Source organism: Thalassobaculum litoreum DSM 18839 (assembly GCF_900102465.1).
Lineage (GTDB): Bacteria > Pseudomonadota > Alphaproteobacteria > Thalassobaculales > Thalassobaculaceae > Thalassobaculum > Thalassobaculum litoreum.
Map to the genome: position 1 here is coordinate 1 of NZ_FNBW01000018.1, position 112481 is coordinate 112481.

General features: G+C 67.7%; 110 protein-coding genes (1 of these 110 running past the window's edge). 48 read left to right on the forward strand and 62 right to left on the reverse strand.

Translation table 11 applies throughout. From position 1 onward, the window contains the following. Positions 1 to 307, forward strand: a 307-nt coding sequence (locus BLS34_RS22065) for a transposase (protein WP_139189425.1), incomplete at its 5' end; no start/stop codon positions are given. A gap of 192 nt (positions 308 to 499) precedes the next feature. Beyond that, a complete protein-coding gene (locus tag BLS34_RS22070; protein ID WP_093153937.1) occupies positions 500 to 1105 on the forward strand; it encodes a PAS domain-containing protein in 606 nt (201 codons plus the stop codon). A gap of 30 nt (positions 1106 to 1135) precedes the next feature. Here BLS34_RS22070 and BLS34_RS22075 read toward each other — a convergent pair whose 3' ends face one another. Continuing rightward, a complete protein-coding gene (locus tag BLS34_RS22075; RefSeq protein WP_093153940.1) occupies positions 1136 to 1771 on the reverse strand; it encodes an HAD family hydrolase in 636 nt (211 codons plus the stop codon). A 139-nt stretch (positions 1772 to 1910) separates the two neighbouring features. On the opposite strand from BLS34_RS22075, the gene BLS34_RS22080 reads away from it, so the two are divergent. Then, complete coding sequence (locus BLS34_RS22080) at positions 1911 to 2621, forward strand: class I SAM-dependent methyltransferase (RefSeq protein WP_093153942.1); 711 nt, start codon at positions 1911 to 1913, stop codon at positions 2619 to 2621. Between the two features lie 6 nt (positions 2622 to 2627). On the opposite strand, the gene BLS34_RS22085 is transcribed toward BLS34_RS22080, so the two are convergent. Further along, the gene (locus tag BLS34_RS22085; protein WP_245702133.1) at positions 2628 to 3575 is read right to left on the reverse strand and encodes an NAD(P)-dependent oxidoreductase; all 948 of its coding nucleotides are present in this window, start codon (positions 3573 to 3575) and stop codon (positions 2628 to 2630) included. An 18-nt stretch (positions 3576 to 3593) separates the two neighbouring features. Beyond that, on the reverse strand, positions 3594 to 3998 hold the full coding sequence (locus BLS34_RS22090; protein ID WP_028795151.1) for a tellurite resistance TerB family protein: 405 nt from the start codon (positions 3996 to 3998) through the stop codon (positions 3594 to 3596). Between the two features lie 269 nt (positions 3999 to 4267). On the opposite strand from BLS34_RS22090, the gene BLS34_RS22095 reads away from it, so the two are divergent. Together BLS34_RS22095 and BLS34_RS22100 are read left to right on the forward strand one after the other, a co-directional pair. Next, positions 4268 to 5155 (forward strand): NAD(P)-dependent oxidoreductase, encoded by an 888-nt coding sequence (locus tag BLS34_RS22095; RefSeq protein WP_093153945.1) that lies wholly within the window; start codon positions 4268 to 4270, stop codon positions 5153 to 5155. Between the two features lie 81 nt (positions 5156 to 5236). Further along, positions 5237 to 6622 carry an amidase gene (locus tag BLS34_RS22100; protein ID WP_093153947.1) on the forward strand — a complete coding sequence of 462 codons (1386 nt, stop codon included), beginning with the start codon at positions 5237 to 5239 and terminating at the stop codon, positions 6620 to 6622. A gap of 92 nt (positions 6623 to 6714) precedes the next feature. On the opposite strand, the gene prfB is transcribed toward BLS34_RS22100, so the two are convergent. Both prfB and BLS34_RS22110 read right to left on the reverse strand, forming a co-directional pair. Next, a protein-coding gene (gene prfB, locus BLS34_RS22105; protein WP_139189426.1) for a peptide chain release factor 2 occupies positions 6715 to 7843 on the reverse strand; the annotation gives its coding sequence in 2 pieces (ribosomal slippage) (positions 6715 to 7773 and positions 7775 to 7843; 1128 coding nt in all). A 66-nt stretch (positions 7844 to 7909) separates the two neighbouring features. Further along, positions 7910 to 10369 (reverse strand): penicillin-binding protein 1A, encoded by a 2460-nt coding sequence (locus BLS34_RS22110; RefSeq protein WP_093153950.1) that lies wholly within the window; start codon positions 10367 to 10369, stop codon positions 7910 to 7912. A gap of 227 nt (positions 10370 to 10596) precedes the next feature. Here BLS34_RS22110 and BLS34_RS22115 point away from each other — a divergent pair, with 227 nt between their 5' ends. The 8 genes from BLS34_RS22115 (at position 10597) to BLS34_RS22150 (ending at position 21962) form a co-directional block, all read left to right on the forward strand. Continuing rightward, positions 10597 to 11406, forward strand: a complete 810-nt coding sequence (locus BLS34_RS22115; protein WP_093153952.1) for a phytanoyl-CoA dioxygenase family protein — start codon at positions 10597 to 10599, stop codon at positions 11404 to 11406. Between the two features lie 104 nt (positions 11407 to 11510). Next, positions 11511 to 13154 (forward strand): citramalate synthase, encoded by a 1644-nt coding sequence (gene cimA / locus BLS34_RS22120; RefSeq protein WP_093153955.1) that lies wholly within the window; start codon positions 11511 to 11513, stop codon positions 13152 to 13154. 4 nt (positions 13155 to 13158) lie between these two features. Beyond that, positions 13159 to 13923 (forward strand): RNA methyltransferase, encoded by a 765-nt coding sequence (locus BLS34_RS22125; protein ID WP_093153957.1) that lies wholly within the window; start codon positions 13159 to 13161, stop codon positions 13921 to 13923. A gap of 190 nt (positions 13924 to 14113) precedes the next feature. Then, positions 14114 to 14728 carry a 30S ribosomal protein S4 gene (gene rpsD, locus BLS34_RS22130; protein WP_028795159.1) on the forward strand — a complete coding sequence of 205 codons (615 nt, stop codon included), beginning with the start codon at positions 14114 to 14116 and terminating at the stop codon, positions 14726 to 14728. A 174-nt stretch (positions 14729 to 14902) separates the two neighbouring features. Beyond that, positions 14903 to 16216 (forward strand): tetratricopeptide repeat protein, encoded by a 1314-nt coding sequence (locus tag BLS34_RS22135; RefSeq protein ID WP_028795160.1) that lies wholly within the window; start codon positions 14903 to 14905, stop codon positions 16214 to 16216. 115 nt (positions 16217 to 16331) lie between these two features. Continuing rightward, entirely contained in the window at positions 16332 to 17447 is a 1116-nt protein-coding gene (locus BLS34_RS22140) for an efflux RND transporter periplasmic adaptor subunit (RefSeq protein WP_093153959.1), read from the forward strand. Next, positions 17444 to 20626: an efflux RND transporter permease subunit gene (locus tag BLS34_RS22145; RefSeq protein ID WP_084618964.1), complete on the forward strand. Its 3183-nt coding sequence runs from the start codon at positions 17444 to 17446 to the stop codon at positions 20624 to 20626. The genes BLS34_RS22140 and BLS34_RS22145 overlap by 4 nt, the downstream gene beginning before the upstream one ends. Positions 20627 to 20714: 88 nt before the next feature. Then, positions 20715 to 21962 carry a cation:proton antiporter gene (locus BLS34_RS22150; protein ID WP_028795162.1) on the forward strand — a complete coding sequence of 416 codons (1248 nt, stop codon included), beginning with the start codon at positions 20715 to 20717 and terminating at the stop codon, positions 21960 to 21962. Here the strand turns inward: BLS34_RS22150 and pncA are convergent. The 12 genes from pncA to BLS34_RS22210 all read right to left on the reverse strand — a co-directional run bounded on the left by pncA (position 21959) and on the right by BLS34_RS22210 (position 32463). Next, positions 21959 to 22597 carry a bifunctional nicotinamidase/pyrazinamidase gene (gene pncA / locus BLS34_RS22155; RefSeq protein ID WP_028795163.1) on the reverse strand — a complete coding sequence of 213 codons (639 nt, stop codon included), beginning with the start codon at positions 22595 to 22597 and terminating at the stop codon, positions 21959 to 21961. The genes BLS34_RS22150 and pncA overlap by 4 nt on opposite strands. Positions 22598 to 22665: 68 nt before the next feature. Further along, positions 22666 to 23730, reverse strand: coding sequence for an ACR3 family arsenite efflux transporter (gene arsB, locus BLS34_RS22160; RefSeq protein WP_093153961.1), 1065 nt, complete (start codon positions 23728 to 23730; stop codon positions 22666 to 22668). Positions 23731 to 23754: 24 nt separating this feature from the next. After that, positions 23755 to 24267 carry an arsenate reductase ArsC gene (locus tag BLS34_RS22165; RefSeq protein ID WP_093154093.1) on the reverse strand — a complete coding sequence of 171 codons (513 nt, stop codon included), beginning with the start codon at positions 24265 to 24267 and terminating at the stop codon, positions 23755 to 23757. Positions 24268 to 24292: 25 nt separating this feature from the next. Next, positions 24293 to 24679: an ArsR/SmtB family transcription factor gene (locus tag BLS34_RS22170; RefSeq protein ID WP_093153964.1), complete on the reverse strand. Its 387-nt coding sequence runs from the start codon at positions 24677 to 24679 to the stop codon at positions 24293 to 24295. Between the two features lie 126 nt (positions 24680 to 24805). Then, positions 24806 to 25150 carry a PilZ domain-containing protein gene (locus BLS34_RS22175; RefSeq protein WP_028795166.1) on the reverse strand — a complete coding sequence of 115 codons (345 nt, stop codon included), beginning with the start codon at positions 25148 to 25150 and terminating at the stop codon, positions 24806 to 24808. 76 nt (positions 25151 to 25226) lie between these two features. Continuing rightward, positions 25227 to 27977, reverse strand: a complete 2751-nt coding sequence (locus BLS34_RS22180) for a hybrid sensor histidine kinase/response regulator (RefSeq protein WP_093153966.1) — start codon at positions 27975 to 27977, stop codon at positions 25227 to 25229. A gap of 63 nt (positions 27978 to 28040) precedes the next feature. Then, positions 28041 to 28751 carry a S1 family peptidase gene (locus BLS34_RS22185; RefSeq protein ID WP_175474342.1) on the reverse strand — a complete coding sequence of 237 codons (711 nt, stop codon included), beginning with the start codon at positions 28749 to 28751 and terminating at the stop codon, positions 28041 to 28043. Between the two features lie 123 nt (positions 28752 to 28874). Then, positions 28875 to 29288, reverse strand: coding sequence for a DUF350 domain-containing protein (locus tag BLS34_RS22190; RefSeq protein WP_028795167.1), 414 nt, complete (start codon positions 29286 to 29288; stop codon positions 28875 to 28877). 36 nt (positions 29289 to 29324) lie between these two features. Further along, on the reverse strand, positions 29325 to 29828 hold the full coding sequence (locus BLS34_RS22195; RefSeq protein ID WP_028795168.1) for a PilZ domain-containing protein: 504 nt from the start codon (positions 29826 to 29828) through the stop codon (positions 29325 to 29327). A 129-nt stretch (positions 29829 to 29957) separates the two neighbouring features. Next, the gene (locus BLS34_RS22200; RefSeq protein WP_028795169.1) at positions 29958 to 31091 is read right to left on the reverse strand and encodes an isocitrate/isopropylmalate dehydrogenase family protein; all 1134 of its coding nucleotides are present in this window, start codon (positions 31089 to 31091) and stop codon (positions 29958 to 29960) included. A 132-nt stretch (positions 31092 to 31223) separates the two neighbouring features. Beyond that, entirely contained in the window at positions 31224 to 31988 is a 765-nt protein-coding gene (locus BLS34_RS22205) for a sulfite exporter TauE/SafE family protein (RefSeq protein ID WP_028795170.1), read from the reverse strand. Positions 31989 to 32004: 16 nt separating this feature from the next. Further along, positions 32005 to 32463, reverse strand: coding sequence for a hypothetical protein (locus tag BLS34_RS22210; RefSeq protein ID WP_093153971.1), 459 nt, complete (start codon positions 32461 to 32463; stop codon positions 32005 to 32007). A 95-nt stretch (positions 32464 to 32558) separates the two neighbouring features. Between BLS34_RS22210 and BLS34_RS22215 the strand changes: the two genes are divergently transcribed. Together BLS34_RS22215 and BLS34_RS22220 are read left to right on the forward strand one after the other, a co-directional pair. Continuing rightward, complete coding sequence (locus tag BLS34_RS22215; protein WP_093153974.1) at positions 32559 to 33203, forward strand: malonic semialdehyde reductase; 645 nt, start codon at positions 32559 to 32561, stop codon at positions 33201 to 33203. Between the two features lie 117 nt (positions 33204 to 33320). Next, entirely contained in the window at positions 33321 to 36959 is a 3639-nt protein-coding gene (locus BLS34_RS22220; RefSeq protein WP_093153976.1) for an AsmA family protein, read from the forward strand. A gap of 69 nt (positions 36960 to 37028) precedes the next feature. Here BLS34_RS22220 and BLS34_RS22225 read toward each other — a convergent pair whose 3' ends face one another. Then, complete coding sequence (locus BLS34_RS22225; RefSeq protein ID WP_028795174.1) at positions 37029 to 37859, reverse strand: aspartate dehydrogenase; 831 nt, start codon at positions 37857 to 37859, stop codon at positions 37029 to 37031. A gap of 52 nt (positions 37860 to 37911) precedes the next feature. Between BLS34_RS22225 and BLS34_RS22230 the strand changes: the two genes are divergently transcribed. The 6 genes from BLS34_RS22230 (at position 37912) to BLS34_RS22255 (ending at position 43825) form a co-directional block, all read left to right on the forward strand. Further along, the gene (locus BLS34_RS22230; RefSeq protein WP_175474344.1) at positions 37912 to 38934 is read left to right on the forward strand and encodes a tripartite tricarboxylate transporter substrate-binding protein; all 1023 of its coding nucleotides are present in this window, start codon (positions 37912 to 37914) and stop codon (positions 38932 to 38934) included. A gap of 198 nt (positions 38935 to 39132) precedes the next feature. Further along, positions 39133 to 40113: a Bug family tripartite tricarboxylate transporter substrate binding protein gene (locus BLS34_RS22235; protein ID WP_175474345.1), complete on the forward strand. Its 981-nt coding sequence runs from the start codon at positions 39133 to 39135 to the stop codon at positions 40111 to 40113. Positions 40114 to 40215: 102 nt separating this feature from the next. Beyond that, positions 40216 to 40695 (forward strand): tripartite tricarboxylate transporter TctB family protein, encoded by a 480-nt coding sequence (locus BLS34_RS22240; protein WP_093153981.1) that lies wholly within the window; start codon positions 40216 to 40218, stop codon positions 40693 to 40695. 17 nt (positions 40696 to 40712) lie between these two features. Then, the gene (locus BLS34_RS22245) at positions 40713 to 42392 is read left to right on the forward strand and encodes a tripartite tricarboxylate transporter permease (RefSeq protein WP_093153984.1); all 1680 of its coding nucleotides are present in this window, start codon (positions 40713 to 40715) and stop codon (positions 42390 to 42392) included. Positions 42393 to 42459: 67 nt separating this feature from the next. Next, the gene (gene dgcN, locus BLS34_RS22250; RefSeq protein WP_093153987.1) at positions 42460 to 43476 is read left to right on the forward strand and encodes an N-acetyltransferase DgcN; all 1017 of its coding nucleotides are present in this window, start codon (positions 42460 to 42462) and stop codon (positions 43474 to 43476) included. A 4-nt stretch (positions 43477 to 43480) separates the two neighbouring features. Then, positions 43481 to 43825, forward strand: a complete 345-nt coding sequence (locus BLS34_RS22255) for a hypothetical protein (RefSeq protein ID WP_093153989.1) — start codon at positions 43481 to 43483, stop codon at positions 43823 to 43825. 159 nt (positions 43826 to 43984) lie between these two features. Here BLS34_RS22255 and BLS34_RS25615 read toward each other — a convergent pair whose 3' ends face one another. From BLS34_RS25615 to BLS34_RS22280, 6 genes are all read right to left on the reverse strand, one after another. Beyond that, entirely contained in the window at positions 43985 to 44173 is a 189-nt protein-coding gene (locus BLS34_RS25615) for a hypothetical protein (RefSeq protein ID WP_028795181.1), read from the reverse strand. Positions 44174 to 44189: 16 nt separating this feature from the next. Next, on the reverse strand, positions 44190 to 45131 hold the full coding sequence (locus BLS34_RS22260; RefSeq protein WP_093153992.1) for a threonine ammonia-lyase: 942 nt from the start codon (positions 45129 to 45131) through the stop codon (positions 44190 to 44192). Next, positions 45131 to 45871 (reverse strand): SDR family oxidoreductase, encoded by a 741-nt coding sequence (locus tag BLS34_RS22265; protein WP_093153994.1) that lies wholly within the window; start codon positions 45869 to 45871, stop codon positions 45131 to 45133. Before BLS34_RS22265 ends, BLS34_RS22260 begins: the two co-directional genes overlap by 1 nt. 236 nt (positions 45872 to 46107) lie before the next feature. Continuing rightward, positions 46108 to 46419 (reverse strand): GIY-YIG nuclease family protein, encoded by a 312-nt coding sequence (locus BLS34_RS22270; protein ID WP_093153997.1) that lies wholly within the window; start codon positions 46417 to 46419, stop codon positions 46108 to 46110. A gap of 166 nt (positions 46420 to 46585) precedes the next feature. Then, complete coding sequence (locus BLS34_RS22275) at positions 46586 to 48898, reverse strand: molybdopterin guanine dinucleotide-containing S/N-oxide reductase (protein WP_093154000.1); 2313 nt, start codon at positions 48896 to 48898, stop codon at positions 46586 to 46588. 26 nt (positions 48899 to 48924) lie between these two features. Further along, positions 48925 to 51633: a 2-oxoglutarate dehydrogenase E1 component gene (locus BLS34_RS22280; RefSeq protein WP_093154002.1), complete on the reverse strand. Its 2709-nt coding sequence runs from the start codon at positions 51631 to 51633 to the stop codon at positions 48925 to 48927. 126 nt (positions 51634 to 51759) lie between these two features. Here BLS34_RS22280 and BLS34_RS22285 point away from each other — a divergent pair, with 126 nt between their 5' ends. From BLS34_RS22285 to BLS34_RS22300, 4 genes are all read left to right on the forward strand, one after another. Further along, a complete protein-coding gene (locus tag BLS34_RS22285) occupies positions 51760 to 52296 on the forward strand; it encodes a thiamine pyrophosphate-binding protein (RefSeq protein WP_028795187.1) in 537 nt (178 codons plus the stop codon). Next, positions 52293 to 52889 carry a thiamine pyrophosphate-dependent enzyme gene (locus tag BLS34_RS22290; RefSeq protein WP_028795188.1) on the forward strand — a complete coding sequence of 199 codons (597 nt, stop codon included), beginning with the start codon at positions 52293 to 52295 and terminating at the stop codon, positions 52887 to 52889. The genes BLS34_RS22285 and BLS34_RS22290 overlap by 4 nt, the downstream gene beginning before the upstream one ends. 172 nt (positions 52890 to 53061) lie before the next feature. Next, positions 53062 to 53658: a protoglobin domain-containing protein gene (locus tag BLS34_RS22295; RefSeq protein ID WP_175474346.1), complete on the forward strand. Its 597-nt coding sequence runs from the start codon at positions 53062 to 53064 to the stop codon at positions 53656 to 53658. Positions 53659 to 53750: 92 nt separating this feature from the next. Next, the gene (locus BLS34_RS22300) at positions 53751 to 54212 is read left to right on the forward strand and encodes a YybH family protein (RefSeq protein ID WP_028795190.1); all 462 of its coding nucleotides are present in this window, start codon (positions 53751 to 53753) and stop codon (positions 54210 to 54212) included. Positions 54213 to 54222: 10 nt separating this feature from the next. Here the strand turns inward: BLS34_RS22300 and BLS34_RS22305 are convergent, their stop codons facing one another. Beyond that, the gene (locus BLS34_RS22305) at positions 54223 to 55161 is read right to left on the reverse strand and encodes a VOC family protein (protein ID WP_093154007.1); all 939 of its coding nucleotides are present in this window, start codon (positions 55159 to 55161) and stop codon (positions 54223 to 54225) included. A 121-nt stretch (positions 55162 to 55282) separates the two neighbouring features. Here BLS34_RS22305 and BLS34_RS26065 point away from each other — a divergent pair, with 121 nt between their 5' ends. Both BLS34_RS26065 and BLS34_RS22310 read left to right on the forward strand, forming a co-directional pair. Beyond that, positions 55283 to 55432 (forward strand): hypothetical protein, encoded by a 150-nt coding sequence (locus BLS34_RS26065; RefSeq protein ID WP_156907363.1) that lies wholly within the window; start codon positions 55283 to 55285, stop codon positions 55430 to 55432. 262 nt (positions 55433 to 55694) lie between these two features. Next, positions 55695 to 56906 (forward strand): MFS transporter, encoded by a 1212-nt coding sequence (locus BLS34_RS22310; protein ID WP_093154010.1) that lies wholly within the window; start codon positions 55695 to 55697, stop codon positions 56904 to 56906. Here the strand turns inward: BLS34_RS22310 and BLS34_RS22315 are convergent, their stop codons facing one another. Next, positions 56907 to 58283 (reverse strand): NAD(P)/FAD-dependent oxidoreductase, encoded by a 1377-nt coding sequence (locus BLS34_RS22315; RefSeq protein ID WP_175474347.1) that lies wholly within the window; start codon positions 58281 to 58283, stop codon positions 56907 to 56909. Positions 58284 to 58468: 185 nt separating this feature from the next. On the opposite strand from BLS34_RS22315, the gene BLS34_RS22320 reads away from it, so the two are divergent. Further along, positions 58469 to 59698, forward strand: coding sequence for an MFS transporter (locus BLS34_RS22320; RefSeq protein WP_175474348.1), 1230 nt, complete (start codon positions 58469 to 58471; stop codon positions 59696 to 59698). Here BLS34_RS22320 and BLS34_RS22325 read toward each other — a convergent pair. Then, a complete protein-coding gene (locus BLS34_RS22325; protein WP_093154016.1) occupies positions 59692 to 60654 on the reverse strand; it encodes a DUF3179 domain-containing protein in 963 nt (320 codons plus the stop codon). The genes BLS34_RS22320 and BLS34_RS22325 overlap by 7 nt on opposite strands. Positions 60655 to 60734: 80 nt before the next feature. After that, positions 60735 to 61049: a hypothetical protein gene (locus tag BLS34_RS22330; RefSeq protein ID WP_093154019.1), complete on the reverse strand. Its 315-nt coding sequence runs from the start codon at positions 61047 to 61049 to the stop codon at positions 60735 to 60737. Positions 61050 to 61311: 262 nt separating this feature from the next. On the opposite strand from BLS34_RS22330, the gene BLS34_RS22335 reads away from it, so the two are divergent. Continuing rightward, positions 61312 to 61737 (forward strand): hypothetical protein, encoded by a 426-nt coding sequence (locus BLS34_RS22335; protein ID WP_028795196.1) that lies wholly within the window; start codon positions 61312 to 61314, stop codon positions 61735 to 61737. A 15-nt stretch (positions 61738 to 61752) separates the two neighbouring features. On the opposite strand, the gene BLS34_RS22340 is transcribed toward BLS34_RS22335, so the two are convergent. The 4 genes from BLS34_RS22340 to BLS34_RS22355 form a co-directional block, all read right to left on the reverse strand. After that, on the reverse strand, positions 61753 to 62226 hold the full coding sequence (locus tag BLS34_RS22340; protein ID WP_175474349.1) for a thermonuclease family protein: 474 nt from the start codon (positions 62224 to 62226) through the stop codon (positions 61753 to 61755). Between the two features lie 121 nt (positions 62227 to 62347). Beyond that, positions 62348 to 63178: an aldo/keto reductase gene (locus BLS34_RS22345; protein WP_093154023.1), complete on the reverse strand. Its 831-nt coding sequence runs from the start codon at positions 63176 to 63178 to the stop codon at positions 62348 to 62350. Between the two features lie 2 nt (positions 63179 to 63180). Then, positions 63181 to 63930, reverse strand: coding sequence for an enoyl-CoA hydratase/isomerase family protein (locus BLS34_RS22350; RefSeq protein WP_093154026.1), 750 nt, complete (start codon positions 63928 to 63930; stop codon positions 63181 to 63183). Then, the gene (locus BLS34_RS22355) at positions 63927 to 64994 is read right to left on the reverse strand and encodes an isocitrate/isopropylmalate dehydrogenase family protein (RefSeq protein WP_093154028.1); all 1068 of its coding nucleotides are present in this window, start codon (positions 64992 to 64994) and stop codon (positions 63927 to 63929) included. Before BLS34_RS22355 ends, BLS34_RS22350 begins: the two co-directional genes overlap by 4 nt. A 197-nt stretch (positions 64995 to 65191) precedes the next feature. Here BLS34_RS22355 and BLS34_RS22360 point away from each other — a divergent pair, with 197 nt between their 5' ends. Further along, positions 65192 to 67102, forward strand: coding sequence for a PhoX family protein (locus tag BLS34_RS22360; protein ID WP_093154031.1), 1911 nt, complete (start codon positions 65192 to 65194; stop codon positions 67100 to 67102). A 69-nt stretch (positions 67103 to 67171) separates the two neighbouring features. Here BLS34_RS22360 and BLS34_RS22365 read toward each other — a convergent pair whose 3' ends face one another. The 5 genes from BLS34_RS22365 to BLS34_RS22385 all read right to left on the reverse strand — a co-directional run bounded on the left by BLS34_RS22365 (position 67172) and on the right by BLS34_RS22385 (position 73045). Beyond that, positions 67172 to 68026: an alpha/beta fold hydrolase gene (locus BLS34_RS22365; RefSeq protein ID WP_093154033.1), complete on the reverse strand. Its 855-nt coding sequence runs from the start codon at positions 68024 to 68026 to the stop codon at positions 67172 to 67174. 31 nt (positions 68027 to 68057) lie between these two features. After that, positions 68058 to 69299, reverse strand: coding sequence for an MFS transporter (locus BLS34_RS22370; RefSeq protein WP_028795202.1), 1242 nt, complete (start codon positions 69297 to 69299; stop codon positions 68058 to 68060). 25 nt (positions 69300 to 69324) lie between these two features. Next, complete coding sequence (locus tag BLS34_RS22375; RefSeq protein ID WP_093154036.1) at positions 69325 to 70716, reverse strand: aspartate aminotransferase family protein; 1392 nt, start codon at positions 70714 to 70716, stop codon at positions 69325 to 69327. A 48-nt stretch (positions 70717 to 70764) separates the two neighbouring features. Then, positions 70765 to 71880: an LLM class flavin-dependent oxidoreductase gene (locus tag BLS34_RS22380; protein ID WP_038015140.1), complete on the reverse strand. Its 1116-nt coding sequence runs from the start codon at positions 71878 to 71880 to the stop codon at positions 70765 to 70767. Positions 71881 to 72289: 409 nt separating this feature from the next. Next, positions 72290 to 73045, reverse strand: a complete 756-nt coding sequence (locus BLS34_RS22385; protein WP_028795205.1) for an SDR family oxidoreductase — start codon at positions 73043 to 73045, stop codon at positions 72290 to 72292. Between the two features lie 161 nt (positions 73046 to 73206). Between BLS34_RS22385 and BLS34_RS22390 the strand changes: the two genes are divergently transcribed. Then, positions 73207 to 74082 (forward strand): DMT family transporter, encoded by an 876-nt coding sequence (locus BLS34_RS22390; RefSeq protein WP_051244942.1) that lies wholly within the window; start codon positions 73207 to 73209, stop codon positions 74080 to 74082. A gap of 6 nt (positions 74083 to 74088) precedes the next feature. Here BLS34_RS22390 and BLS34_RS22395 read toward each other — a convergent pair whose 3' ends face one another. Further along, the gene (locus tag BLS34_RS22395) at positions 74089 to 75423 is read right to left on the reverse strand and encodes a class I adenylate-forming enzyme family protein (RefSeq protein WP_093154039.1); all 1335 of its coding nucleotides are present in this window, start codon (positions 75421 to 75423) and stop codon (positions 74089 to 74091) included. A gap of 76 nt (positions 75424 to 75499) precedes the next feature. On the opposite strand from BLS34_RS22395, the gene BLS34_RS22400 reads away from it, so the two are divergent. The 5 genes from BLS34_RS22400 to BLS34_RS22420 all read left to right on the forward strand — a co-directional run bounded on the left by BLS34_RS22400 (position 75500) and on the right by BLS34_RS22420 (position 78913). After that, a complete protein-coding gene (locus tag BLS34_RS22400) occupies positions 75500 to 76321 on the forward strand; it encodes an enoyl-CoA hydratase/isomerase family protein (protein WP_093154041.1) in 822 nt (273 codons plus the stop codon). 92 nt (positions 76322 to 76413) lie between these two features. Next, positions 76414 to 76884: a peptide-methionine (S)-S-oxide reductase MsrA gene (gene msrA, locus BLS34_RS22405; RefSeq protein WP_093154044.1), complete on the forward strand. Its 471-nt coding sequence runs from the start codon at positions 76414 to 76416 to the stop codon at positions 76882 to 76884. Beyond that, positions 76881 to 77555, forward strand: a complete 675-nt coding sequence (locus tag BLS34_RS22410) for a cupin domain-containing protein (RefSeq protein WP_139189429.1) — start codon at positions 76881 to 76883, stop codon at positions 77553 to 77555. The genes msrA and BLS34_RS22410 overlap by 4 nt, the downstream gene beginning before the upstream one ends. 92 nt (positions 77556 to 77647) lie before the next feature. Beyond that, complete coding sequence (locus BLS34_RS22415) at positions 77648 to 78385, forward strand: SDR family oxidoreductase (protein ID WP_093154046.1); 738 nt, start codon at positions 77648 to 77650, stop codon at positions 78383 to 78385. 96 nt (positions 78386 to 78481) lie between these two features. After that, on the forward strand, positions 78482 to 78913 hold the full coding sequence (locus tag BLS34_RS22420) for a GFA family protein (protein ID WP_093154048.1): 432 nt from the start codon (positions 78482 to 78484) through the stop codon (positions 78911 to 78913). Between the two features lie 6 nt (positions 78914 to 78919). Here the strand turns inward: BLS34_RS22420 and BLS34_RS22425 are convergent, their stop codons facing one another. The 12 genes from BLS34_RS22425 to BLS34_RS22480 all read right to left on the reverse strand — a co-directional run bounded on the left by BLS34_RS22425 (position 78920) and on the right by BLS34_RS22480 (position 92031). After that, positions 78920 to 79411, reverse strand: a complete 492-nt coding sequence (locus tag BLS34_RS22425; protein WP_028795210.1) for a hypothetical protein — start codon at positions 79409 to 79411, stop codon at positions 78920 to 78922. A 173-nt stretch (positions 79412 to 79584) separates the two neighbouring features. Continuing rightward, positions 79585 to 79869: an acylphosphatase gene (locus BLS34_RS22430; protein ID WP_028795211.1), complete on the reverse strand. Its 285-nt coding sequence runs from the start codon at positions 79867 to 79869 to the stop codon at positions 79585 to 79587. 14 nt (positions 79870 to 79883) lie between these two features. After that, a complete protein-coding gene (locus tag BLS34_RS22435; RefSeq protein ID WP_093154051.1) occupies positions 79884 to 81872 on the reverse strand; it encodes an acetyl-CoA carboxylase biotin carboxylase subunit in 1989 nt (662 codons plus the stop codon). Between the two features lie 130 nt (positions 81873 to 82002). Next, a complete protein-coding gene (locus tag BLS34_RS22440) occupies positions 82003 to 83535 on the reverse strand; it encodes an acyl-CoA carboxylase subunit beta (RefSeq protein WP_028795213.1) in 1533 nt (510 codons plus the stop codon). Between the two features lie 97 nt (positions 83536 to 83632). Further along, a complete protein-coding gene (locus tag BLS34_RS22445) occupies positions 83633 to 84337 on the reverse strand; it encodes an ATP12 family chaperone protein (protein ID WP_093154053.1) in 705 nt (234 codons plus the stop codon). Between the two features lie 68 nt (positions 84338 to 84405). After that, positions 84406 to 86283 (reverse strand): AsmA family protein, encoded by a 1878-nt coding sequence (locus BLS34_RS22450; protein ID WP_093154056.1) that lies wholly within the window; start codon positions 86281 to 86283, stop codon positions 84406 to 84408. A gap of 3 nt (positions 86284 to 86286) precedes the next feature. Next, the gene (locus BLS34_RS22455; protein WP_093154058.1) at positions 86287 to 86973 is read right to left on the reverse strand and encodes an HAD-IA family hydrolase; all 687 of its coding nucleotides are present in this window, start codon (positions 86971 to 86973) and stop codon (positions 86287 to 86289) included. 2 nt (positions 86974 to 86975) lie between these two features. After that, positions 86976 to 87965 carry an RluA family pseudouridine synthase gene (locus BLS34_RS22460; RefSeq protein WP_093154061.1) on the reverse strand — a complete coding sequence of 330 codons (990 nt, stop codon included), beginning with the start codon at positions 87963 to 87965 and terminating at the stop codon, positions 86976 to 86978. Then, entirely contained in the window at positions 87962 to 88342 is a 381-nt protein-coding gene (gene crcB / locus BLS34_RS22465) for a fluoride efflux transporter CrcB (protein ID WP_093154063.1), read from the reverse strand. Before crcB ends, BLS34_RS22460 begins: the two co-directional genes overlap by 4 nt. 15 nt (positions 88343 to 88357) lie before the next feature. After that, positions 88358 to 89233: a hypothetical protein gene (locus BLS34_RS22470; RefSeq protein ID WP_093154066.1), complete on the reverse strand. Its 876-nt coding sequence runs from the start codon at positions 89231 to 89233 to the stop codon at positions 88358 to 88360. Then, positions 89230 to 90567, reverse strand: a complete 1338-nt coding sequence (locus BLS34_RS22475) for a replication-associated recombination protein A (RefSeq protein WP_093154069.1) — start codon at positions 90565 to 90567, stop codon at positions 89230 to 89232. Before BLS34_RS22475 ends, BLS34_RS22470 begins: the two co-directional genes overlap by 4 nt. Before the next feature lie 9 nt (positions 90568 to 90576). Next, positions 90577 to 92031: a Do family serine endopeptidase gene (locus BLS34_RS22480; protein WP_093154071.1), complete on the reverse strand. Its 1455-nt coding sequence runs from the start codon at positions 92029 to 92031 to the stop codon at positions 90577 to 90579. Positions 92032 to 92167: 136 nt separating this feature from the next. Here BLS34_RS22480 and BLS34_RS22485 point away from each other — a divergent pair, with 136 nt between their 5' ends. The 12 genes from BLS34_RS22485 to BLS34_RS22540 all read left to right on the forward strand — a co-directional run bounded on the left by BLS34_RS22485 (position 92168) and on the right by BLS34_RS22540 (position 105048). Next, complete coding sequence (locus BLS34_RS22485; protein WP_028795222.1) at positions 92168 to 93376, forward strand: hypothetical protein; 1209 nt, start codon at positions 92168 to 92170, stop codon at positions 93374 to 93376. 117 nt (positions 93377 to 93493) lie between these two features. Beyond that, on the forward strand, positions 93494 to 94156 hold the full coding sequence (locus BLS34_RS22490; RefSeq protein ID WP_093154074.1) for a class I SAM-dependent methyltransferase: 663 nt from the start codon (positions 93494 to 93496) through the stop codon (positions 94154 to 94156). Between the two features lie 32 nt (positions 94157 to 94188). After that, a complete protein-coding gene (locus BLS34_RS22495; protein WP_093154076.1) occupies positions 94189 to 95472 on the forward strand; it encodes a TIGR04372 family glycosyltransferase in 1284 nt (427 codons plus the stop codon). Positions 95473 to 95645: 173 nt separating this feature from the next. Further along, positions 95646 to 96500 carry a class I SAM-dependent methyltransferase gene (locus BLS34_RS22500; protein ID WP_093154079.1) on the forward strand — a complete coding sequence of 285 codons (855 nt, stop codon included), beginning with the start codon at positions 95646 to 95648 and terminating at the stop codon, positions 96498 to 96500. A 73-nt stretch (positions 96501 to 96573) separates the two neighbouring features. Beyond that, a complete protein-coding gene (locus tag BLS34_RS22505) occupies positions 96574 to 97692 on the forward strand; it encodes an FkbM family methyltransferase (protein ID WP_028795226.1) in 1119 nt (372 codons plus the stop codon). A gap of 71 nt (positions 97693 to 97763) precedes the next feature. Next, positions 97764 to 98864 (forward strand): FkbM family methyltransferase, encoded by a 1101-nt coding sequence (locus tag BLS34_RS22510; RefSeq protein WP_215906194.1) that lies wholly within the window; start codon positions 97764 to 97766, stop codon positions 98862 to 98864. Next, positions 98861 to 100474 (forward strand): TIGR04372 family glycosyltransferase, encoded by a 1614-nt coding sequence (locus tag BLS34_RS22515; protein ID WP_093154083.1) that lies wholly within the window; start codon positions 98861 to 98863, stop codon positions 100472 to 100474. Before BLS34_RS22510 ends, BLS34_RS22515 begins: the two co-directional genes overlap by 4 nt. A 269-nt stretch (positions 100475 to 100743) precedes the next feature. Beyond that, positions 100744 to 102303 carry a PfkB family carbohydrate kinase gene (locus BLS34_RS22520; RefSeq protein WP_093154086.1) on the forward strand — a complete coding sequence of 520 codons (1560 nt, stop codon included), beginning with the start codon at positions 100744 to 100746 and terminating at the stop codon, positions 102301 to 102303. Between the two features lie 6 nt (positions 102304 to 102309). After that, positions 102310 to 102909, forward strand: coding sequence for an SIS domain-containing protein (locus BLS34_RS22525; RefSeq protein ID WP_093154088.1), 600 nt, complete (start codon positions 102310 to 102312; stop codon positions 102907 to 102909). A 52-nt stretch (positions 102910 to 102961) separates the two neighbouring features. Continuing rightward, the gene (locus BLS34_RS22530; RefSeq protein ID WP_051244946.1) at positions 102962 to 103792 is read left to right on the forward strand and encodes a sporadic carbohydrate cluster 2OG-Fe(II) oxygenase; all 831 of its coding nucleotides are present in this window, start codon (positions 102962 to 102964) and stop codon (positions 103790 to 103792) included. Positions 103793 to 103797: 5 nt separating this feature from the next. Further along, positions 103798 to 104196, forward strand: coding sequence for an LIC12192 family sporadic carbohydrate cluster protein (locus BLS34_RS22535; protein WP_038015145.1), 399 nt, complete (start codon positions 103798 to 103800; stop codon positions 104194 to 104196). A gap of 93 nt (positions 104197 to 104289) precedes the next feature. Next, complete coding sequence (locus BLS34_RS22540; RefSeq protein WP_028795232.1) at positions 104290 to 105048, forward strand: sulfotransferase domain-containing protein; 759 nt, start codon at positions 104290 to 104292, stop codon at positions 105046 to 105048. Positions 105049 to 105225: 177 nt separating this feature from the next. On the opposite strand, the gene rplQ is transcribed toward BLS34_RS22540, so the two are convergent. From rplQ to rpsH, 12 genes are all read right to left on the reverse strand, one after another. Beyond that, positions 105226 to 105666, reverse strand: coding sequence for a 50S ribosomal protein L17 (gene rplQ / locus BLS34_RS22545; RefSeq protein ID WP_028795233.1), 441 nt, complete (start codon positions 105664 to 105666; stop codon positions 105226 to 105228). 42 nt (positions 105667 to 105708) lie between these two features. Then, positions 105709 to 106725: a DNA-directed RNA polymerase subunit alpha gene (locus BLS34_RS22550; protein WP_028795234.1), complete on the reverse strand. Its 1017-nt coding sequence runs from the start codon at positions 106723 to 106725 to the stop codon at positions 105709 to 105711. Between the two features lie 124 nt (positions 106726 to 106849). After that, the gene (gene rpsK / locus BLS34_RS22555) at positions 106850 to 107245 is read right to left on the reverse strand and encodes a 30S ribosomal protein S11 (RefSeq protein ID WP_028795235.1); all 396 of its coding nucleotides are present in this window, start codon (positions 107243 to 107245) and stop codon (positions 106850 to 106852) included. A gap of 75 nt (positions 107246 to 107320) precedes the next feature. Continuing rightward, positions 107321 to 107689 (reverse strand): 30S ribosomal protein S13, encoded by a 369-nt coding sequence (gene rpsM, locus BLS34_RS22560; protein ID WP_028795236.1) that lies wholly within the window; start codon positions 107687 to 107689, stop codon positions 107321 to 107323. 228 nt (positions 107690 to 107917) lie between these two features. Continuing rightward, positions 107918 to 108481, reverse strand: a complete 564-nt coding sequence (locus BLS34_RS22565) for an adenylate kinase (protein WP_028795237.1) — start codon at positions 108479 to 108481, stop codon at positions 107918 to 107920. Continuing rightward, complete coding sequence (gene secY, locus BLS34_RS22570; RefSeq protein ID WP_028795238.1) at positions 108478 to 109827, reverse strand: preprotein translocase subunit SecY; 1350 nt, start codon at positions 109825 to 109827, stop codon at positions 108478 to 108480. The genes BLS34_RS22565 and secY overlap by 4 nt, the downstream gene beginning before the upstream one ends. Before the next feature lie 72 nt (positions 109828 to 109899). Beyond that, a complete protein-coding gene (gene rplO, locus BLS34_RS22575; protein ID WP_093154091.1) occupies positions 109900 to 110388 on the reverse strand; it encodes a 50S ribosomal protein L15 in 489 nt (162 codons plus the stop codon). A 72-nt stretch (positions 110389 to 110460) separates the two neighbouring features. After that, positions 110461 to 110652 (reverse strand): 50S ribosomal protein L30, encoded by a 192-nt coding sequence (gene rpmD, locus BLS34_RS22580; RefSeq protein WP_028795240.1) that lies wholly within the window; start codon positions 110650 to 110652, stop codon positions 110461 to 110463. Between the two features lie 14 nt (positions 110653 to 110666). Beyond that, complete coding sequence (gene rpsE / locus BLS34_RS22585) at positions 110667 to 111239, reverse strand: 30S ribosomal protein S5 (RefSeq protein WP_028795241.1); 573 nt, start codon at positions 111237 to 111239, stop codon at positions 110667 to 110669. Between the two features lie 13 nt (positions 111240 to 111252). Beyond that, positions 111253 to 111615 (reverse strand): 50S ribosomal protein L18, encoded by a 363-nt coding sequence (rplR, locus tag BLS34_RS22590; RefSeq protein ID WP_028795242.1) that lies wholly within the window; start codon positions 111613 to 111615, stop codon positions 111253 to 111255. Between the two features lie 10 nt (positions 111616 to 111625). Next, entirely contained in the window at positions 111626 to 112159 is a 534-nt protein-coding gene (rplF, locus tag BLS34_RS22595; RefSeq protein WP_028795243.1) for a 50S ribosomal protein L6, read from the reverse strand. Between the two features lie 12 nt (positions 112160 to 112171). Continuing rightward, on the reverse strand, positions 112172 to 112481 hold the 3' portion of the coding sequence (rpsH, locus tag BLS34_RS22600; RefSeq protein WP_028795244.1) for a 30S ribosomal protein S8. 89 nt of this gene lie beyond the right edge of the window; only the last 310 of its 399 coding nucleotides appear in the window; its start codon lies off the right edge, out of view; it ends in the stop codon at positions 112172 to 112174.

Here is a 112481-nt window from a genome sequence, read left to right on the forward strand (position 1 = left end):
CGAGCAGGTCTTGGTACCGACACTGCGGTCAGGCGACATCGTCGTGATGGATAACCTTCCGGCTCACAAGCCCGCCGCAGTCCGCGACGCGATTGAGCGGGCCGGCGCCGAGCTCCGCTTCCTGCCGCCCTACAGCCCAGACTTCAACCCGATCGAATTGGCCTTCTCCAAGATCAAGGCGCTACTCAAAAAGGCCGCCGCCCGAACCCTACAAGACCTCTGGGACGCAATCGCTCAGGCCATCGATGCCGTCACGCCGGAAGAGGCCAGAAACTACTTCACCGCTACAGGGTACGATCATGAGTGATCCGAAAACGCTCTAGCCACGTCTTCGCAGCTGCAAAACCCCGACAAGACGAATGTGGTAAACAACACAGTTTCTTAAAGTTGATTAACTATTTTACTTTCAGATTGAAATGAACTTTCCCTAATTCCAATTCGATACTTCTGGTCGCCGATCGTACCATCCGATATCGTTCCCGCATCGTAGGGAAAAGCGATGTCAGCAGCCGTTCAGAGCAATCCGGGTTTCCCACCCCCGTCCGCCACGGCCGAGGGACAGCTGGGAGATGCCGTTCTCGATCCGCTGCTGGCATATTGGACGATCAAGCGGGATCGGCGCACGCTACCGAGCCGCGCCGATATCGACCCGGTCGATATTCCGGAACTTCTCCAGCACATCGGCCTGATCGACGTCGAGGGCCCGCCGCGCCGCTACCGCTACCGGCTGGTCGGATCCTACATGCAGACCATGTTCGGCGAGAACTATCAGGGCAAATACCTGGATGCGGCCAAGCACGGGCGGTATCGCGACTTCCTGAACGACCTGTACACCGCCGCCGTCGAGCACCGCCGGCCGATGCTCAGCGAGGCGATCTTCGACTACGGCGCGGAGCGGACGGTCACCATCCGGCGGTTGATCCTGCCCCTGGCCGAAAGCGATCAGGCGCCCGTCAACATGCTGCTCTTCGCCAACGCCTTCATCGCACCGAACCTGCCCGGTACCGCGACCCCGATGCTGCATCTGCGCATGGACGCGCCGTTCCAGGCGGTGTTCCTGTCCTCCATCGACAAGGCGGTCTGCCGCCCCCTCACGGTCGACTGATCGGGCGTCTCGCCCGCCGGAAGCAGCCGCTCAGCCCACCGGAAGCCCGGCAGCCTTCCACCACGCGGTGAAGGCGCCCGGGTCGGCGAAGTGATGGGTGGCGAACCCCAGCTCTGCCGCGCTCCGGATATTGGCCGCGCTGTCGTCGATGAAGGCCGTCCGCTGCGGATCGAGGCCCGCGCGCTCGATCAGGATGTGGAAGATGGCGGGGTCGGGCTTGATGACCCCTTCGTCACCGGACACCACGACGGTGTCGAAGCTCCGCAGGAAATCGAATCGCGCGGCGGTCTGCGGGAAAGTCTCCCGACCGAAATTGGTCAGCCCATGCAGCGGCAGGCCGGCGGCCTTCGCCTGGCGCAGTGCCGCAACCGTATCCGGGATCTCGCCCGGAATCATTTCCTGGAACCGACCGTAGAAGGCGCGGATCTGTGGCGCGTAGTCGGGGTGCCGGCCGATCGCCTCCGCCTCCGCCTCGGCGATGGATCGGCCGCGATCCTGCTCGATGTTCCACTCGGTGGTGCAGACAGTGGCGAGAAACCAGTCGACCATGCCCTCGTCCGCGGTCATGTCGACCCGGGTGAAGATCTTCCGGTACAGCAGCCGCGGGTCCCAATGGATCAGCACGTTGCCGATGTCGAAGACGACGGCGTCCAGGCTCTCGGGCATGTCAGTTCCTTGTCGGAGGATGCAGCGGCACGGACTTCCGACTTACGGGGCCGCGCCGGTACGCGCAAGCGGCAAGCGGACGCTTGGCCCAGCCCGGGCCATCGTGTATCGACCCGTCTTCCAATGGGCGGAGGCACGAATGTCGGAAGGCTGGGTCGAGTCCGCGGATGCCTGGATCGCGGAGCAGGGTGAGTCCGGCGATCTCTCACGCCGCTTCGTTCTTGATGCGCGGATGCTTGACCGCGTCGCCGGGATCGCACCCGCGAACGCCCTGGATGTCGGCTGCGGTGAAGGACGGTTTTGTCGGATCCTGCGCGCGCGGGGCATCGCGACTGTCGGGATCGACCCCACCCGGCCGCTGTTGGATCGCGCCAGGGCGCTGGACCCCGACGGAGACTATCGGGACGGTGTAGCCGAGGCCCTGCCCGTTCCCGATGCCGCCTTCGACCTGGTGGTCAGCTACCTCACCCTGATCGACATTCCGGATATCGACTTGGCGCTGGCCGAGATGACCCGTGTCCTACGTCCCGGCGGCGCGCTGCTGATCGCCAACCTGAACGGCTTCGCCACCGCCCTGGTGGATGGCCGCTGGAAGGCGGACACCGATGGCATACCGCGCTTCCGCATCGACAACTATCTTGAGGAACGGACCGATTGGGCCGAGTGGAAGGGCATTCGGGTGCGAAATCGGCACCGCCCGCTCAGCCGCTACATGTCCGCCCTTCTGCACAACGGTCTGATCCTGCGCCATTTCGACGAGCCTGCACCGACCGGCGGCACCCCAGACTGGGCCGACCGAAACACGCGCGTCCCGTTCTTCCATGTCATGGAATGGCGGAAGCCGGGCTGACCGGCGTCACGCCTCGTCGGGTGGGTCGATCGCCAGGATCAGGGCGGAGTGGTCCAGATCGCCGAGGCCGCCCTCGACCATGTCCTCCCACAGGGCGGCGTTGGTCATCAGCCCCGGGAGGTCGATGCCCGCCTGATCGGCCAGGGCGACGGCGGCCCGCATGTCCTTGCGCTGGATCGTCGCCTTGGCCCGGGCCCGGAAGTCGCCGGTCGCCATGCGCTCGCCATGCAGCTCGAGGATCCGGCTATCGGCGAAGCCGCCCGTGATCGCCTCGCGCAGCACGGCCGGCTCCACACCGGAGCGCTTGGCCAGCGCCATGGCCTCGGCCACCGCGCCGATGGTCATGCCGACGATCATCTGGTTGGCGGTCTTCGCCACCTGGCCCGCACCGACCGCGCCCACATGGGTGATCCGTCTGCCGAGCACCTTCAGCACCGGCTCGATCCGGGCGAAGTCGGGATCGGTGGCGCCGACCATGATGGTCAGGCTGCCGTCCTCGGCGGCCGTCGTGCCGCCCGAGACCGGGGCATCCACCCAGTTGCCGCAGGTCATCCGCAGCCGGCCGGCATAGTCCAGGGTGGCCGGTTGACCGGTTGTGCCCATGTCGACCAGGACCCCGCCCTCGGCCAGACCATGCAGAACGCCCCAGCTGTCGTCCACCGGGTCGAACACCACCTCGCGCACCGCCTCGGCATCCGACACCATGACGATGACGATGTCCGAGGCTTCGGCAACGTGCTTCGGCGAGGGTTGGGCGGTGACGCCGGCGAACTCGGCGGCGAGGGCTTCGGCCTTCTCGATGGAGCGGTTCCACAGGGACAGCTCGGCACCGGCCGAGGCCAGACGTCGGGCCATCGGCTCGCCCATCAGGCCGAGGCCGACAAGGCCGATCCGCCGGCCCCGGAGGACCGGCTGGGCCGGTGTCTCCGCCGACGCGTTATGGGGCTCGGTCACGACGTCGCCCCTATCGGTTTACAGGCGCGCGTAACGAGCGCCCGCACCCCGTTCGATGGCGGCGGCGGTCAGCCGGTCGACATTCAGGTCGTGGCGCAGCATTTCCAGGTACCGCAGCTCCTCCTGAGTGGCCTCGCCATCGGCGGCGACCACATCGCAGGCCAGGGCGTAGGCGGTCGCGCAGAGCCGCTCCGGCAGGTTCGCCTTGACCTGGCCGATCGCGGTCTCGATCCCGTCGGACTCGGACAGCATGTCGGTCGCGGCGGCGGCGATCTGCGGCAGGTTGCCCCGTTCGAAATCGCTGAAGATCGGCAGGTGGTGCACGATCCCCCGGATCGTCTCCAACTCGCTGTCGGCGAGCGAGCCGTCGGCGGCGGCGCCGATGATCATGGCGTAAATCAAGGCGGCGTGGTGGCTAATCATCGGTATCCCTTGGAAAGCTGGATAGATGGGACGTGTGGACGGCCATCGGCCTCACACGCATTCGGTATACCGGTCTCTCCACGCCGCGACAACAGAGGCCTACTGGCGGCACTGCCTCCCCGTCATCCGACAATACTCCATTGCTGGGGTTGTTCGCGCAACGCGTTCGTTCCCAAATAGGCCCTCCCGTCCGAACGGGATACGAAGGCAGCGGCCCTGGACCGGGGTCGGCGCCACTCCACAACGGTCCAGAAAGGCAGGACACACCCATGAGCAGCGACAACACACGGCTCGGCTATATCGGACTCGGCCTGATGGGAGGGCCGATGGCGCAGCGCCTGGCGGCTGCGGGCTTCCCCCTGGCCGTCTGGAACCGATCTCGCGACAAGCTGCCTCCCCTCACGGCGGCCGGCGCGATCGAGGCCGCCTCGCCCCGCGCCGTTGCCGAGCGGAGCGACATCGTCTTCACCTGCCTGACCGATACCGACGCCGTGGAGACCGTGATCTTCGGCACCGACGGAGTCGCCGAGGCGGCGTCCGCGGACAAGGTGCTGGTCGATTTCTCCTCGATGAAGCCCGACAAGGCCAAGGAGTTCGCCGCCCGGCTGCGCGCCGAGACCGGCATGGGCTGGATCGACGCCCCCGTCTCCGGCGGCGTGCCGGGTGCCACGAACGGCACTCTCACGGTGATGGCCGGCGGTTCGGCGGCGGATTTCGCGCGGGTCGAGCCGGTCGTCGCCCACCTCGCCGGCCGGTTCACCCTGATGGGAGAAAACGGGGCCGGACAGTCGACCAAGCTAATCAACCAGATGATCGTCGGCGCCGGGCTTGCCCTCATGGCCGAATGCTGCCAGTTCGCCGAGGATGCCGGCATCGATCCGGCCAAGCTGCCCCAGGCGCTGGCGGGCGGCCGCGCCGACTCGCCGATCCTGCAGCAGTTCCTGCCGCGCATGGCGGCCCGCGACCGCGACGTTCAGGGCCGGGTGGCGATCATGGTCAAGGACCTCAACACGGTGATGGAGAGCGCCCGCCAGCTCGGCACGTCGCTGCCGCTGACCGGGCTTGCGGCGGAGATCCACAAGCTGCTGGTCAAGCAGGGGCTGGGCGACGCAGACAACGCCGCCACCATCGATCTCTACGCGCCGCCAAAGCATTGAGAGCCGCACCGGATCGGCAGAACCGGGTTTGATTGCGCCTTGGCGCCGTGCGACCGTGATCCATCACGCGGGAGGAGATATATGTCGAAGACCCTGAAGGATTATTTCGAACACGGCATCGCCGCCTATGCCCAGGATCTGCGCGAGGGCAAAGTCACGGCGGTCGCCGCCGTGAAGGCCTGTCTGGCTCGGATCGAAGCATATGACGGCAAGCTGGGCGCGTTCATGGTGGTGGACGGCGAGCGCGCGCTGAAAGCGGCCAAGGCGATCGACGCGTTGCTCGCCTCCGGCGTCGATCTCGGCCCGCTCATGGGCGTGCCGATCGGGGTCAAGGACATCATCGCCCTGGACGGTCTGCCGATCACCAACGGCTCGAAGATGAAGAGCGAGCACCTGACCGGACCGGAAGGCACGATCATGCAGCGGCTCAAGGCCGCCGGCTGCATCCCCATCGGCAAGACCAAGACCGTGGAATTCGCGCTGGGCGCCACCGGCGTGAACGAGGCGCGGGGCACGCCCTGGAACCCCTGGGACGCCAACACCCACCGCATTCCCGGCGGCTCGTCCAGCGGCTCCGCCGTAGCCACGGCGGCCGGGCTCTGCGGCTTCGCGCTGGGCACCGATACCGGCGGGTCCGTGCGCATCCCCGCCTGCTTCACCGGCCTGTTCGGCCACAAGACCACCGTCGGTCTCTGGCCGACCGACGGCGTGTTCCCGCTCAGCCCGACGCTCGACTCCATCGGTCCGCTCACCCGCAACGCCGGGGACGCGGCACTGATCCACGCGGTGATCACCGGGCAGGACATACCCATGCCGGCACGGCTGGAAGGGCTCCGGCTTGGCCGGCCGACCAACTACTTCTTCGAGGATCTCGACGACCAGGTCGCCGGAACCGTGGAGTCGGCGATCGTGGCGCTGAGTGCCGCCGGGGTCGAGATCGTCGACATCGAGATCCCCGAGGCGGCGGAGCGGGCGAGACTGTTCCCGGCCATCGTGCCGCCGGAGCTGATCGCCCGACTGACCCCCGACGGCTTCAACAAGGCCCGGCCGAAGATGGACCCGGTGACGGCCGACCGCGCCGCCCACGGGCTCGAAGTCTCGGCGGTGGAACATCTGGCGGCCCAGTACCGCCGGGTCGAGCTGGAGCGGATCGCCGATGCGCGGTTCGCGGGGCTGGACGGCTGGATCTCGCCGACCTGCCCGTTCGTGCCGATGCCGGTGGAGAACCTGAAGCACCCCGAGGAAGCGGCGCGGGGCAGCCTGTCGTCGCGCAACACCCAGCCGGCCAACATCTTCCGGCTCTGCTCGTCCTCGCTGCCGATCCACCAGTTCGGCGCGGCTCTGCCGGTCGGCCTCCAGCTTATGTGTCCGAACGGCGACGATGCCCGGCTGCTGTCGATTTCGATGGCGATGGAATCGGTGCTCGGCGCCGGCAAGGCGCCGGATATGAGCGGGTTCCGGAAATAGGAGGCGATAACAGGGGCGCCGGCTCTTCCTCCTTCACCGGCACCACTCCCCAGCCCTGTGCCGGGGAGTGATCACGGTACGGAGCGGGACCTCTACCCGGCCGCCGCGTCGCCGTCGCGGGTCATGCCGACCTTGCCGGCCAGAGAGGCCTCCAGGAACGCGTCGATATCGCCGTCCAGCACGGCGGACGGGTTGCCGCTCTCATGGCCGGTGCGCAGGTCCTTGACCATCTGATAGGGCTGCAGGACGTAGGAACGGATCTGGTGGCCCCAGCCGATGTCCGACTTGGTCGCCTCGGTCGCGTTCGCCTCTTCCTCACGGCGCTGCAGCTCGGCCTCGTAGAGGCGGGCCCGCAGCATGTCCATGGCCGTGGCGCGGTTGCGGTGCTGCGACCGGTCGTTCTGACACTGCACGACAATGCCGGAGGGTATGTGGGTGATGCGGATCGCGGAGTCCGTCCGGTTGACGTGCTGGCCGCCGGCGCCCGAGGCCCGGTAGGTGTCCACCTTCAGGTCCTTGTCCTCGATCACGATGTCGATAGAATCGTCGACCACCGGATAGATCCAGGCGCTGGAGAAGCTGGTGTGGCGCCGGGCCTGGCTGTCATAGGGCGAGATGCGGACCAGCCGGTGCACGCCGCTCTCGGTCTTCAGCCAGCCATAGGCGTTGTGGCCGGAGATCTTGATGGTGGCCGACTTGAGACCCGCCTCTTCGCCGGCGCTCTCTTCCAGCCACTCGATCTTGTAGCCCTGCCGCTCGGCCCAGCGGGTATACATGCGCAGCAGCATCTCGGCCCAGTCCTGGGCCTCGGTCCCGCCGGCGCCGGCATGGACTTCCAAATACGCATCGAGCCCGTCGGCCTCGCCCGAGAGCATGCTCTCGATCTGCATCTTCTCGGCCTTAACCCGGACCGCCTCGAGCTCTTTCTCGGCCTCGGCGATGGTCGCGTCGTCGCCCTCGGCCTCGCCGAGTTCGATCAGCATGACGGCATCCTCGACCGTCTGGTCGAGCGCCTTCACGTCGGCGATCTGCTTCTCCAGCCGGGTGCGCTCCTGCATCAGCTTCTGCGCCCGGTCCGGGTCGTCCCAGAGACTCTGGTCCTGGGTCAGGGCATCGAGCTCGGACAGTCGTGTCAGTGCGACATCCCAGTCAAAGATGCCTCCTCAGCAGTTCGATCGACTGCTTGATCTCATCGAGGGTCTGGGTGGTCTCGGCGCGCATTGCGCCCTCCATTCAGGTGACGTCCGCCATATCGGGGAAGATGGGTATCGGGACGATGTCAGACGCTTAATAGAGCCCCGACCCGCTGGTCGCAACAGGGGCGGCGGAGGACGGCGCGGAGGCGGGATCCGTGTTCGACGGAGCCGGTCCCATTCCGCCGCCGATCACCAGACTCTCGCCGGTCGGCTCGGTGCCGGGCTTGAACGCCTCGAGGATCGCGCCGGGGGCGCCGGGATTGGCCCGCTGACCCGATTCCAGGTCGACCCAGACCATGCGCACACCGGGTGGAATACGGAAATCGGGGGTCACCACATCCTCAAGCGCATCCGCCATGAAGGCCTTGAAGATCGGGGCGGCCACGCTGGACCCCGTGTCGTGCCGGCCGAGCGTGCGCGGCTGGTCGAATCCGACATAGACACCGACCGCGAGGTCCGGGGAGAAGCCGACGAACCAGGTGTCCATGTTCTCGGTGGTCGCCCCGGTCTTGCCGCCGAGCGTCTTGCCGAGCTCGGCGATGCGCCGGCCCGTGCCGCGCAGAACCACGCCTTCCAGCATGGAGACGATCTGGTAGGCGGAGGCCGGATCGACGATCTGCTCGCGTGTGTCGGGGATCTGCGGCGGCGGGCCGCCGGTCCAGGACTCCGCCGAGCAGCCGTCGCAGGATCGGTCGTCATGCCGGTAGACGGTTTTCCCATGGCGGTCGACCACCCGATCGAACAGCGACGGGGTGATCCGCTTGCCGCCGTTGACCAGCATCGAATAGGCGGTGGTCATGCGCAGCAGCGTCGTCTCCGCCGCCCCCAACGAGAAGGACAGATGCGGCTGCATGTCGTCCACCACACCGAAACGCTTGGCGTACTGGACGACCTTCTCCATCCCGATGGTCTGGGCGAGGCGCACCGTCATCAGGTTGCGCGACTTCTCGATGCCGAGGCGCATCGGCGTCGGCCCGTAGAACTCGTTGGAATAGTTAGACGGCTTCCATTTCGGCAGCCCCGGCCCCTGGTCGAGCACGAAGGGCGCGTCCAGGATCTGCGTGGCGGGGGTGTAGCCGCTGTCGAGCGCCGTCAGGTAGACGAACGGCTTGAACGAGGAGCCGGGTTGGCGCCACGCCTGGGTCGCCCGGTTGAACTCGCTCATCTCGGTGCTGTATCCGCCGGTCATGGCCAGCACCCGCCCGGTATGCGGGTCCATCGCCACCAGTCCGCCGCTCACGTCCGGGATCTGGCGCAGGGCAACGGTCGCCTCGCTGTAGGCCTCGCCCTTGCCGTCCTCGGTCACCGTCTCCACCGGCACCACATCGCCGACGGACAGCACCTCGGTCACCGACTTGGGCGTGCCGCCGAAACGCTGATCCTCCAGCCACTGGCGCGCCCATTTCATCTCGTCATAGGGCAGCCTGGCCAGCGACCCGTCGGGAAAGCCGATGGTCGCCGCCTTGGCGTCCGCCTTGACCACCGCGCCAAGACGCCAGTCGCCGAGACCGGACGGCCGCTCGACCTTGGCGAGCGCGTCGCCCCAGCCGGGAACGATCTCGATCCGGGCCAACGGTCCGCGCCAGCCATGCCGCTGGTCATAGTCGATCAGGCCCCCGCGCAGCGCCTTGTCGGCCATGCGCTGCAGCTCCGGGTCCAGGGTGGTGCGGACCGACAGACCGCCCTCGTACAGACCCTCGTCGCCATAGCGTTCGAGCAGGTCGCGGCGCACTTCCTCGGCAAAGTAATCGGCGGAGGTCTCGTCGCCCGTGGTCGCGGTCGAGACCGTCAGCGGCTCCTGCACCGCGCTCTGCGCCTCGGCCTGGGTGATGAAGCCGTTATCCGACATCTGGCCGACCACCCAGTTACGCCGGGCGACGGCGGCGTCGTGCTTGCGGGTCGGATGATAATTGTTCGGCGCCTTCGGCAGGGCCGCCAGATAGGCCGCCTCGGCGATCGTCAGTTCGGCCAGCGGCTTGTCGAAATAGTTCAGCGCGGCCGCCGCGACGCCGTAGGAACCGAAGCCCAGATAGATCTCGTTCAGGTACAGCTCGAGGATCCGGTCCTTGCTCAGCACCCGCTCGATGCGGAAGGAGAGGATCGCCTCCTTGGCCTTGCGATCGATCGACACCTCGTTGGTCAGCAGGAAGTTCTTGGCCACCTGCTGGGTGATCGTCGACGCCCCCACCGGGCGACGGCCGGTGCCGTAGTTCTTCAAGTTCAGCACCACCGCGGAGGCGAGGCTGACGAAGTCGATGCCCGGGTGGTTGTAGAAATTCTTGTCCTCGGCCGCGAGGAACGCCTTCACCACGCGCTTGGGGATGGCCTCGATGGCGACGAAGACACGCTTGTTGCGCGCATACTCTTCAAGCAGCCGGCCGTCGCCCGCATGGACGCGCGTCACCACCGGCGGCTCGTAATCCGCCAGGTACTCATAGTCCGGCAGGCCGCGGCCGAAATGGTGGAACGCGTACAGCACGGCTCCCACGCCGCCGATCGCGACGATCAGGAAGAAAACGAAGATTCCGAGCAGCCAACGCAGCAAATCCATACCCTCCGAAGCCCGGCCCCACCCTACCAGACGCGCTGGGCATATGCATTCCCAACGCCGTGACCGGCGATCGGTTGCGGACCCTACGAGGATAATGTGTCGCGAAGGCGGCGGGATGTGGGCTCCCGCACTTCGGCATGGCCCGCTCGTCGGGATGGATTGACGAAAGACGGGCGACTTCGCACGCTACCGGTCATCTGTATCAGGATTGCCCCGGAGACGATGCCATGACCAGCAGCCCGCTCCCCGAGACCACGATCGATCATTTCCGCCGCGACGGGGCGGTGAAGCTGTCCGGCGTGTTCGACAAGGACTGGATCGCGGAACTCCGCGACGGCATCGACCGCAACATGCGGGAACCGGGAACCTACGCCAAGGAATACACCCCCGAGGGTAAGCCGGGATACTTCTTCGGCGATTACTGCAACTGGCAGCGCATTCCGGAATATGACCGGTTCCTGAAGGACTCCCCGGCCGCCGACGTCGCCGGTCAGCTCATGGGCGCGCGAAAGGTCGTGCTGTTCCACGAGCATGTGCTGGTCAAGGAGCCGGGCACCGAGGAGCGCACTCCCTGGCACCACGACCAGCCCTACTACTGCATCGAGGGAACCCAGACCTGCTCGCTGTGGATCCCGCTCGATCCGGTGCCCCGGGAGGTCTGCGTGGAGTTCGTCGCCGGCTCCCACACCTGGGGCAAGCGCTTCCTGCCGACCAAGTTCAAGGGCGAGGCCTACGAGCGCGGCGACGAGGGCCTGGAGCCGCTGCCGGATATCGAGCTGCAGCGCGGCGAGCACACCATCCTCGGCTGGGACATGGAGCCCGGCGACGCCATCGCCTTCTCCTTCCTGACGGTGCACGGCGCGCCGGGCAATCCGGGCACCGGCGGCAACCGCCGACGCGCCTTCGCCGCCCGGTTCTGCGGCGACGACGTGGTCTACGTGAAACGTAAGGGCGAAGTATCGCCGCCCTTCCCCGATGTCCGGCTGAACCACGGCGACCCGCTGCGGGGCGAGGAATTCCCGGTCCTACGGGGGTAGTCACCCGCTTGCCGACCGGCTTTCGCGCTGGTAGAGACCCTCTCCCATTACCGAGTCGCCCGCCTCCCTGACGATCCCTCACGGAGCGGGCCGGGAGAGGCTCCATGGCCAGCGACAGCACGATCGACACACCGGACGCCGACCGCGTCTACCTGTTCGACACCACCCTGCGCGACGGGCAGCAGACCCGCGGCGTCGACTTTACCGTCGCCGACAAGGCGGCGATCGCCCGTGCGCTGGACCAGCTTGGGATCGACTACATCGAAGGCGGCTGGCCAGGTGCCAATCCGACCGACGACCGGTTCTTCGCCGAACCGCCGAAGATGGAGAACGCCCGCATCGTCGCCTTCGGCATGACCCGCCGCCCGGGCCGCAGCGCCGAGAACGATCCCGGTCTCGCCGGCATCCTCGACGCCCGGGTGCCCGCGGTCTGCCTGGTCGGCAAGACCTGGGACTTCCATGTCGACGTGGCGCTGGAGATCGAGCGCGACGAGAACGTGGCCATGGTGCGCGATAGCATCGCCCGCGCCGTCACCGTCGGCCGCGAGGCGATGTTCGACTGCGAGCATTTCTTCGACGGCTTCAAGGCCAATCCCGACTACGCCCTGGAATGCGCCGAGGCGGCCTACAAGTCCGGGGCGCGCTGGGTGGTGCTGTGCGACACCAACGGCGGCACCCTGCCCCACGAGATCGAGGCGATCGTCGCCACGGTTGCCGCGCGGGTGCCCGGGACCCATCTGGGCATCCACTGCCACAACGACACCGGCAACGCCGTCGCCAACTCGCTGGCGGCGATCCGGGCCGGCGCCCGGCAGGTCCAGGGCACGATCAACGGCCTGGGCGAGCGCTGCGGCAATGCCGACATGATGGCGATCATCCCGAACCTCGTGGTCAAGATGGGGATGACGACCAATGTGGGCGCCGACAAGCTGACGCAGCTCACCTCGGTGTCCCGGATGCTGGACGAGCGGCTGAACCGGTCGAGCGACCCGCACCGCGCCTATGTCGGGGCCGCCGCCTTCGCCCATAAGGGCGGGCTGCACGTCTCCGCGGTGCAGAAGGACCCGAAGACCTACGAGCATGTGGAGCCGGGCATCGTCGGCAACCAGCGCCACATCCTGGTGTCCGACCAGGCCGGCCGCTCCAACATCCTGGCCCGCTTCGCCGAAATCGGCGTCGAGATCGACCCCAAGCATCCGAAGATCCAGCGGCTGGTCGACGAGGTGAAGGAGAAGGAGTTCCTCGGCTATTCCTACGACAGCGCGGAAGCGAGCTTCGAGCTGCTGGCCCGCCGGCTGATCCAGGGGGTGCCGGAGTTCTTCACCATCGAACGCTGGCGCGTCATGGACGAACGCCGGTTCAACGCCCGTGGCGATCTGGTGATCGAGTCCGAGGCGACGGCGACCCTCACGGTCGGCGGCACCGCCCATCACGAGGTCGCGGTCGGCAACGGGCCGGTCAACGCGCTCGACACCGCCATCCGCAAGGCGCTGACGCCGAAGTTTCCCGCGATCCAGACCATGCGGCTGATCGATTACAAGGTGCGCATTCTGCCGCCCGCCCGCGACGGCGACGGCACCGACGCCACCACCCGGGTGATGATCGAGAGCGAGGACGAGACCGGCACCACCTGGCGCACGGTCGGCGTCAGCCCGAACATCATCGACGCCTCCATCGCCGCCCTGTCGGACGCCATCACCTGGAAGTTGCTGCGCGCCGGCGCGGCAGTGCCGAAAACGGACGCCTGACCAGATGGCGGGGACCGACCACGCCAGGTCCGTCGCGGGCTCCGGGCCGGCGATCGTGCTGGTGGAACCGCAGCTCGGCGAGAACATCGGGGCCTGCGCGCGGGCGATGCTGAACTGCGGCCTGACCGACATGCGCCTGGTCAATCCGCGCGACGGCTGGCCCAACCCCGCCGCCGAGGCCATGGCGGCCGGCGCCATCGAGGTGCTGCAGCAGGCCCGGGTCTACCCCACGACGGCCGAAGCGTGCGCCGACCTGACCTATGTCCTGGCGACCACCGCCCGGCCGCGCGGGGTGACCAAGGAGGCGCTGGTGCCGCGCGCCGCCGTCGCCCAGCTCCGCGCCCGGATCGCGGCGGAGCAGCCGGCCGGCGTGCTGTTCGGCCCGGAGCGGGCCGGGCTGGTGAACGACGACGTGACCCTGGCCGATGCGGTGATCACCGTGCCGCTCAACCCGGGTTTTTCGTCGCTGAACCTCGCCCAGGCCGTGCTGCTGGTCGGCTACGAGTGGTACCAGAGCGGCGACGACACGCCGGACGTCCAGCTCATGTCCGACAGCCCGCCGGCGCCGGTGGAGACCCGGGAGTTCTTCTTCTCCCGCCTCGAGGCCGAACTCGAGGAGGTCGGGTTCTTCTATCCCGAGCATTTCGGCCCGACCATGAAGCGCAATCTGCGCACCATGTTCACCCGCGCCGGCCTTACCGACCAGGAGGTGCAGAGCCTCCATGGCGTGGTCAAGGCGCTGACCGGCAAGCGGCGGCGCCGGCCCTAATCGGCACGGCCTGTTTGACATTTCCCGGCCGATCCGTATAACGCGCCCATTCCTGAGAACGAGGACCATGCCTACGCGCGTGTTCCCGGCCCGGCCAAAGCGCGAGCAGCGTGCCGGATCACCCTATCGGGACAACCCGCCCAACGGCTGAAAACGGCCAAAAACGGGCAGAAGAAGAAGGAGCAACGCGATGGCCAAGCGCATCGCTGCGAAGCACAAGATTGACCGCCGCCTCGGTGTGAACCTCTGGGGCCGCCCGAAATCCCCGCTCAACAACCGCGAATACGGCCCGGGTCAGCACGGGCAGCGCCGCCGCAAGCCGACCGACTACGGCGTGCAGCTCATGGCGAAGCAGAAGCTGAAGGGCTATTACGGCAACATCGGCGAGAAGCAGTTCCGCAAGTACTACGCCGAGGCCGTGCGTCGTAAGGGCGACACCGGCGAGAACCTGATCGGCATTCTGGAGACTCGCCTGGACGCGGTCGTCTACCGCATGAAGTTCGTGCCGACCGTCTTCGCCGCCCGCCAGCTGGTCAACCACGGCCACGTCAAGGTGAACGGCAAGCGCGTGAACATCCCCTCGTTCCTGGTGCGCGAAGGCGACGTGGTCGAGGTCAAGGAGAAGTCCCGCGAGCTGCCCGTGGTCCTGGAAGGCGCGCAGTCGAACGAGCGCGACGTTCCGGATTATCTGGAAGTCGATCACAGCAAGATGACCGGCTCCTTCATCCGCATCCCGAAGCTCGAGGACGTGCCGTACCCGGTGCAGATGGAACCCAGCCTCGTGGTCGAGTTCTACTCGCGCTGATCGACGGCGTTTCAGAAAATCTGCGACTGGCCGGCCCTTGTGGCCGGCCTTTTGCTTTTCCAGGCCCGCATTCGCCTTTGCCACCACTTCCGATAAGCGCTTGAGTCTTTCTTAACCAATTGTTCAACGGAGTTGAGCGATATACGATCCAATTGGAGAGGGAGAACAAGCAGCATGGCCTCGGCGACGCTCGAAACGCCGGCCCCGGTCCTGGTCGCCCAGGCGATCCGCGCGCATCAGCTGGGCCATCTGGACGCGGCGCAGGATCTGTATGGCCGCGCCCTCGCCGCCGACCCCCTGGATTCCGACGCCCTCAACCTGATGGGCACGCTGATGCTGCAACGCGGCGACCTTTCCAGCGCCGTGCCGTTCTCCGCCAAGGCCGTCCTCGTCGACCCCCGCGCACCCGGCGCGCTCAACACGCTCGGGCTCATCCTGCGGCAGGCCGGACAGATTGCGGCCGCCGCCAGCTGCTATCAGAAGGCGCTGCTGATCGACGACGGCTTCGCCGATGCCTACAGCAATCTCGGCGTGATCCTTAAATCGGAGGGACATCTGCTGCGGGCGATCGAGTATTACCGCCGGGCCCTCGACCTCGACCCGACCCTGGGCGAGACCTACAACAACCTGGCCAATGCCTACCAGGAGATCGGCGAGCTGCCCGAGGCGGTGGAAGCCTATCTCCACGCCGCGGATCGCATGCCGGACAGCGATACCGTGCACTACAATGTCGGCATGCTGCTGAATCGCCAGGGTCAGACCGACGACGCGCTGATCCATCTGAAACGCGCGCTGGAAATCAACCCCGAGCGAAGCGACGCCCGGCATCTGGTGGCCGCCCTGGAAGGCCGCACGACCCAGCGGGCTCCGCTCGACTATGTCCGCAAGCTGTTCGACGACTATGCGCCGCGCTTCGAGGCGCATCTGGTCGGCGATCTGCAGTGCCGGATCCATCTCGACATCGTCGGCCTGCTGAACCAGCACCGGCGCGGGCGCCGCTTCGGCCGCGCCCTGGACCTGGGATGCGGAACCGGCCTCACCGGTGCTGCGGCCCGGGGCTTCGTCGACCACCTCGCCGGCGTGGACCTGTCGGAGAACATGCTGCGTCAGGCCGAAGTGAAGGGCGTGTACGACGCCCTGAGAACCGCCGACATCGACAGCTATCTCGAGGAGGCGGATCAGCGGGTGGACCTCGTCATGGCGGGCGACGTGTTCATCTACATGGGTGCCCTGGACAAGACCATCGGCCTGATCGCGGACAGGCTCAACGATCATGGGATGCTGGCCTTCTCGGTCGAAGCCGAGGTCCCGGCCGCGTCCTGGGTTCTTCGGCCGTCGGGTCGATTTGGCCACGGCGACGCCTATATATCGTCGTTGATGGCCGAGAACGGGTTGGCGGTCGTGGACAAACTCCGCACCGCACTGCGAAACGATCGCGGTAAACCCATTACCGGCATCATATACTTGGCGGAGAAAATCGCCGCCTGACCGACCCGCATGTCCGGAGCGACGGACATCGGACGGTTTCACGTTGGCGGTAGGATTGTATACCGTCGTCGCGCCCGTCGGAGAGCCGCTCCCGGGGCCGCCACCGGAGGGCCGCATGAGTATCCTGCGCCAAATTTTCGTCGTCGGACTGCTGGGCGCCCTGGTCGTCGCGGGCTGGATCTTCGCCCGGCCGATCCTGTCCGAAGAGGGGACGGGTACGGCCGGCGGCAGACCGGGCGACAGGGCGAGCGCCGCGGTCGTCGCCGAGGTGACCTTCAGCCCCGAACGCATCCGTCTCGAAGCCGTCGGCACGGCCCGCGCACATCGCTCCGCGACGCTCTATGCCCCCGCCGCCGGCGAGGTGGAGGCCATCAACTTCACCTCCGACCAGGAGGTCGCCCAGGGCGACGTCCTGCTGGAACTCGACCGCGAGGCGGAGGAACTGGCGGTCGAACTCGCCCGGGTCCGGCGCGCCGACGCGGACCGGATCGTCGGCCGCCTGCGCAGCCTCAGCCGTTCGGGCGCCGTCGCCCAGGCCACCCTGGACGATGCGCTGACCACCCTGGAGGCCGCGCGGATCGAGCTGAAGACGGCCGAGGTCGCCCTGTCGGACCGGTTCGTCGTCGCCCCCTTCTCCGGCCGCGTCGGGCTGACCGATCTGGATGTCGGCGACCGGATCGCTCCCGACACCCGCATCGCCACCCTGGACGACCGCTCCACCCTTCTGGTCCGGTTCGACGCGCCGGAGGCGCTGCTGGGACGCATCCAGGTCGGCGACACGGCATCGGTCGTGCCCTGGACCGGCACCGACATCTCCGCCGAAGGCACGGTCTATGATGTCGACAGCCGCGTCGACGAGGACAACCGATCCTTCGCCGTGCGGGCTCGCATTCCCAACGAGGACGATCGCCTGCGCCCCGGCATGAGCTTCCGCGTCAGCCTGGACATCCGCGGGCCGGAACGCCCCCGGGTGCCGGAGATCGCGATCCAGTGGGGCGGCGACGGCTCTTTTGTCTGGGTGGTCCGCGACCAGACGGCCCGGCGCGTCCCGGTCACCATCGTCCAGCGTCAGGAAGCGATGGTGCTGGTCGACGGAGCCATCGACCGCGACGATTTCGTCGTCGTCGAAGGCCTGCACCGGATGCGTCCGGGCGCGCCGGTCGAGATCATTCCGGAGGAGAAGCGCGCGCCGCAACCGGTGCCCGCCCATCTGCAGGGCGCCGGCTCATGAGCACGCCGGAGCCGACACCGCCGTCCGACGCGAACGACCTGCCGGCGCTCAGCGTCCGCCGGCCGCTCCTCGCCCTGGTCCTGAACCTGCTGATCGCGCTCGCCGGTCTGGCCGCCATTCTGGCGGTGGAGGTCCGCGAGTTGCCGAATGTCGACCGGCCCATCGTCAGCGTGCGCGGCATTCTCCAGGGCGCCTCGCCGGAGACGATGGACCGGGAGGTCACCAGCATCGTCGAGGGCGCGGTCGCCCGGGTGAACGGGGTCCGCGAGATCCAGTCCTCCAGCGAAGAGAACAATTTCCGCATGCGCGTGGAGTTCGACCCGAGCGCCGATCTCGACCTCGCCGCGGCCGATGTGCGCGAGGCGGTCAGCCGGGTTCAGCGCGAGCTGCCGGACAATGTGGAGCAACTCGCCGTCGTGAAGGCCGACGCCGACGCCTCCCCGATCCTGCGGCTGGCGGTGCAGGGAGACGGCCTGCGCGACGAGGATCTCGCCCGCATCGTCGAGAACGACATCATTCCGGAACTGATCTCGGTCGACGGCGTGGCCGACGTGACCCTGTTCGGCGACCGCGAGCGTCAGCTCCGCGTGGTCCTCGACCCGCTGCGCCTGAGTTCCTATCAGCTGTCGGCCAGCGACGTGATCGACGTGCTGGAGAACGCGCCGTTCGACATCCCCGCCGGCAGCTTCGGCTCCCAGGACCAGGAACTGCTCGTGCGGGCCGACGCCACCGTGGAAAGCGCAAGCGAGGTCGAGGCGATCGTCATCCGCGACAACATCCGCATCGGCGACGTCGCCCAGGTCTTTTTCGGGCCGGAGGACGCCGAGAGCTATGTCCGGGTGAACGGCGCCCAAGTGGTCGGCCTCGGCATCGTGCGTCAGGCCCAGTCCAACACCATCGAGATCTCCAAGCGGGTCCACGAGACCGTCGCCGACCTGAACAGCCGCTTCGAGCGTGTCAGCGTCAGCGTGACCTCCGACGACGCCGAATTCATCGAAGGCTCCGTGAACGAGGTTCTCTACACCCTGTTCCTGGCGGTGCTCATCGTCATCGGGACGCTGTGGATCTTCCTCGGATCGCCCGCCGCCACGCTGATCCCCTGCGTGTCGATCCCGATCGCGCTGATCGGCTCGGTGGCGGCGATCTGGCTGCTCGGCTTCTCGATCAACATCCTCACCCTGCTCGCCCTGGTGCTGGCGACCGGCCTGATCGTGGACGACAGCATCGTGGTGCTGGAGAACATCCAGCGCCGGCGCGGCCAGTCCCTCGGCGCCCGGGCCGCCGCCGTGCTCGGGTCCCGTCAGGTCTTCTTCGCGGTGATCGCCACCTCCGCCACCCTGGTCTCCGTCTTCGTGCCGATCTCGTTCCTGCCGAGCACCGCCGGACGGCTGTTCCGCGAGTTCGGCTTCGTGCTGGCGATTGCGGTGGTGATCTCCTCCTTCGTCGCGCTCACCCTGGTGCCGGCCCTGGCCGCCCGCCTCGGCACCGACAGGCCCAGCCGTTTCGGCGTTCGCCAGGCCCTGGGCCGGTTGGGGCGGCGTCTCGCCGAACTCTACGCCGTCACGCTGCGGGGCGCGCTGGCCGTGCCCCTGGTCGTCGTCGCCGTCGCCCTGGTCGCGGCGGCCGGATCGTGGCTCGCCTTCGAGCGCCTCGACCGGGAACTGCTGCCGACCGAGGATCGCGGCAACATCTTCGTGTTCGGCACCGGCCCGGACGGGGTCGGCCTGTCCTACAGCGACCGCCAGTCCGCCCACATGGAAGCGGTTCTGCAGCCCTACCTGGACAGCGGCGAGATCGAGTCCCTGTTCACGATCGTCGGCCGCTACGACCTGAACCGGGTCTATATCTCCGCGCCGCTGGCGCCGTGGCACCTGCGCGAGCGGTCCCAGCAGGAGATCATGGACGAGATCCGGCCGAAGATGAACGCGATCCCCGGCATGCGGATCCGTGTCTACGGCTCCAACAGCCTGGACCTGCGCAGCAACGCCGGCGGCATGGAGGTCGCGCTGATCGGCAACGACTATCTGGATCTCTATGAAGCCGCCAAGCGGATGTCGGCGGAGATCGAGCAGCGGCTGCCCTATCTCTCCGATATCCGCATCTCCTACCAGCCGAGCCAGCCGCAGCTTTCGGTACGCATCGACCGGCGCCGCGCCTCCGATCTCGGCATCCCGCTGGACGACCTGGCCGACACCCTGCGGGTAATGATCGACGGCCTGGACGTGGCCGATCTGAACGTCCGCGACGAGTCCATTCCCATCATCCTGGAAGCGCGCGGCGGCGCGATCGACGATCCCAGCGATCTGGTGAACCTGCATGTGCGAACCAGCCGCGGCACGCTGGTGCCCCTGTCCAGCCTGGTGACCCTGACCGAGGAGGGCGTGGCCAACGAGCTGGACCGGCACGTCCAGCGCCGGGCGGTGGAGATCGATGCCGATGTGAGCCCCAGCGTCACCCTGAACCAGGCGGCGGTGGACATTCGGGACATCGCCGACGAGGTCCTGCCCGAGGATATCGACATGATCCTGCTGGGCGAGGCGGAGGCGCTGGCCGAGGCCGAACGCGAGGTGCTGATCACCTACGCCATCGCCGTCGTCGTGGTCTTCCTCGTGCTGGTCGCCCAGTTCGAGAGCGTCACCAGTGCGGCCATCGTCATGGTCACGGTCCCGTTCGGCATCGCCGCGGCGATCTACGCCCTGCTGCTGACCGGTACGTCCGTCAATGTCTACAGCCAGATCGGCCTGGTGATGATGATCGGGCTGATGGCGAAGAACGGCATTCTGGTGGTCGAGTTCGCCGACCAGCTCCGCGACCGCGGCTTCTCCGTGCGCGAGGCGGTGGAACGGGCAGCCGTGGTCCGGCTGCGCCCGATCGTGATGACCATGGTCTCCACCGTGCTGGGCGGCCTTCCGCTGATCCTCAGCCACGGCCCCGGAGCGGAAGCGCGCATGGCGATCGGCTGGGTGGTGTTCGGCGGCCTCGGCCTCGCGGCGGTGTTCACCCTGTACCTGACGCCCGTGGTCTATCTCGCGCTCGCCCGCCTGTCGCCCGCCCGGGCCAGTGGCGCGGGCAAACTGGAGCAGGAGATGGCGCATGCCCGGACCGTTCCCGACGTGGCCGAGGGGGACGACGCCGCCTCCCAGACCACGACGAAGCCCCAGGGGGCGGGCGACGACTGACCCGGCCGGCGGACGGCCGGTGCGCGACCCGGCTGTTTGGTGCTAGACACGGGTCCTCTGTCGTCCATGCCGCACACCCGGGGCCCCCATGACGCCATTCGACATCGCCGCGATCCTGGTCAGCCTTGCGGCGGCATGCGGGGTGCTGAACCACTTCGTGATCCGGTTGCCCTCGACCGTCGGCCTGGTGGTCATCGGACTGGCGGCATCGCTGATCCTGGTCGCTCTCAACGCGGTGATCCCCGGGTTCAGCATCGACGACGTGGTGCGCCGCCACATCCTCGAGATCGATTTCGCCGACGCCCTGTTGAAGGGCATGCTCGGTTTCCTGCTGTTCGCCGGCGCGCTGCATGTGGATTTCGAGTCCCTGCACGAGCAGAAATGGGCCGTCGCCCTGATGGCGACCCTGGGCGTGCTGATCTCCACCGCCCTGGTGGCCGCCGGGTTCCATCTGATCACCGGCGTGCCGATCCTGATCGCCTTCGTCTTCGGGGCGCTGATCTCGCCGACCGACCCGGTGGCGGTGCTGAGCCTGCTGAAGTCGATCAAGGTGCCCAAGTCGCTGGAGACCAAGATCGCCGGCGAGAGCCTGTTCAACGACGGCGTGGCCTATGTGGTCTTCCTGATCGCCACCGCCATAGCCTTCCGCGAGGCGTCGGACAGCCCGATCACGGCGCTGGAGATGGCCGAACTCTTCGTGCTGGAGGCCGGCGGCGGCGCTGTGCTGGGCGGCGCGGCCGGATGGATCGTCTACCGGATCATGCGCCGGATGGACGACTACGCCCTGGAGGTGCTGCTGACCCTGGCGCTGGTGATGGGCACCTATTCGCTGGCCCATGCCCTGCACATGAGCGGCCCGATCGCCGTCGTGGTCGCCGGCCTGCTGATCGGCCACAGCGGCGTGCGCTACGGCATGAGCGCCACGACGCGGGAGCATGTGGAAGCCTTCTGGCGGCTGATCGACGAGATCCTGAACGCGGTGCTGTTCCTGCTGATCGGCCTGGAGGTGCTCACGGTCGCCTTCGACACCGTCTATCTGCTCTACGGCCTGGCCACGATCCCGCTGGTCCTGGTGGCCCGCGCCATCGCCGTGGGCGTGCCGATCTCGGCACTCAGGCTGCGCCGCGCCTTCACCCCGGGCGTGGTGCCGATCATGACCTGGGGCGGGCTGCGGGGCGCGATCTCCGTCGCCCTGGTCCTGTCCCTGCCGGACCATCCGGAGAAGCCGCTGCTGCTGACCGTCACCTATGTGGTGGTGATCTTCTCCATCGTCGTCCAGGGCCTGACCACCGGTAGGGTGGTGCGCCACTACATGCGGAAGAGCGGCGAGGCCTAACCCAGGACCGCCGAGCTCTCGGTGATCACCGCCCCGACCTCGGCCATGCCGGCCATGGCCGCGTCGAGGGACCCGGCGAGATCGATCGCCCGGCAGGCATCGGTCAGGATCACCGCCTCGAACCCCGCCATGCGGGCGTCCAGCACGGACCAGGCGACGCAGAAATCGGTCGCCAGGCCGGCAAAGAACAGCCGCTGGATACCCCGCTCAAACAGGTATCCGCCCAGACCGGTCGGCGTACTCTGATCGTTCTCCAGGAAGGCGGAATAGCTGTCGATGTCGCGCCGGTAGCCTTTGCGGAGGATCAGCTCAGCCCGGTCGAGCGCCAGATCCTTGTGCAGCTCCGCGCCGGGCGTGCCCTGGACGCAGTGGTCCGGCCACAGGGTCTGGGTGCCGTAGGGCATCTCCACCGTGGTGAACGGCTCGCGCCCGGAATGTTGCGACGCGAAGGAGCTGTGGCCGGCCGGGTGCCAGTCCTGGGTGGCGACCACGTGGGGAAAGCGCTCGGCCAGCCGGTTCGCCACCGGCACCAGCAGGTCGCCCTCGGCCACCGCCAGGGCGCCGCCGGGCATGAAATCGTACTGCAGGTCGATCAGGACGAGACAGTCGGTCTCGCGCAGCGGCGTCGCGGTCATAAATACCTCCGGTCAACGCGAGCGAGGATAGCGCGGCAGGCGCCGCCCCGTCGATGCACCGACCTGTCTCACTCCGCGCGGAAAGCGCCGCGGGTGCGGTTGGCGAAGGCGACCAGCGACAGCATCACCGGCACCTCGACCAGCACGCCCACCACCGTGGCCAGTGCCGCCCCCGACTCCAGCCCGAACAGGCTGATCGCCACGGCGACCGCCAGCTCGAAGAAGTTGGAGGTGCCGATCAGCGCGCAGGGGGCGGCGATGGAGAACGGCACCCGCCAGGCCCAGGCCGCGGCATAGGCGATCGCGAAGATGCCGTAGGACTGGATCAGCAGCGGAGCGGCGATCATGGCGATCACCAGCGGGCGCTCCAGAATGACCTGTCCCTGGAAACCGAACAGCAGCACCACCGTCGCCAGCAGGCCGAGAACGGACACCGGCTTGATCGCCCCGGTGAAGCGCGCGACCGCCGCCTCGCCGCCGCCGCGCGCCGTCAGACGCCAACGGGTAATCGCGCCTGCCACCAGCGGAATCACCACGTAGAGACCGACCGACAGCAGCAGCGTCTCCCACGGCACGGCGATGTCGGTGACCCCGAGCAGCAGGGCCACGATCGGCGCGAAGGCGAAGACCATGATCACGTCGTTCACCGACACCTGCACCAGGGTATAGTTCGGATCCCCCCGGGTGAGCTGCGACCACACGAACACCATCGCGGTACAGGGAGCGGCCCCCAGCAGGATCAACCCGGCGATATACTGCTGGGCGTCGGCCGGCGCGATCAGATCGGCGAACAGGACCTCGAAGAACAGCACCCCCAGCCCGGCCATGGTGAAGGGTTTCACCAGCCAGTTGACCAGGATGGTGATCGCCAGCCCCTTCGGCTTGTCGGCGACATGGCCGAGGCTGGCGAAGTCGATGTTCACCATCATCGGATAGACCATCGCCCAGATCAGCACGGCGACGATCAGATTGACCCGGGCGACCTCGACGGCCGCCAGCGCCTCGAACACCCCGGGCACGGTCGAGCCGAGCGCGACCCCGGCGGCGATGCACAGGGCCACCCAGACGGACAGCCACTTCTCGAAGAACCCGATCCCGGCCGGAGGTGCCGGCTGGGCGATACCTTGCGTCATTTTAATTCCATCAGTCAGGTGACTTTACGCGGCGCTGGACGGTGTGCGCCCCAGTTCCGCAAGACGCTGTTTCAGCGCGAGATTGTCGATCGCGTTGAGCGGCAGGTTGACGAAGACCGAAATCCGATTGTTCAGCATACGATATGCTTCGGAGAACGCCAGGCGGCGCTCGGCTTCCGTGCCGGCCGCAGCCGCGGGATCCGGCACTCCCCAATGGGCCGTCATCGGCTGGCCGGGCCACACGGGACAGGTCTCTGCGGCGGCATCGTCGCAGACGGTGAAGACGAAGTGCATTTCCGGGGCATCAGGAACGGCGAACTCGCCCCAACTCTTCGAGCGCAGGCCGTCGACCGGGTGGTTCTGGCGCTTCAGCAGGTCCAGGGCGAAGGGATGCAGCTGCCCCTTAGGGTGGCTCCCGGCGCTGAAGGCGCGGAACCGGCCGAGGCCCTCACGTTGCAGAATTGCTTCCGCCAGAATGCTGCGCGCGGAATTGCCCGTGCACAGGAACAGGACATTGTAGGTCTTCTCGTCGGTCATGACCCCCGCCATAGATCGCCCGGGGTCACTCGGCAGCGGTGTCCCCGGTCAGTTTACCCTCGGCCGCCTGCGCCGCGCCCCGCCCACCGCCGGACGCCCCGGCCACGTGAAGCCCGCACAGCTCCGGATGGCCGGCGCAGCACTCTTCGGTCAGGAACGTCAGTAACCGATGCACGCCATCGGTATCGACGGCATAGAAGATGTTCCGTCGGACCCGCCACGACCGCAGCAATCCGGCCCTCTCCATCTGGGCGACATGGAAGGAGACGTTCGACGGCGCCAGTCCCGCGGCGACGGCGATGTCCCCCGCTGACATGCCCGACGGCCCGGCGCGCATGAGCGACCGGAATATCGTCAACCTGTTCTCATGCGCCAAAGCGGCGAAGGCGCCGATTGCCTGTTCCTCGACCATACTTATCTTTCAATTATCATTGAAGTATTACGAGCACATGACGCGCAGAAAATTTCGAGGGCGCAGAAAATTGTGGGCTCAGAACACTCGAGAGCGCGGGGAATTCGAAGGCGGAGGTCGCGCCGCTCACCGGTCATCCTCTTCGGTGTCGGAGGAGCCGAGAAGCAGCAATGTCAGATCGTCGCTCTGACGAATGACGTCCTGCAGATCGTCCCAGGAGGACTCGATGCGGCACCGGCACTCATCCCCGACCCGCTCCCGCACGACGATCTCGAACCAGCTGTCCGTTTTGGCGAGCTTCACCCGGTACCGGTGCTCGGGCACAAGAGCCGCGGGCGTGGCGAGCCGGATCCCGTCCACGGAAAGGTTAAGTACCCGGGCCGCGGTATCGAGATCCTGGCCGCCGATCGTGGCGACGGTTGCAAACGTGTCCGTCTTGCGACGTTCGAAATTTCGGCGTTCCTTGCTCATCGCAAATCCATTGCACCAGAGTGACTGTCCAGATAGCCGACCGGAGCGGGATTCACCAGACGCCCGGTCGGCACGACTACGAGATGCGGTCGCTGCTCTCATGAAGTCGATGCGCCAAGCCCAAGACCTCATCATAAGTATGGATAATAAGATCGACCAGCGTTTTCAGTTCGGGCTGGCCCAGCGCCATCCCCGAGGTCAGTGTCCGCTCGACCGCCAGGGCGGTCTCCGCGAGCCTCTGCGCGCCGAAGTTCAGGCACATCCCCCTCAGCGTGTGGGCCAGCGTGGCCATGCCGGCCAGATCGCCCGTCTCCTGCATCTCCACCAGCTTCGGCCGGGCCTCATCGAGACCGTCGGCGAATTTGGTCAGCATCGCCGCCACCGTGGTCCGATCCAACGCCTGGGTGAGCGCGTCGATACGGTCCGGCTCTATCAGGGCGGCGGAAGACGTCTCCGGCTCTGAAGGCACGGCGGTGGCCTCGCCGCCGACCAGGTGCCCGAGAAGGACGTCCAGTTCCTCGAAATCGACCGGCTTGGCGAGATACCCGTCGAAGCCGAGCCCGAGAAAATGTTCGCGGTGCGATTCACCGGCATGGGCGGTCAGCGCGACCATCGCCGGCCTCGGGCCATGGTCCGCGCGGATCCGGCGGGCGGCCTCCTCGCCGTCCATCTCCGGCATCTCGATGTCCATGAGGATCACGTCGAAGGTCTCGCGCCGCACCGCGTCCACCGCCTCGACCCCGTTCTCGGCGAGCGAGACCGTATGTCCGAGCCGGGTCAGGGCGGTCTGCATCAGGATCCGGTTGATGTTGTTGTCCTCGGCCACCAGCACCCGCAGCGGATGATCGGTCATGCGCGTCTCCTCGGCCTGCGGGTCGGTCGGCAGACGCGTTGCGTCGCCGGCCAGCGCCGACATCAGATCCAGCGGCTGGATCGGCTTGCGCATGACGCGGTCGAACAGGTCGAAGCCGTCGCGACCCTCGTTGAAGCCGATATCGGCGGACGAGGCCAGGATCAAACGGGTCCCGTCCAGCGCAGGGTCACTGCGCACGCGCTGCGCCAGGTCCAGTCCGGTCAGTTCCGGCATCTTGTGATCCAGAATGGCCACATCGAACGCCCTGCCCTCCCGTTCGGCATCTCGCAGGAGAGAGACGGCCCGCCGCGGGTCGTCCAGTCCCACGCTTTCCATACCCCACAATGCCACCTGCCGGCGGAAGATGTCGACGTTCACGGCGGTATCGTCGACGATCAGACACCGCTTGCCGCGCAGCCGGTCGATCACGGAGCCGCGCGGGGTCTGGTCCGCCGCGACGGCAAGCGGCAGGTCCACACGGAACCGGCTGCCCAAGCCCGTGACGGACTCGGCCGTGATCGTCCCTCCCATGATCTGAGCCAGCCGCTCACTGATCGCCAGACCGAGACCGGTCCCGCCGTAGCGCCGCGAAATACTCTCATCGGCCTGGGAGAATTCCTTGAACAGCGTATGGAGCCGGTCGACGGGAATTCCGATGCCGGTGTCGCGAACCTCGAACCGAACCCCATCGCCGTCGACGCCGGTGACGCTAAGGGTAACGCCACCCGTTTCGGTGAACTTCACCGCATTGCCGACCAGGTTCATCAGGATCTGGCGCACCCGGCTGGGGTCGCCGAGACGCCGCATCGGCACGGACGTGTCGATATAGGACACCACCTCCAGGCCCTTCGCCGCCGCCTGCGGGTAGAAGAGGTCGGTCACGCTGGCGACCAGGTCGTTCAGTTCGAAGGACGCGTGCTCGAGCTCCAGCTTGTCGAACTCGATCTTCGAGAAGTCGAGAATGTCATTCAGGATGACCAGCAGGTTGTCCGCGGACTGCTTGGCCAGGGACACCATCGAGCGCTGCTCGTCGGCGAGCTCGGATTTCAGCACGAGCCCGAGCATGCCGATCAGCCCGTTCATCGGCGTGCGGATCTCGTGGCTCATCATCGCCAGGAACCGGGACTTGCCCTCGTTCGCCCGTTCCGCCTGCTCCTTGGCGCGGGTGACCTCCGTCACATCGCTGAGCGACATCATCACCCGATCCGACGCGCTGGAGAGTCCCACCTGGTAGATCGGGCCGTCTTCCGCCGCGCCGGTGTCGCCCCGGACCCGAAGACGCTCCATCTCTCCCGTGGTCAGCACCCGAAGGCACGCGTTGAACACCTGCTCGCTCACCACGGGCGAGGCCTCGCCCAGGTGCCGGCCGTCGAGTGAGTCCGAGGTCCCGAAGATCTCCTGGACGCGCCGGTTGGCCACCGCGATGACGAAATCCGTCACCCGACCGCCTTCATCCTGTGCCGGGCGCAGCAGCAGCAATCCCTCCGAACTGGACTCCATCAGCGCGTCGAAGGCGTCGGTCTTGTTGTCCGCCGGCGTGTTGTAGCAGACCAGCAGGGTGCTGCCCTCGTGGTCCACCGGCAGGATCAACCGTTCCCACAACAAGACGGCGCGGGCATGGCTCGCCCGGTGCAGGGTGTAGAGGGGCTGCCGGCTGGCCAGGGTCTGGCGGTACTTCTCCTCGAAAAACCGGCCGACATCGCTGTCGAAATCGGCGGTGGAGCGGCCGGTCATATCGAAGCCTGCGGCCCGCGCGATGCTCACGCCGTAATGCCGGTAGCGGTAGCCGACATCCTCCGGTGCCAGGACCATGAGGTGGGACGCCAAAAGCGGCCGCATCTCCGGCTGGAAGGAGGCGTAGGGAGGCAGCCGGTCGGGGGACGCCAGATCGGACCATTCGCGGTACAGGCCCCGTATCGTCCGGTTCTCGACCAGTCGGTCGATAGCGTCCCGAATCTCGGTATGAAATACCAATGCGATACTCCTATCGCCCCTGATCACCGTAGCCGCGGACGGCGTTCTACGGAAGGTGGGCCGCTAGCGGACGTCGCACAGGGCCATCGCAACCGTACCCCGGTCACGCAGCGCATCGGCGACCGCGGGCAGCGTATCCGGCGTGAAGGGCAATGCTTCGGCAGCGCTCGACAGCGCCGCACCGGAACGATCGACCATTTCCCGGATCGACGAGGGGTGCGCGGTGAAGGATCGACCCCGGCGCACCGATCCCGCCACATGGACGCCGATCAGACGCCCCTGGCTGTCGAACACCGGGCCGCCGCTGATGCCCGACAGCGGGCTCGAATCCTCCGGGAAACGCTCGAGTTCCGCCCAGGCGATCACCGGCTCCCGGGTGCTGTAGCGCCCGCGCGCGTTCATGACGCTGAGCCCGAGCATCCGGGAGCGCAGCTCGCCCGGCTTGCCCCTGGGAAAACCGACGTGATAGGCGATATCGCCCGGCTGAGGCGGGGCGTCGGCAAAGCGCACCGGCGGGGCGGACCGGTCGATCCGCATCACCGCCACGTCGGCGCTGCGATGAACCGAGTAGCTGCGCGCCCGCAGCCCGCGGCGAGGCCGTTCCAGAATCCCGACCACGTCGCAGCTGTCCACCACGTGGCGCGCGGTCATCCAGAAACCCGACCCGATCGCGAAGGCGGTGCCCCGGCCGTCGGCTTTCTCTCCGATCTCCACCGAAAATTCAGGCAGTCCCGCGAGATCCCCGGGAGGCGGGGTCGGCAGGGGGCGGCGCACGGAAACGTCCCCACCGTCCTTCGGCGATGACGACGGACCCTTCAGGTATGTGGAGACGGCAGAGAGAATCATCACCAGCAGGAATCCGAGAAGGCCGATGCGGTTGTTCCCAAGGCGCACGGGTCAGCCCGAGACGGCAGCTGCGTTGATGGCCGCCACGGACAGCTTCACCGCCGCGACCAGGATGGCCGGGCCGATCTGATCCGCCTCGATCCGGTGCCACAACCCGCCGAGTATCGCCTCGACCAGCCGGACCACGGCGAGCTGAAGCGCCAGCGCCACCACGCCCCACACCACGATGTCGAGAACGTTGACGCTGGCGGCCATGCAGAACGCCAGCGGAATCGCCATGCCCAGAAGCGCGCCGGAATAGGAGACGGCCGCCGCGACGTTGCCCGCCTTGATGAGATCGACCTCGCGGATCGGCGTGATCTTCTCGTACAGCCAGGCGCCGACCGCCAGCATGGCCAGGGTCACGGTCAGGTGCAGGAGGAGATAGGGCAATCCGGTCAGCAAGGACTCGATCACGGCGTGCATGCGGGGGCCTCGGGTCGGGAGGTGAGCGGGAGAGGGCTAACGGATCGTCAGATAGAGGGCGCCGATGCCGATCGTGGCGCCGAACACCGCGATGGCGACCGCGGCGCGCAGCATGGGCGGACTTGATTTCGGGCGGCGGGCCTGTTCGTAGGACGCCTCGATCTCCAGCCGCTCCATCATGTGGATGATGGCCTTGACCGCTTCCAGGTGGGCCGGCGGCAGATCGGCGAACTGAACGCCCACGGACTGCCCGTCGGGCTCGACCCGCACGATCCGCCCGTGAACGATGACGCGGATATCCGCGCCGCCCGCCTTGCAGACGAGCAGCCCCCGGATGTCGTCCCCGACCTTCCGGGTTTCCGGCGGCATCTGCATGCGCAGCCCGCCGGTGGAGATATCGAAGACCAGGCAGCGCTGCCGGTCGACATTGATGGCCGTGCGGTGGGTGACGTAGCGGTCCTGCATGCGCTGGTCCCGCCCTATCGCGATATCCTTGAAGAAGCCCTCACCGGAAATGGCGTCAGGGTCGCTCAGGGACATGAACAAACCGCCGTTCGGTTGTCGTTGGCGGAGCCTAGAGCAAATCACGATCAGATGGAAACATCTGCTCGTGTGAACTTGCTCTATCTTGAATGGGTTAGAGCGTGATCGGCCGGCGACCGGAATCGCCTATGCGTCCAGCCCGGCCTCCGCGCGCCCGTCGGCGATCGCCGCCACGACCGCGTCGGTGATCGCCCGGGTGCCCGAGGACCCGCCATACTCGGTCGGCACCAGGCCGTTGTCCCGGAACGCGACCTCCACCGCCTTGTCGAGAACCCGCCCGGCCCGCGCGCAGTCGGCCACCCCATGGGTGTCGGCCAGCCATTCCAGCATCATCACCGCCGAAAGGAACGTGGCCGTCGGGTTCGCCAAACCCTGGCCGACGATGTCCGGCGCACTGCCGTGGCAGGGCTGGAACACCGCATGACGCGGCCCGATATCGGCCGAGGGCGCCATGCCCATGCCGCCCATCAGCCCGGCCCCGAGGTCGGAGAGGATGTCGCCGAACATGTTCTCGGTGACCAGCACGTCGAACATCCAGGGCCGGCGGACCATGTTCAGCGCGCAGGCGTCCACATACATATGCGCCGGGTCGCTCACCCCGTGGCGGGCGGCGACCTCGTCGAAGATCTGGCGGAAAAAGTAGAAGCCGCCGATCACGTTCGCCTTGTCGATGCAGGTGACCTGGCCGGCATGGCCGCGCTCCTTGCGCTTGGCCCCCAGGTTGAAGGCGAAATCGAACAGCCGCTCGGAGCCGGCGCGGGTGATGGTCTGGGTGTCGTGGGCGGCGGTCGGCCGGTCGGCGGGACCGTCAAAGACCGTCTTGCCGCGTCCGGCGAACAGGCCCTCGGTGCTCTCGCGGATCAACACGAAGTCCAGGTTCTGCGCCCGCGGGTCGCCGAGCGGCACCGGCGCGCCCGGCAGGGTTCGCACCGGACGCACGCCGGCGAACAGCTCGAAGGTCTCGCGCATGTCGAGCTGCGGCGCGATCTCGCGGCCGTCGGGATAGCGGATGTCCGGCATGCCCATGGCGCCGAGCAGGATCGCGTCGGCCTTGTCCGCCCGGGACATCGCCTCTTCCGGCAGGGCGGTGCCGGTTTCCTTGTAATGGGCCGCCCCCGCCGCCTCCGAGCGGAAGCGGAGGTCGAAGCCGCCGATGCGGTCGCGCAGGGTCTGCAGGATCGCCACCGTGGGGTCGATCACCTCCGGGCCGATCCCGTCACCGGGAAAGACCGAGATCTCGAAGGCGGTATTGGCACTCATGGCGGATATCCTCCCGTAAGCATTTTTTGTCGGCCTTTGCGGCTTGCGGCGCATGGTGGCGTGCGACGGGTAGCGCCGACAAGCGCCTTTAACCCGGGCGCCTTTAACCCCGGCGCCTTTACCCCATCGCCTTTATCCGACGAGCCCCTCGTACAGCAGGCGCAGGGCCAGCACGGTCAGCAGGATCCTGAAGGCGGTTCGGAACCGGGCCTCCGGCATCCGGCTGACGATCTGCCGGCCGACCACGGTGCCGAGGAACCCGCTGACGACCATCAGCCCGACCAGCGGCAGCCAGGGCAGATAGGCGAATCCGACCGCGGCGAAGGCCGTCACCTTCAAGCCGTGCTTCAGGGTCATGCAGGCGGCGAAGGTGCCGATGGTGGCATGCCGGTCGCCCAGCCGTTCCGGCGACAGGAACGGGGCGAGGAACGGCCCGGTCGCGCCGGCGAACATGGTGATGAACGCGGTGACGGCGCCGATGGCGACAAAGCCCCGGTCCGGGACCCGATAGCGGCCGAGCGACGGCATCCAGGTCGTCACCAGCACGAAGCCGCCGACCACGACCAGCAGCACTTCGCGCGGCAGGCGCACCGCAACCTGGGCGCCAATCGTGACCCCGACCGCGGCGCCGAGCAGGAACCAGATCACGATGGGCCGGCGGATGAAGCGATGGAACAGCACCGCCCGGCCGCTGTTCGACCCGAGCTGGACCAGGCCATGAACGGGGATCAGCGCCGCCGGCGGCACGACGCTGGCCATGGCGGCCACCATCAGGATACCGCCGCCGAGGCCGAGCGCCGCGGTCATCAGCGACGTCACGAAACTGAGGGCGATCAGGGAGACCGCCGCGAGGTCGCTGAGCGGATCCGGTATGATCAGAGCGAGCAGGGCGTCCACTGGGCGATGCCGACCCTCAGTTCAGACCGGCAACGGTCTTCATCTCGTCGAGATGGGCATCGCATTTCGGCAGGTTGGCCAGCACCTGCGGGCGGGCGGTCTGCGGGTCGTTCTGGATGATCGTCGTCACCTCGATGGTGCGCATCACCACGTCGCGCTGGAACGAGGCCTCGTAGTCCTTGCGCGGCCGGCCCCGCTTGGCCAGGGCGTCGAACACGTCGAGATAGGTCTGCCGCTTCGCCTCGTTGCCCTCGATCGGCAACTCCAGCTCAGCCATGGCCGCCTGGTAGAAGGCGACGCAAGACGCCGCGATCCCCATCAACTGGCGCTCGCGCCCGTTCAGCGGATCCTTGCCCTGGGTCTGGGTTTGGGTCTGGTTCTGGGCCTGAACGGTGCCGCTCCAAAGGGGTGCAGCGCAGGCAATGGCGGAGACAACCGTCAGCAAGCGGAACAGGCGCACCATGGTCTTGCTCATTTGAGTTCTTTCCCACGACCTTTACGCCGCGCAATAAACACGCATATCCCTGCGTTAACAACAGCCGGTCTCGCCGGCCCACAAGAGGAGTATCCATGACCGACGCCGCAGTCGCCGCCGCTCAGGAGGCCGTTCGGTCGCTCAAGCAGCGTATCCAGGCTCTCGATGACGACGGGCTCGACCTGATCTTCCGCGAAGCGCGGACGTTCAACGGATGGCAGGATCGCGACGTGCCGGACTCGCTGCTCCGCACGCTCTTCGACGTGACCAAGATGGGCCCGACCGCTGCCAACGGATCGCCCATGCGCCTGGTCTTCGTGAAGAGCGCCGAAGGCAAGGAGCGGCTGAAGCCCGCGCTGTCCGGCGGCAACGTGGACAAGACCATGGCCGCCCCGGTCTGCGCCATCGTCGCCTATGATCCCGCCTTCTGGGAGAAGTTCCCGTTCCTGTTCCCGCACCGCGACATGTCCGGCGCCTTCAAGGACAACCCGCAGGCGGCCGAGACCGGCGGCTTCCGCAACGGGTCGCTCCAGGGCGCCTATCTGATGATCGCCGCCCGCGCGCTGGGCCTGGATTGCGGGCCGATGTCCGGCTTCGATCAGGGCAAGGTCGATGCCGAGTTCTTCGCCGGCACCACAATCAAGTCCAATTTCCTCTGCAACCTGGGATACGGAACCCCGGAAAGCGTCTTCCAGCGCCTGCCGCGCTTTGAATTCGAGGATGTTTGCAGCATCGTATGAACGCGCGTCCCATGACGCGCCGATCCGGGCGGGGAGCCAATGCCGGTGCCAGGCGTTGGACATGTTCAGCCGAAACAGACTGCCCGCCCGGCGGGTGAGCGAAGTTAGGGAGTTGTCGTGCGTAAGGTCCTGATTGCGATCGTTGGTCTGGTCATCGTTCTCGTCGCCGCCGTGCTGGTGGTGCCGAGCCTGATCGACTGGAACGGATACAAGCCGGAGATCCAGGCCGCCGCGCGCGACGCCACCGGGCGGGAACTGACGATCGGCGGCGACCTGTCGCTGTCGATCCTGCCATCGCCCACCCTCTCCGTCGCCGATGTGAGCCTCGCCAATGTGGAGGGCGGAACGGCCCCCGACATGGCGAGCCTGGAATCGCTGGACGTCTCCGTGGCCCTCATCCCGCTGTTGTCCGGCGAGATCCGCGTCACCTCGGTCACTCTGGTGAAGCCGGTGATCGTGCTGGAGAGGCTTCCGGACGGCCGCGCCAACTGGACGTTCGACGGCACGACCGGCAGCGAGGGCGGCGCCGGCGATCCGGCATCGGGCGACGGCGGCGGCGCTCCGGCCCTGGCGATCGACGAGGCGGTGATCGAGGACGGCCGCCTCGTCTACCGCGACGCCACCAGCGGCGCCGAGCACACCCTTTCAGACGTCAATCTGGAGATCTCCGCCGGCGGCCTCCAGGGACCGTTCGAGATCGAAGGCGACGTCGGCTACCAGGGCATCCCCCTGGCGCTGGCGGGATCCGTCGGCGCGCTGGATGCCGGCCGGGCAACCCCGGTCAAGCTGACGGCGACCGGCCAGGAGGGCGCCATCGAGCTGGCGCTCAACGGCACGCTCGACATGGATGCGGGTCCCAGCTTCAAGGGCCATCTGGAGGCCAAGGCGCCCGACCTGTCCGAGGCCGCCAAGATCGCGACCACCTTCGGCGCAGCCGCGCCCGAGGGCCTGCCGGCCAATGCCGCGTCCCTCACCGCGGATATCGACGGGTCGCCGCAGGCCGTCAAGGCGAACAATCTGGTCGTCACCCTGGGCGAGTCCCGGTTCCAGGGCGCGGTGACCGCGGCGCTCGAGCCGAAACTGTCGATCGACGCGTCCCTGTCCGGCAACCGGCTCGATCTCGACGCCCTGCTGCCGAAGGACGGCGCCGCAGCCACGGACGGCGCCTCCCCCACCGGCGACAGCGGCTCCACCCAGCCCCCGTCCGCGCCGCCCGGCGGACAGTCGACCGCCGATGCCGCGGTCCTGCCCACGGATATCGACGCCCGCCTCGACCTCAAGGTGGATGCGGTCCAGTACAACGGCGCGGCCATCCGCAACGTGCAGATCGACGTGTCCCTGCGCGACGGGGTCGGCGATCTGCGCCTGGCGACCGCCCAGCTTCCCGGCGGCACCGATGTGACGCTGATCGGCGGCCTTGAGAGCGGACCGACCTTCGTCGGCCGGCTCGAAGCGGCGTCCGACAACCTGCGGGCCACCCTGGACTGGCTGCAGGTCGACCTGGCTTCCGTGCCCGCCGACCGTCTGCGCAAGGCGGTGGTCAGCGCGGCCATCCGTGCCTCGGCCCAGGAGATCCAGGTATCCGACTGGACCATGGAGCTGGACGCCACCCGGGCCCAGGGCGGCCTGACCCTGGCGCTGCGCGAGCGCCCCGCCTTCGGGCTGAGCCTGGCAATCGACCGGATCAACGTGGATGCCTATCTGCCGCAGGGTGACGGCCCGGCGCCGACCGGCAGCGGGTCCGGCACCACCCAGCCGGCAGCGGCCGACGGCGGCGGCACCGCCGACGCGCTGGCGGTTCTGGACAGCTTCGACGCCAATATCGACCTGCGGGTCGGCGAGGCGACGGTGACGGGCATCACCCTGGCGGATGCCCGGATCGACGCCCTGCTGCAGAACGGCACCCTGACCCTGCGCCAGGCCTCGGTCGGCGACATGGCCGGGGCGGCCGGCACGATCTCGGGCGTGCTCAAGGACGCGGCGAGCCAGCCGTCGGTCGACATGACCTTCGACGTGTCGGTGAAGGACGCCGACCGGTTCGCCCGCCTGCTGTCGACCGACAGCCCGGTGCCAGCCAAGCAGCTCGGTACCGTGGCCTTCAAGGGCTCTGCCTCCGGCGACATGAGCGACGTCGCGCTGGACGCGCAGCTGACCGTCGCCGGCGGCACCCTCGACCTGAAGGGCACCGCCCAGCCGCTCACCGCGCCGCCGACGGTGAACGTCACCTACAAGGTCCGGCATCCCGACACCAACCGGCTGGTCTCCACCCTGTCCCCCGGTGCGCTGGACGGATTTGGATCGCTCGGCTCGCTGGAGATCAACGGCGAGCTGAAAACCCGCGACGACGGCCGCTACGCCAATCAGATCGCCGCCTATACCGGTGGCGGCCGGCTTGAGCTGATCGGAAATGTCGCCCCCTTCGCGGCCACGCCCGACGTCAACATGAAGGTGGTGATCTCGCATCCGAACGCGACCCAGGCGATCCGCCTCGCCTCGCCGGATTATCGGGCGCGCGGCGGCGATCTCGGCGGCTTCGAGGCCTCCACCCTGTTCAACGGACCGGTGGACGGCCTGACCCTCAGCGAGACGGCGATCGCCGCCGGGCCGATCCGGATCAGCGGCAACGGCTCGATCGCCAATACCGGGCCGCGGCCGAAGATCACCCTGGCCCTGACCTCCAACCGGATCGCCGTCGATCCCTGGTTGCCGCCGAGCGCGTCGACACCCCGGGGCGCCGCCCCGGCTGCGGCGCCGACCGGCGGGAGCGGCGCCGGCGGCGGCTGGTCGCGCGAGAAGATCGACACGTCGGGCCTGTCCGCGGTCGATGCCGACGTGACCATGGGCATCGAGGCGATCGAGTACGGCAGCTATGTCGTGGACAACGCGGAGCTGGTGGCCGCCCTGACGGACGGGGTCCTCAATGTCTCCAAGCTCGCCGGCGGCATGTTCGGCGGCACCTTCGATCTGACCGCCATGCTCGCCGACCGGCCGACGCCGGAGGCCGCGGTGACCGTGAAGGTGCGCGACGCCGATGTCCGGCAGGCGGCGCAGACGGCGGCCGAGACCGACGTGGTCAGCGGCATCCTCACCTATGACACCGACCTGAAGGCGACCGGCGGTTCGGAATACGAGCTCGTCTCCAACCTGAACGGCACCGGGTCGTTCCAGGTGCGCGACGGCACGGTGAAGGGGTTCGACCTGCGCGCCTTCTCCGACCGACTGCAGGAGCTGAACCGGGCGACCGATTTCCTCGACCTGACCCAGCGCGCGCTGTCCGGCGGTCAAACGGCCTTCACCGCGCTGACCGGCAGCTACACGGTGCAGCAGGGCGTGCTGCGCTCGAACGACGTCGCGCTGGACGCCGATGCCGCCAAGGGCTCGGCCACCGCCGTGATCGACCTGCCGCCGCGGCAGATGGACGTGAACGCCCAGGCCCGTCTGACCGACCATCCGAACGCACCGCCGGTCGGCATGCGCCTGGTGGGACCGTTCGACAATCCGCGGCAGATCCTCGATATCGACGAGATGCAGCGCTACGTGGTGCAGACCATCGGCACCCGCACCCTCAAGGAGCTCGACAGGAGCGGCACCGTGGAGAAGCTGGACAACCTGCTGAACCCCGGCTCCGGCCAGAGCAGCGGCGGGACGGGAGCCGGCGGCACCGACGGCAGCCCCCCTCAGCAGCAGCCCCAGGACCCCAAGCAGCAGCTCGAGGATGCCGCCAAGGGCCTGCTGCAGAACCTGCTGAAGAAGTAACCCCCCCTTAAACGAAACGCGGGCCGGAGAACCGGCCCGCGTCGCTATCGTCAGCCCGGGATCGGGCCGTCAGGTGCCGGCGGTCATCGGCGCGCCGAGGCGGCGCAGGGTGGCGATGATGCTGAGCGCGGTGATCTTGCCGGTCTTCGGGTTCTCTTCGGTCGGCACGTTCTCGATGGTCATCGTGAACCGCGCGCTGTCCGCCTCCACCGTGATCGTGTGGGTGTTGCGGGTGACCTGCGGATCGGCCCAGATCTCCAGCTTCGTGGCGTCGGCGCCGATGCCGGCCAGCGACAGGGCGGCGGCGACGTTGACGTTCGCCGGGAAACCGGCGGCGCCGTCGCGGGCCGAGCCGTCGAACACCTTCTTGGCGGTGTTCAACCCCTCGACCGAGATGTTGTTCTCGACCAGATAGGGCGCGCCGGCGAGACCGCCCGGCGGTTTGCGGGTGACGAGGCGGACCTCTGAGATCTCCCCTTCCGCCGCGGCACGCACCGCGTCGAGCCCGATCAGCGCGCCGGTCGGCACCACGATCCGCGCGCCGGTGCGCCGGGCCCGGTCGACCAGCTCGTCGTGGCGCAGCAGCGCGCCGACGCTGATCGGCAGGAAGATCCGGCCACGCTCGACCGCCGGCACCGCCACCTCGGCGAAGACCGAGGCCGGGGCGCATTCCACGACCACGTCGGCCCGGTCAGCCAACTCACCCAGCGATACGACCGGCACTTCCGTCTGGAAGCCGGCCATGTTGGCCCGGGCCTTGTCCGCGTCGCGGGCGGAGACCGCCACGAGCTTCAGTCCTTCGATGCTGCCGCTGTCGAGCGCGGCGGCCACTTTCTGGCCGATCGCGCCGAATCCTCCGATGCCGACCGTAAGCGGTCCCGTTGCGGGCGATGTTGACACGCCGTCCTCCTCGTCCAAGGTTGGTCGCTGTCGTAGCCCCGGTGTGTCACCCATGTCCAGCCGTCCATCCACCGTCGCCCGTCGCCTCCATGCGGCTGCCTCCGCGTTGGGGCTGGCGACCGGCCTGCTCGTGGCGGCAGCGAGCCTAACACCGGCTGCGGCTCAGACCGCGTCGGATGGCGAGACGCCGCCCCCCTGTCGGCTGGCGACACTGGTGGTCGCCGGCGGCGCGGGCAGCGGCACCGACCTGATCGCCAGGGCGCTGGCCGAGGCCGCCAACCGGACCGGCATGAAGCCGCCGCTGAAGGTGCGCAACATCGACGGCGACGACGGAATCGACGGCGCCCGGGCCGTGCTGCAAGCGCCGGGCGACGGTTGCATGATGCTGGCAGCCCATCAGGGGCTGCTCGTCAATTTCCTGACCTGGCGCGCGTCCTTCGCCTGGCAGGATTTCCGCCATGTGGCCCTGCTGACCCGGACGCCGATGGCCCTCGTGGCCCCCGTCTCCACCTCCTTCGCCGATGCGCGGGAGATGCGGGCGGCCGCCCGCAGCGGGACCCTCACGGCCGGCGTGGGACCCGGCACCATCGCCGAGTTCGCCCTGCGCGCCATGGCGAAGGCGGCCGAGATCGAGCTCGAATACGACGCCATCGACGGCGCGCGGGAGCGGCTGTCCGCCCTGCTGGCCGGCGATATCGACCTGACCGCCGTTCCGACCGCCCTGGCCAAGCGGCTGGGCGAGACGCAGATGGTGCGGTCCATCGCCGTGACCGATCGCGAGCCCAGTGCGATCGTTCCGGCGGTTGAGACGCTGCGCGATCAGGGCGTTCCGTTCGACTACGCCGTCGATCTGGGCATTCTGCTGCCCCCCTCGGCGCCCGAGGACCTGGCCGCCCGCCTCGCCGGCGACCTGGAGAAGGCACTGGACGATCCGGCGTTCCAGAAGGCGATGGAGGGCTACGACGTCCGCATCGATTTCCGCCCGCTGACCCAGTACGCGATCTACTGGGAGAACCTGATGGCGTCCTGGCGCGAGATCGCCGAGGAAGCCGGCTACGAGCGCACCTCGCGCTAGCGGTTGGGCCGCTTTCGGCCACCACCGACTATGGACGGTAACATTGACACATCGTCCCATCCCTTTAAGAAAGGTCGGATGGTCGTGCCGTTGGTTTGCACCCGACGATCAAAAACACAGGGGTGGAGACACGGGGCACGGCGTTTATGTCCGGATAATTATCCAGCCAATCAACAGGACGAACAGGGGAATTGACCGATGACGTTTAAATCCACCCTTCTGGCGGCAACGGCCGCCGTCGTCGTCGCCGGTACGGCGTTCGGCATGAGCCCGGCAGCGGCCGCCGACTTCGGCTGCAGGACCGCCAAACTGATCGTTCCGTGGGGCGCCGGCGGCGGCACCGACGTGATCTTCCGTCAGTTCGTCGAAGCGGTGAACGAGGCGGGCGCCGAGCCGGAGCTGCAGGTCGTGAACATCGGCGGCCAGGGCGGCAACAAGGGCGCCAAGGAAGCCGCCAAGGCGAAGCCGGACGGCTGCACGCTGTTCGCCATCCACCAGAGCGCGCTGACCAGCTACTTCACCGGCCGCATCGACTTCACCTGGGACAAGTTCGAGCCGGTCGCCATGCTGACCCGCACGCCGTCGATCTTCGGCGCGAATGCCGACGTTCCGTATCAGAACATCACCGAGATGGTGGCCTACGCCAAGGAGAACCCCGGCAAGATCAATGCCGGCGGCACCCTCGGCTCGACCAGCCAGTTCGTCTATCTGCTGCTGGAAGACGCCGCTGGCATCAAGTTCAACCACGTCTCCTACGACGGCACCCGCCAGCGCATGACGGCGCTGCTGGCCGGCAACATCGACACCGGCGAGATCAACCTGGCCGCCGCCAAGAAGTACATCCAGACCGGCGAGCTGAAGGCCCTGGGCATCACCACCGAGGAGCGCAACTCGGAGATCCCCGACGTCGCCACCCTCAAGGAGCAGGGCTACGATCTGGTCTACGGCGTCGACCGTGGCGTGATGCTGCCGGAAGGCACGTCGCAGGAGATCATCGATCACTACGCCGGGCTGTTCAAACAGGCCGCCGAGAACCCGAAGGTGGTCGAGGCGATGAACGCCAAGGGCACCTATGTGAACTACATGAACCCGGCCGAGTCCGAGACGTACTGGAGCGAAACCCAGGCCAAGTGGAGCAAGATCGCGAAGGACGTCGGCATCTACAAGGCCAAAGACTGATCACAAGAACGCCTGACAGCGGGCGCCGGCAGATGTGCCGGCGCCCGTTTCGTTTGATACAGTTCGACCCCGAACAACCAAGAAACGACGGGAGACCGGGACATGTCGGTGAGCCGCGACACGATCGTCGCCATCCTGCTGCTGGCGTTCTGCGGCGTGCTTTGGTACGCGTCATACGATATCGAGATCACCAGCTACGGCACGATGCCGAGCTCGGTGTGGCCGCGCATCATCATCGTCGCAATGGCCGTGTTTTCCGCCCTGCTGCTCCTGAAATCCCTGTCGTCGCATGACGACGCGCCCGTCGAGGAGGCCTCGAGCGAGCCGTTCTTCCGGCGCTATCGCAACGCGGCGATCATCTATGCACTGTTCCTGCTGTTCCTGCTGACGCTGCCGACCCTCGGCATGCATCTCGGCGGCGCGCTGTTCGTCTTCCTGTCGCTGACCGCGCTTGGCCGCCCGTCGCCGAAGCTCATCGCGCTCCACGCCGCGATCGCCGTCATCTCCATCGGCGCGATGTGGTCGATCTTCACTTTCGGCCTGCGGGTGATCCTGCCCCAGGGCGAGATCCTGCCGATCTGAGCGGGGAGACCGGAACCATGATCATCGAAAACGTTCTCTTCGCCTTCCAGGAGGTCTTCCACTGGAAGAACCTCGGCCTGATGTTCATCGGCACCACGGCAGGGCTGATCGCGGGCTCGATCCCGGGCTTCACCATCACCATGGCGGTGGTCCTCACCCTGCCCTTCACCTTCGGCCTGTCGCCGGTGGAAGGGTTGTCGACCATGATCGGCGTGTTCGTCGGCGGCCTGTCCGGCGGCCTGATGTCCGGCATGCTGACCGGTATTCCCGGCACGCCGTCCTCGATCGCCACGACCTTCGACGGTTTCCCGATGGCCCGCAAGGGACGGCCCGGTCTGGCGCTCGGCCTCGGCGTTTGGTCGAGCTTCTTCGGCGGTATTCTGAGCGCCGTGCTGCTGGTCACCCTGGCCCCGAGCCTTGCCAAGATCGGCCTCGAATTCGGGCCGTGGGACTATTTCGCCCTGGTGCTCTTCGCGCTGACCATCACGGCAAGCCTGTCGGGAGAGACCCTCATCAAGGGGATCATCGCCGGCCTGCTGGGCCTGTTCGTCGCCTCCGTCGGCGAGGACGAGGTCAACGGCGTCGCCCGTTTCACCTTCGGCAGCGAGACCCTGGAGAGTGGCTTTGACTTCCTGCCGGTGCTGATCGGCCTGTTCGCGTTCAGCCAGCTCCTGTCCGATGTGCAGAACACCGAGAAGGCCCGCCAGCCGCTGATGACCGGTGTCGAGGCGAAGGGCATCCGGGTCGAGCACCTGGCCGCGGTCCGGATCATCTTCAAGCGCTGGGTCAACCTGGTGCGCTCCTCGCTGATCGGCGTGTTCACCGGCGTGCTGCCGGCCGCCGGCGGCTCGATTTCCAATATCCTGGCCTATGACCAGGCCAAGAAGGCGTCGAAGAACTCCCACGAGTTCGGCACCGGCACGCCGGACGGCATCATCGCCCCGGAAGCCTCCAACAACGCCACCGCGGGCGGCGCGCTGATCACCATGATGGCGCTCGGCATTCCGGGCGACGTGATCACCGCCGTGATGCTCGGCGCGCTGCTGATCCACAACGTGCAGCCGAGCCCGACCTTCATCACCGAGAATCCGGATCTCGCCTACGCGATCTTCATCGCGTTCTTCCTGGCTCATTTCATCATGATCATCATGCAGGCCTTCTGCCTGCGCGCCTTCCTTCTGGTGGTGCGGATCCCGATGTACATGCTGGCCGCGGTCATCCTGGCCTATTGCGCGATCGGCGTGTTCGCCCTGAACAACATCCAGGAGGATATCTGGACGCTCTTCGTCTTCGGCCTGATCGGCTATGCCATGAAGCTGCTGGGCTTCCCGCTGGCGCCGATGATCCTGGGCGTGGTGCTGGGTCATGTCGCCGAGCTCAACCTCAGCCGGGCGATCTCCCTGTCGGGCACGACGGACCAGTTCCTGCTCGACATGGTGACCCGACCCTGGGCGCTGTTCTTCCTCGTCGTGGCCGCCTTCTCGGTCGTCTTCCCGTGGTACCAGAAGGCGCGTGAGCGGGCCGCCTGGACGCTCGGCTATCTGCCGGCGCTGATGGTCTGCCTTGCGGTACCGATGGCGATGATGGAGGGCTGGCCGCGCACACTTATCGCAGTGGTATTGGTGCTGGGCGCGGTTTATCTTCTGCTCCAAAGCGCGCGTCGCGGATGGAGCGTTAGCACCGACGACGCCGCCTGATCCGTCAAACGGCCGGCCGGTATTCGTCCCGACGCCGGCCACCACCTGCAATCCCCTGGGGAGCGTCATGTCGCGTTTCGAGATTCAGAACCCGTATCTGCTGTTCCTGGGCGACGCCCCGGACCAGCTGGCCGCCAAGACCGCGAACGGCGTGAAGGTGTGGCGCCCTGACTGGTGTCTCGGCCAGTTCCGCTTCCCGGCCTGCAAGGCCGATCTCGGCCTGCCCGACATGACCATCGAGGAAGCGGCCGCCGCCGGCGTGAAGACCGTCATCCTCGGCGTCGCCAACCGTGGCGGCTTCATCCCGGACGCCTGGATCGTCGAGCTGGTCAAGGCGCTGAACCTGGGCATGGACATCGCCTCGGGCCTGCACACCCGGATCACCACGATCCCGGCGCTGAAGGAAGCCGCCGAGAAGAACGGCCGCAAGCTGTTCGACGTGCGCCACCCGACCCGCGACTACCCGGTCGCCAGCGGCGTGCCGCGCACCGGCAAGCGCCTGCTGACCGTCGGCACCGACGTCTCCGTCGGCAAGATGTTCACCACGCTGGCCATCGAGAAGGAGATGCGGGACCGCGGTATGAACGCCGACTTCCGAGCCACCGGCCAGACCGGCATCTTCATCGCCGGCTCGGGCCTGTCGGTCGACGCGGTGATCGCCGACTTCATCTCCGGCTCCATCGAGTGGCTGGCGCCTGAGAACAGCGAGGACCACTGGGACCTGATCGAGGGCCAGGGCTCGCTGTACAACGTGTCCTACTCCGGCGTGACCCTGGGCCTGATCCACGGTGCGCAGTCCGACGCGCTGGTGATGTGCCACGAGATCGGCCGCCCGCACATGCGCGGCCTGCCGGACTACGAGGTCCCGGCGATCCCGACCGCGATGGACACCATCCTGCACATGGCCAAGATGGTGAACTCCGACGTCAAGTTCGTCGGTGTGTCGCTGAACACCTCCAACGTCACCGCCGAGGAGGCCGAGGCGTTCAAGAAGAAGACCGCCAAGGAGACCGGCCTGCCGGTCGTCGATCCGCTGAAGGACGGTGTGGCGCCGATCGTCGACAACATCGTCGCCAGCTACTGATCAGATGACGGCGATCGCCGACCTGCTGCGCCCGGTCCTGGAGGATCGGGCGCGGGCGGGGGCGACGATCCTCTATGCCCATCTCGCCCATGCCGCCGGGGTCCCGTCCCCGCACTCGATCCATAAGACCGGCGAGGCATTGGAAGTGCTGATGGAGCAGGATGCCGCGCACGGCCGCCCTCTGCTGGCGGCCGTCGCCATCTCCAAGGCCCGCGACGGCGTGCCCGCCCCCGGGTTCTTTCAGAAAGCCTCCGAGCTCGGCCTGTATTTCGGCCCCGACCGCGGCCCGCAGGCGGCGACCTTCCATGCGCTGGAACTGGAGAAGGTCTGGGCGGCGTATAGGGAATGACTTAGGTCCTCCCCGTCTTCCCGGACGTGATCCGGGAACCAGACAGAGGACAAGCCGGAACATTCGAAGAATAGCCCGAAGCGTTCCATCGGCGGCGTCTCTGGGTCCCGGAGCACGTCCGGGAGACGCGTTCTTGTTCGCGTCCTCCGTACGCCCCCGTCACCGCCGCCCGGGCCAGGCGCGAAACAGCGGCACCATGAAGACCAGGCAGGCGATCAGGAAGGTGACGCTGCCGCCGATCGCCAGCCAGTCTTCCGCCCGCCAGGAGGCGGCGATGAAGAACAGGGCGGAGACGACGAACACCAGCCACCCGGCCATGTGCCACCACCAGTTGGCCAATGGGCTCACGGCGGCCTCCCTCGGTTTACGTCACCCCGTCGGTGCCGGCACCGCACACGATCGTGCAGACGGTTTCGCCGGCCGCCACACGGACCGCGCCGTTCATCAGCGCGGCCACGCCCGCCGCGCCCGCCAACTCGGCTCCGATGGCGCATTCCGCCCAGAGCCAGCGGGCCGCCGCATACATCGCCTGGTCGTCGACCAGCACGATATCGTCCACATGGGCGGTGATCAGGTCGTAGTTCAGCTGTTCGCTGCGCCGCGGCGCAAGCGTGCCCGCCGCCGTGGCGATGGCGTCCAGGGTGACCAGACCGCCGGCCTTGCGGCTCTCGTAATGGGTCGGGGCGCCGACCGGCTCGACGCCGATCACCTTCACCTGCGGTCGGTCCGACTTGATGGCCGTGGCCACGCCGGAGATCAGCCCGCCACCGCCGATGGCGACGACGACGGTATCGACGTCCGGCACCTGATCGAGGATTTCCAGGCCGAGCGTCCCCTGGCCGTTGATCACGCTCTCCGGCGCGAAGGGATGGACCCAGGTCATGCCCTCTTCCTGCGCCCGCGCCATGGCAGCGACCGCCGCCTCGTCGAACACGGAGCCCTCGATCACCACCTCCGCTCCCCAGCGGCGCAGGCTCTCGGCCTTGGCCGGCGGCGCGGAGCGGGGCAGGTAGACCACCGCCTTCGCCCCGCCCATCCAGGCGGCATAGGCGACGGCGAGGCCATGGTTGCCGCCCGAGGCGGTGATCAACCCGCGCGACACCTGCTCGGCGCTGAGCGACTTCAGCGTGTTCACCGCCCCGCGCACCTTGAACGAGCCGGTCGGCTGCAGAAAGTCGAGCTTGAGGGCGAGCCGGCCCTCGGTCACCGAATTGAGCAGACCCACCGGCTCCAGCACCGGAGTGGCGCGCACATGGCCGGCGATCCGGGCCTGGGCGGCGCGGATGGTGTCGAGCGTAACCGTCATCAGATCGTGATTCCTCCGTCTACGATCATGGCCTGACCCGTGGTGTAGGCGCTTTCGTCGCCGGCGAGATAGACCGCCATGGCGGCGATCTCCTCGGCTGTGCCCAGCCGGCCGAGCGGCTGGCGGGCGATGAAGTCCTTGCGCGCCTGGACCGGGTCGTCGAAGGCGTTGATCCGGTCGTCCAGGGAGGGCGACTGGACCGTGCCTGGGCAGATCGCGTTGCAGCGGATGCCCTGGCGGATGAAATCGGCGGCGATCGACTTGGTGAGGCCGATCACGGCGGCCTTGGTCGTGCCGTAGATGAAGCGGTTGGGGATGCCCTTCAGGTTGCCGGACACCGAGGCCATGTTGATGACCGAGCCGCCGCCGTTCTCCAGCATTGCCGGCAGGAAGGCGCGGATCATGCGGTACATGGCCCGCACGTTGAGATTCACCGAGAAGTCGAAGGCGTCCTCGTCGCAGTCCAGGATGGTGCCGTGGTGGACGAAGCCGGCGCAGTTGAGCAGCACGTCGACGGCGCCGACTTCCCGGGCCGCGGCCTTGACCGCCTCCGCATCGAGCACGTCCAGCTTGCGCGGAGTGATCCCGGCGATGGCGCCGATTTCCGCCAGGGTCCTGTCATTGATGTCGGTGGCGATCACCGACGCCCCTTCCCGTGCGAGGGCCTCGGCGCAGGCGCGCCCGATCCCCTGCCCCGCCGCGGTGACGAGCGCGGTCTTGCCGCTGAGCCGGCCTGCCATGGTGGTGTCCTCCCGAGTTTCTTGTCGCTGGCGCAGTTAGCCCGGCGGCACGGGGGAGGGCAAGGGGGCTCAGTCGGACGGGGCGGGTTGGAATGACGGGACTGGTTGGGGTGACGGGACTGGTTGGGGTGACGGGACTGGTTGGGGTGGTGGGCTTGTGCCGGCGCCGTCGGCCTGGTCCTGACGTGCGTCAGGACGACGGCGACTTTCTTTCGTCATCCTGATGCAAATCAGGATCAAGCGTCTCCCCGATCAACCGTTTCGACGCCCGGCATCGGCCACAGCTCGGACCACGCCGGATTGGCCTGCTCGATCAGCTCGACTTTCCACGCGCGGCGCCAGGCCTTGAGCTGCTTCTCCCTCAGGATGGCTTCGGTCATGCGGGCGAATTGCTCGACATAAACGAGCCGATGCAGCCGGCAGCGGCGCACGAACTGCGACCCCTCGCCGCGGCGGTGCTGGAGAATGCGCGAGACCGGGTTCGCCGTCACGCCGATGTAGAGCGTGCCGCGCCTATGGTTCGTGAGGATGTAGACCGTCGGCTGCATGCCGAGGGTATGGGAGGCGCAGGCCTGCTTCCCGGCGGGATCCGCGCGTTGATCCTGATTTGCATCAGGATGACGGGGTGAGGATAGGGCTTAGGTACTCCCCGTCGTCCTGGAATTCTCCCCGTCGTCCCGACTTGTATCAGGACGACGGGAAAGATGACGCCCTCTACCCCTCAACCTTCGGCTTGCGCATCACGGTCACGTCCGGGACCACGCCGTCCACCTTGGCCACCTGCACGAGCGTCGAGTGCGCCGTCGGGCCCTGGCCGAGCCTCGACGTCCCCCGGTCGCGGGTCAGGACGTTCGGATTGCCGTGGACTTCCAGTCCGCCCGGAGTCTCCGGGTCGTACCAGGCGCCGGTGGAGAGCTGGATCACGCCCGGCATCACCTGATCGCTGACGATCGCGCCGGCGAGGCAGGCGCCGCGGTCGTTCCAGACCCGCACGATGTCGCCCGACGAGATGCCCCGGGCCGCCGCGTCGTCGGGATGCAGGGTCATCGGCTCGCGCCCCGCCACCTTGGAGCCCTGGCTGACCTGGCCGCAGTCGAGCTGGCTGTGCAGCCGGGTGCGCGGCTGGTTCGACATCAGGTGCAGCGGGAACTCCTGCGCCCTCTCCGCCCCCAGCCACTCGTCCGGCGCGCGCCAGACCGGATGGCCCGGGCAGTCGTCATAGCCGAAGCCGTCGATGGTCTCCGAGAAGATCTCGATCTTGCCCGACGGGGTCTGCAGACGGTGCGCGTCCGGATCGGCGCGGAACTCCTCCAGCATCACCATCGGCTTCTCGGGATCGGGGAGCTCCACATGCTCCTGCTCCCAGAAGGTCTCGAAGTCCGGCAGCTCGAACCCGGCCTCCGCCGCGCGCTGGCGCGACTGGTCCCAGAGATGGCGGATCCAGTCCATCTCGTCGCGGCCCTCGGTATAGCGCTCGGCGAAGCCGAGGCGATCGGCCAGCCCGGTGAAGATCTCGTAGTCCGGCCGGCTCTCGCCCACACGCGGGATCGCCTGCTTCATCGCCGAGGACAGCGGCTCCCAATGGGTGATGGACAGGTCGTTGCGTTCCAGCGCCGTGGTCGACGGGAAGACGATGTCAGCGTGCCGCGCCATGGAGGTCCAGAAGATCTCGTTGACGATGATCGTGTCCGGCTTCTGGAAGGCGCGGACGAGCTGGTTGATGTCCTGGTGGTGGTGGAACGGGTTGCCGCCGGCCCAGTAGACCAGCTTGATGTCGGCATAGGACCGCCGCTCGCCGTTGTAGTCGTATTCCGCGCCGGGGTTCAGCAGCATGTCGGAGATGCGGGCGACCGGGATGAAGTCGCTGACGTTGTTGATGCCCTGGGGCACCGACGGCCAGTGGAACTGCTTCACCGGGTTGCCGATGCCGTTCTCCGAGCTGTAGCCGAGGCCGAAGCCGCCGCCCGGCAGGCCGATCTGGCCGAGCATGGCGGCCAGCACGACGGTCATCCAGATCGGCTGCTCGCCGTATTCGGCGCGCTGCATCGACCAGGTCGAATTGATCATGGTGCGCTTCGACGCCATGCGGCGCGCAAGGTCGCGGATGGTGTCGGCGTCGACGCCGCTGATCTTGGCGGCCCAGTCGGCGGTCTTCGGCTGGCCGTCGGTCTCGCCGCGCAGATAGGCCTCGAACGGTGCGAAGCCGGTGGTGTAGCGCTCCAGAAACGCCTTGTCGTGCAGCCCCTCGCTCAGCAGCGTATGGGCGAGCGCCAGCATGATCGACATGTCCGAGCCCGGCCGCGGGGCGATCCACTCGCCGCCCAGATCCGGCGGCAGGTCGGAAAGGATCGGGCTCAGATAGACCAGCTCGCAGCCGGCATCGGCGCAGTCGCGCAGACCGTGATAACAGGTGTGTCGGCCGACGCCGCCGGAGGTGACCTGGGCGTTCTTCACCGGCATGCCGCCGAACATCACCAGCAGTTCGCAATGCTCGGCCAGGACCGGCCAGGTGGTGTGGGTGTTCAGCACGTCGCGGAACGGGCCGACCACATACGGGGCGATCGCCTCGGCCGCCGCGTAGGAATAGGTGCCCCGGTGGGAGACATAGCCGCCGAGCTGGTTGAAGAACCGGTGGATATGCGAGTTGGCATGGTGGAAACGCCCGGCACTCGCCCAGCCGTAGGAGCCGGCATACATCGAGCCGTTGCCGTGCTCGTCCTTGACCCGCTGCAGTTCCTGGGCGGCCATATCCAGCGCCTCGTCCCAGGGCACGGCGACGAACGGCTCGTTGCCGCGGCCGGTGCGGTCGCTGTTGTGGCGCTTCTCCAGCCAGCCCTTGCGGACATGCGGGCGGGCGACACGGGTCTCATGGGTCACCGCATCGACGATACCCGGGCCGATGATCGCCGGGGCCGGATCTTTCTCGTAGTCGTGCACCGCGAGCAGCCTGTCGCCTTCGACCTCGGCGTAATAGGTGCCCCAATGGGTGGCGGTCGGAATCAGGGTACGCTTGATCGCGGTGCTCATGTCTTTCGTCCTCTCCCGTCGGCCGATCAGGCCAGCGCGGCCTCGATGACCGCCGCCTGCTCCGCCTTGTGCCACACGCCCCAGCCCACGGCCGGGGACGGTGCGGCATCGCGTCCGACATAGGTGGCACGAGCCCCGGACTCGCGCAAGCCACCGAGAATGCGGGCGAGATGCGGATCCAGGTGGCGCCAGGCCCCCATATTCTCCGGCTCCTCCTGGGCCCAGACCACCTCGGCCTCGGGATGCTTCTTCAGGATCTCGGCAATCGCCGTCTCCGACACCGGGTACAGCTCCTCGATCCTCACCAGGGCGATGTCGTCGATCCCGCGCTCCCTCCGGGCGGCGGCGAGATCGAAATAGGTCTTGCCGGAGGTCAGCACGACCTTACGGGCGTCGCACTCCACCCCGGCGTCGTCGATCACCGGACGGAAGCGGGTGCCAGCCCCCATCTCGCTCAGCTTGGACTGGGCCTCGGCATGGCGCAGGCCGGACTTGGAGGTCAGCAGCACCAGCGGCCGGCGCCAAGGCGCCAGGAGCTGCCGGCGCAGGGCGTGGAACAGGTTGGCCGGCGACCCGCAGGCGACGACCGAGATATTGTTGCGCGCCGCCATCTGCAGAAAACGCTCTGGCCGGGCCGAGGAATGCTCCGGTCCGCCGCCCTCGAGCCCGTGTGGCAGCATCAGCACCAGACCGGACTGGCGCAGCCACTTGTCATCGCCCGCCACCAGGAACTGGTCGATCACCGCCTGGGCACCGTTGGCGAAGTCGCCGAACTGCGCCTCCCAGCAGACCAGCGCGTCGGGATCGGTGATCGAGATCCCGTACTCGAAGGCCATGCAGGCCTCCTCGGTCAGCGGACTGTCGGCGAAGGTCAGGTGATGCGGGCTGGTGGCGAGCTCGGCGAGCGGGGTGTGCTCCGCGCCGGTCTTCTGATCGAACACCACGGCATGGCGCTGGGAGAAGGTACCGCGCCGGCTGTCCTGGCCGGTCAGGCGCACCGCCTTGCCGTCCTCCAGCAGGGAGGCGAAGGCCAGCGCCTCGGCCGTGCCGAAATTGATCCCGTCGTCCAGGGTGTCGAGCCGCTCGCCCCATTGCCGGGCGATCTTGGCGTTCAGCGCGAAGCCCTCGGGCACGGCGACACTGGCCTCGGCGAGACGGCGCAGGCGGGCGGCGCCGACGCCGGTCACCGGCACCGCGCCCTCGCCCACCGTCGACAGGCTCGACCAGCGACCCTGCAGCCGGTCGGCCGCGTTCGGCTTGTAGCTCTTCGCCCGGTCGAAGGCGTCGTCCAGGGTCGACCAGTGGCTCTCGACCATCGCCTGTGCATCGGTCTCCGACACGACACCGGCGGCGGCACAGGCCTCGGCATAGCGCTGCGGGATGCCCGGGGTCTCGGCGATGCGGGTGTAGCGCACCGGCTCGGTGAACATCGGCTCCTCGAGCTCGTTGTGTCCCCGGCGGCGGAAGCCGACGATGTCTACCAGGATGTCCTTGCCGAATTTCCGGCGGTATTCGAGTGCGATCCGCCCGGCTCGGGCACACGCGTCCACATCTTCCGACGACACATGGATCACCGGGGCGCCGATCGCCTTGGCCACGTCGCTGGGATGGCGCGAGGAGCGGCCATGCTCCGGCTTCACCGTGAAGGCGAGCTGGTTGTTCACCAACACATGCACCGAACCGCCGACGCCATAGGCCGGCAGGCCGGCGAGCTGCAGCATCTCGGCGATCACGCCCTGGCCGGAGAAGGCGCCGTCCGTGTGGATCAGCAGCGGCAGCACGCGCGCGGTCGGATCCGCTTCACCATCTCGGCGGCGCAGGTCCAGAGTCGCCCGCGTCTTGCCAAGGGTGACGGCGGACACGATCTCCACATGGCTCGGGTTGGACGGCATGGTCAGGCGGATGCGCCGCTCGGTGCCGTCGGCGTCGGTGAAGCTGCGCTCGCCGGTGAAGCCCAGGTGATAGGGCACGTCGGACGAGGCTTCGGTTCCTTCCGGGACCTGCGGCGTGCCCAGCAGTTCGGAGAAGGCGGCGGTCAGCGGCTTGCCGACCAGCCGGGTGATCAGGGTCAGGCGACCGCGGTGCATCGGCGCGATCACCGCCTTGTCCATGCCCGCGCGGGCGGCGTCGCCGACGATCGCCTCCAGCAGCACGATCAGCGACTCAAGCCCTTCCAGGCCGAACCGCTTGTTGGTCGGCAGGCGCTTGTTCATGAAGGTTTCCATCGCGTCCGCCGCCAGCAGCGCGTCGAGACGGCCGCGCCGCTCGTCGACCGCCGGATCGGCGTACAGGCCGCCTTCCACCGCCTCGATCAGCCAGTCGCGGGCCGCGCGGTCCTCCACGTGCATCACCTCGGCGGTGAACCGCCCGCCCCAGGCGGCGCGCAGCCGTGCCTCCAGGTCTCGAGGCGTGGTGCCGGCCACCGGCGTGTCGAGATCTCCGTCGTCCAGGCCATGCGCCGACGGCGACAGGTCCGGATGCCCCGGCGCCTGATTCAGATCCAGTGGATCGAGGGACGAGGCCAGATGCCCGTACAGGCGCCACGCCGTCATCAGCCGCTCGCAGGCGACCGCCAGCCGCCCGTCGCCGGCGGCTTCGGACCGGACGCCATCGCTCCGGTCGGCATAGGGCGCGAACATGGCCCACAACGACGGATCAACCGAGAGCGGGTCCTTCAGGAAACGGGCGTAGAGGTCGTCGAGATAGCCGGCGCCGGCTGTGGGAAGGGTATTCATGGGGGTCCGAAATGGTCGGTCGCGGGAGTTTTTCAGATTGTATGCAGCTGCATGCCACCATCTTTACAGACCTGCCTCGAGCCGCCTAGCCTTCGGATTCTCTTAACAAAACGGATCCGACAGCTCATGGATGAACATTGGAGCGTGGCGGCCCACCGTCACTTGAAAGCCGCGGGCGTTCGCCAGATCGGCTATGTGCCGGACGGCGGTCTGCGCCTGCTGATCGAACGCTGTCTTGGTGACAACGAGATCGAGACCGTCATGTGCGCGACCGAGGAGGAAGCCGTCGGCCTGTCCGCCGGGGCCTGGCTCGGTGGGCAGAAATCGGCGGTGTTCATGCAGTCCAGCGGTGTGGGCAACACTATCAACGCGATCGCCTCGCTGATCTCCTCTGCCAACTTTCCGTTCTTCGCCATCGTGACGATGCGTGGGCAGTGGGGTGAGGGGAATCCGTGGCAGGTCCCGATGGGTCAGGCGGTGGTCCCGACCCTGGAAGCGGTCGGGGTGAAGACCTTCCTCGCCGAGAGCCCGGACGCGGTCGACATGATGATCGAGTCAGGCCTGCGCATGGCCTATTCCACCGACACGCCGGTCGCGGTTCTGGTCGGCCAGAAGGTGATCGGCTCCAAGATCTGGACAGCCGGAAAGGCGGTGAACCAATGAGCGCAATCTCCCTGCACCGGCGCGACGTTCTCGGCGCCGCCATGGCCGAGCGCGGCGACACCCTGTTCGTCTCCGGCCTCGGCTCGACCACCTGGGATCTGGCCTCCTTCGGCGACCGGCCGGAGAACTTCTATCTCTGGGGCGCGATGGGCAACGCCACGATGATCGGCCTCGGCATCGCTCTGGCCCAGCCGGAGCGCCGCGTGGTCGTCATCACCGGCGACGGCGAGATGCTGATGGGCATGACCAGCTTCTCCACCATCGGCGCCAAGCGGCCCTCGAACCTGGCGATCTGCGTCATCGACAACGAGACCTATACCGAAACCGGCCGGCAGCCGACGGCGACGGGCCTTGGCACCGACCTGTCAGCCGTCGCGGCCGCCTGCGGCTTCGCCAAGACGGCAATGATCCGCACCGAGGCGGACGCGAAGGGGTTGGCCCAGCTGCTGTTCCGCGACGCCGGACCGGTCTGTGCGGTGGTGAAGGTCGTGGACGAGGACCTGCCGATGACGGTCCCGCCGCGCGACGGTGGATACCTAAAGACCAGGTTCCGCATCGGACTGCTCGGCGAGGAGGTCGCGACACGCCCGTGACGTCGGCCGGCATCCCGTATAATATGGTGCCGGAACGGACAGATTTTAAACCTAAAGGGGCCACCTGACCGCAACCTGACGGGTCAGCCGCCTGAAGTCAGAGCCGGAAAGCAGCGCGCTTTCCGGCCGCGACCCCAGCGACATGAACGACAGCAGATTCCCGGTAGCCCGAATGCCTTCACCCTCCGATATGGACCGCAGCGGCAGCCCGCCCAGACGCCGCCCGTTCGACACCGGCCTTCATCAGTTGGTCACCGACCGGATCTCCGAGAATGTCCAGTCCAGGCTGCGGCTGGAGGCGATCGACGATTACACCCGGGAGCGCCTGAAGATTTTCCAGCCGAAGATCGCCGACGAGATGTCCGCGATCCTCTCGGACTTCTACCGGCACATGATGCAGTTCCCGCAGACCCGGAAATACCTGCAGAACAGCGACATCAACGCTCTGAAATCCCGCCAGATCCAGCATTGGGAGCGCCTGTTCTCCGCCGAGTTCGACCGGCCCTACATCGCCTCGGCCGCCCGGATCGGCCTCGTGCACCATGCGATCGGCCTGCCGCTGCACCTGTACCTGTCGGGCTACAACCGGGTGCTCTGCGACCTGACGACCCTGGCTATCCGGCACCATTCGGGCTCGCTGTCCGCGTCGGATACCGTCAATGCCATCATCAAGGTGGTCTCCCTGGACATGGACATCGCCATCTCTTGTTATTTCCTCGCCGAGATCCTGCGCCTCAAGCCGGAGGAGCAGAACCTGGGGCTGGTCTGACACCGCCGGCCGGGCTATCGACCGAGAACTGGAATTCTCCCCGCCCCGCGCCAAGCCGAGGTAGGACGGGACCGAACGAAGGACACCGAGCCATGGCCTTCACCTGGAACACGCCCGAAGAAGACCGCGCGGCGATCGAACGGTGGTTCGCGACCTGGAGCGGCCAGGTCGCCGAGGTGGATTTCGCCCCGGCCCTGGAGCTGTTCGAAGAGAACATCGCGAGCTTCGGAACCCACATGGACGTTGTCGAGGGTCTTCAGGCGCTGGCCGACAACCAGTGGCGCAACGTGTGGCCGACGATCGAGGATTTCCGCTGGAACCTGGAGACGCTGAAGGTCGGCGTCTCCCCCGACCGGCTGTTCGCCATCGGCATCATCACCTTCTCCTCGACCGGCATCGCAGAGGACGGAAGCCGCTTCGACCGGCCGGGCCGCGGCACCGTCGCCTTCGCGCGCACGGCCGTGGGCGACGTCTGGAGCGGGGTGCACACCCACATCTCCCTCACGCCCGGCACGCCGCAGAAAAGCCACGGCGCCAGACCGCCAAAAAGCTGAACGGCGGCCCTTAGCCGTTCCAGGGCAGCGCCGCTTCGCTCTCCGCCACCAGCCAGCACCCGCCGAGCGAGCCCGGGAGAACCAGCGACATCACGCCCGGCCATGCGGTGTCCTTCGGTGCGAAGCCGCGCCCTTCCAGGAAGCTCCGCGTCGCCGCCAGATCGTCGGACAGCAGGGCATAGCCGGCCACGCCCGGCGCCGGCGCGACCGTGGCGCCCGGCAGCAGCTCGGCGGCACGCTGAGGGTTCGCCAGCAGAATGCCGCCGCGGGCCAGCGGGTAGCGGATCAGCCCGTCGTCCAGCCGCTGCGGCGAGACCTCGGTAAAGCGGGCATAGCGGTCCTCCGCCTCGCCCAGATCCTTCGGCACGATGATCACGTCGCGCAGGGCCACGATGCCGTTCTCGTGGCGCATCCAGAACTCCTGCCACACCAGCTCCTCGGTGTGGTGGCTCAGCACCTGCACCCGGCCCTCGGGCATGTCCTCTTCGGGGTTCTTGATCACCGTGAAGGCCGCCTCGCCCGAGCCGGTCTCCCCGCCATCCTCGGTAAGCAGCGGCACCGGGCGCTTAAGCGGCGTCGGCTCCTGCGGATGGAAGCCGGCCGCGGCCTGCCGCTCGCGTCGCGCCATCGCGTCCGGATCGGCCATCGCGACAATGTGAACGCCGGTATAGCGGTCGAGCTGACGCTGGGTGCGCGCGCCGGTCGGGGTCGATCCGTCGGTGACGGTCAGGACCTCCAGATACCCCTCGCGCAGCATCACGCAGCGGTTCGCCGTACCCATCGGCTTGCGCTGGCCGGCCTCGTCGGTGAAGGCGTGCAGCACGTAGGGGGTCTGCTTGAAGCCGAGCCTCGTCAGCTCCTGATGCGCCGCCTCCATGTCCGGAACGAAGTGGCCGAGATGGTCGAGAAACGTCTCGCCGGTCGTCGGAAGCTGTCGCCATGCCGCCATGTTTATGCCCTTTTTCGGGAGTGAGGTTTAACTGATCTATAGACTGGGACATGATAAGGAAGATGAGCGGAGTGACCAGACGGTGTCTTCGAACCGCCACTCCGCCCGATTGGAGGATGCCATGAAAGACCGTATCCGCCGCTGCCACTGCCGCGCTGCGCTGACCGCCAGAGCCGCTCATGCGCACTTCACCGACACCGTCGTTGTAGGCACCATGATGGCGGCTGCCATCGCCGCGACCGCGTGGCTGATGACCAGCCTCGCCATGTGATCCCGCAGGCGGTCTGAGCGGGCGTGATCGGGGCTCCGTGCCTCGGTCCCGCCGGACCGATCCCTCGGAACCACACCGACGCGGCGGCCGCGACATCCGCACCGCCCGCTTCCAGTCACCCGACAAGACACCGTCCCGCGCCGCCCCCGGGTGCGCCGGGTGCCGAGTACCCGTCAGCCCGCCGGATAGACCCGCAAGCCGCGGATAGCTGTCCTCCCCACCGCCGACTACGGATCGCCGAGACAACCTCGGAGATCGGACCATGTCGGTCGTCACCCGCCTACAGATCGCCGGATGCGGCATGCATCTGGCCGACCAGATCGCCCTGGTCGGCGTTCCCCTGACCGCCGCCCTCGCCTTCGATGCCTCGCCCGAAATCATCGGGATTCTTGTCGCCTGCCAGTCCCTGGCGCATCTGCTGGGCTCGATCCCGGCCGGCCTGATCGTCGACCGCGGTGCCCCGCACAGGGTGGCGCGCGCGGCGGTCCTGATCTCCCTGTTCGGCTTCGGCGGGACGGCGGCGAGCGTCGTTTCCGGCACCCTGATCGGGTTCGGCGCCTGCGTGACCGCCGCTGGGTTCGGGATCGTGCTGTTCGTCCTGACCGTCCTGTCGATGGTGCCGCGCAGCGTGCCGCCGACCGGCCTCGCCCAGGCCAACGCCCGCATCGAGATGCCGCGGGCGGCGGCCTCCTTCGCCGTCCCTCTCGTCCTCGGCGCGGTGATCTCGGCGGCAACCGTCGACTGGGTTTTCCCGGCCGCCATCGCCGGAGGGGTCGTCGCCCTGGCGGCCGTCGCCGGCCTGCCGCGATACGAGGCCGGCCCACCGAGTGTGGGAAGCCCGCTGCGCAAGGTCGTGGAGGGCGGCGCCTTCGTGCGGTCCAACGACCTGCTGATGGCGATCGCCGGCTGCGCCCTGTTCTGGAACTTCGCCTTCTCCGCCCTTCTGGTCACCATGGTGCCGCTGATCACCGACGTGTTCCGGATGGAGGCCGGTGTCTTCGGCATCGCCATGGCCGCCTTCGGCCTCGCCGCGTTCGCCGGATCGAGCCTGGCGGCGCGCTATGCCGGACGCATCCGGCCGAGCCTCATCCTGCTGTTCGGGCCCGGCAGCTCGGTGCCGGCCGTCCTGCTGCTTCTGACGGTCTCGCCCGGCGGCTCGCCGCTGCTGATCTATGCCGGGTTCTTCCTGCTGGGGTTTGGCCCGTCCATGTGGATGATCGCCCAGAACTCCGTGCGTCAGCTCGTCAGTCCGCGCGCCGTGCTGGGCCGGGTCAACGCGGTGATCCAGACCACGATCTACGGCGCACGACCGCTCGGCGCCCTCTGCGGCGGGTTTCTGATCTCGGCCACCTCGCCCGAGACCGCGGTGGCCTTCGTCGCCCTCGCCTACGGCCTATCCTTCGCCGCGGCCGCCTTCAGCAGGTTGCGGTCGATCCGCAGCTATGGCGACCTCGCCACCGCGGAGGCTGGCTGATCATCTGGCCCGCTTCAGTTCCTGACGGTCGGTGCGGCGGTTCCAGGGCAGCCAGACCGAGAAGGCCATGGAGGCGAGCCCGGGGAAAGCCACGGGGTCCGCCTTGGTGATCGGGACCGGCAGGCCCTGGTTCGACCCGCCGGCCAGCCACAGGGCGATCCGGCGGCCGAGGGCCGTGGTCATGGCCATGCCCCGGCCGTTGCAGGCGATCGCCGACCAGGCCTGGTCGTCCTCGCGCTCGCCCAGGGTCATCAGGCGCGGCATGAAGTCCCGCGCCGCGGCCAGCCGGCCCTGCCAGGCATAGGCGCACTCCATTGGCGGCAGTTGCGGCAGCATCTCGCTCAGCCGCGCCAGGTGATAGCTCTTCGCCCGCTCGGCCGAGCCGAAGGGCGAGGCGAGCAACCCGCCGGTCACGATCCGGTTGTCCCAGGTCCAGCGATAGGCGACCAGTTCCTTGCGGGTATCGGCGGAGGCCCTGTCGTTCGGCAGCACGCTGTCGCGCAGGGCCGGATCCAGCGGCTGGGTCGCCATCTGGAACAGGGTGATCGGGAACTGGGTCGCCTCGGCCCGGGGTGCCAGACCGTCGCCGGTGGCGTTGGTCGTCAGCAACAGGCGCCGGGCGATCACCGCGCCGCCGTCGGTCGACACCCGCCAGCGGTCGCCCTGGCGCTCGATCCCGCGGGCGCGGGACCCGGTGAACAGCGTCGCCCCCGCCTTCACCGCCGCCCCGGCCAGCCCGCGGCAATAGGCCAGCGGGTTCAGATGGCCGCCCGAGGTGTCGAGAAAGGCGCCGTGATAGACGGTGCTGCCGGTCTCGTGGACCGCCTCGTCCCGCGACAGCGCCTGCACCGGGCGGCCCAGCTTCTGCCACTGCGCGACCCGGTCCTCCAGCCACGCCCGCTTCTCCGGCGTGTGGATCGGCTGGATCCAGCCGCTCTGCCGGGCCTCGCAGTCGATGCCGTGGCGCCGGATCAGGTCGAAGACGAGTTCGCCGCCCTGGCCGATCATCTCGCAGACCTGCAGGCCGTAGTCGGGGCCCAGGGCCTTGCGCATGACCGTGGGATCGAGACCGGTCAGCAGGTTCGGCACCACGAAGCCGGTGTTGCGGCCCGAGGCGCCGAAGCCCGGCTCGTCCGCCTCCAGCACCGTAACCTCGACACCGGCCTCGGCCAGATGCAGGGCGGTGGAGAAGCCCAGATAGCCGCCGCCGACGACCGCAACATCGGTTTCCACCTCCCCCGCCAGAGGTCCGGTCTCGGGCCCGGCCGGCGCCGTGGCATGCCAGAACGAGGACTGAAACGACACCGAGGGATGCGGGGCCGCCGCAAGCCGCTCGAACAGGGTGGGGCTGTAGCCCTCATGCGCGATCTTCGTCATGGCCCCGATGCTAGATCGGGACGCGGCGCTGCGGAATGCCCTATCGGTCGGCATCCGCGCGCCGATCGAACGATCCCTGCCCCTCCGGCATTTTCGCCCACTCTGGCATTTTCGCCCCCTCTGGCATTTTCGCCTTTGCAGGAATTGCACTACCCCTGCGCCGGATGTCCCTGTCTAGTGCCGGCATGACCCAGACCGCCGACCCTCAATCGGAAAACAAGCCAAGCCTGCGCGACCTGCTGGTGGTGGTGTTCTTCACCACCATGGTGATGACGCTGGCCAGCATGGCCGTGCTGTGGATCCCGGCGATCGCCCCGGCGGTGGCCGCCGATCTGGACGTGTCGCCGTCCCTGGTCGGCTATCAGTTCACCCTGGCCTATATGGGCGCAATGACGACCAGCCTGCTGGTCGGCGGCTTCGTCCAGCGTTTCGGCGCGTGGCGCACGAGCCAGAGCAGCCTCGGCATGCTGGCGATCGGCCACCTGATCCTCATGAGCGGACATCTGGAACTGATGGTCTTCGGCTCGCTCGCCACCGGCTTCGGCTATGGCATGATGAACCCGCCGGCGTTGGATCTGCTCAACCGGGTGGTGACGCCGTCGAACCGCAATCTGGTGTTCTCGGTGCGGTTCACCGGCGTGCCGATCGGCGGCGTTCTCGCCAGCCTGGTGGCGCCGTCGCTGACCCTGGCCTTCGGCTGGCAGGCCACCATGCTGGTGGTCGGCGCGCTGGGCCTGTTGCTGTTCGTCGCCATGCAGCCGCTGCGCGCCAGGTTCGACGCCAACCGGCAGCCGGACGCGGCGGTCGTGCGCGACCCGTTCTCCGGCCTCCGGTTGGTGCTGCGGTCGCGGGCGCTCCGCTTCTTCGCCTTCACGGGCCTGTGCTTCGCCGCCGTGCAACTCTCGCTGATGTCCTTCACCGTGACCCTGCTGGTGGACGAGGTCGGCTGGACGCTGGTCACGGCCGGCGTCGCCTTGTCCTGCGTCCAGGTGGCCGGGGTGATCGGCCGCGTGAGCTGGGGCGTGATCGCCGACCGGCTGCGCTCGAGCACCGCCGTCCTCATCCTGATCGGCAGCGCCATGACGGTCGCCAGCCTGACCGCCTCGCAGATCGAGGCGGATTGGCCGCAGTTCGTGGTCTTCGGGTTCTTCTTCGTCTTCGGCATCGTGGCGGTCGGCTGGAACGGCGTGTTCGCGAGCGAGGCGGCCCGGATCAGCCCGCCGGGCAACATCGGACACACCACCGGCGGCGTGCTGTTCGTCACCTTCTCCGGCGTGCTGTTCGGACCGGTGGTGTTCTCCATGCTGTATCAGGTGACGGGCAGCTATTCGGCGACGTTCCTCGCATCGGCGGCACTCGCGGCCCTGGGCGTGGTGTTCCTCGGGATCTCGCGCCGCGCCGCCCGCGCTCAGTAAACGATCTTGCCGTCCGGCCGGAAGGCGTGGAACACGAAGGCGAAGGTGATCTCGTGGGCCACGTCGGTGCCGTCGCGGGTCACCACCACATTGCCGATATCCCGGCCCTCGGCGATCTTGCGGGTGTCCAGGGCGGAGTTCTGCCCCGGTTCCCAGGTGATCATCAGATCGCCGTCGCTCCACCAGCCCTTCTTGCGCAGCATCGCCAGGCTCCAGGCCATGTCGCCGATCACCACGACCCGCGCCATCGGCGCCAGCCCCTCGGGCATGGAGCCGTCATAGAGGAAGGGCACCGGCATGCTGTCATATCCCTTGTAGGGATTGATGCCGTAGGGCCGGGCCTTAGGGTCGTTCGGGATCAGGACCTGTCCGTCGGGGTGGCGTTCGGCGAACCGCTCTGCGCTCTCCATCCGCGCCGGGACCGAGCGCAGCCGCTGACCGGTCATGTCGCCGACAATCCCCTCGCCGGTGTACTGCTGCCACCAGCTCTCGGTCTCGCGGTCGTACATGATCAGCCCGGAGTTCCGGATGTTGCCGGTGGTGCCGAACTCGAGCGGCCGGCCCTCGACCCGCCGGTCGAAGACGATGGCGGCGTTGCAAAGCGGACAGTAGGTGACCGCCACCGGTATGCCGCCGACCGTGTCGTTGACGATCTCGTGCCAGATCAGAATCCGCAGGGGATAGGCGCGGGCGTCGCCGGAGATCGCGACGGAGACCACCGGCTCGGTCGGCGCAACCCCGGCGAACCCGCCGGTCACATCGGCGAAGAGCGGATCGTCGATCGAGGGAATGCCGTCGCGGACCGGACCGCCGGAGCTGATCTCGTCCAGCGGCACCGAATGGACCGAGAAATCCGTATCCGGCCACGCCTGCTCCCAGGCGTTGCCCGCCTCGACGGCGGAAGAGACCAGGAGGAACGCGGCGATCAGCACAGGCAGGACACGAAGATCAGGCATGGCTGAACAATGAGGCAACCCGGGCCTTCAACGGAAATCACGAACCGGAGAATACATCCAGATGGCCATTGCCGGCCGGTTCAGCCCGTGCCGAGCTTGGATGACCGGGACCGGATATTGGACAGGCGGGGATCGGGCGGCAGCTCGCCGATCGGATCATCGATATCGCCGAACTGGCGGAACAGCTCGGCCGATTCGATCGCGGTGTTCTGGACCTTGCGGGTCTCGCGCGGGTTCAGCATGCCGAAGGCCTTGCCGGCGTGGCGGCGGTCGATCTCGGCAAGCGTATTCGCGGCCTTCACAACGGCCGCATGCACAAACCCCGTCCCGACGGTACGGTCAACCGCATCCGCCAGAATTTCCAAAGCCTTGCGCTCGGACTCGGTCTTTGCCATGAGCCACTCACACGCGTCCACAATGGACGCCATCATCACCAACCGTTAGCCAGATTCAATGATTCGACCGAGTCGCGCAAGTGAATTTGATTTTATTGATATCTGATTCAGCGTTAACGGGCCGCGTGTATTTCAGATCGGAAAGCGGCTGCTTGTTCATTTCACGCGCCGGGAGTCGGAGACCTGGCGGCCCGCGCGTGCAATTGCCGTGATGTCCGCTCTCCGGTAGCGTTGGGCGTCGATGCCCTGCAGGAGTGCGGCGATGAAAGTTCTGATTCCCCTCGTTGTCTTCGCCGGCCTGATCGCGCTCGCCGTCCGCATGACCCTGCGTCAGCTCCGTCTGGAACAACTCTCCGCATCGGGCGCCGCGCCTGCCGGCCCGAGCATCGTCGCCGCGGCCGACACGGCCGGGAAATTCCACCGGATCTCCGACGGGCTGGAGGAGATGCGCCGAGACTGGCATCCGGTCCGCTTCCCCTCAGGCTGGGAATCCCGCTGCGGCGGATTTCCCGAGGAGAAGGCCTACAGCGATTCAAACATGATTCTGCGCCGCGACTGGTGCACGGCACACTGCGAGGCGGCCTGGCGGGTCGAGGTGGTGCGCGGCGCGGCGCCGATCTTCTGGTTCCAGTCCGCGCGCGACGCCGGCGCCTTCGTCGATGCCTGGTTTCCGTTCAAGTGCTCGTGAGGGGGCGGGCGGCGGCTACTGGTTCTGCTTCCGCCACTCGGCGGGATGCTCGAACTTGAGGCCCCAGATCCCCAGCTTCTCGCGCTTCGCCATGTTCTCCAAGGGGGCATAGTCCGGCCGTTCCTCCGGCAGGGCGACTGCCCACCCCGTGCGCACCATGCGGGTGTTCAGGTTCATGTCGCCGGCATAGCAGGTGCCGACCATCCGACCCTCCTCGTCGGCGCCCTCCTTGACGCAGACCACGTCGTTGCGGCCGACCAACTCGCGCAGGGCATCCATCGCCTGAATGCCGCACTGATAGGGCCGGCCGAACTCGTTCTCGCAGTACTGGTCCATCTCCGGCGCGTCGATCCCGGACAGGCGGACATCGTCGCGACCGACCGACAGGGTATCGCCCGAGGTCACCGTCGGCCGGCCCTTGATCTGCTGTGCCTGAACGTCGGAGGTCACACCCACCAACCCCATGGCCAGCCCGAGGCCGGCCATCATCAAGGTTCTCCGCATATTTCCCACTTTCGAGTTCTTCGAACGGTCGCTAAGGCGGGCGCAGTCTACATGAGATCGCGGTTCTGTCCGATACCCGGATTGATCGTCGGGATTAGTACCGGGATCACAGGATCTCCAGGTGCTTTTTGGCCTTTGGCGGCGGGAACGCCGCGTCCAGGGCGGCGATATCCTCGTCGTCCAGCGCGACCTCAAGTGCGGCCAAATTCGCCCGCACATGCTCCTGGCGTGCCGCCTTGGGAATGGCGATCACGCCGTCGCGCCGCAGCACCCAGGCCAGCGCGATGGTGAGATCGGACACCCCATGCTTGTCGGCGATCGGCCGCAGCGCCTTGTGGCCACCCAGCCGACCCTGCTCCAGCGGCGAATAGGCCATGACCGGCATGCCCTTGCGATCGCACCAGGGCAGCAGGTCGAACTCGGGGCCCCGGCGAGTCAGGTTGTAGAGGATCTGGTTCGTCGCGCAGTTGCCCCGTCCGGCGTCCTGGACGTCCTCCATCTCGCCAGTATCGAAATTGCTGACGCCCCAATGACGGATCTTGCCGTCCCGTTGCAACTGCTCGAAAGCGCCGAAGGTCTCTTCCAGCGGCGAGGATCCCGGCCAGTGCAGCAGATACAGATCGATGGTCTCGATCCCCATGCGCCGCAGGCTGGCCTCGCAGGCCTCGACCGTGCCGGTATGATCGGCGTTGTAGGGCAGGACCTTGGAGACGATGAACAACCCGTCGCGCCGGCCGGCGATGGCGTCGCCCACCACCTCCTCCGAGCCGCCGGACGCGTACATCTCCGCCGTGTCGATCAGGGTCATCCCGAGGTCGATGCCGAGCCGCAGGGCATCCGCCTCGGCCGCGCGGTCGGAGCCGCGCTCTCCCATATGCCAGGTCCCCAGACCCAGCGCCGGGACGCTCTCGCCCCCGGGCAATGTCACCGTCTTCATGATTACCTCCCCCGTGTGTCGCGGGCGCGACGTACCTCCTCCTGGTAGCGCATCACCCGATCCTTCAGGCCCGGCCGTGACGCCGAGGCGACCAGCGCCGCCATGTCCCGCGCCCGACCGTCTTCCAGTGTCAGCCCCGAGACCGTCGCCAGAATGCCACTCTCCAGCCGCGTCGCCATCGCCGTGGACCGTTCGATCTCGCCGGCCACCGCGTCTTCGTCGACCACAGCGTCGATCAGGCCGAGCGCCAGAGCCTCGTCCTGGTCGAGACGGTGGCCGCCGGCGACGATCTCCAGCGCCTTGTCCTGTCCGACCCGCCCGGCCAGCCGACGGGTACCCAGCGCGATGCCGAAACCGGCCCCCGGAAAGGCGAAGCGCCCGCTGCCGACCACGATACGCCGGCGGCAGGCGGCGACCAGGTCGGCCCCAGCCCCCATCGCCGCACCGCGGACCAGCGCCAGGGTCGGCACCGGCGCGTGATAGACCGCCTGCAGCAGGGTCTCGATCCGCACCAGCCGCAGCAGCAGATCGCCGTCGGTGAGCGCCTCCAGATCGCTGAGGTCGAAGCCGGCGCAGAAATGCCTGCCCTCGCCCTGCAGAACGATCAGCCGAACCCCATCGCCGGGTGCGGCCTCCACGGCCGGCAGCAGGGCCTCCACGATATCCGGGCCCAGGGCGTTGCTGCGGTCCGCCCGGTTCAGGGACAGGCGCAGGACCGCGCCGTCCCGGGCGACAAGAACCGGCTCGCTCACCCCGTCGCTCCCAGCGCGTCGGCAATCGCCTTGCCGGCTTCCGTGGTGGAGGCGGTGCCGCCGAGATCGACCGTGCGCCCGGCCGGGGTGGCGAGCGCGGTATCGACCGCCGCCTCTAGCGCCATGGCGGCGCGCAGGGCGGTGTCGTCGCCGGAATTGCGGGCGATCCAGCCGATCAGCATGGCGGTCGACAGCACCAGGGAGGTCGGGTTGGCGATCCCCTTGCCGGCGATGTCCGGCGCCGTGCCGTGGGCGGCCTGGGCGATGGCGTATTTGTCACCGGCATTCAGCGAGCCGGCCACGCCGAGGCCGCCGGCGAGCTCGGAGGCCTGGTTCGACAGGATATCGCCGAACATGTTGGTGGTGCAGATCACGTCGAACCGCTCGGGCTCGCGCACCAGCAGCGAGGCCATGGCATCGACCAGCACCTCCTCCACCTCCAGCCCGCTCTCGTCATGCGCCGCTGCGATCACCGCGTTGCGGAACAGGCCGTCGGACAGCTTCAGGACGTTCGACTTGGTCACGATGGTCAGCTTCTTGCGCCGGCCCGCCGCCAGCGCCGCCGCCGTGCGGCCGATCCGCTCCGATCCCTGGCGGGTGATCTTGCGCACGGCCAGGGCCAGATCGGGGGTCGGCATGAACTCGCCGGAGCCGATATGCATGGTGCGGTCGGCATAGAAGCCTTCGGTATTCTCCCGCGCGATCACCAGGTCCATCGACTTGGCCAGAGACGGCACTCCGACGCGGGTGCGCGACGGCCGGATATTGGCATACAGGTCGAGACGCTTGCGGAACTCGGCCGACGGGTTCAGCCCGCCCTCGGCCGGCGGCGGATAGGAGGCGGTATCGACCGGTCCGAGGATGACCCCGTCCACCGCGGTCGAGCGGGCGAAGGTGTCGTCGCTGACGGTGATGCCGTCCTGCTTGAGCCCCTGCAGCCCGACCCGCCCGGTCTCGATCTCAAGGCCGAGACGGAAGACCGATTCCAGCCGGTCGAGCACGCTGGCGACAACGTCCGAGATCTCCGGACCGATCCCGTCTCCGGGCAAAAGCAGCAGCTTCATTGTGTCTCCCCAGGGCCGACGGAGCGCGTCCGCCGAATTCCTTTTCTTGTAAGAGCCCCGCAACGAAAGCGTCACGGGCCACCGGTATCCAGAACGGCATAAAGACGCGCGGACAGACGCGTCTCGCTTCGACACCGCCCCGACCATTCCGGTCCCGCGGCAGGCCGCGCCGTTTCCGGCCTTAGGGAGACATACCCATGGATCGCACGCAAGATACCGTTCGCGCCACGTCCACCGAGAAACTGAGCTTCGACGACTGGGACGAGCTTCGCTCGCCGCGGCCGGCCGTCACCGATTTCGACACCGTCGTCGACCGTGCGATGTCGCGCCGCGGCTTCCTCGGCGGCATCGCCGTGCTGGGGGGTGCCGCCTTCCTGATGGGCACCTCCGCCCTCACCCCGGCCCGGGCCGCCTCCCGGCTGGCGTTCGACGCCGTCGCCGCGAACAGCCTGGACACCATCACCGTCCCGAACGGCTACCGCTGGCAGATCCTCACGACCTGGGGCGACCCGCTGTGGTCGGACGCCGCCGATTTCGATCCGCAGACCCGCGGCACCGGGGCCAGCCAGGAGCGGGCCTTCGGCGACAACAATGACGGCATGGCGCTGTTCACGGACGGTGCGCGCAGCATCCTGGCGGTGAACAACGAATACACCAACCTGGTGCACACCTTCGGCAACCGTCCTGACGGCAAGCCGGTCGACGCCGACGACGTCCGCAAGGGCAAGGCGGCGCACGGCGTGTCCGTCATGGAGGTCGCCGAGGCCGACGGCGGCTGGAGCGTCGTGAAGGACAGCCCCTTCAATCGCCGCATCACCGCCGACACGCCGATGGAGATCACCGGTCCGGCCCGTGGCCACGACCTGCTCAAGACCGAGGCGGACCCGACCGGCACCGCCTCGCTGGGAACCTGGAACAACTGCGGCAACGGCCGCACGCCGTGGGGCACCTATCTGACCTGCGAGGAGAACTTCAACGGCTACTTCTCCTCCTCCGACGCCGACTACAAGCCGAGCGAGGCGCTATCCCGCTACGGGGTGTCCAACAAGGACTGGGGCTACGCCTGGGCCATGGCGGACGAGCGGTTCGACATCTCCAGGCACCCGAACGAGCCGAACCGCGCCGGATACATCGTCGAGATCGACCCGTTCGATCCGGCCTCCACGCCGAAGAAGCGCACCGCGCTGGGCCGCTTCAAGCACGAGAACGCCGAGCTGGTCATCGACCGTTCCGGCCACGCGGTCGTCTATATGGGCGACGATGAGCGCGGCGAGTTCCTCTACAAGTTCGTCTCCGGGGGCACCTACACGCTCGGCGGCGACAATTCCGGCCTGCTGGAATCCGGCTCCCTCTTCGTCGCCAAATTCAACGAAGACGGCACCGGCGAGTGGCTGGCGCTGACGCCGCAGACCACCGGCATGGCCTCCCAGGCGGAGATCTGCGTCCACACCCGCCAGGCCGCCTCGGCGGTCGGGGCGACCACGATGGACCGGCCGGAATGGGTCTCGGCCAATCCGACGAAGGCCGAGGTCTACTGCTGCCTGACCAACAACAAGAACCGCGGCGTGAAGCCGAATGCCGGCGGCGACGCGACCCCGACCAACGGGCCGAACCCGCGCGAGAAGAACAACTACGGCCAGATCGTGCGCTGGATGCCCGAGAACGGCGATCACACGGCCGCCGGTTTCACCTGGAACCTGTTCGTGCTGGCCGGCAACCCGACCGTCCACAAGGACGCCTATGCCGGCTCGGCGAACGTGACCGCCGACAACATGTTCAACTCGCCCGACGGCCTCGCCTTCGACAGCACCGGCCTGCTCTGGATTCAGACCGACGGAAGCTACGACAACGAGGGCGATTTCGCCGGCATGGGCAACAACCAGATGCTGATCGGCGATCCGGAGACCGGAGAGATCCGGCGCTTCCTGGTCGGCCCGAAGGAATGCGAGATCACCGGCATCACCTGGAGCGCCGACCGCCGCACGGTCTTCGTCGGCGTCCAGCACCCGGGCGAGGACGGCAACAGCAGCTTCCCCGGCGGCGAGGGCTCCGTGCCGCGCTCCTGCGTGGTCGCGATCAAGCGCGAGGACGGCGGCCTGATCGGGTGACCGTCGAACGGGTATAGGACACAAAGCAGGGGCGGCTTTCGGGCCGCCCCTTGATTTTGACGAGACCGTTCAGCCCCCGCGCAGCAAGTCGAGCGCCACCGGGTTGAACCAGTCTGCGTCCTCGTACTGCACCCAGTGGCCGACGCCGTCGCGCATGGCGATACCGGCATCCGGCTGGATCGCCTTCAAGGCGGCGTGGCGCGGCTCGAAGAAGCCGACGGCGGTCACGTCCTCGCTGCCCCAGATCAGGTTGATCCGGCCCTTGATCAGCGGGAAGGTCCGGGACAGCCGGTCGCTCAGCGAGATCGGGCGCGAGCGGATCCGGTTGCGCGCCATGTTGATCTCCTGGATGTGGTCCGCGAGGGCGTCGATATTGCCCGCGTCGGCGAACATCAGGATGCCGAGATTGTGCCGGCGCAGGCGGACCTGCTCGTCGGCGGCCATGTCCGGGGTGATGCGGATCATCTGCTGGGTCGTCGGCCCGCGGTCGCCCAGACCGGCGGCTCCGACGCCGGTGTAGCTCAGCACCCGCTCGCCCAGGCCGGCCGCCACCAGGCCGCCGATGATCGAGCCGAAGGAGAAACACATCATCCGCAACGGCGTCTCGCCGGGCACCACCTGACGCACGCCTTCGGTCACGATGGCGGCGAGGCTGTCGGCGTCGAAGGGATGATCCGGGTCGTCGCTGTCGCCCTGGCCCGGCATGTCGGCGGCGACGACGCGGAAGTGCCGCGCGAGAAACTCCACGTTCCGCACCCAGTGGTTCCACGACCCGAAGCCGCCATGCAGCAGGATCAGCGGCTCCCCCTGCCCCCATTCGCGCCACACCATCGTGCCGGAACCGCAGGGGGTGCGGATCACGCGGGACAGGGCTTCGATGCGGGCGAGTTCGGCGGCGGGATCTGCCGCAGGAAAGCTGGTCATGGTCCGATCGAAGCGGGGGCCGGGACGGAAGTCAACGCCTCAACTCGGGCACCAGGAACACCAGCAGCGCCATCGCCACCAGCCCCTCCAGGGAGATCACCGTCAGCGCCATCGACCCGCCCAGCCAGTCCGCCAGCCAGCCCACATGCAGCACGCCGAGCGGGCCGGCGCCGATGCACACGGACAGGATGCCCATGAGCCGGGAGCGGATCTCCGGCGGGGCCTCGGAGAACATGATGGCACTCTGCATCGAGGCGAATCCGGAAATCCCGAGCCCGCCCACGACCAGAACCGCAAGCGCGAGGCCATAGTCGGTCTGCAGGGAAAACAGGAAGACGCAGAAGATGAACAGGCAGGATCCCAGAAGGTAGATCCGACGGAACCGCTCGGGTGCGGCCAGGAAGGCGACGGCCATCGCCCCGGCAAAGGCGCCCGCACCCTCCACCGACAGCAGCAGGCCGGTCCACACCGCGTCGGCGCCGAAGGTCTCCTTGCCGACGACCGGGATCATCGCGGCGTAGGGGAAGGCGAACAGGTTGACGATCACCGTGACGCCAAGATGCCCCATCAGCGCGCGCGACCGGCGCAGATAGGCGAAGCCGTCGCGGATCTCCGAGAACAGGGCGAAGGGCCGCGGTTCCTTCGCCGCCGGGCGGTAGACGACCAGGACCGCCAGCAGCACCGAGATCGCGAAGAACGTGCCCGAGACGACGAAGATTCCCTGCATGCCGATGGTGGCGTAGAGCCCGCCGCCGGCGATCGGACCGACCATGCGGGTGGCGTTGTTGGAGGCGCTGTCCATGGCCATGGCGGCACCGAGACGGGATGTACCCACCGACTCGCCCAGGATCGTGCGGCGGACCGGGAAGTCCGTCGACCAGCCGAGCCCCGACAGGAAGGCGCCGAGCCCGACCTGCCACAGGGTCAGCGTCCCCGCCCAGGCAGACAGCGCCAGCAGGGCCGCCGTCACCGCCATCAGCGACAGCGATCCGATCAGCAGCAGCTTGCGGTCGACCCGGTCGGCGATAACCCCCGTGACCGAGCCGAACAGCGCCATCGGCGCCATCCGCAGCATGGTCATCACGGCGGTCATCACCGCCGATCCGGTCTCGGCATACGCCCACACGCCGACCGCCAGCATTTCCAGCCAGCGCATCGCGCCCATCAGCACGCCGATGGTCCACAGCTTTCGGAAGGTCGGATCGGCGATGAGGGACAGCGGACCCGAAGCTCGGCTTCCCCCTCCGCCGCTGCTCCCGGAGGCTGCCGTCATCTAAGAGCCATCGGATCCGGCCCCATCAGATCTGGCCGGCGCGGCGCAGCATGTCGATGGAGGCGGACAGCGCCTCGGCGGCCCGGTCGACCTCCGCGGTGCCGTGGGTCGAAGAGACGAGCCCGCCGCAGGCCGGGTTGAGATCGACGCCGTTGACCAGCATCGCCAGCCGCAGCAGCCGGATCAGCTCCTTCGGCCGGTCCTTCATCGCCACCGTCGGCAGGGAGAGCGGATCGAAGGCGAACGGGTCCGCCACCGGATGGCCGTCCTGCATGAACAGATGGAAGATCGAGAAATCGCCATAGACCGCCCAGGGCACCCCCTTGTCGGCGATCACCCGGTTCAGGGCCTCGCGCAGGGCGCGGCCGGTCTCGTTGGCCCGCGCGCAGGCATCGCCCTCGGCGATGATCGTGAGCGCCGCGGTGCCCGCGGCGGCGGAGACCGGGTTGGCGTTGAAGGTGCCGGGATGGCCGATCTTGTCGCGCCCCTTCGCGGCTGCCGCGTCGAAGTCCAGCGCGTCGAGGATGTCCTGGCGGCCGCCGATGGCCCCGCCCGGCATGCCGCCCGCCAGGATCTTCGCCCAGGAGGTCAGATCCGGGGTGACGCCGAACGCCTCGGTCGCGCCGCCCGGCGCCAGGCGGAAGCCGGACACCACCTCGTCCATGATCAGCAGCACGCCGTGCTTCGCCGTTTCCTCGCGCAGCATGGCGAGGAAGCCCGGCGCCAGCGGCGTATAGCCGGTGCTGCCGCCGATCGGCTCGATGATGGCGGCGGCGATGTCGCTGTCCTCGGCAAGGACGCGCTTCAACTGCTCAGGCTCGTTCGGATCGACCAGCACCACCGCGTCGGTCACCCCGCCGAGCACGCCCGGCGTCGACTTGCCGTCGAAATGCGAGGCGACCCCATGGGTCATGTGGTCGTGCCAGCCGTGGAAGTGCGTGCGGAAGCGGATGACCTTGTTCTTGCCGGTGAAGTCGCGGGCGAGCCGCAATCCCATCAGCGTGGCCTCGGTGCCCGACGAGGTGAAGCGCACCCGTTCCACCGCCGGATAGAGCCGCTTGACCGCCTTGGCCCAGGCGATCTCACGGCGCTGGCCGGCGGCGAACTGGGTGCCCTCGGCGACCGCTTCCTGGGTCGCCGCCGTCACCCGCGGATCGGCATGGCCGAGCAGCAAAGCGCCATGGCCGCCGAAGAAGTCGACATAGTCGTTGCCGTCCACATCCCATTTGATCGGGCCGGCCGCCTTGTCGACATACAGGCCGTAAGGCTTCAGGTGCCGGGCGTCATGGGTGATTCCGCTGGGAAACAGCTCCCGCGCTTCCGCCGCCAGGGCGGCGGAGCCCGGCGTCTTCTCGCGATAGGCGGCCTCGATCGGCGAGTTGGTCAGGCGCTCTTCGGCGGCACGGCTGTCGGGCATGGGACGTCCTGTTCGGTGAGTTAGTCGGCGTCAGTCATTCGGCGGCAGTCATTCGGCGGCGGCCGACATCCGTTTGTCGGCCATGTAGGCGGAGAGTTTCGGCCAGACGGTCTCGGCCAGGGTGGTGAAGGACCGGCGCCACAGGGGCAGCGCGCCCTCCATGTCATGGCCGGTCAGCATGAGGGTGCCGAAATCGCCGACCTCGTCGCGGAAGGCGATCAGCCGGTCGAGCACGGTGTCGGCCGAGCCGGCGATCACCAGCTCCTTGGCCTTGACCATGGCCTCGGCCTTGGCGGCGGTCCAGTCGATATCGGTATTGAAGTCACCGCCGGCGAGTTTCCCCTGGGCGTTCAGATAGGTGTAGTACCAGGTGAAGGTACCTTCCGGATCGTCCAGGATCTCCTGCGCCTCGGCGTCGCTGTCGGTGATCAGCACGCTGCGGCCGACCCGCCAGACCGACGGATCGGGCTTGCGTCCGGCCTGCTCGGCGCCGGCGGCATAGGACGGCCAGTGGGTGGCGATATCGGCGGCCGGCACGAAGTTGCCCGACAGCAGGCACCAGCCGCGCTGGCCGGCGAAATTAGCGGTCATCGAGTTGGCGCCACGCACCGATACCGCGATCGGCGGGTGCGGCTGCTGGTACGGACGGATGAACCGGCCGATTCCCATCTCCGGCAGGATCCGGTCGGTCAGCGACGTCTGGACGTGGTCGCCCTCATGGGTGAAGGGCGGGTCCTCGGTCCAGATCTTCATGATCAGGTCGATGGACTCGATCATCGCCATGGCGCGCTTGCGGCCGTCGAGATTGCCGAACACCTCCCAGTCGCTGGACAGCCCGCCGGAGCCGATGCCGAACAGGAACCGGCCCTTCGACAGATGGTCGAACAGCGCCGCGTGGCCGGCGACCACCACCGGGTGCTGCTGCGGCAGGGACACGACGCCGGTGCCGAACTTGATCTGCTTGGTCTCGGCGATCAGCGAGGCGTTGAAGATCAGCGGCGAGGGGATCGGCTCGCCGGTGGAGGTGTAGTGCTCGCCCATCCAGGCCTCGGAGAAGCCGAGCCGGTCGCCGAGCAGGACAAGCTCACGGTTCTCCTCGATCACGGTGGTCAGATCGCGCGCCGGCGGGTGCAGCGGCATCATGAACAGGCCGAGATTGACCATCGCTATTTCCCCTGAACAGTGTGACCTCTTGAGCGGGCCGGTTGGACGGATGCCGGAACGGTAGCACCGGCCTCGGGGGCGGCGGAAGTTGGGGAATCGGTTCCTCTCCACGCGACGATCTCTCCCCGGGCTTGTTCCGGGGCCGCCCCAAGCGTTGCGCCCAAGGCAACGAACGCAGTGCAACGCTGAGACGTGGGCCCCGGACTAAATCCGGGGAGTGTTCTGGAGGTTTTTGGATTTCTACCCACTCCCCGGATTCAGTCCGGGGCGAGCCCGGACGCCGCTCGTGGCCTTCATGATGTAGCGCATGGCCCACCCGCTTGCCCCGGCACAAGGCCGGGGACTGTTTCGGGTAAGGAAAGTCGGCCAGCCCGGCCTACGCCGGTGCCTCGCACCGACTGTGCCGGTTTCACACCTTGTGCCGGTCGAAGGTCGGGCTCATCAGGATCTCGTTCAGGCAGGCGCCCGGGCTCAGCGCCGCCAGGAACGCCACCACGTCGGCCACGTCCTCCGGCTGGATCACCTGCTTCAGTTCGTCCGGCGTGAGTTTCTTCGGCCGTCGGTCGAGGATCGGCGTGCGCACCTCGCCCGGGCAGATCGCCGTCGACCGGATGCCGTCGTTGCCATGCTCGCGCTGAATGAGAAAGCTCAGCGACATGACCGCGTGCTTCGACGCCCCGTAGGCGACGCCGGCGACTTCCGAATAGAACCGCCCGGCCCAGGACGAGGTCGTCGCGATCACCCCGTCCTTCTGCCGCAGCATGATCGGCAGGGCCGCAGCGACGCCGTTGTAGACGCCCTTGATGTTGGCATCGATCACGTCGTCCCAACCGTCCAGCAGCGACGGATCGGCCGCGGCCTCGCGCCAGGTCCGCTGGGTGACGTTCGTGCCGGCGTTGTTGAACTGCAGGTCCAGGCGGCCGTGATCGGCGTCGATCCGCTTGCCCGCCTCCAGCACCGCCGCGCGGTCGGTGATGTCCAGCGCGATGACCTGGGCCTTGCCGCCGTCGGAGCGGATCGCCTCCGCCAGGGTCTGCAGCGGCTCTTCGCGGCGACCGCTCAGCACCACCGTCATGCCGTCGCCGGCCAGCCGCCTCGCCGTCGCCTCGCCGATCCCGGTCCCCGCTCCGGTGATCCACGCCACCATTCCGTCAACACTGCGCATTGGCTCCCCCTCCCGTTTGGTCGATACTGTTTTTCCGATTCCCAAAGCTTAGCGATATGCCCCCTCCTTCCGACAGTCCTCAAAGTGCCGATAGCGGTACGCCGGCGCTAGCCACCCCCCTTGTCCGCTTTCGGTCCTGGTGGGACGGACTGTCCGGCAATGTGCGGGGATCGATCTGGCTGTTCGCCGCGGGCCTGGTCTTCGCCGTCATGGGGGCGCTGATCAAATTCGTCGGCCAGCGTCTGCCGGTGGTGGAGATCCTGTTCCTGCGCCAGGCCTTCGTGATCGTCGTGGTCTCGCCGGCGATCATCAAAGGCTTTCCGGCGGTGTTCCGGACCGAGCGGCTGGGCCTGCACACACTGCGGGTCGGGCTGTCGGCGATCGCCATGACGACCGGGTTCACCGCCCTGGTCCATCTGCCGCTTGCCGAGGCGACGGCGATCAGCTTCTCGCGGACCCTGTTCACGACGATGCTCGCCGTCGTCATCCTGCACGAGATCGTCGGCTGGCGGCGGTGGACCGCAACGGCGGTCGGTTTCGTCGGTGTGGTCATCGTCGCCCATCCCTCGCCCTCGGGGCTCAACGAATACGCGCTGCTCGCCCTGCTCTCGGCCTTCTTCGTGGCGATGATCATGATCTGCCTGCGGATGCTGGCCCGCACCGAACGGCCGGCGACCATCATCGCCTATCAGTCGGTCTGCCTGACGGTCATCCTGGCCGGGCCCGCCTGGTACTTCTGGGTCTGGCCGACCTGGGAGGATCTGGCCCTGACAGCGGTGATCGGCGGGGTGATGTCGCTCGCCCAGTTCGTCAACATCAAGGCCTATTCCAACGGCGAGGCGGCGGCGATCGCACCGGTGGAGTACATCCGCCTGCTGGCCTCGGCCGGGCTCGGCTTCATGATGTTCAGCGAGGTGCCGACGATCTACACGGTGATCGGCGCCGTCTTCATCATCGGCTCGACCCTCTACACCATCCGCCGCAACGCCATGAAGAACACGCCGGTGCCGCCCCGCCCGCCGGAAGTGGCCCCCTGACGGCGGTCAGACCGGCTCGATGAACAACCGGCCGACGGCACCCCGGTCACCCTTCCCGGTCGCGCCGGTCGGCAGGGCCTCGACGACCTTCAGGCGTGACGGCAGCTTGTAGCGCTCCAGCCGCTCGCCTGCCCAGGCCAGCACCCGCTCCGGTACCGGCTCGCGGCCCGGTGCGGCGGTGATGACGGCGATCACCGCCTCGCCCGACTGCGGATCGGGCACGCCGGCGACCAGGGCGCCCGCCACGTCCGGATGGGCGGCCAGCACCGCCTCCACCTCCAGCGGCGCCACCTTCATGCCGCCGCGGTTGATCAGGTCCTTGGCCCGGCCGACCAGGGTCACCCGCCCGTCGTCGCGCAGCTGCGCCAGATCGCCCGTGCGGAAATAGCCGTCGTCGTCGAACGCCTCGGCCGTGCGCTGCGGATCGCGCAGGTAGCCGACCATGCCGTAGGGCGAGCGGATCTGCAGTTCGCCGTCCTCGGCGATCCGCGTCTCGATATCGCCGCCCGGCCGCCCGAGCGATCCCGACGCGGCGTCGTATTCCGGCGGATCGACGAAGAAATCGCAGGTGCCGGTCTCGGTCAGCCCGTAGATGTCGCCGATCCCGACCCCCGGCCAGGCGCCCCGGATCTTCGCGCCGAGCCCCGCCGGCAGCACCTCGCCGCCGGCCATCACCGCCCCCGCCCAGCCCGGCAGTGCGGCCGTCTCCGGCCGGTCCAGCAGCCCGCGCAGCAGGGTCGGCACGGCCGGGAGCCGGTCGACGTCGCGCCGCGCCAGCACCGCCGCCACCGCATCGACGGAGAGTTTCTCGGGAAACACCAGCGTGCCGCCGGACAGCAGGGTCAGCCACGTCACCCATTGACCGAAGCTGAAGGTCAGCTGCAGTGCCAGCAGGGTGCGCCGCCCGTCCTGCCATCCGGTCTCGCGCCGGATCATCTGGAGCTTCGCCGCCTGCCGTTCCGCCGACAGCACCGCCGCCTTCGGCGCGCCGGTCGTGCCGGAGGTGAAGACGATGGTCGACGCGCCGTGCAGCATCGGGTCCGGAACCAGCCGGGCGACCAGCTCCTCGATCCGGGCCCGCGGCGTCGCCCGGTGGATCGGCACCGCCACGCCGTCGGCCCGATAGACCGCCAGCAGCTCGATCAGATCGACCGGGCTGTTGTCCACCAGGACCGGGCACGGCCGGAAGGCGCCGACGCCCTCCCCTTTGAGCTCGAGCGCCCGCGTCTCCGACCGGCGCAGCAGGTCGCCATGGGTCAGGGTCGCTCCCTGTCGTTCGATCGCGGGCGCGTCGCCATGGGCCGCCATGGCCGCGAACAGGGTATCGGCGAACACGGTCATCGGCGGGGCAGACAGAACGGGAGCATGATCATACCCTCATCCTCACCCGCCCCAAGCAAACGGACAAGCCACAGCCATGACCGACACCGTTCTCTACGAGCGCCGGGGCAAGGTCGCCCTGATCACCCTGAACCGGCCGGAGCGCCTCAACGCGATGGATCAGGACATGCTGAAGGCGCTGGAAACGGCCTGCGACAAGGCCGAGGCGGACGATGAGGTCGGCGCCGTGGTCGTCACCGGGGCCGGCAAGGCCTTCTCCTCCGGCTTCGACCTGCAGGCCCAGGCGCGCAACACCCCGAAGGGCGTGGCCGAATGGCGGCCGGTGCTGCGCCGCGACTTCGACTGCACCATGCGGTTCTGGCACATGAGCAAGCCGACGGTGGCCGCCGTGCACGGTCCGGCGCTGGCGGGCGCCTGCGAGCTGACCATGGCCTGCGACATCACCGTGGCCGCCGAGGACGCGATCTTCGGCGAGCCGGAGGTGAAGTTCGGCGCCGGCATCGTCACCATGATCCTGCCCTGGGTCGTCGGCCCGAAACGGGCGAAGGAGATCATCCTGCTCGGCCTGGACGACATTCCCGCCGCCGAGGCCAAGGAGATGGGACTGATCAACCGCATCGTGCCGGTCGGCCAGGACGTGGAGGTGGCGCTGACCCTGGCCCGGCGCATGGCCGCCATGGACCGCACCCTGATCCGCGAGACCAAGCGAGCGGTGAACCGGACCTACGAGCTGATGGGCATGGGCACGGCCCTGGAATCCGCCCTGGAGGTGGACATGCTGATCGAGGGCGAGGGCATGGCGACCAAGAATCACTTTCTCGAGATCGCCCGGTCCGACGGCCTGCGCGCGGCCTTGAAATGGCGCGAGGAGCGGGCCGCCGAGGGGGAACGGGAATAGTTGGACCCTGGACGGCCACCCCCGCGATACACATCTTTGACCGGCGCGCCCGATGACATCGCGCCCACCTCACCGCGCGCAAGGAGGACAGAATGGCGAAGGCGATCTTTGGTGCGGGCTGCTTCTGGAGCCCCGAGGAGCAGTTCCGCAAGGTACCCGGCGTGACCGACGTGGCCGTGGGCTATGCCGGCGGCGCCAAGGAAAACCCGACCTACGAGGAGGTCTGCACCGGCAACACCGGCCACGCCGAAGTGGTCGAGGTCGAATACGACCCGGAGAAGGTGGCCTATGAGGATCTGCTGGAGGTGTTCTTCGACATCCACGACCCGACCCAGGTGAACCGCCAGGGCCCGGACGTGGGCACCCAGTACCGCTCGGCCGTGTTCTACGAAGACGCGGAACAGGAAGCGGCGGCCCGGGCGGTAAAGGAGAAGCTGGCGGCGCGCGGCGTGCCGGTGGCCACCGAGATCAGCAAGGCCGACACCTTCTGGCGGGCCGAGGAATATCACCAGCAGTTCCTGGCCAAGCGCCGCAAGGGCGTGTCCGGGAACCTGTTCCGGTGAGCGATCCGGCCGATGGGCTGAACAGCGATCTGTCGCTGTTCGCCCGTATCGACACCAACGAGATCGACTGGCAGCCGAGCCCCAGCCCCAGCGTCTTCCGTAAGCGCCTCGACCTCGCCGGAGACAAGGAGGCGAGCCGGGTCACTTCGGTGGTGCGCTACGAACCCGACAGCCGGTTCCACAGCCATCCGCATCCGGACGGCGAGGAGATCCTAGTGCTGGAAGGGGTGTTCTCCGACGAGCACGGCGCCTATCCGGCCGGCACCTTCCTGCTGAACCCGGAAGGCTTCGAGCATGCTCCGCGATCGACCGACGGCTGCGTGCTGTTCGTGAAGCTGCGGCAGTATCCGGGCGTGCGGCGCCAACTCACCGTGGACACCGCGACGGGGTCCTGGCGCCAAGGTCTCTCCGAGGGGATCGAGGTGCAGGATCTCTATCGCGAGGATGGCCATCCCGAGCATATCCGTCTCGCCCGCTTCGCCCCCGGGGCATCGACGCCGGAGCATGAGCATGCCGGCGGCGAGGAGGTTTTCGTGCTCCAGGGATCGGTGGAGGACGAGTTCGGCCTGCATCCCGCCGGCACCTGGGTCCGCTACCCGGCCGGCTCGCGCCACACGGCGCGGTCGTCCGGCGGCGCCCTGCTCTACGTAAAAAGCGGCCATCTCGGCTAGGTAGTCGCCCCGCCCGCCGGTCCGATATCCGGGGGCGTGCCGCAGGGCCCGCATCGCGCTATCCTCCCCGCATATCAAAGGGAGGAAACCAAATGGCGAAAATCGCTCTCGTTACCGGTGGATCGCGCGGCATCGGCGCCGCTACCTGCCGCCTGCTGGCCCGCGAGGGCTGGGACGTCGCCGTCAACTATGCCGGCAATGCCGAGGCCGCAGAGAAGGTGGCCACCGATGTGCGTGCCGCCGGTCGCCGGGCCATGACGGTCCAGGCCGATGTGGGCGACGAGGCCCAGGTGGTCGCCATGTTTGAGGCGGTCGAAAAGGAACTGGGCCCGATCGACGGGCTGGTCAATTCCGCCGGCATCATCGGCCCGGTCGGCCGGGTCGATGCCCTGAAACCCGCCGATATCGACCGGGTGCTGAAGACCAACGTGGTCGGCTGCATCCTCGCCTGCCGGGAGGCGGTGAAGCGGATGTCCACCAAACACGGCGGCAAGGGCGGGGCGATCGTCAACGTTTCCTCCGGCTCGGCCTATCTCGGCAATCCGGGTACCCAGGTGATGTACGCGATCTCCAAGGGGGCGGTGAACTCGCTGCATATCGGCCTCAGCCAGGAAGTCGCCGGCGAGGGCATCCGGGTGAACGCCGTCTCCCCCGGCATGACCGCCACCGAGATGGTCACCGAGGAGGCGGCCGCCGCCAATGTGGGCCGCATCCCCATGGGCCGCCTTGGCGAGCCGGAGGAGATCGCCGAGGCCATCGTCTGGCTGATGAGCGACCGGGCCGCCTACACGGCCGGCGCCAACATCCGGGTCGCGGGCGGCCGACCGTAGGGGGAAGCGCCGCCCGCGAAAAGGAACAAAAAAAGAACTTTTCACCCCGGGCGCGCGCTGGCACTCTGCCGGACCAAATGATGGGGAGGACATGCCATGGTTGACCATCCGGCGCGCACAGGCGGCTGCATGTGCGGCGGCGTGCGTTACAAGATCACCGGTCCGATCAAGCAGATCGTCGCCTGCCATTGCCGCGAATGCCGGCGGATGACCGGGCACTTCCTGCCCTCGTTCGACGTGTGGAACGAGCATTTCGAGATGGTCGAGAGCCGGGATCTCGGCTGGTACCGGTCCGCGCCGAAGAGCCGGCGCGGCTTCTGCAAGACCTGCGGCTGCTCGATCTTCTTCCGTATGGACGGCGGCGAGAAGATGTCCATCGCCGCCGGCTCCCTCGATGACGGCTGCGACGGCGACCTGCAGATCGCCGCGCACATCTTCACCGCGGAGAAGGGCGACTATTACGACCTGGACGACGCCCCGGCCTACACCGATGGCGGCGACAGCGTCCCGATGCCGCCCCGGGGGTAGCGCGCCTTACGCCGCCCCCGCCAGGGCGTCGGCCATCAGTTCCACCGCCTTGCGGGCCTCCTGTTCCAGGCGCGCGGCCTCCAGGGCGAGTTCGCGGGCGGTGATCGCCGGCAGCCGGTCGTCGTTATGGACGTAGCCGTTGCGCTTGTCGCGCAGCCAGACGTAGTCGCGGCCGAAGCGCACGGTGTTCAGATGCAGCCCACCGCCCCCACCGGCGCGCCCTCCGGCGCTCATGCCGACCGCCACATCCGCCTCCTCCATCTCCCAGTCGTCATGCCCGACCTGGTCGGCCACGTCGCTGTCGATAGCGGTCTGGGCGAGGATGACGGCGGTCACCCAGGCACCGGCGGCGAAGACCCGGCGCAGCTCGGTGAGGATCGCTTCGGTCTGTGCGTCGACCTGGAGCGGACCGCCGCCGCCGGCCCGGCGCAGCCGGTCGTCGAACCAGCGCAGGCGCTCGGTCCACTGCCGATGGGACGGGGGATCGATCAGCGTCATCGCAGCCTCCTCGCGTCGTCTCTACGAGAACGATACGGCCTGGCGTCGGTTTCGTCAGCCGGCGGCGGGAGCCTAGAGCTTTCATGCGGCAGGGGCGCGGTAGGGCCGCGGCAGTCGCCTGCCGGCGCCGCCGAATCGATCCCAGGCCGAATCGATTCCAGGCCTAATCGAGCCTACGCCGAGGCGATCTGCACGAAATACGGGCCGAGATCCGGATCGTCGTCGACCGTCGCCTCCACCACGTCCTGGACCTGGGCCATGGGCGGTCCCCGCCGGCACCGGGTGGCCAGGGCGTCCAGTTCGTCCGGTTCGCCGCGGGCGGTGATCTCGACCGCACCGTCCTGCCGGTTGCGGACCCAGCCGACAAGGCCGAGTTCCTTGGCGGTGCCGATGGTCCAGGCGCGGTAGGCCACGCCCTGCACCCGGCCGGTGACGGTCAGGTGTCGGGTCTCGGCCATGTAAGCCTCCTATTCTATTCGAATTCCACGATGGTCTGGTCGACCGCGAGGCTGGCGCCGGCGCTGGCGTGGATCTTGGCGACCGTGCCGTCCTTCTCGGCGCGCAGCACGTTCTCCATCTTCATGGCTTCCACCACGCAGATCTCCTGACCGACCTTCACCGGGTCGCCTTCCGAGACCGCGAGCGAGACCAGAAGGCCCGGCATCGGCGAGACCAGCAGCCTGGAGGTGTCGGCCGCTTCCTTGGCCGGCATCTTGTCCAGCGCGTCCGCCACCCGCGGCGGCACCACCAGCACCCGCATCGAGGCGCCGCCGAAGGACAGCGCGCGGTAGATGCCGTCGCGGTCGATCTGCACCGGGAAGGGCTCGCCGTTCACGTTGCCGTCGAACACCGCGATGGTGGCGTCGAGCGCGCCGCGGACGGCATAGCGCTGGCCGCCGACCACCGCGTCGTAGCCGTCCTCCACCGGGCGGATCTCGACGCGGGTGTTCTCGCGCCCCTCGCGCACGGTCCAGACCGTGGCGATCTCCGACTTGCCGCGGTTGGCGACCTGGCCGCTGATCCGCAGGCTGCGCTCGGCGTCGTCGCGGGCGAAGGCGACGGCCAGGACCTGCATCGCGCCGCGCTCGTAGTCGCCGATCGCCGCCCCTTCGAAGCCGTCGGGAAATTCCTCGGCGATGAAGTTGGTGGTGATGTTGCCCTTGCGGAACCGGTCCATGGCGATGGTGGCCGACAGGAACGGGATGTTGTGGCCGACGCCGCGGATCCGATAGCGGTTCAGCGCCTCGCCCATGCGGTCGGCCGCCTGGTCGCGGGTCTCGCCATAGGCGATCAGCTTGGCGATCATCGGGTCGTAGAACATGGAGATCTCCGACCCTTCCTCCACGCCGTCATCGACCCGGATGCCGTCGACGTCGAGCGGCGGGTCGTAGCGGGTCAGCCGGCCGATCGACGGCAGGAAGCCGCGGAACGGATCTTCGGCATAGACGCGGGCCTCGATCGCCCAGCCGTCCATTTTGACCTCGTCCTGGGTCAGCGGCAGCTTCTCGCCATAGGCGACCCGGATCATCTGCTCCACCAGGTCGAGGCCGGTGACCATCTCGGTGACCGGATGTTCGACCTGCAGGCGGGTGTTCATTTCCAGGAAGTAGAAGTTCTTGTCGGCATCGGCGATGAACTCGACCGTGCCGGCGGAGACGTAGCCCACCTGCCGGGCCAGCGCGCAGGCCTGTTCGCCCATCTTCGCCCGGGTCTCGGCGTCGATGAACGGGGACGGGGCCTCCTCGATGACCTTCTGGTGGCGGCGCTGAATGGAGCACTCGCGCTCGCCCAGATGGATGACGTTGCCGTGGCTGTCGGCCAGCACCTGGATCTCGATATGGCGCGGCTCGGTGACGAACTTCTCGATGAAGACCCGGTCGTCGCCGAAGGAGGAGCGGGCCTCGTTCATGGCCGAGCGCACGCCGTCCTTGAGCTCGTCCTTGGAATGGGCGATGCGCATGCCCTTGCCGCCGCCGCCGGCGGTGGCCTTGATCATCACCGGATAGCCGATCTCGTCGGCGATCTCGGCGGCATGGTCCGGTCCCTCGATCAGCCCGACGAAGCCCGGCACCGTGCTGACCCCGGCCTCCTTGGCGATCTTCTTCGAGGTGATCTTGTCGCCCATCGCCTCGATGGCCTTCACGCCCGGGCCGATGAAGGTGATGCCGGCCTTCTCCAGCGCCTCGCAGAAGGCGGCGCGCTCGGACAGGAAGCCGAAGCCCGGATGGACGGCCTCGGCGCCGGTCTGCTTGCAGGCCTCGATGATCTTGTCGATCAGCAGGTAGCTCTCGGCCGAGGGCGGCGGGCCGAGCCGCACCGCCTCGTCGGCCATGCGCACATGCTTGCCGTCCGCATCGGCGTCGGAATAGACGGCGACTGTCGCGATACCCATCCGCTTGGCGGTGCGGATGATCCGGCACGCAATCTCGCCGCGGTTGGCGATGAGGATTTTATTGAACATCGGACCCAGTTCCCTGTTCTTTTCTCGTCGCCCTGAACTCGATTCAGGGCCAATTCACCAAGCTCGCAGCCGCCCCGCCCCTGGATCCCGGATCAGGTCCGGGAAGACGGTCGGGGGTGCCCCGCAGCCGTCACAACGGGATGTTGTCGTGCTTCTTCCACGGGTTGCTGAGCTGCTTGTCGCGCAGCATGGCCAGCGCCCGGCAGATCCGGCGGCGCGTGTTGTGCGGGCGGATGATGTCGTCCAGGTACCCCCGGCTGGCCGCCACGAACGGGTTGGCGAAGCGCTCGCGGTATTCCTCGGTGCGGGCCTCGATCTTGGCCTCGTCGCCGAGATCGCCGCGGAAGATGATCTCCACCGCGCCCTTCGGCCCCATGACCGCGATCTCGGCCGTCGGCCAGGCGTAGTTCACATCGCCACGCAGGTGCTTGGAACTCATGACGTCATAGGCGCCGCCATAGGCCTTGCGGGTGATGACCGTCACCTTCGGCACCGTCGCCTCGGCATAGGCGAAGAGCAGCTTGGCGCCGTGCTTGATGATGCCGCCGAATTCCTGGGCGGTACCCGGCAGGAAGCCCGGCACGTCGACGAAGGTCACGATCGGAATGTTGAAGCAGTCGCAGAACCGCACGAACCGGGCGGCCTTCTTCGCGCTCTCGATATCGAGGCAGCCGGCCAGCACCATCGGCTGGTTGGCGACGATGCCCACCGTCGAGCCCTGCATGCGGGCGAAGCCGATCAGGATGTTGCCGGCATAGCCCGGCTGGATCTCGAAGAAATCGCCCTCGTCCACGACCTTGAGGATCAGCTCCTTCATGTCATAGGGCTTGTTCGGGTTCGCCGGCACGAGGCTGTCGAGCGAGTATTCCGGGCGGTCCGCCTCGTCCGCCGTCGGCCGCACCGGCGGCTGCTCGCGGTTGGAGCTGGGCAGGAAATCGATGAACCGGCGCAGGTTCAGCAACGCCTCGACGTCGTTGTCGAAGGCGAGGTCGGCGACGCCGGACTTGGTGGTGTGGGTGACCGCCCCGCCCAGTTCCTCGTGGGTCACCGTCTCGTGGGTGACGGTCTTCACCACGTCCGGTCCGGTGACGAACATGTAGGAGCTGTCCTTCACCATGAAGATGAAGTCGGTCATCGCTGGAGAGTACACGGCACCGCCGGCGCAGGGGCCCATGATCATGGAGATCTGCGGCACCACGCCCGAGGCGAGCACGTTGCGCTGGAACACCTCGGCATAGCCGCCCAGCGAGGCAACGCCTTCCTGAATGCGCGCGCCGCCGCTGTCGTTCAGGCCGATGACCGGGGCGCCGACCTTCATCGCCTGGTCCATGACCTTGCAGATCTTCTCGGCATGGGCCTCGGAGAGCGAACCGCCGAACACGGTGAAGTCCTGGCTGAAGACGAAGACCAGACGGCCGTTCACCGTGCCCCAGCCGGTCACCACGCCGTCGCCGCGCACCTTCTGCTCGGCCATGCCGAAATCGGTCGAGCGATGCTCGACGAACATGTCCCACTCCTCGAAGGACCCGGGATCGAGCAGCAGGTCGATGCGCTCGCGCGCGCTCAGCTTGCCCTTGGCATGCTGGGCGGCGACCCGCTTCTCGCCGCCACCGGCCCTGGCCTGCTCCCGCATCTCTTCGAGACGGTGGATGATGTCCTGCATCGTCGATGCCCCTTACGCGTTTCCCACAGTCGTTCGGCCGGCGATCCTAGAGCAATTCTCCGGCATATGTGACCGGGAATTCATTCTGTTGGCGCGGTCAGCGTTCGCCGCTCACCAGGGTCTTGAACCGCTCGGCCGCCTTCATCTCGGCCAGCAGACCGCGCCGGCGCAGCTCGGCCTCGCGGTCCTGGCCCCATTTCTCCACCTGGAACGCCTCGTCGACCTGCGACAGCCCGAACGCCTCCGCGGCGCCCAGATCGCCGTCGAGGAAGGCGAGCGCCAGGATCAGCGAGCCGGTGATCGAGGTGGCGGTGTGCAACGGCGCCAGGGACCAGTCGTCGACGGCCTCCACCGACGCGCGGAAGGCCGCCAATGCCTCCTCGGACTGCCGCACCGGCATCACGCCGGAGGTCACGACGAGGCGCATGGCCAGCCGCTTCTCCGCCCGCTCGCGCCACGGGGTCCATTGCGTGACCTGGCGGCCGACCAGTTCGTCCGGCCCGTCGGCCAGGAAGCACAGCAGGTCGGAGCCGCCGAAGCCGGCGATCTCGCCGACAACATGGTCGCGCTGGGGGGTGACCCGGTCGGTCACCGTGGCGGCGAAGCTCATCATCGCCATGGAGGACGGGTCGATCTTCTCGCCCTGGGCGTCCCATTCCTCGGCGATCGCCTCGGCCACGCCCCGTGTCGGCAGCCGCAGCGGACGCTTGGCGGGGGAGCTGAGGTTGCGATCGTCGAGGGTGACCAGGAAGGCACCGTCATCCGCCTCGCTCACGGCGACGGTCTTGTAGAAGCGTTTCATGCGGGTCGTGTCTTTCCTCTATCAGTCTCGGCCTCTGTCGGTTTTGGCCTCTGTCGGTTCCCAATCGGCTATTCCACCGCCTTACGGAGACTGTCGAACAGGCCCTTGATGCCGCCGGGCTTGCCCGGCTGCTCGGTGGCGCCGGCATTCCCGCCGCTCGGCATCGGCTTGGTGCCCTGGGCCACCGCGACGGCCTCGGCGCAGGCCGGCTCCGTCGACCCAGACGACACGAAGGGCAGCATCAGCGCCAGCGGTCCGGCGAGCGCGGCGCCGCCGACCAGGGAGCCGACGCCCTTGGCCACCGCCACCGGGTCGGGCGCGATGTCCGGGTCAGCGATCTTGCCGGTGATCAGGATCGGCGTGGCGAGGCTGACCAGGCTGGCGTCCTTCGGGCTGGGGGTCAGGCGCATGTCGAGGGTCTCGCGGGCGAGGTCGATCGTGCCCTCACCACCGACGGTCACCCGGTCGCTGTCGATCATCAGCGCGACCGTGTCGGCGACGCCGCGCTTCAGGGTCCAGCGGCCGACCGCGCAGTTCAGAGTGCCGCGGGCCGCCCCTTCCAGGAAGGGCAGGAACTTGGTCGTCAGGTCCGCGGCGATCAGTTCCCAGTCCTCGTTGGCGATCTTGCCGTCCTCGGTGGTGATCCAGGCGGTACCGGCGAGGCTGGCGATCATGTCGCGGATGCTGGCGCCGGAGGCGGTCAGGTCGACCGCCGCGTCGCCCTTCGCCTCCAGCGTCTCGGAGCCGTGCAGAGTGCGGGCGAGCTTGCCGAAATCGGCCCCCGTCCACGACGCCTTCAGGGCCTGGGTCGGCACCGCCTCGTTGGCGGCGATCGTGGCCGTGGCCTCGATCCTGCCGTCGGACAGCACCGCTTCGACGGGATCGAGACGCAGGGTTCCGTCGGTCAGCGTGGCGGTGGCGGCGATGTCCGTCACCGAAAGCTCGTCGGCGGAGAGGGAGGCCACCGCAAGTTTGATCTCGGCGTCCACCAGGCCGAGCAGCGCCAGCGGCAGGGCCGCCTCCAGCCCGTCGCCCGCTCCGTCCTCCCCGCCCTCGGGCAGGGTGACGGCGTCGCTCTTCAGGTCGGCCACCAGCCTCGGCCGCGCCCCGTCCAGGGCGAGCGAGGCGCTGCCGGTCACCGTGACCCCTTCGGCGGTCAGCGACAGCCGGTCGGCCTCCACCGAGGCCAGACCGCCGTCCTTGCCCAGGGCGTAGCGCAGGTTGGTGGCCAGCGCGATCTCGCGCGCGCCGATGCTGCCCGTCACGTCGATCGGCAGACTTGCCCCCGGCCGCAGCGCTTCCGCCACCGCCGGCAGGGTTCCGGTCAGCGTCACCGGATCACCGTTCACATCGGCCTCGAGCGTGACGTCCAGCGGCCCGTTGCCCTCCCCGGCCTCGAGGTCGAGACGGTTGATCCGCACGGTCTGCGCCTCGGCATCCGGCGCCGGTTTCCAGCGCAGCACCACATCGACCAGTTCGACGCTGCGCATCAGCGGCACCGTCATCCCGCCGCCGCCGTCCCCAGCGCCGCCCCCAGTGCCGCCGCCAGTGCCGCCGCCGAGCTGCCAGTTGGAGGCCCCGTCCGCGTTGCGTTCCAGCAGGATGTCCACGTCGGCCAGCGCGATGTGTTGCACGTCCAGCGTGCCCGAGAGCAGCGGCACCACGTCCACCGCCACCTTCAGCTTGCCGACCGTGGCCATGTCCGGCCGGCTGCCCCAGTCGGCATTGGCGAAGTGAACCGTCTCGGTGCTGAGCGTCGGGCGCGGCGTCCAGGCGAGGTCGAGATCGCCCTCGATCGTCAGGTCTCGGCCGGTCGCCTCGGCCACAGCCGCCTCGATCTCCGACTTGTAGCTGTTCAGGTCCAGGGTCGCGACGAAGATCACCAAACCGATGACGACAATCGCGAGAACGCCGACGAGACCGGCGAGGACTTGGATCCAGCGCATGGTTCACTCCTCCTGTTGCGAGGCCACCAGGCCGTCCGCCACGGACGGGAGCTGGTCGAACCTGTCGAGGATGATAACCGATCCGGCCGCCTGGAGCCGAACCGCGTCGTGATAGCCCCAGGATACGCCGATGGCGGCGGCGACCTCGGCGTTCACCGCCGTCTCCATGTCGAAGCTGGTGTCGCCGACCATGACCGTGCGCCGGCCCGTGCACCCGGCCTCGGCCATGGCCTCCAGCAGCACGGTCGGGTTCGGCTTGCCCGGTCCGTCATCGGCCGATTTCAGCGAGACGAAGCGCTGGCGGATTCCGTGGGCGTCCAGGACGTGGAGCAGCCCGCGCCGGCTCTTGCCGGTGACGATGGCCAGGAGCCATCCGTCGGCCTCCATGGCGTCGAGCATCTGGCGCGTGCCGGGAAACAGCGGCTCCGGCCCTTCGCCGTCGTTGCGCGGGTCGAAATAGGCGTCGCGATAGGCTTCCACCAGCCGCTCGATCTGCAACCCGCCGATGCCCGGCGCCAGCCGTCGGATCGCCACGTCCAGGGGCAGGCCCACGACCTGACGCACCGCGTCCGGCATCGGCGCCACCTGCCCTTCGGCCGCGAAACCGGCGGTCATGGCGGCGACGATGCGGTGCTGGCTGTCGACCAGCGTGCCGTCCAGATCGAAAACACAGAGCTTCAGGGCGGGCACGGTTACTCCTCGAACGGCTCGAACGGCGACCCGTCAAGCTCCGGCTCAAGACCGAAGAAGTCGAACGAGCGGATCATGTGATCCTGCAGCGGGGCGATGATCTCGATCGGCACGCCGTCCTCGTCGGGGATGCGGATGGCGCGGGCGTGCAGGTGCAGCTTGCGGCTGATCCCCTCCCCCTGCAGGAAGGCTTCCGCCGCGCCGTACTTGCCGTCGCCCAGGATCGGGGTGCCGATGGCCTCCATATGGACGCGGAGCTGGTGCGTGCGCCCGGTCACCGGCGACAGGGCGACGAGAGCGGCGCGCCGGCCGAGCTTCTCCAGGGTGACGTAGCGGGTAACCGCCGACTGGCCGTTTTCGTGGTCGACGGCCATCTTCTCGCCGAGCTTGCCCGGCAGCTTGCCGATCGGCAGCTCGATCTGGCCGTTGGTCGGTTTCGGCTCGCCCACCACCAGCGCCCAATAGATCTTCAGCGCCGACTTGGCGCGGAACGCATGGGTCAGCCGGCGGGCGGCACGCTGGGTGCGGGCCAGCACCAGGACGCCCGAGGTGTCCTTGTCGAGCCGGTGAACCAGCCGGGGCCGCTCGCTGTAGCCGAAGCGCAGGCTGTCCAGCGCGCCGTCGATATGCTTGGTCGTGCCCGACCCGCCCTGGACGGCAAGGCCGGCGGGCTTGTTGATCGCGATCATCTCGTCGTCGCGGTAGATCACGGCCTCGATCAGCTCGGCGCCGGTCTCGGTGTCCTTGCGGGCGGGCTTGGCGAACTGCAGATGCGGCTGCGCGTCGCCCAGCGGCGGAATGCGGATCTGCTGCCCGGCCTCCAGCCGCTGGTTCGCCTTGGCGCGTTTGCCGTCGATGCGGATCTGCCCGGTGCGTAACAGCTTGGAGAGCTGGCCGTGGCCGACCGCCGGGAAATGCCGCTTGAACCAGCGGTCCAGCCGCTGTTCCGCCTCGTCGGCGTCGACCGTGCGGGTTTCGACATAGGCGCTCATGCGATCACCGTCCTGACAAAGGCGAGCCCGGCGAACAGCGCCAGGATCGAGAGGGCCACCGAAGCGGCGATATAGGCGCCGGTCGCCATCACGGCACCCCGCTCCCACAGCGTCGCCACGTCCAGCGAAAAGGTGGAGAAGGTGGTGAAGGCGCCGAGCAGTCCGACGGCGAGGAACGCCCGCATCTCGCCCGACAGGTTCAGCTTCAGTGCCCCCAGCTCGATCAGCGCGCCCATGGCGAACGACCCGACCACGTTGACCGCCAGCGTGCCCCAGGGAAAGCCGTGCCCCATCAGGTGCGCGATCCATCCGACGGTCTTGTACCGCAGGACCGCGCCGAGCGCGCCGCCCAGGGCCACAGCGAGAAGCATCTTCATGGGCGCGGGCTTATCTCAGGTGACGCCGAATATCCAGCCCTCGTGCCGGGAAGCGGGTTCGCGGGCCGGAGCCGACCAGACCGTCGGATCGTCCGACAATCGGCGCAGCGCCGCCGCCGCGACCACCGCGTCGGCCTTGTCCTCGGTATCCAGGGCGGCATCCAAGGCGGCGCCAGCATAGGCCGCGCTGCCGTATCCGGCGAGGGTCGCGTCGATCACCGCCGGATCGCGCCAGGCGCGGGGATCCTGGCCGACCGCCATGAAATACCGGCGCGGGAAGATCTCCGCCACCGTCAGCGGTTCCGGCGGCGCGAACGGCCAGACCGCCGCCCAGCCGGCGACCCGGTGCAGCAGCCGCATGCCCGCCAGCGATCCGGTGCCCACATTGGCGGCGCCGATGCACTTGAACACCGGATGCGGCGTGGTGACGGCGGCGCAGGCCTGCTCCGCCCGGCGCTGGCGGTAGGTGTAAAGGGATCCCCGCCCGAGTGGGGACAGATAGTGATCGGCGACCGGCGAACCCGGGGCGTAGACCGACCCGGCGTAGAGATCCTCGGTCTCCCCTGCGAGATCTTCAACGAACGCCCACAGCGCGCGGACATCCGCCAGGTCGGGACCGGTGCCCGGGAAATAGCCGCCGTGATCGGCATGGGCATAGGCGAAGGCGAAATCGAACCCGGCCAGCACCCGGGCGCCCGCGTCTCTCTCCCGCTCCAGCAGGGCCAGCACGTCCAGCCGCCGCCACAGCCCGCCCGGCTGCGGGCCGTCGAGCAGTCTCGGCGCCGCAGTGCCCGGCGCGCACTCCGCCACCTGCAGCCCCGGCAGGCGCCGCGCCTTAGAGCCCGACCAGTCGATCCCGTAGAAGCGGTCGAAGGCCGGGAGGGCGGTCATGCGCCCTCGTCCGGCGCGTCCGGGGTGTCGGTGGGTGCCGCGTCCTGCGACTGCCGCCGCTTGCCGCGCAGCTTGTCGAAATAGTCGACCCGCTTGCGGATCTCGCGCTCGAAGCCGCGCTCCACCGGGTTGTAGAAGCGCTGCCGCGCCATGCCCTCGGGGAAGTAGTCCTGACCGGAGAAGCCGTCCTCGGCGTCGTGGTCGTAGGCATAGCCGGCGCCGTAGCCCAGTTCCTTCATCAGCTTGGTCGGCGCGTTGAGAATATGCGCCGGCGGCATCAGCGAGCCGGTCTCCTTCGCCGCCCGCTTGGCCGCCCCATGGGCCTTGTAGCCGGCATTGGATTTCGGCGCGGTTGCCAGGTGGATGACCAGCTGGCTGATCGCCAGATCCCCCTCCGGCGAGCCGAGCCTGTCGTAGGTCTCCCAGCAGGCGATGGCGGTGGTGACGGCGGTCGGATCGGCCATGCCCACATCCTCCACCGCGAACCGCGTCAGCCGGCGCAGCAGATAGGCCGGATCCTCGCCGCCTGCGAGCATGCGGGCCAGCCAGTAAAGGGCCGCGTCCGGATCGGAGCCGCGCATCGACTTATGCAGCGCGCTGATCAGGTTGTAATGCTCTTCCCGGTTCTTGTCGTAGACCGGGGCACGGCGGTTCACGCCGGCGGCCACCCCGGCGGAGTCCAGGGGCTGGTGCGGCGAGAGCTCGAACACCTCCTCGGCCATGTTCAGCAGGAAGCGGCCGTCGCCGTCGGCCATGGCGCGCAGCGTGGCGCGGCCGTCCTCGGTCACCGGCAGGGGCCGCCCCTCCTCCTCCGCCGCCCGGTCGAGCAGCCGGTCCAGCGCCGCGTCGTCGAGCCGGCGCAGCACGAAGACCTGGGCGCGGGACAGCAGCGCGGCGTTCAGCTCGAAGCTGGGATTCTCGGTCGTCGCCCCCACCAGGGTGACGGTGCCGTCCTCCACCACCGGCAGGAAGCCGTCCTGCTGGGCGCGGTTGAAGCGGTGGATCTCGTCGACGAACAGCAGGGTGCCCTTGCCGGAGGCGCGCAGGCCGCGGGCCTGCTCGAACGCCTTCTTCAGGTCGGCGACGCCGGAGAACACGGCCGACAGGGGCATGAACTCCAGCCCCGCCTTCTCCGACAGCAGCCGGGCGATGGTGGTCTTGCCGCAGCCCGGCGGCCCCCACAGGACCATCGAAGCCAGCCGGCCCTTGGCCAGCATCCGCCCGATCGGCCCCTCGGGACCGAGCAGGTGGTCCTGGCCGACCACCTCCTCCAGCCGTTCCGGGCGCAGCCGGTCGGCGAGCGGACGCGGGGCCTGGCTCTCGAACAGGCTCATGGCCCGCGCCTAGCCCTGGACCCGGGTGGTCAGCACCTTGCCGTCGCGCTTGATCGCCAGCTCCCAGCCGCCGCGTGGGCTGGCCACCGCCTCGTTGAAGGTGGCGACGCTGTCGATCTCCAGGCCGTTGACCCGCACGACGATGTCGCCCCGGCGCACGCCGATCTGGTCGGCGGCCGAGCCGCGCTTGAGGCCGAGCACCACGACGCCCCGTGCCATCTCGTCGAAGCCCTCTTCCACCGCCAGGGCGGGGGACAGGTTGGCCACCCGGCTGCCGGCGAAGGGGTTACGCCCGGTGACGTCGGTGACCTGGGCCGGCGGATCTTCGGCCGGCGGGACCATGGCCAGGGACAGATCGCGCTCCGCGCCGCCGCGGATCACCCGGATGGCGACATCCTCGCCCGGCGCGCGTGTGGCGACCCGGTAGCGCAGGGCCCCGCTGTCGATCACCTCGCGGCCGTCGACGGCGACGATCACGTCGCCGGCCTGGAGGCCGGCCTGCTCGGCCGGACCGCCGGGATAGAGGTCGTTCACCAGGGCGCCGACCGGCCGCTTCATGCCCAGGCTGTCGGCCAGATCGGCGGTGACGGTCTGCGTCCTGGCACCGAGCCAGGGGCGCACCACCCCGCCGTCCCTGGCCGCGCGGAGCACCGTCGCCACCATGTTGGAGGGTACGGCGAAGCCGATGCCGACCGAGCCGCCCGGACTGCCGCCGCGCTGGTTGGAATAGATCGCGGTGTTGATGCCGACCAGCCGGCCGTCGGTGCCGATCAGCGCGCCGCCGGAATTGCCCGGGTTGATGGAGGCGTCGGTCTGGATGAAGAAGCTGTAGTCGGTGATGCCGACATTGGTGCGGGCCAGGGCCGAGACGATGCCCATGGTCACGGTCTGGCCGACCCCGAACGGGTTGCCGATCGCCAGCACCAGATCGCCGACCGCCAGGTCGTCGCTGTCATGGATCTCGACATAGGGCAGCGGCTCGTCCACCCCGTCGATCGCCAGCACGGCGAGGTCGGTGTCCGGATCGGCCAGGATCAGCCGCGCCTTGTACTCGCGCCGGTCGTTGAGCACGACGGTGATCTCGTCGGCGCCCTCGATGACATGATTGTTGGTCACCACCGTGCCGGCCGCATCGACGATCACGCCGGAGCCGAGCGATGTCGCCTCGCGCCGGCGCTGCGGCAGGGAGGGGACCAGATCGCCGAAGAACCGTTTGAAGAACGGGTCGTCGAACAGCGGCGACACGCCCCGCCGCTCGGAGACCACCGTGCGGGTGTAGACGTTCACAACTGCCGGCCCCACCTCGCGCACCAGTGGCGCGAAGGTCAGGCTTATCTCGCCCTTTCCGCGCGGGATCACCTCGGTCTGGTTACCCCCCTGGGCGACGGCGGGAACGGGATTCTGCGCGATACAAACGGCCAGTATCAGGCAGACGGCGCGCCAAGCGGCGGTCAGACACTTCATTCTCGGATCTCCAGCCCGTGCAGGTCGGTTGTAGCCACAGGCAGCTGTGTTAGGCTTCCCAATCTAGGGAGTCCAGCCGGCGGTGCCAGAGGGCATTCCAACCCGGATCCCCGGTGACAGGAAAAGGGGGCGCGGCATGACCGACGCGCCGGAACCTCAGAACCCGAGATCCCAGCGCCCGCTGGATGCCGCGCATATCGCCGCAGAGGCGATCGGCGCCCATGTCCAGCACGCCTCCGATCTGCCCGCCGGCCTACCCCCGGCCGACCTCTCCGAGGCGCGCACGGCCTTCGGCCGGCTGCGCGAGATCGCCGATCTGCATCCCCAGACCGAGGGGCTGATGCGGGTCGCGGTCTGCGGCGCCACCCGGTATCTGGCGATCGGCCGGCGGATCGGCGATATCGGGATCGTGCGCGACGCCCACCTGTTCCTTGCCACCCTGTCCCTGCGCGACGAGGACGATCCCCTGCCCCACCGTGCCCTGGCCGAGGCGTCGGTCGATCTGATGCTGGCCGAGGCGCGGCAGTCCGGCTTCCCGCGCGCGCTCGACACCTACCGCACCGTCGTCGCCATCAGCCTCGCCCGCGGCGGCGATCCGAACGTGGCCTGCGCCCATGCCAAGGGGGCGGCCAACCTGGTCGCCCTGGCCCTGGAGGCGGACGCGCCGCTGGAAGCCGACCGGGCGCTGGCCGACCTCGCCCGTCTGGAGGCCGACCAGCCGGAGATCCTGCCGGTGCGCCAGCAACGCGGCCGCGGCCTGTTCAATCGGGTCGCCCATGCCGCCCGCCGGGCCGAGACCGGCACCCTGTCCGCCGCCACATCCGCCTCCCAGCCCGCCGCGGTCGGCGGCCTGACCGAACTGGCGGCGCTGATCGAGGTCGCCCGCCGCGCCCCGGTGGACCCGGATCTGGTCGACCTGGCGGCGGAGGGGCTGTTCGCCTTCGTCACCGGTCTCGGCACCCGCGGCGAGGTCGCCCTGGCGCGGCGGCACTACGACGACCTGTCGTCCCTGGCCCAGTTGCCGGAAGCCGGCCCGCCGGTGCGCCGCCGGCTGGCCGACGCCGCCTTCAACCTGATCACCGACCTGTGCGAGAGCGGCGAGACGGAGCTTGCGACCCTGCTCTACGGCGACCTGTCCGGGCTGTCGGTGGTGCATGACGACGATCCCTCGATCTGCCTCGCCCATGCCAAGGCCTCGGCCAATCTTGTGCTGACCCATCGCGACCGCGGCGACCACGCGGCGGCCAACATCATCGCCGACGACCTCCGCAGCCTCGTCTTCGCCCATCCGGAGAACATGGAACTGATGGAAGTGGCCACGTTCCTGGATCTGGCCGACGTCTGAGGGCGGCTGCTAGCATCGCGCGCCGAAGTTCGGAGTTTCCTCGGCCGGGGTCCTTGCCTACCTTTCCCGCCCAAGCACTTCAAATGTCGGCACCCGTCTGCCCCATGGATCGAAGCAATGGCCCTGGTTGAGTTCGTCACCCCGCTGCACACCCGCACCGCCCGCGATTATCTCGGGCGGGTGAACGAGCACGACAAGGCGGAGTCCGCCCGGGTCGCCAGGCAATGGGGCCGCGACTACTGGGACGGCGACCGGCGCTACGGCTATGGCGGCTATCGCTACGACGGTCGCTGGCTGCCCGTGGCCGAGGCCATGGCCGAACATTACGGCCTGAAGCCGGGCGACCGCGTCCTCGATGTCGGCTGCGGCAAGGCGTTCCTGCTCTACGAGTTCACCCGAGCGGTCCCCGGCATCGAGGTCGTCGGTCTCGACATCTCGACCTACGCGCTGGAGAACGCCAAGGAGGAGATCCGGCCGATGCTGCGCCACGGCCATGCCAGGGAGCTGCCCTTCGAGGACGACAGCTTCGACCTGGTGATCTCGCTCGCCACGCTCCACAATCTGCGCCTGCCCGACCTCGTCTCGGCGGTGCGGGAGATCCAGCGGGTCGGCCGGCGCAACCGCTACATCATGGTCGAGAGCTACCGCAACGAGACGGAGAAGGTGAACCTGCTGTACTGGCAGCTGACCTGCGAGTCGTTCCTCACGCCGGAGGAATGGGACTGGGTCTATGAGCAGGCCGGATATCAGGGCGACGTCGAATACATCTACTTCGAGTAGCCGGCCACCCCACCGCACGGTGCCATGACCCGATGACCGGACCCCACCTGCCCGAGACCCCCAGGCCCGACGCCGAGGCCTTCGAGCGCGACATGCGCACCAAATTCGTCACCCGCGAGAACCTGGCGAAGCTGTTCGGCATGGTGATGCCGCACCTGCGCGAGGGCCAGCGGACGCTGGTCTACATCCTCACCCAGTCCGACCGCATCGGCCATTTCACCCTGGAGCCGCAGATCCTCGACAGCCTCTACGGCGACAGCTACGACCGGATCGTCGTCGTCACCGGGCCCTGGGACCGCCCCGGCACCAACGCCCTGGTCCCGTCCTGCTACGGCGACCGCTTCGTGTGGGTGCAGACCGACGACGAGGTCATCCTGGCGATGGGGTTCATCGACGGCGGCCTGGCCGATCTGAAGCTGTTCCACCTGCTGCTGAGCTCGCCGCGGCTGACGATCGTCGACTTCTTCAAGAAGATGGTGGACGGGGTCGAGCCGAAGCTGATCGGCCTGCCGGACGCCGCACGGGAGAAGGGTCACGCGCAGCTGCGGGACATCGGCCTCGATCCCGAGGCACCCTTCGCCTATTTCCACATGCGCACGCCGAAATACCGCGAGACGATGACCCATCACGGTCACCGCACCGCCAGCATCGAAACCTACCGGCCGTCGATCCGGCGCATCCTCGACGCCGGCTATCAGGTGGTGCGGATCGGCGAGAAGGGCCTGGAGCCGCCGGACTGGTTCAGCGACGGCTATTTCAGCCTGCCCGACGCCCTGCCGGAACTGGCTCCGCAGGATCGCGCCGCCGATCTCGCCGTGCTGGCCGACGCCGCCTTCGGGACGGCGCAGAATTCCGGGCCGATCTGGGTCGCCGCCGCCTTCGGGACCCCCACCCTGCGCACCAACACGCCGTATGAGCACCTGAACCTGCCCTATACCCGCGACCTGTCGCTGTTCAAACGGTACCGGGACGACAGGACCGGACGCATGCTCCCCTACCGCGAGATCCTCGACCGTCGTCTGCCGGCGGTGATCCGCTCCGAGGACTACGCGAGGCTCGACATTAGCGTGGTGGAAAACTCGGCCGACGAGATCGATGCCGCCACCGAAGAGTTCTTCGGGATGCTCGCCGGCGGCCCGAGCCGCCTGCCGCCGGACGACTACCGCCGATTCCTGGCCCTGGGGCGGGCGTATGAGCGCGAGATTGCCGCCGATCCCTGGTTCCAGAAGGAGACGCTGGACTTCTACAGCCACGCCCATCCCTTCGGCGATTTCTCGGGCAAGATTCTTGAGTCCGCCCCGGACTTCCTGGACTGATCCCAGTCGCCCGCGCCACCGGCGGCCGGCTTCCATCGTGGCCCCGTGGTCGGTCCCACGCCCGGGCAGACAGGATAGAGGCGGACGGCGGACCGCGATCTGTTAGTCTGCTGCGACGTAAGGTCGGCCTCCGGGTCGGCCCACCGCGACGGATGGGCAGGGGTGAATCAGCGATGGCGCTCAGTGCGATCACATTGGCTTGGCTGGATCATCTGGCGGAGTACCAGATCATTCCGCCGGGCCCGGTCCTCGAGTTTGGCCCCCAGCACATCAACGCGGCACGCCCCGTGGTCAGCGAATTCCTCACCCGCCGGACAGGCGAGCAGGCGGCCCAGGATTCCATGGAGCGGATCTACGGCACGCCGGCGGCGCCGCGCCCCCAGACCGAAGTGTATCGGGCCCTGGGATTGGACGACTACCTCGCGGTCGACTTCGGCGACGAGCTTGCCGAAGTGCAGCACGATCTGAACGAGCCGCTCGATCTCGGACGCAAGTTCAGCGCGGTCACCAATTTCGGCACGGCCGAGCACATCTTCGAGGTGGCCACGGTCCTCCGCTCCCAGTACCGCCATCTGGCGGTGGGCGGCGTGGCCCTGCTCGTGCTCCCCACATTCGGCGAGATCAACCACGGCTTCTACAATCTCCACCCGACCTTGTGGACGGATCTGGCGGTGGCCAACAACATGGAGATCGGCGACTTCCAGTACGTGGACGACGTGGTCGGCCGGTCGGTGAAACTCGACGAGCAGGGCACCTGCCAGTTCGACTTCGACAGCATGCCGATCAAGCCGCTGGAGGGCCAGTACGGCAACTTCCGCCTGACCGTCGCCATCAACTTCCTGCGGAACACCGGCCTCCACATGCAGGCTGCGGCTCCGGGGCAGCTTCCGCAATACGTACTCGACTGCTGCATGGTGGCGCTTCGCCGCACTGCCGACAGTCCCGACGAACTCCGCGTGCCGCCCCAGGCGATCTACGCACCCCCGGAGACGCGCGCGGCGGTGGCGGCCATCCGAACCGTCCGGTAGTGGAGCAGGGAGATCGGTGCGCCGAATGTTCGACAATGCTACAATTGATTCGATTGACGGAAAGGTCTGACGCATGGCCGACAGCACGACCGGTAAGGATGGCGGCGCCGGTGACAAGAAGGCTTGGCCGTTGGATTGGGCCTTGCACATGTTCGACACGCAGAACGCCGCCGAGTTCCGCCGGCAGGCGGTCGAGGACCCACATCAGGGCGCGCCGCTGATCGGGGCGACCTGGCCGCCCCGGACCCGCGTTCAGCTCCTGGCCAGTTCCAAGCGCATCCGCCACGCCCTCGTGCTACGTGCCAGCGGGCTGGTCGAGGATCCCGGTCAGATCCAGTATCTGATCCGCGCCGTCGACCGGGTCCGTCAGCTCATCGAATTCTTTCAGCGCCGCGAGAAACGCTGGCATACGAAGGACGTCTGGTCGGTCACCGCCCCCAACGGACAGGTCATCCGCTTCCCGATGACCGATCCGGCCGCCGACATGTTCAAGAAGATCGTCGAGGAATATGGCGGACACTACGAGCGGGCCCTGATCACCTTCTTGAACGACCGCCTCGGCCCCGGCGATGTGTTCGTCGATATCGGCGCCCATACCGGCTACATCAGCGCCTTCGCGGCGACCACCGGCTGCACGGTCTTCGCGCTGGAGATCCAGCGCAACCTGATGCCGCTACTCGAACAGCTCGCGACCATCAACGCGTTCGACCATCTGCGTCCGCTCTATCTCGGGGCATCGTCGAAGTCCGGGCTGTCGCTGATGCGCCGCGGCTGGACGACGCCCGCCGCGCAGCTCGAAGGCGCGACCCATACCGACCTCCTGGGCGACCCCGACTCGATCCTGAACGACTATGTGCCGACCATCACGCTGGATGCCGCGTTCAATGACGACGACCTGATGCCCAAGATCATCAAGATCGATGCCGAGGGCCACGAGGCGGATATCCTGGAAGGGGCGCGGAGCATCATCGAGAAGCGCCGGACCATCTTCGTGATCGAGTATCACTCCAGCGAGCACATGGCGAGTTTCAAGCGCCGCGGCGAAGAGGTCACCGCCCAGTTCGACCGCGCCTTGTGGGATCTGGGCCAACTGACCGACGAGGGCGTCAAACCGATCTCCGGTCCCCAGGACATCATCCCGGACGCCCGCGACAGCCACCCCAAAATTGTCCTTACCCCTAAAATGGATTAAGCCTTGGCGGTGGTTCTGGGGTCACGGTTCTCAACCGACGCCGCCACACAAGCCGCGAGTCCATGCCCCGCATGGGAAAGCCGGAAGAGGCCTCGATGACGCATGAAGACCCTACGCTGGCGCACCGTGAGGCGGCCCGACGCTCCCTGCTAAGCGATCCGGCGAACCCCGCAGCCACGGTCGACGCCCATTGGCCACCGATAACCAGGGCCGATCTCGCGCGGTGCGCACAGTCGATCCAGCGGTCGGTTCTGCTGCTCGATACCTCGGCGGGCGCCGATCCGGCGGTTCGGACACGACTGGCACACATTCGTTACCGGGTGCAGCAGCTGATCCAGTACATCCGGCAGCGTGCGATGCGGGTTGCCAATGCCAACACGTGGCAGGCAACCACTCGGAACGGACAGCCGATCAATTTCCCGCTGGCCGACGGTCCCGCCCGGGTCTTCAAGGAGATCGCCGAGGGCTACGAAGGCGGCTTCGAGCATGCCTTGCACGACTTCGTCACCGACACCCTGCGACCCGGGGACGTGTTCGTCGATGTCGGCGCGCATATCGGGTACACGAGCGCCTTCGCGTCGACCACAGGCGCCAGCGTCTTCGCCCTGGAGGTGCAAAGAGAGCTGATCCCGCTGATCGAGCAGCTCGCCATCATCAACGGCTTCGACCAGCTGCGCGTGCTCCATGCGGGCGCCTCCTCGACGCCGGGCCTCGGCATGATCCAGCGGATGACCCCGCATCCGGGATTTCAGCTGGAGGCCCAGGAAGGCGGAGAACTCGACACGTTTCCCCTGTCGCTGGTCAACGACGCCGTGCCGTTGGTCACCCTGGACGCGACCTTCGCCGATGATCGGCTCCTGCCCACCATGGTGAAGATCGATGTCGAAGGGCATGAACTCCCGGTGCTCGAAGGTGCGGCCCGGATCATCGACCGGGCCCGCACGATCTTCGTCGTCGAGTTCCACCCCCACCTGGTTGCCCGGCAGGGCCGGGACGCGGCCGATCTCCTCGCGTTCTTCGCCAAGGACCGCTGGATCGCCAAACAGATGACCGAAGAGGGCATGTACCCGATCGACCAGGCCGGCGACATTCGGCCCGATCCGAAGGATCCCAACCCGAAGCTCGTCTTCGAGCCCCGCCCGGCCGGACCGGCCCGGAACGCATCGCCGTGACTCCTCCGGCCGGGGCATCGCCGGAGCGCCTGCGTCAGGTCCGTGACCTGCTGGATACCCTGCGACAATCAGCGGGTCGGGACGACTCGGCGCTCAAGACCCTCTTCATCCTGTGGCTCGATCACACTGCGATGATAACGCTGCTCAATCTGGTCGTGGTTATGGCCGGTGGACGCAGCCTGGATCAGCGCGGCGGGATTGTCGCCGGGATGTTTCAACGCGTGAACCCGCCTCACGCAGCGGCGAACATCTTCCTGACGAACTTCGCCCGTTGGAAGAACGGTGAGAGATCGGCATCGCTAGATCTGCTCGGCATGCAGGAAGGGCCAGGTCAGAAGCTCGCCGCAGTCTTCTTCTCGTTCATGACCACCGGCGCCATTTCGCAGACATCCGGCAGTGTCCTGGGCGACTTTCGCAACGCGATCGAGGGGATACGCGCCACCCTGCCCCCGATGCGCAACGCCGGTCTTCTCGAGGAGGCCGACCGGCTGGAGATGTTCTGGGCCGCGGTGGAGCACCAGATGCGCTCGGCCGAAGAAACCCTGGTGCTGTCGCCGGGATACTTCCTGAATGTCGGCCACTGCGTCGTTGCCGCCGCTCTGGTCGAAACCCTGCGGGGCGACGGGTTCGGCCCCCGGAAGGTCGCGGCCATCCCCGGCAGGTTCCACAACGCGTTCCTCAGCACCCGCATCCTGACGCGGCTGGATCCGGAGGTGCCGCCAAACCACCGCTTCGGCGAAATCGCCGACGGCGCGAAGAGCTTCTTCCTGAAGGATCACCGGCTCGCTCACGTCATGAAGCTGCTGTCGGAGGCGGGTCGGGTCTGGTCGGAGGGACGGCGCCCGTTCCTGACCCTGGAGCCAGAGGTGATTGAGCGCGGTTACGCGGTGCTCGCCGAATACGGCGTCGAACCCGGCGACCGGATCGTCACCATGCATGTCCGCGAGCCCGGGTTCCACGCGGAGTCCCTCGCCGCGCGGTTCCGGGATACCGAGTACTACGGCATGCGAAACGGATCGATCGACTCCTATCGGGAAGCGATCGATGCGGTGATCGACAACGGTGGCGTTGTCATCCGCCTGGGCGACACGTCCATGACCCCGCTGGGAACGCGGCCCGGCTTCATCGACTACCCGTTCACCGAGCACAAGTCGGACTGGATGGACATCTTTCTGGCCAGCCAGTGCCACTACCACCTCGGCACGGCGTCCGGCATGTCCTACGTGCCCATGCTGTTCGGTCGCCCGGTCGCCTTCACCAACTACATCACCCTGGTGAACATCTGCGACACACCGAACGTCCTGACGGTGTTCAAACCCCTGTTCGACGTCGACGGCAACATCGTGCCGTTCGAAACCTTCGCGACACGCTTCCCGCGCCTCGCCAACGACAAGGAACTGGAGTTCCACGCCATTTATCACGAGATCAGCCGCCCGGAGGATATCCTTGAGGCGGTTCAGCTGATGGAGCGCCACGCCGACCGCGAGACCGGCCTGCTCGATCTCCCGGACAGCGACTTTGAGGAAGCACAGCGTCGATTCGGACAATCTCCACTCCGCATGCGGCCGAAAATTCCGCCGCGTTTCTGGAACCATTACTACGGGGGATGACCGGCCGCGTGGCCGGCCGCGCGATCCTATTCGGCCAGTGTTCTTGCAGAAATCGGCGCGATCGATGTCGCCGCGCGCGACAATCGGACACGAACCCGGGGCAGGCGGGCAGGCAGGGTCGGGGATTGAGGTATGAGCGCCAATTAAGTGCGTTTACAGTCAGAAGGTGCGGAGTGCCTGGGGAATCGGTCCGGGCAACAGGTGGAGACAAGCAGGTCCGACCCGCGAAGCGACGGTGAGAGTACCATGAACAGGTTCAAGACCGACCGATGACGGCCCCGTCACCCACGCAACCGCCGGCCAATGCCGCCGCCAAGATCAACACCCTGGAGGACATCGGCAAGGCGGTCGAAATGGCGCGTGCCGAGGGTCGCCGCGTGGTCCTCGCCCATGGGGTGTTCGACATTCTGCATATCGGCCACATCCGGCATCTGGAGGAGGCCCGCAGCCACGGCGATCTGCTGGTGGTCTCGGTCACCCCGGATCGCTTCGTCAACAAGGGCCCGGGCCGACCCGTGTTCGGCGAATTGGTGCGCGCCGAGATGCTGGCCGCCCTCTCCTTCGTCGACCATGTCGGGCTGAATGTCGGCCCGACCGCCGAACCGGCCATTCAGGCGATCAAACCGGACGTCTACGTCAAAGGATCCGACTACGCCGACATGGCGTCGGACGTCACCGGCAAGATCGTCGACGAGCGGCGCGCGGTGGAGCGGTTCGGCGGCAAGGTGGTCTTCACCGACGACGTCACCCACAGCTCGTCCTCGCTGATCAACCGCTTCTTCAATCCCTTCGAGCCACATGTCCGGCAGTTCGTCGAGGGGCTGCGCGCCCGCGACGAGCAGCAGGAGATCCTCGACCTGATCGACCGGGTCGAGACCATGCGGATCCTCGTGGTCGGCGACGCCATCATCGACGAATACCGCTACGTGACCCCCATGGGCCGCGCCCCGAAGGAAAACCTGGTCACGGTGCTGAACCAGTCCAGCGAGGTCTTTGCGGGCGGCGTCTTCGCGACGGCCAACCACGTCTCGACCTTCTGCCGCCAGGTCGATGTCCTGACCGTCTTCGGCGCCCAGGACTCCTACCGCGAGTTCGTCGAGGGCAAGCTCAATCCGAATGTCGGGCTGATCGGTCTGGAACGCTCCGATGCACCGACGACCCGCAAGAGCCGCTATATCGACGCCGCCTCGGTCCGCAAGCTGTTCGAGACCTATCACATGGTTGACAAGCCGGTGGCCGACGATGTCGAGCAGCAGATCAATGGACGGCTGGCCGAGATCGCCGGCGACTACGACGTGGTGATCGTCAACGATTTCGGCCACGGCATGATCAAGCCGTCGACCATCGACATGCTGACCCGGCACGCGCGTTTCCTGGCCGTGAACACTCAGACGAACAGCGCGAATTACGGCTTCAACCTGATCACCAAGTATCCGCGCCCCGACTATATCTGCATCGATGCCCTGGAGGCCCGGCTGGCCATCGGCGACCAGCATGGCTCGGTCGAGGACCTGATCACACGCGGCCTGGCGCTGCAGCAGCCGAAGAGCAAGATCGCCGTGACCCATGGACGGATCGGCTGCCAGGTCTACGCCCCGGACGAGGCGACCACGCAGATCCCGGCCTTCGCCGACAGGGTGGCGGACACGATGGGCGCCGGCGACGCATTCCTTGCGATCACCGCGCCGCTGGTCGCCGCCGGCGGGCGCATGCGCACGGTCGGTTTCCTTGGCAACATTGCCGGTGCGATCCAGGTCGGTATCGTCGGTCACCGCACCTCGGTGGACAAGGTGATGATGATCAAGGCGGTTATCTCCATGCTGAAGTGAGAGATCATGGCGGCACTCGGCTATTTCGACCGCATGCGCGATACGGTGGGAGGGGTTCAGGTCTCCGACGCCGCCGGTGCGCCGGTCGATCTTGATTCCGCCATCGGCCGCCTCGTCGGCCGGTTCGCCGCCCTGCCGGCCGCGGGCGCCAAGGCCGTCATAGTCGGCAACGGAGGCAGTGCCGCCATCGCCAGCCATTTCGCGACGGATTTCTCGAAGAACGGCAAGGTCCCGACCCTGGCATTCAGTGACGCCGCCCTGCTGACCTGCATCAGCAACGACCTGGGATACGAGAACGTCTACGCCAGGCCGATAGAGCTCTTCGGCAAACCGGGCGACCTGCTTCTCGCGATCTCGAGTTCCGGATCGTCGGCCAACATCCTGACCGCCGCACGGGCCGCGCTCGACGGCGGGATGGAGGTCGTCACGATGAGCGGGTTTCGGCCGGACAACCCGTTGCGATCGATGGGCGCGCTGAACTTCTATATCAACAGCGACAGCTACGGCTTCGTCGAGTGCAGCCATTTCATGCTGTGCCATCTGGCGATCGACCTCCTGACCGGCGCCTGGCCGGAGCACGGCGACCGAGACTCGGAGACCGCATGAGCGCACCGCTTCCACGTCAGGATCGGCGGGTGAGCCGCAGGATGGGACCGGCATGAGCAAACACATCCCGCAGAGCCTGAGCCCGTTCTTCCGGCCCGAAGAGATCGAGCTGGCCGACGCCTTCCTCGACGACGCCTATATCATCCGGTCGGCGGAAGACCGTGCCGCGCTCGACCGCATCCAGCACCATGTGGCGCAGACCGCCGCCTCGCTTCTCGACTGCCCGGCGCCGGACGACCCGCTGGCGTTTCTCGACTCGATCCATGCGCGCGTGACCGTGGAGAAGCTGAACGATTTCCGGCTCGCCGTGTTCCGCGCGATGAACGACCAGGACTGGCTGCGCCCAGCCTATTTCTCGGTCGCCCGGCAGGCGGTGCAGACCCTGGCCGGCAACGAACTCGCCATGCAGCGCCGGGTGAACCTGTCGATCCAGCTTCCGAACGACGACAGCTCGCTGCTGCCGGTGCACGCGGATGTCTGGTCCGGGGACTCGCCGTACGAGATCGTGCTCTGGATTCCGCTGGTGAACTGCTTCGCCACCAAGAGCATGTACATCGCGCCGCCGGACCTGGACCGGGAGCTTCAGGCGCGCTTCACCGACTTCGAGGGCCGTTCGGCGGAGGACATCTGGCGGCGGATCGAACCGCATGTCCGGTTCCTGGAGGTGCCGTACGGCAGCTACCTGCTGTTCAGCCAGAACGTCATGCACGGCAACCGCGTCAACACCGAGCCGACGACGCGCTGGTCGATGAACTGCCGCTTCAAGAGCGTGATGTCGCCCTATGCGGACAAGCGCCTCGGCGAGTTCTTCGAGCCGATCACGCTGCGGCCGGCGACCCGTCTCGGTCTCGACTACAAGCTCCCCGGCGGATTTCAGGAGTAGCGCCGGTGCCGGTCCTCACAGGCTATATCGCGAGCCGGCCGATCGCGGACTCCCGCGTCCCGCAGCACATCCAGAACCTGGTGATCCGCGAGTACTGCCGCCAGCGCGGCCTGGGCTTCAATCTGAGCGCCACTGAATACGCGATCCCGCACTGCTACCTGATGCTGGAGAAGCTGGTCTCCGACCTGCCCGCCTTCGACGGCATCGTGGCCTACAGCATGTTCATGCTGCCGAGCCACTCGGACCGGCGCCGACAACTCTACGACCGAATCCTGGGAACCGGATGCAGCCTGCATGCCGCCTGCGAGGACCTGGTGCTCGCCTCGCCGGAAGACGCGCGGCGCTGGGAGAACATCCTGACAGTCCAGGCCGCCCTGCAGCCGGGCAGCCTCCAGAGCGGTTAGAGACCGTGCACGGGCCTGATGATCCAGGGCGTCTCAAGCAGCCGATCCGGGCCAATGGCCGCGCCCCTTTGGAATGACTGAGAAGTTGCATTCATGAACACAGCGAAGCCCAGAAGCCTGTTCATCGCCTCCATACCGAAATGCGGCACGACCTGGCTCTTCAACATGCTGGCGCAAGTCACGGGCAACACCGAGGTACGGCTCTACGGGGACCCGGTGACTGGCGCCGAGATCGATACCGCGCGGATCGTTCATGCGCACCGCGAGAGCTCTCCCTGGATCGCGATGATGCATCTGAGCCCCGGAGCCTGGGCGTCCAAGTTGTTCACCGATTGCGACGCCGCGCCGATCATCCTGGTGCGCAACATCTATGACGTGATCGCCAGCTTCAACGACGAGATCGAAAAGGTCGTTCAGGCCGGCATCCCGCCGCACACGACGATGATCTACATCCCGGACGAGTACATGGCGTGGGAGACGTCGAAGAAGCTGGATTTCCTCATCACGATTTTCGTTCCCTGGGTCACGTTCTTTCTGAACCGCTGGGAGGCCCTGGACGGCGAGAAGCACTGGGTCCGATACGAGGACCTGGTCGGTGACACCCATGGGACCCTGCGCCGGATCCTGGACGTCGCCAACTTCCAGGACGTCAGCGACGACCGCATCCAGCAGGGCATCGCCGCGTTCAGCAAGGACAGGTCCGACCTCGGCTACAAGACCCGGTTCAACAAGGGGGTGGTCGGCCGGGGGGCCGCCATGCTGTCCGACGCGCAGAAGGACGAGATCCGCCGCATCCTCGGGTTCTATCCAAGCCTGGATCCGGTCTCGCTGGGGATCCTCGACGAAGCGTAGGGGATCCGTCGGCTCGGTCTGGACTGCCAAACTCCACGTCGACGTGCTCCGCGCCACCGTCGCGCTCGAACTGCTCAGCCTGGTCGCCGCGTCCCGATAGACGTCGCGACACCTGCCTCCGACAGAAAAAGGGCGGCCCGACGGCCGCCCCTTTGTCGTTCCGCTTGCTGGCCGCGATCAGATCGCCGCCGGCATCGCCGTGCCGTACTCGTCCTGGTCGGCGCTCTGGACCGGGCCGGAATCCTGGCCGCGGGCATCCTCGTCGCGGTCCACCAGCTCGATCACCGCCATCGGGGCAGAATCGCCGTAGCGGTAGCCAGCCTTCAGAACGCGGGTGTAGCCACCCTGACGCTCTTTGTAACGGTCGGCCAGCACGTCGAACAGCTTGCGGGTCATCGCATCGTCGTTCAGACGGCTCAGCACCAGCCGGCGGGCGTGCAAGTCGCCGCGCTTGGCCAGGGTGATCATCTTCTCCACGACCGGCCGCAGTTCCTTGGCCTTCGGCAGGGTGGTGACGATCTGCTCGTGCTTGATCAGCGCCGCCGCCATGTTCTTGAACAGGGCCTTGCGGTGGGCCGGTGTGCGGTGGAGCTTGCGGCCGCTATTGCCGTGACGCATCTCTCGATCTCCTCGTTCTCGCCTGGCTTCTAAGGACGCGCCTTAGAACGGCTCTTCCAGACGCTTGGCCAGTTCCTCGATGTTTTCCGGCGGCCAATTGGTGATTTCCATACCGAGCGACAGCCCCATCGAGGCCAGCACTTCCTTGATCTCGTTCAGCGACTTGCGGCCGAAGTTCGGGGTCCGAAGCATCTCCGGCTCGGTCTTCTGCACCAGATCGCCGATATAGACGATGTTGTCGTTCTTCAGGCAGTTCGCCGAGCGGACCGAGAGCTCGAGCTCGTCGACCTTGCGCAGCAGGTTCTTGTTGAACGGCAGATCGTGGGTCTCTTCCTCGGCGCCGCGCTGGGTCGGCTCCTCGAAATTGATGAAAAGCTGCAACTGGTCCTGCAGGATGCGGGCAGCGTAGGCCACCGAGTCATCCGGGGTCAGCGAGCCGTCGGTCTCCACGGTGATCGACAGCTTGTCGTAGTCCGTGACCTGGCCGACGCGGGTGTTCTCCACCTTGTAGGCAACCTGGCGCACCGGGCTGAAGATGGCATCGACCGGGATCAGGCCGATCGGCGCGTCTTCCGGACGGTTGGCCGAGGCCGGGACATAGCCCTTGCCGGTCTCCACCGTCAGCTCCATCGAGAGGGTCGCGTCGCGATCGAGGGTGCAGATCACGTGCTCCGGATTCATGATCTCGATGTCCGAGACGGTCTCGATCTGACCGGCGGTCACCTCGCCCGGGCCTTCGGCCTTCAGGCGCATCTTCTTCGGGCCTTCGCCATGCATGCGGATGGCGACAGCCTTGATGTTCAGCACGATGTCGGTCACGTCCTCGCGGACGCCCGGCACGCTGGAGAACTCGTGCAGCACGCCGTCGATCTGGATCGCGGTCACCGCGGCGCCCTGGAGGGACGACAGCAGGACGCGGCGCAGCGCATTGCCGAGCGTCAGGCCGAACCCGCGCTCCAGCGGCTCAGCAACGATGGTCGCCTTGCGCTTGGGGTCGTAGCCCGACTGGACATCGAGCTTGTTCGGCTTAATCAACGTCTGCCAGTTCTTTTGGATCACGGCTAAACCCTTCTTCTAGAACGGCGATCCCGTCGGGCTACCGGACCAGGTCCGGCGGCGGCCGACGGGGCTCGTATTCTTCGGATCCCGGAAATTCGGAACCCCGGCACCTCGGAAGGCGCGTTTAGACCCGGCGGCGCTTGCGCGGACGGCACCCGTTGTGCGGGATCGGCGTCACGTCGCGGATCGACATCACCTGGAAGCCGACCGACTGCAGCGCGCGCAGGGCCGACTCGCGGCCCGAACCCGGCCCGCAGACCTCGACCTCCAGGGTCTTCATCCCGTGCTCGGCGGCCTTGCGGCCCGCGTCCTCGGCCGCAACCTGTGCGGCGTACGGGGTCGACTTGCGCGAGCCCTTGAAACCCATGTGACCAGCCGACGACCAGGAAATGGCATTGCCCTGGGCATCGGTAATGGTGATCATGGTGTTGTTGAACGACGCGTTCACATGCGCGACGCCCGAGGTGATGTTCTTCTTTTCGCGGCGGCGAACACGCCCTTGCGTCGGTTGCTTTGCCATCGTCTTCCGTCTCCTGATCCGACCCGGCGACGACCCGCCAAGGCTGGCGTGCCGACGGGTGTCGCTGCTAGGTCGTTACTTCTTCTTACCGGCGATCGCCTTGGCAGGGCCCTTACGGGTCCGGGCGTTCGTGTGGGTACGCTGACCGCGGACCGGAAGGCCCTTACGGTGACGCAGCCCGCGATAGCAGCCGAGATCCATCAGCCGCTTAATGCTCATCGAGGTCTGGCGGCGCAGATCGCCTTCGACCACCAGATCGGTGTCGATGGTCTCGCGCAGCCGGGACAGCTCGTCCTCGGTCATCTCATGAACCCGCCGCTCCGCGGGGATGCCGACCACCGAACACAGCTTCGCGGCCGTCGTCGGCCCGATACCGTGAATGTAGGTCAACGCGACAACGACGCGTTTCTGCGTCGGGATGTTCACACCAGCGATGCGCGCCACGCCTGTTCTCCTCACTCAAGTTCGGGGCGTATAAAACACCAAACGCGCCCCGCACAAGGAGCCATTGGCTCCTCGTCGGCCCGCGCAAGAAAATCCGCTAATCAGGGGCGCAGATTATAGTCGCACACGGTCCGAAGTCAATGTCCCAAACCCGAAGAACCGCCCCTACGCGGTCCACCGGGTCTGCCTCAGTCCTGGCCGCCAGAGGCGGTCCAACTCCGTGCCGCCTCAGGCGGCGAGGATCTTCTCCAGATCCCTGGTCACGTCGTCCATCGGCTTCATGCCGTCGACGGTCTTCAAGGCGCCCTTCCCCTGGTAGTGGGGAATGATCGGCGCGGTCTGGTCGCGGTAGACATCCATGCGCTTGCGCAGGGTGTCCTCATTATCGTCGCTGCGGCCTTCCTCGGCCGCGCGCTTCAGGATGCGGTCGATCATCCGCTCCTCGTCGACCCGGAACTCGATCACGTGGTCGATCTTCAGGCCCTTCTCCGCCAGCATCTCGTCCAGCGCCTTGGCCTGGGCGACGTTGCGCGGGAAACCGTCGAGGATGAACCCCTTCGCGCAGTCCGGCTCCTCGACCCGCTCGGAGATCATCCGGACGATGATGTCGTCGGACACCAGCTGGCCGGCATCCATGACGGCCTTGGCTTCCTGGCCGATCTCGGAGCCCGAGGCGACCGCGGCGCGGAGCATGTCACCGGTGGACAGCTGCTTGACGCCGAACTTCTCTTCGAGGCGTTTCGCCTGGGTGCCCTTGCCCGCGCCCGGCGGACCCAAAAGGATCAGGTTCATCCGCGTCTCCCCCGGATCTTCGATTTTTTGATCAGTCCTTCGTACTGATGCGCCAGCAGGTGGGACTGAATTTGGGTGACCGTGTCCATCGTGACCGTACAGACGATCAGCAGGCTGGTGCCGCCGAAATAGAACGGCACGGAGAGTTGGCTGATCAGGATTTCCGGCAACACGCAGACGAAGGCCAGGTAGGCGGCACCGATCACGGTGAGACGGGTCAGCACGAAATCCAGATAGTCGGCGGTGTTCTTGCCGGGCCGGATGCCGGGAACGAAGCCGCCGTACTTACGCAGATTCTCGGCCGTCTCCTGCGGATTGAAGACGATGGCCGTGTAGAAGAACGCGAAGAACACGATCAGCGCGATATACATGGCGATGTACAGCGGCTGGCCGTGGCCGAGCAGCACCGTGATCTGGGTCAGCCACTCCGGCCCGCCACCGCCGGCGGAGAAGCTGGCGACCGTGATCGGCATCAGCAGCAGAGAACTGGCGAAGATCGGCGGAATCACGCCCGACACGTTGATCTTCAGCGGCAGGTGCGAGCTCTCGCCGCCGGTCATGCGGTTGCCCACCTGGCGCTTGGGATATTGAACCAAAATCCGCCGCTGAGACCGCTCGATGAAGCAGATGAAGGCGATCACCGCCACCGCCATCAGCAGCAGCAGCGGGATGACGATCGCCGGCAGCGCGCCGGTGCGGCCGAGCTCGAACAGGCTGGCCAGGGCCGACGGCAGGTTCGCGACGATGCCGGAGAAGATGATCAGCGAGATACCGTTGCCGATACCGCGGGCGGTGATCTGCTCGCCCAGCCACATCAGGAAGATCGTTCCGCCGACCAGCGTGATCACGGTGGTCGCGCGGAAGAACGCGCCCGGGTCGAGAACCGCGGTCGTCCCGCCCGGCCCCGGCAGCGACTCCAGCCCCACGGCGATGCCATAGGCCTGGAACGACGCCAGAACGACGGTCAGGTAGCGGGTGTACTGATTGATCTTCTTGCGCCCGGTCTCGCCCTCCTTCTTAAGGGCCTCCAGGTTCGGGCTCACCGCCGTCATCAGCTGCATGATAATCGCAGCCGAGATGTACGGCATGATGTTCAGCGCGAAGATCGTCATGCGGCCGAGAGCGCCGCCGGAGAACATGTTGAAGATGTCCAGCACGCCGCCCTGGGTCTGCTGGAAGATCTCGTTCAGGACTCCGGGATCGATCCCGGGCACCGGAATGTAGGTACCGAGCCGATACACGATGAGCGCACCCAGCGTGAACCAGATGCGCTTCTTGAGCTCGGTCGCCTTGGAGAAGGCCCCGAGGTTCATCTGCGAGGCGAGTTGGTCGGCACCAGTGGCCATGACTTCGTCCTAGCGTCTGAGGCTTAGCCCGGCACCCGGCATCCGCCGGGACCGGGCACACAGACCGGCAGCTTAGACCGCCGTCTCTTCCGCCTTCTGGGCGATGCGCGTGGTGATGGAACCGCCGGCCTTCTCGACCGCCGCGACGGCAGCCTTGGAAGCGGCAGCGACACTGACCTCGACCTTGGAGGTCAGCTCACCCTTGGCGAGGAGCCGCACACCGTCCTTGGCGTTGTCGGCGAGGCCGGCCGCCTTCAGCGCCGCCTCGTCGATCACCTTGGAGGCGTCGATCTTGCCGGCGTCGATCGCGGCCTGCATGCGGCCCACATTCACGGCGTCGAAACGCTTGGTGAAGTTGTGGTTGTTGAAGCCGCGCTTCGGCAGGCGCCGATAGATCGGCATCTGGCCGCCTTCGAAGCCGTTGATGGCAACACCGCTGCGCGCCTTCTGACCCTTGTGGCCCATGCCGCTGGTCTTGCCGGTGCCCGACCCGGTACCGCGGCCGATGCGCTTGCGCGCCTTGGTCGCGCCGTCGTTGTCTTTCAGCTCGTTCAATCGCATCGTTCAGTCCTCGTCTGCGCATCCGGGGCGGCCGCGATCGGGGAGTGAACCCCGGGCCGCGCGACCGGTTGATTACGCCTGGTCGACGACCTCGACCAGGTGCTTAACCTTGTGGATCATGCCACGCACGGCCGGCGTATCCTCGAGCGTGCGCTCGCGGTTCAGCTTGCCGAGGCCGAGGCCCGTCAGCGTCGCGATCTGATCCTTCTTCCGGCCCAGACCGCTGCGGACCTGACGCACGGTGACAGTCGCATTCTTCGCCATCATCAGTCTCCCGATTACTCAGCGCTGGCGGCTTCCGCCGCGTCGCCCTGGCTGTCGCGACCGAAGATCTCAGCCACCTTCTTGCCGCGCTTGGCAGCGATCGACCGCGGCGCATGCACGTTGCGCAGGGCCTCGAAGGTCGCCTTGATCATGTTGTGCGGGTTCGAGGTGCCGATCGACTTCGCCACCACGTCCTGCACACCGAGCGCCTCGAAGATGGCGCGCATCGGACCGCCGGCGATGATACCGGTACCGGCCGGAGCCGCCCGCAGGGTCACGCGACCCGCGCCGAAACGACCACTGATGTCGTGGTGCAGGGTCCGGCCCTCGCGCAGCGGCACCCGGATCATCGAGCGCTTGGCCTGCTCGGTGGCCTTGCGGATCGCTTCCGGAACCTCGCGCGCCTTGCCGGCACCATGACCAACGCGACCGCGCTGGTCGCCGACGATCACGATCGCCGCGAAGCCGAACCGGCGGCCGCCCTTGACCACCTTGGCCACGCGGTTGATGCCGACCAGCTTCTCGATCAGATCGCTGTCTTCGCGATCGCGACCCTGGTTGCGGTCCTGCCTGTCCTGACGTGCCATGTCTTGGCCCCTCTTAGAACTTCAGGCCGGCTTCGCGCGCCGCATCAGCAAGCGCCTTCACCCGACCGTGATAGATATAGCCGCCGCGGTCGAACACCACGTCGCTGAGCCCCTTCTCGATGGCGCGCGACGCCACAAGCTTGCCGACCGCCTCGGCGGCCGCCTTGTCGGCACCGGTCTTCAGCCCGCTCTTCAGTTCCTTGTCGAGCGACGAGGCTGACGCAAGCGTGACACCACCGACATCGTCGATGACCTGGGCGTAGATATGCTTGGACGACCGGAACACCGACAACCGCGGGCGACCGGCCGCCTTGCGCCGAAGCTGCGCACGGCTGCGCATCTGGCGGCGCTTGAACAGATCCTTGGACGAAAGCATCGCCGAACTCCTACTTCTTCTTACCTTCCTTACGAAGGATAATCTCGTTCGCGTACTTGACGCCCTTGCCCTTAAACGGCTCCGGCGGGCGGAAGGCGCGGATCTCGGCAGCAAGCTGACCGACCCGTTGCTTGTCCGAACCGCTGATGGTGATCGCCGTCGGGCGCTCGCAGTTCATCGTGATCCCCTCGGGGATCGGGAAGCGAACCGGATGGCTGAAGCCGAGGGCCAGCACCAGGTCCTTACCTTCGATCGCGGCACGGTAACCGACGCCGTTGATCTCCAGGTTGACCGTGAAGCCCGTCGACACGCCGGTGACGATGTTATTCACCAGCGCGCGGGTGGTGCCCCACATGGCGCGCGACTTCTTGGACTCGCGCTTCGGCGTGACCTTGATGACGTTATCTTGATGGACGACGTCAACCTCCGCCGAGATCGGGGCGGACAGCTCACCGAGCTTGCCCTTCGCCTTGATCTCGTCGTTGGCGATCTCGATCGTCACACCGTCCGGAACGGCGACCGGATATTTACCGACACGTGACATCATCGCCTCCGATCAGAATACCTGACACAGGACTTCGCCGCCGACATTGGCCGCACGGGCCTCGTTGTCGGACATGACGCCGCGCGGGGTCGACAGGATCGCAATCCCGAGACCGTTATAGACGCGCGGAAGGTCCTTGATCTTGGAGTAGACCCGACGACCCGGCGTGGAGACCCGCTTGATCTCCTTGATGACCGGCTCGCCTTCGGAATACTTCAACTCGATCTTGATTTCCGCCACACCGGCGCGGACGTCATCCTGCGAGAAACCGCGGATATAACCCTCGCGCTGCAGCACCTCGAGCACATTCGCCCGCAGACGC

Coding starts and splice junctions, on each gene's coding strand:
- BLS34_RS22070 (WP_093153937.1), top strand. CDS start 500: ATGTCAGCAGCCGTTCAGAGCAATCCGGGTTTCCCACCCCCGTCCGCC.
- BLS34_RS22075 (WP_093153940.1), bottom strand. CDS start 1,771: ATGCCCGAGAGCCTGGACGCCGTCGTCTTCGACATCGGCAACGTGCTG.
- BLS34_RS22080 (WP_093153942.1), top strand. CDS start 1,911: ATGTCGGAAGGCTGGGTCGAGTCCGCGGATGCCTGGATCGCGGAGCAG.
- BLS34_RS22090 (WP_028795151.1), bottom strand. CDS start 3,998: ATGATTAGCCACCACGCCGCCTTGATTTACGCCATGATCATCGGCGCC.
- BLS34_RS22095 (WP_093153945.1), top strand. CDS start 4,268: ATGAGCAGCGACAACACACGGCTCGGCTATATCGGACTCGGCCTGATG.
- BLS34_RS22100 (WP_093153947.1), top strand. CDS start 5,237: ATGTCGAAGACCCTGAAGGATTATTTCGAACACGGCATCGCCGCCTAT.
- BLS34_RS22110 (WP_093153950.1), bottom strand. CDS start 10,369: ATGGATTTGCTGCGTTGGCTGCTCGGAATCTTCGTTTTCTTCCTGATC.
- BLS34_RS22115 (WP_093153952.1), top strand. CDS start 10,597: ATGACCAGCAGCCCGCTCCCCGAGACCACGATCGATCATTTCCGCCGC.
- cimA (WP_093153955.1), top strand. CDS start 11,511: ATGGCCAGCGACAGCACGATCGACACACCGGACGCCGACCGCGTCTAC.
- BLS34_RS22125 (WP_093153957.1), top strand. CDS start 13,159: ATGGCGGGGACCGACCACGCCAGGTCCGTCGCGGGCTCCGGGCCGGCG.
- rpsD (WP_028795159.1), top strand. CDS start 14,114: ATGGCCAAGCGCATCGCTGCGAAGCACAAGATTGACCGCCGCCTCGGT.
- BLS34_RS22135 (WP_028795160.1), top strand. CDS start 14,903: ATGGCCTCGGCGACGCTCGAAACGCCGGCCCCGGTCCTGGTCGCCCAG.
- BLS34_RS22140 (WP_093153959.1), top strand. CDS start 16,332: ATGAGTATCCTGCGCCAAATTTTCGTCGTCGGACTGCTGGGCGCCCTG.
- BLS34_RS22145 (WP_084618964.1), top strand. CDS start 17,444: ATGAGCACGCCGGAGCCGACACCGCCGTCCGACGCGAACGACCTGCCG.
- BLS34_RS22150 (WP_028795162.1), top strand. CDS start 20,715: ATGACGCCATTCGACATCGCCGCGATCCTGGTCAGCCTTGCGGCGGCA.
- pncA (WP_028795163.1), bottom strand. CDS start 22,597: ATGACCGCGACGCCGCTGCGCGAGACCGACTGTCTCGTCCTGATCGAC.
- arsB (WP_093153961.1), bottom strand. CDS start 23,730: ATGACGCAAGGTATCGCCCAGCCGGCACCTCCGGCCGGGATCGGGTTC.
- BLS34_RS22165 (WP_093154093.1), bottom strand. CDS start 24,267: ATGACCGACGAGAAGACCTACAATGTCCTGTTCCTGTGCACGGGCAAT.
- BLS34_RS22170 (WP_093153964.1), bottom strand. CDS start 24,679: ATGGTCGAGGAACAGGCAATCGGCGCCTTCGCCGCTTTGGCGCATGAG.
- BLS34_RS22175 (WP_028795166.1), bottom strand. CDS start 25,150: ATGAGCAAGGAACGCCGAAATTTCGAACGTCGCAAGACGGACACGTTT.
- BLS34_RS22190 (WP_028795167.1), bottom strand. CDS start 29,288: ATGCACGCCGTGATCGAGTCCTTGCTGACCGGATTGCCCTATCTCCTC.
- BLS34_RS22195 (WP_028795168.1), bottom strand. CDS start 29,828: ATGTCCCTGAGCGACCCTGACGCCATTTCCGGTGAGGGCTTCTTCAAG.
- BLS34_RS22200 (WP_028795169.1), bottom strand. CDS start 31,091: ATGAGTGCCAATACCGCCTTCGAGATCTCGGTCTTTCCCGGTGACGGG.
- BLS34_RS22210 (WP_093153971.1), bottom strand. CDS start 32,463: ATGAGCAAGACCATGGTGCGCCTGTTCCGCTTGCTGACGGTTGTCTCC.
- BLS34_RS22215 (WP_093153974.1), top strand. CDS start 32,559: ATGACCGACGCCGCAGTCGCCGCCGCTCAGGAGGCCGTTCGGTCGCTC.
- BLS34_RS22230 (WP_175474344.1), top strand. CDS start 37,912: ATGTCCAGCCGTCCATCCACCGTCGCCCGTCGCCTCCATGCGGCTGCC.
- BLS34_RS22235 (WP_175474345.1), top strand. CDS start 39,133: ATGACGTTTAAATCCACCCTTCTGGCGGCAACGGCCGCCGTCGTCGTC.
- BLS34_RS22240 (WP_093153981.1), top strand. CDS start 40,216: ATGTCGGTGAGCCGCGACACGATCGTCGCCATCCTGCTGCTGGCGTTC.
- BLS34_RS22245 (WP_093153984.1), top strand. CDS start 40,713: ATGATCATCGAAAACGTTCTCTTCGCCTTCCAGGAGGTCTTCCACTGG.
- dgcN (WP_093153987.1), top strand. CDS start 42,460: ATGTCGCGTTTCGAGATTCAGAACCCGTATCTGCTGTTCCTGGGCGAC.
- BLS34_RS22255 (WP_093153989.1), top strand. CDS start 43,481: ATGACGGCGATCGCCGACCTGCTGCGCCCGGTCCTGGAGGATCGGGCG.
- BLS34_RS22260 (WP_093153992.1), bottom strand. CDS start 45,131: ATGACGGTTACGCTCGACACCATCCGCGCCGCCCAGGCCCGGATCGCC.
- BLS34_RS22265 (WP_093153994.1), bottom strand. CDS start 45,871: ATGGCAGGCCGGCTCAGCGGCAAGACCGCGCTCGTCACCGCGGCGGGG.
- BLS34_RS22270 (WP_093153997.1), bottom strand. CDS start 46,419: ATGCAGCCGACGGTCTACATCCTCACGAACCATAGGCGCGGCACGCTC.
- BLS34_RS22275 (WP_093154000.1), bottom strand. CDS start 48,898: ATGAGCACCGCGATCAAGCGTACCCTGATTCCGACCGCCACCCATTGG.
- BLS34_RS22280 (WP_093154002.1), bottom strand. CDS start 51,633: ATGAATACCCTTCCCACAGCCGGCGCCGGCTATCTCGACGACCTCTAC.
- BLS34_RS22285 (WP_028795187.1), top strand. CDS start 51,760: ATGGATGAACATTGGAGCGTGGCGGCCCACCGTCACTTGAAAGCCGCG.
- BLS34_RS22290 (WP_028795188.1), top strand. CDS start 52,293: ATGAGCGCAATCTCCCTGCACCGGCGCGACGTTCTCGGCGCCGCCATG.
- BLS34_RS22295 (WP_175474346.1), top strand. CDS start 53,062: ATGCCTTCACCCTCCGATATGGACCGCAGCGGCAGCCCGCCCAGACGC.
- BLS34_RS22300 (WP_028795190.1), top strand. CDS start 53,751: ATGGCCTTCACCTGGAACACGCCCGAAGAAGACCGCGCGGCGATCGAA.
- BLS34_RS22305 (WP_093154007.1), bottom strand. CDS start 55,161: ATGGCGGCATGGCGACAGCTTCCGACGACCGGCGAGACGTTTCTCGAC.
- BLS34_RS26065 (WP_156907363.1), top strand. CDS start 55,283: ATGAAAGACCGTATCCGCCGCTGCCACTGCCGCGCTGCGCTGACCGCC.
- BLS34_RS22310 (WP_093154010.1), top strand. CDS start 55,695: ATGTCGGTCGTCACCCGCCTACAGATCGCCGGATGCGGCATGCATCTG.
- BLS34_RS22315 (WP_175474347.1), bottom strand. CDS start 58,283: ATGACGAAGATCGCGCATGAGGGCTACAGCCCCACCCTGTTCGAGCGG.
- BLS34_RS22320 (WP_175474348.1), top strand. CDS start 58,469: ATGACCCAGACCGCCGACCCTCAATCGGAAAACAAGCCAAGCCTGCGC.
- BLS34_RS22325 (WP_093154016.1), bottom strand. CDS start 60,654: ATGCCTGATCTTCGTGTCCTGCCTGTGCTGATCGCCGCGTTCCTCCTG.
- BLS34_RS22330 (WP_093154019.1), bottom strand. CDS start 61,049: ATGGCAAAGACCGAGTCCGAGCGCAAGGCTTTGGAAATTCTGGCGGAT.
- BLS34_RS22335 (WP_028795196.1), top strand. CDS start 61,312: ATGAAAGTTCTGATTCCCCTCGTTGTCTTCGCCGGCCTGATCGCGCTC.
- BLS34_RS22340 (WP_175474349.1), bottom strand. CDS start 62,226: ATGATGGCCGGCCTCGGGCTGGCCATGGGGTTGGTGGGTGTGACCTCC.
- BLS34_RS22345 (WP_093154023.1), bottom strand. CDS start 63,178: ATGAAGACGGTGACATTGCCCGGGGGCGAGAGCGTCCCGGCGCTGGGT.
- BLS34_RS22355 (WP_093154028.1), bottom strand. CDS start 64,994: ATGAAGCTGCTGCTTTTGCCCGGAGACGGGATCGGTCCGGAGATCTCG.
- BLS34_RS22360 (WP_093154031.1), top strand. CDS start 65,192: ATGGATCGCACGCAAGATACCGTTCGCGCCACGTCCACCGAGAAACTG.
- BLS34_RS22365 (WP_093154033.1), bottom strand. CDS start 68,026: ATGACCAGCTTTCCTGCGGCAGATCCCGCCGCCGAACTCGCCCGCATC.
- BLS34_RS22370 (WP_028795202.1), bottom strand. CDS start 69,299: ATGACGGCAGCCTCCGGGAGCAGCGGCGGAGGGGGAAGCCGAGCTTCG.
- BLS34_RS22375 (WP_093154036.1), bottom strand. CDS start 70,716: ATGCCCGACAGCCGTGCCGCCGAAGAGCGCCTGACCAACTCGCCGATC.
- BLS34_RS22380 (WP_038015140.1), bottom strand. CDS start 71,880: ATGGTCAATCTCGGCCTGTTCATGATGCCGCTGCACCCGCCGGCGCGC.
- BLS34_RS22385 (WP_028795205.1), bottom strand. CDS start 73,045: ATGCGCAGTGTTGACGGAATGGTGGCGTGGATCACCGGAGCGGGGACC.
- BLS34_RS22395 (WP_093154039.1), bottom strand. CDS start 75,423: ATGACCGTGTTCGCCGATACCCTGTTCGCGGCCATGGCGGCCCATGGC.
- BLS34_RS22400 (WP_093154041.1), top strand. CDS start 75,500: ATGACCGACACCGTTCTCTACGAGCGCCGGGGCAAGGTCGCCCTGATC.
- msrA (WP_093154044.1), top strand. CDS start 76,414: ATGGCGAAGGCGATCTTTGGTGCGGGCTGCTTCTGGAGCCCCGAGGAG.
- BLS34_RS22415 (WP_093154046.1), top strand. CDS start 77,648: ATGGCGAAAATCGCTCTCGTTACCGGTGGATCGCGCGGCATCGGCGCC.
- BLS34_RS22420 (WP_093154048.1), top strand. CDS start 78,482: ATGGTTGACCATCCGGCGCGCACAGGCGGCTGCATGTGCGGCGGCGTG.
- BLS34_RS22425 (WP_028795210.1), bottom strand. CDS start 79,411: ATGACGCTGATCGATCCCCCGTCCCATCGGCAGTGGACCGAGCGCCTG.
- BLS34_RS22430 (WP_028795211.1), bottom strand. CDS start 79,869: ATGGCCGAGACCCGACACCTGACCGTCACCGGCCGGGTGCAGGGCGTG.
- BLS34_RS22435 (WP_093154051.1), bottom strand. CDS start 81,872: ATGTTCAATAAAATCCTCATCGCCAACCGCGGCGAGATTGCGTGCCGG.
- BLS34_RS22440 (WP_028795213.1), bottom strand. CDS start 83,535: ATGCAGGACATCATCCACCGTCTCGAAGAGATGCGGGAGCAGGCCAGG.
- BLS34_RS22445 (WP_093154053.1), bottom strand. CDS start 84,337: ATGAAACGCTTCTACAAGACCGTCGCCGTGAGCGAGGCGGATGACGGT.
- BLS34_RS22450 (WP_093154056.1), bottom strand. CDS start 86,283: ATGCGCTGGATCCAAGTCCTCGCCGGTCTCGTCGGCGTTCTCGCGATT.
- BLS34_RS22460 (WP_093154061.1), bottom strand. CDS start 87,965: ATGAGCGCCTATGTCGAAACCCGCACGGTCGACGCCGACGAGGCGGAA.
- crcB (WP_093154063.1), bottom strand. CDS start 88,342: ATGAAGATGCTTCTCGCTGTGGCCCTGGGCGGCGCGCTCGGCGCGGTC.
- BLS34_RS22470 (WP_093154066.1), bottom strand. CDS start 89,233: ATGACCGCCCTCCCGGCCTTCGACCGCTTCTACGGGATCGACTGGTCG.
- BLS34_RS22475 (WP_093154069.1), bottom strand. CDS start 90,567: ATGAGCCTGTTCGAGAGCCAGGCCCCGCGTCCGCTCGCCGACCGGCTG.
- BLS34_RS22480 (WP_093154071.1), bottom strand. CDS start 92,031: ATGAAGTGTCTGACCGCCGCTTGGCGCGCCGTCTGCCTGATACTGGCC.
- BLS34_RS22485 (WP_028795222.1), top strand. CDS start 92,168: ATGACCGACGCGCCGGAACCTCAGAACCCGAGATCCCAGCGCCCGCTG.
- BLS34_RS22490 (WP_093154074.1), top strand. CDS start 93,494: ATGGCCCTGGTTGAGTTCGTCACCCCGCTGCACACCCGCACCGCCCGC.
- BLS34_RS22495 (WP_093154076.1), top strand. CDS start 94,189: ATGACCGGACCCCACCTGCCCGAGACCCCCAGGCCCGACGCCGAGGCC.
- BLS34_RS22500 (WP_093154079.1), top strand. CDS start 95,646: ATGGCGCTCAGTGCGATCACATTGGCTTGGCTGGATCATCTGGCGGAG.
- BLS34_RS22505 (WP_028795226.1), top strand. CDS start 96,574: ATGGCCGACAGCACGACCGGTAAGGATGGCGGCGCCGGTGACAAGAAG.
- BLS34_RS22510 (WP_215906194.1), top strand. CDS start 97,764: ATGGGAAAGCCGGAAGAGGCCTCGATGACGCATGAAGACCCTACGCTG.
- BLS34_RS22520 (WP_093154086.1), top strand. CDS start 100,744: ATGACGGCCCCGTCACCCACGCAACCGCCGGCCAATGCCGCCGCCAAG.
- BLS34_RS22525 (WP_093154088.1), top strand. CDS start 102,310: ATGGCGGCACTCGGCTATTTCGACCGCATGCGCGATACGGTGGGAGGG.
- BLS34_RS22530 (WP_051244946.1), top strand. CDS start 102,962: ATGAGCAAACACATCCCGCAGAGCCTGAGCCCGTTCTTCCGGCCCGAA.
- BLS34_RS22540 (WP_028795232.1), top strand. CDS start 104,290: ATGAACACAGCGAAGCCCAGAAGCCTGTTCATCGCCTCCATACCGAAA.
- rplQ (WP_028795233.1), bottom strand. CDS start 105,666: ATGCGTCACGGCAATAGCGGCCGCAAGCTCCACCGCACACCGGCCCAC.
- rpsK (WP_028795235.1), bottom strand. CDS start 107,245: ATGGCAAAGCAACCGACGCAAGGGCGTGTTCGCCGCCGCGAAAAGAAG.
- BLS34_RS22565 (WP_028795237.1), bottom strand. CDS start 108,481: ATGAACCTGATCCTTTTGGGTCCGCCGGGCGCGGGCAAGGGCACCCAG.
- secY (WP_028795238.1), bottom strand. CDS start 109,827: ATGGCCACTGGTGCCGACCAACTCGCCTCGCAGATGAACCTCGGGGCC.
- rplO (WP_093154091.1), bottom strand. CDS start 110,388: ATGCGATTGAACGAGCTGAAAGACAACGACGGCGCGACCAAGGCGCGC.
- rpmD (WP_028795240.1), bottom strand. CDS start 110,652: ATGGCGAAGAATGCGACTGTCACCGTGCGTCAGGTCCGCAGCGGTCTG.
- rpsE (WP_028795241.1), bottom strand. CDS start 111,239: ATGGCACGTCAGGACAGGCAGGACCGCAACCAGGGTCGCGATCGCGAA.
- rplR (WP_028795242.1), bottom strand. CDS start 111,615: ATGCTTTCGTCCAAGGATCTGTTCAAGCGCCGCCAGATGCGCAGCCGT.
- rplF (WP_028795243.1), bottom strand. CDS start 112,159: ATGTCACGTGTCGGTAAATATCCGGTCGCCGTTCCGGACGGTGTGACG.